At 34.9% G+C, this 115,343-nt stretch carries 106 protein-coding genes, 1 tRNA gene and 2 pseudogenes (1 of these 109 running past the window's edge); 31 read left to right on the forward strand and 78 right to left on the reverse strand.

Annotated features, from left to right (window positions below):
• Window positions 1–168 precede the first annotated feature (168 nt).
• From ortA to LY60_RS07630, 3 genes are all read right to left on the reverse strand, one after another.
• On the reverse strand, window positions 169–474 hold the full coding sequence (gene ortA / locus LY60_RS07620) for a 2-amino-4-oxopentanoate thiolase subunit OrtA (protein ID WP_145082114.1): 306 nt from the start codon (window positions 472–474) through the stop codon (window positions 169–171).
• Between the two features lie 62 nt (window positions 475–536).
• Window positions 537–1,595 carry a 2,4-diaminopentanoate dehydrogenase gene (ord, locus tag LY60_RS07625; protein ID WP_019228155.1) on the reverse strand — a complete coding sequence of 353 codons (1,059 nt, stop codon included), beginning with the start codon at window positions 1,593–1,595 and terminating at the stop codon, window positions 537–539.
• Between the two features lie 262 nt (window positions 1,596–1,857).
• Complete coding sequence (locus LY60_RS07630; protein ID WP_145082115.1) at window positions 1,858–3,252, reverse strand: sigma-54 interaction domain-containing protein; 1,395 nt, start codon at window positions 3,250–3,252, stop codon at window positions 1,858–1,860.
• Between the two features lie 187 nt (window positions 3,253–3,439).
• On the opposite strand from LY60_RS07630, the gene LY60_RS07635 reads away from it, so the two are divergent.
• On the forward strand, window positions 3,440–3,925 hold the full coding sequence (locus tag LY60_RS07635; protein WP_145082117.1) for an S-ribosylhomocysteine lyase: 486 nt from the start codon (window positions 3,440–3,442) through the stop codon (window positions 3,923–3,925).
• Window positions 3,926–3,962: 37 nt separating this feature from the next.
• Here the strand turns inward: LY60_RS07635 and typA are convergent, their stop codons facing one another.
• From typA to LY60_RS07660, 5 genes are all read right to left on the reverse strand, one after another.
• The gene (gene typA / locus LY60_RS07640) at window positions 3,963–5,783 is read right to left on the reverse strand and encodes a translational GTPase TypA (protein WP_145082120.1); all 1,821 of its coding nucleotides are present in this window, start codon (window positions 5,781–5,783) and stop codon (window positions 3,963–3,965) included.
• Between the two features lie 246 nt (window positions 5,784–6,029).
• On the reverse strand, window positions 6,030–7,217 hold the full coding sequence (locus LY60_RS07645; RefSeq protein ID WP_145082122.1) for an amidohydrolase: 1,188 nt from the start codon (window positions 7,215–7,217) through the stop codon (window positions 6,030–6,032).
• An 18-nt stretch (window positions 7,218–7,235) separates the two neighbouring features.
• Window positions 7,236–8,237: a tryptophan--tRNA ligase gene (trpS, locus tag LY60_RS07650; protein ID WP_145082124.1), complete on the reverse strand. Its 1,002-nt coding sequence runs from the start codon at window positions 8,235–8,237 to the stop codon at window positions 7,236–7,238.
• Window positions 8,238–8,463: 226 nt separating this feature from the next.
• Window positions 8,464–9,165, reverse strand: coding sequence for a hypothetical protein (locus tag LY60_RS07655; RefSeq protein ID WP_212633464.1), 702 nt, complete (start codon window positions 9,163–9,165; stop codon window positions 8,464–8,466).
• A gap of 70 nt (window positions 9,166–9,235) precedes the next feature.
• A complete protein-coding gene (locus LY60_RS07660) occupies window positions 9,236–10,588 on the reverse strand; it encodes an S-layer homology domain-containing protein (protein ID WP_145082128.1) in 1,353 nt (450 codons plus the stop codon).
• A 169-nt stretch (window positions 10,589–10,757) separates the two neighbouring features.
• Here LY60_RS07660 and rlmH point away from each other — a divergent pair, with 169 nt between their 5' ends.
• Window positions 10,758–11,237, forward strand: a complete 480-nt coding sequence (gene rlmH / locus LY60_RS07665) for a 23S rRNA (pseudouridine(1915)-N(3))-methyltransferase RlmH (protein WP_145082130.1) — start codon at window positions 10,758–10,760, stop codon at window positions 11,235–11,237.
• Window positions 11,238–11,284: 47 nt separating this feature from the next.
• On the opposite strand, the gene LY60_RS07670 is transcribed toward rlmH, so the two are convergent.
• Window positions 11,285–12,457 carry an iron-containing alcohol dehydrogenase gene (locus LY60_RS07670; RefSeq protein WP_145082132.1) on the reverse strand — a complete coding sequence of 391 codons (1,173 nt, stop codon included), beginning with the start codon at window positions 12,455–12,457 and terminating at the stop codon, window positions 11,285–11,287.
• Window positions 12,458–12,666: 209 nt separating this feature from the next.
• Between LY60_RS07670 and LY60_RS07675 the strand changes: the two genes are divergently transcribed.
• Window positions 12,667–14,046, forward strand: coding sequence for a peptidoglycan-binding protein (locus LY60_RS07675; protein ID WP_145082134.1), 1,380 nt, complete (start codon window positions 12,667–12,669; stop codon window positions 14,044–14,046).
• Window positions 14,047–14,068: 22 nt separating this feature from the next.
• On the opposite strand, the gene citX is transcribed toward LY60_RS07675, so the two are convergent.
• The 13 genes from citX to LY60_RS07740 all read right to left on the reverse strand — a co-directional run bounded on the left by citX (window position 14,069) and on the right by LY60_RS07740 (window position 28,351).
• Window positions 14,069–15,268 carry a citrate lyase holo-[acyl-carrier protein] synthase gene (citX, locus tag LY60_RS07680; RefSeq protein WP_145082135.1) on the reverse strand — a complete coding sequence of 400 codons (1,200 nt, stop codon included), beginning with the start codon at window positions 15,266–15,268 and terminating at the stop codon, window positions 14,069–14,071.
• Between the two features lie 39 nt (window positions 15,269–15,307).
• The gene (gene citF, locus LY60_RS07685; RefSeq protein ID WP_145082137.1) at window positions 15,308–16,849 is read right to left on the reverse strand and encodes a citrate lyase subunit alpha; all 1,542 of its coding nucleotides are present in this window, start codon (window positions 16,847–16,849) and stop codon (window positions 15,308–15,310) included.
• Complete coding sequence (citE, locus tag LY60_RS07690) at window positions 16,842–17,738, reverse strand: citrate (pro-3S)-lyase subunit beta (protein ID WP_145082139.1); 897 nt, start codon at window positions 17,736–17,738, stop codon at window positions 16,842–16,844. Before citE ends, citF begins: the two co-directional genes overlap by 8 nt.
• Window positions 17,739–17,743: 5 nt before the next feature.
• Window positions 17,744–18,034 carry a citrate lyase acyl carrier protein gene (gene citD, locus LY60_RS07695; RefSeq protein WP_040582292.1) on the reverse strand — a complete coding sequence of 97 codons (291 nt, stop codon included), beginning with the start codon at window positions 18,032–18,034 and terminating at the stop codon, window positions 17,744–17,746.
• A gap of 13 nt (window positions 18,035–18,047) precedes the next feature.
• Window positions 18,048–19,094 carry a [citrate (pro-3S)-lyase] ligase gene (gene citC / locus LY60_RS07700; protein ID WP_145082141.1) on the reverse strand — a complete coding sequence of 349 codons (1,047 nt, stop codon included), beginning with the start codon at window positions 19,092–19,094 and terminating at the stop codon, window positions 18,048–18,050.
• A 79-nt stretch (window positions 19,095–19,173) separates the two neighbouring features.
• On the reverse strand, window positions 19,174–20,217 hold the full coding sequence (locus tag LY60_RS07705) for an AbrB family transcriptional regulator (RefSeq protein WP_145082143.1): 1,044 nt from the start codon (window positions 20,215–20,217) through the stop codon (window positions 19,174–19,176).
• A gap of 95 nt (window positions 20,218–20,312) precedes the next feature.
• The gene (locus tag LY60_RS07710; protein ID WP_145082145.1) at window positions 20,313–21,812 is read right to left on the reverse strand and encodes a tripartite tricarboxylate transporter permease; all 1,500 of its coding nucleotides are present in this window, start codon (window positions 21,810–21,812) and stop codon (window positions 20,313–20,315) included.
• Between the two features lie 11 nt (window positions 21,813–21,823).
• Window positions 21,824–22,321: a tripartite tricarboxylate transporter TctB family protein gene (locus LY60_RS07715; protein ID WP_145082147.1), complete on the reverse strand. Its 498-nt coding sequence runs from the start codon at window positions 22,319–22,321 to the stop codon at window positions 21,824–21,826.
• 129 nt (window positions 22,322–22,450) lie between these two features.
• Window positions 22,451–23,443, reverse strand: coding sequence for a tripartite tricarboxylate transporter substrate binding protein (locus LY60_RS07720; protein WP_145082149.1), 993 nt, complete (start codon window positions 23,441–23,443; stop codon window positions 22,451–22,453).
• 2 nt (window positions 23,444–23,445) lie between these two features.
• Window positions 23,446–24,720: a nickel-dependent lactate racemase family protein gene (locus LY60_RS07725; RefSeq protein WP_145082151.1), complete on the reverse strand. Its 1,275-nt coding sequence runs from the start codon at window positions 24,718–24,720 to the stop codon at window positions 23,446–23,448.
• Complete coding sequence (locus LY60_RS07730; RefSeq protein WP_145082153.1) at window positions 24,717–26,096, reverse strand: MmgE/PrpD family protein; 1,380 nt, start codon at window positions 26,094–26,096, stop codon at window positions 24,717–24,719. Before LY60_RS07730 ends, LY60_RS07725 begins: the two co-directional genes overlap by 4 nt.
• Window positions 26,097–26,241: 145 nt before the next feature.
• Window positions 26,242–27,387, reverse strand: coding sequence for a 2-methylaconitate cis-trans isomerase PrpF family protein (locus LY60_RS07735; protein ID WP_145082154.1), 1,146 nt, complete (start codon window positions 27,385–27,387; stop codon window positions 26,242–26,244).
• Between the two features lie 28 nt (window positions 27,388–27,415).
• Window positions 27,416–28,351, reverse strand: coding sequence for a LysR family transcriptional regulator (locus LY60_RS07740; protein ID WP_145082156.1), 936 nt, complete (start codon window positions 28,349–28,351; stop codon window positions 27,416–27,418).
• 130 nt (window positions 28,352–28,481) lie between these two features.
• Between LY60_RS07740 and LY60_RS07745 the strand changes: the two genes are divergently transcribed.
• The 11 genes from LY60_RS07745 to LY60_RS07795 all read left to right on the forward strand — a co-directional run bounded on the left by LY60_RS07745 (window position 28,482) and on the right by LY60_RS07795 (window position 41,202).
• Window positions 28,482–30,776: a hydratase gene (locus LY60_RS07745; protein ID WP_145082157.1), complete on the forward strand. Its 2,295-nt coding sequence runs from the start codon at window positions 28,482–28,484 to the stop codon at window positions 30,774–30,776.
• Between the two features lie 67 nt (window positions 30,777–30,843).
• The gene (locus tag LY60_RS07750) at window positions 30,844–32,046 is read left to right on the forward strand and encodes an NADP-dependent isocitrate dehydrogenase (protein ID WP_145082159.1); all 1,203 of its coding nucleotides are present in this window, start codon (window positions 30,844–30,846) and stop codon (window positions 32,044–32,046) included.
• Between the two features lie 289 nt (window positions 32,047–32,335).
• The gene (locus LY60_RS07755; RefSeq protein WP_145082161.1) at window positions 32,336–32,560 is read left to right on the forward strand and encodes a MoaD/ThiS family protein; all 225 of its coding nucleotides are present in this window, start codon (window positions 32,336–32,338) and stop codon (window positions 32,558–32,560) included.
• A 207-nt stretch (window positions 32,561–32,767) separates the two neighbouring features.
• On the forward strand, window positions 32,768–33,247 hold the full coding sequence (locus tag LY60_RS07760; protein WP_145082163.1) for a 4Fe-4S dicluster domain-containing protein: 480 nt from the start codon (window positions 32,768–32,770) through the stop codon (window positions 33,245–33,247).
• Window positions 33,247–35,082 (forward strand): aldehyde ferredoxin oxidoreductase family protein, encoded by a 1,836-nt coding sequence (locus tag LY60_RS07765; RefSeq protein WP_145082165.1) that lies wholly within the window; start codon window positions 33,247–33,249, stop codon window positions 35,080–35,082. Before LY60_RS07760 ends, LY60_RS07765 begins: the two co-directional genes overlap by 1 nt.
• Window positions 35,083–35,258: 176 nt before the next feature.
• Entirely contained in the window at window positions 35,259–35,750 is a 492-nt protein-coding gene (gene nuoE / locus LY60_RS07770; protein WP_232233070.1) for an NADH-quinone oxidoreductase subunit NuoE, read from the forward strand.
• A complete protein-coding gene (locus LY60_RS07775) occupies window positions 35,747–37,558 on the forward strand; it encodes an NADH-quinone oxidoreductase subunit NuoF (RefSeq protein ID WP_145082167.1) in 1,812 nt (603 codons plus the stop codon). Before nuoE ends, LY60_RS07775 begins: the two co-directional genes overlap by 4 nt.
• On the forward strand, window positions 37,548–38,306 hold the full coding sequence (locus LY60_RS07780; RefSeq protein WP_145082170.1) for a 2Fe-2S iron-sulfur cluster-binding protein: 759 nt from the start codon (window positions 37,548–37,550) through the stop codon (window positions 38,304–38,306). Before LY60_RS07775 ends, LY60_RS07780 begins: the two co-directional genes overlap by 11 nt.
• A 251-nt stretch (window positions 38,307–38,557) precedes the next feature.
• Window positions 38,558–40,402, forward strand: coding sequence for an asparagine synthase (glutamine-hydrolyzing) (gene asnB / locus LY60_RS07785; protein ID WP_145082172.1), 1,845 nt, complete (start codon window positions 38,558–38,560; stop codon window positions 40,400–40,402).
• Window positions 40,403–40,484: 82 nt separating this feature from the next.
• Complete coding sequence (locus LY60_RS07790) at window positions 40,485–40,844, forward strand: hypothetical protein (protein ID WP_212633465.1); 360 nt, start codon at window positions 40,485–40,487, stop codon at window positions 40,842–40,844.
• A gap of 136 nt (window positions 40,845–40,980) precedes the next feature.
• On the forward strand, window positions 40,981–41,202 hold the full coding sequence (locus LY60_RS07795) for an alpha/beta-type small acid-soluble spore protein (RefSeq protein ID WP_019229001.1): 222 nt from the start codon (window positions 40,981–40,983) through the stop codon (window positions 41,200–41,202).
• A gap of 43 nt (window positions 41,203–41,245) precedes the next feature.
• Here the strand turns inward: LY60_RS07795 and LY60_RS07800 are convergent, their stop codons facing one another.
• From LY60_RS07800 to ftsH, 9 genes are all read right to left on the reverse strand, one after another.
• Window positions 41,246–42,142, reverse strand: coding sequence for an LCP family protein (locus tag LY60_RS07800; protein ID WP_145082176.1), 897 nt, complete (start codon window positions 42,140–42,142; stop codon window positions 41,246–41,248).
• A 644-nt stretch (window positions 42,143–42,786) separates the two neighbouring features.
• The gene (locus LY60_RS07805; RefSeq protein WP_145082178.1) at window positions 42,787–43,335 is read right to left on the reverse strand and encodes a cob(I)yrinic acid a,c-diamide adenosyltransferase; all 549 of its coding nucleotides are present in this window, start codon (window positions 43,333–43,335) and stop codon (window positions 42,787–42,789) included.
• Between the two features lie 15 nt (window positions 43,336–43,350).
• On the reverse strand, window positions 43,351–44,217 hold the full coding sequence (gene rsmA / locus LY60_RS07810) for a 16S rRNA (adenine(1518)-N(6)/adenine(1519)-N(6))-dimethyltransferase RsmA (RefSeq protein WP_145082180.1): 867 nt from the start codon (window positions 44,215–44,217) through the stop codon (window positions 43,351–43,353).
• Entirely contained in the window at window positions 44,217–44,780 is a 564-nt protein-coding gene (rnmV, locus tag LY60_RS07815; protein WP_145082182.1) for a ribonuclease M5, read from the reverse strand. The genes rsmA and rnmV overlap by 1 nt, the downstream gene beginning before the upstream one ends.
• Window positions 44,773–45,420 carry a uridine kinase gene (gene udk / locus LY60_RS07820; RefSeq protein ID WP_019229006.1) on the reverse strand — a complete coding sequence of 216 codons (648 nt, stop codon included), beginning with the start codon at window positions 45,418–45,420 and terminating at the stop codon, window positions 44,773–44,775. Before udk ends, rnmV begins: the two co-directional genes overlap by 8 nt.
• A gap of 120 nt (window positions 45,421–45,540) precedes the next feature.
• On the reverse strand, window positions 45,541–46,278 hold the full coding sequence (locus LY60_RS07825) for a 3D domain-containing protein (RefSeq protein ID WP_145082184.1): 738 nt from the start codon (window positions 46,276–46,278) through the stop codon (window positions 45,541–45,543).
• Window positions 46,279–46,643: 365 nt separating this feature from the next.
• Entirely contained in the window at window positions 46,644–47,510 is an 867-nt protein-coding gene (locus tag LY60_RS07830) for a pyridoxamine kinase (RefSeq protein ID WP_145082187.1), read from the reverse strand.
• Window positions 47,511–48,044: 534 nt separating this feature from the next.
• Window positions 48,045–48,494, reverse strand: a complete 450-nt coding sequence (locus LY60_RS07835) for a MarR family winged helix-turn-helix transcriptional regulator (RefSeq protein WP_145082189.1) — start codon at window positions 48,492–48,494, stop codon at window positions 48,045–48,047.
• Between the two features lie 16 nt (window positions 48,495–48,510).
• Window positions 48,511–50,337, reverse strand: a complete 1,827-nt coding sequence (gene ftsH / locus LY60_RS07840) for an ATP-dependent zinc metalloprotease FtsH (protein ID WP_145082191.1) — start codon at window positions 50,335–50,337, stop codon at window positions 48,511–48,513.
• Window positions 50,338–50,647: 310 nt separating this feature from the next.
• Between ftsH and LY60_RS07845 the strand changes: the two genes are divergently transcribed.
• The gene (locus LY60_RS07845) at window positions 50,648–52,138 is read left to right on the forward strand and encodes an IMP dehydrogenase (protein WP_145082193.1); all 1,491 of its coding nucleotides are present in this window, start codon (window positions 50,648–50,650) and stop codon (window positions 52,136–52,138) included.
• 321 nt (window positions 52,139–52,459) lie between these two features.
• Here LY60_RS07845 and LY60_RS07850 read toward each other — a convergent pair whose 3' ends face one another.
• Complete coding sequence (locus tag LY60_RS07850) at window positions 52,460–52,849, reverse strand: DUF1292 domain-containing protein (RefSeq protein ID WP_145082195.1); 390 nt, start codon at window positions 52,847–52,849, stop codon at window positions 52,460–52,462.
• Between the two features lie 169 nt (window positions 52,850–53,018).
• Here LY60_RS07850 and LY60_RS07855 point away from each other — a divergent pair.
• Window positions 53,019–53,096, forward strand: a tRNA-Pro gene (locus LY60_RS07855).
• Window positions 53,097–53,125: 29 nt separating this feature from the next.
• On the opposite strand, the gene LY60_RS07860 is transcribed toward LY60_RS07855, so the two are convergent.
• Window positions 53,126–55,894: an Ig-like domain-containing domain gene (locus tag LY60_RS07860; protein ID WP_145082197.1), complete on the reverse strand. Its 2,769-nt coding sequence runs from the start codon at window positions 55,892–55,894 to the stop codon at window positions 53,126–53,128.
• A gap of 389 nt (window positions 55,895–56,283) precedes the next feature.
• Here LY60_RS07860 and LY60_RS07865 point away from each other — a divergent pair, with 389 nt between their 5' ends.
• From LY60_RS07865 to LY60_RS07875, 3 genes are all read left to right on the forward strand, one after another.
• Window positions 56,284–57,492, forward strand: coding sequence for an EAL and HDOD domain-containing protein (locus LY60_RS07865; protein ID WP_145082199.1), 1,209 nt, complete (start codon window positions 56,284–56,286; stop codon window positions 57,490–57,492).
• A 429-nt stretch (window positions 57,493–57,921) separates the two neighbouring features.
• The gene (locus tag LY60_RS07870; RefSeq protein ID WP_145082201.1) at window positions 57,922–58,317 is read left to right on the forward strand and encodes a YybH family protein; all 396 of its coding nucleotides are present in this window, start codon (window positions 57,922–57,924) and stop codon (window positions 58,315–58,317) included.
• A 234-nt stretch (window positions 58,318–58,551) separates the two neighbouring features.
• Entirely contained in the window at window positions 58,552–59,235 is a 684-nt protein-coding gene (locus LY60_RS07875) for a DUF3298 and DUF4163 domain-containing protein (RefSeq protein WP_145082203.1), read from the forward strand.
• 89 nt (window positions 59,236–59,324) lie between these two features.
• On the opposite strand, the gene LY60_RS07880 is transcribed toward LY60_RS07875, so the two are convergent.
• The 21 genes from LY60_RS07880 to LY60_RS07975 form a co-directional block, all read right to left on the reverse strand.
• Window positions 59,325–59,627, reverse strand: a complete 303-nt coding sequence (locus LY60_RS07880) for a TIGR04076 family protein (protein ID WP_145082205.1) — start codon at window positions 59,625–59,627, stop codon at window positions 59,325–59,327.
• Window positions 59,628–59,687: 60 nt separating this feature from the next.
• The gene (gene tsaA, locus LY60_RS07885) at window positions 59,688–60,083 is read right to left on the reverse strand and encodes a tRNA (N6-threonylcarbamoyladenosine(37)-N6)-methyltransferase TrmO (RefSeq protein WP_145082207.1); all 396 of its coding nucleotides are present in this window, start codon (window positions 60,081–60,083) and stop codon (window positions 59,688–59,690) included.
• Between the two features lie 63 nt (window positions 60,084–60,146).
• Complete coding sequence (locus tag LY60_RS07890) at window positions 60,147–60,755, reverse strand: class I SAM-dependent methyltransferase (protein WP_145082209.1); 609 nt, start codon at window positions 60,753–60,755, stop codon at window positions 60,147–60,149.
• A gap of 168 nt (window positions 60,756–60,923) precedes the next feature.
• Window positions 60,924–61,586, reverse strand: a complete 663-nt coding sequence (locus tag LY60_RS07895) for a class I SAM-dependent methyltransferase (protein ID WP_145082211.1) — start codon at window positions 61,584–61,586, stop codon at window positions 60,924–60,926.
• Window positions 61,587–61,677: 91 nt separating this feature from the next.
• Entirely contained in the window at window positions 61,678–62,361 is a 684-nt protein-coding gene (locus LY60_RS07900; RefSeq protein ID WP_145082213.1) for an HAD family hydrolase, read from the reverse strand.
• Window positions 62,362–62,409: 48 nt separating this feature from the next.
• Window positions 62,410–63,621, reverse strand: coding sequence for a nuclear transport factor 2 family protein (locus LY60_RS07905; protein ID WP_170226137.1), 1,212 nt, complete (start codon window positions 63,619–63,621; stop codon window positions 62,410–62,412).
• Window positions 63,622–63,810: 189 nt separating this feature from the next.
• Window positions 63,811–64,008: a YbaK/EbsC family protein gene (locus LY60_RS18115; RefSeq protein ID WP_212633466.1), complete on the reverse strand. Its 198-nt coding sequence runs from the start codon at window positions 64,006–64,008 to the stop codon at window positions 63,811–63,813.
• A gap of 129 nt (window positions 64,009–64,137) precedes the next feature.
• Window positions 64,138–64,905, reverse strand: coding sequence for a sugar phosphate isomerase/epimerase family protein (locus tag LY60_RS07915; RefSeq protein WP_145082217.1), 768 nt, complete (start codon window positions 64,903–64,905; stop codon window positions 64,138–64,140).
• Window positions 64,883–65,008 (reverse strand): hypothetical protein, encoded by a 126-nt coding sequence (locus LY60_RS18325; RefSeq protein WP_281291832.1) that lies wholly within the window; start codon window positions 65,006–65,008, stop codon window positions 64,883–64,885. Before LY60_RS18325 ends, LY60_RS07915 begins: the two co-directional genes overlap by 23 nt.
• Window positions 65,009–65,350: 342 nt before the next feature.
• Complete coding sequence (locus LY60_RS07920) at window positions 65,351–65,683, reverse strand: DUF1801 domain-containing protein (RefSeq protein ID WP_145082219.1); 333 nt, start codon at window positions 65,681–65,683, stop codon at window positions 65,351–65,353.
• Window positions 65,684–65,708: 25 nt separating this feature from the next.
• Window positions 65,709–66,419, reverse strand: a complete 711-nt coding sequence (locus tag LY60_RS07925) for an HAD family hydrolase (RefSeq protein WP_145082221.1) — start codon at window positions 66,417–66,419, stop codon at window positions 65,709–65,711.
• Between the two features lie 52 nt (window positions 66,420–66,471).
• Window positions 66,472–66,990, reverse strand: a complete 519-nt coding sequence (locus LY60_RS07930) for an NUDIX hydrolase (RefSeq protein WP_145082223.1) — start codon at window positions 66,988–66,990, stop codon at window positions 66,472–66,474.
• Between the two features lie 69 nt (window positions 66,991–67,059).
• Complete coding sequence (locus LY60_RS07935; RefSeq protein WP_145082225.1) at window positions 67,060–67,899, reverse strand: DUF4037 domain-containing protein; 840 nt, start codon at window positions 67,897–67,899, stop codon at window positions 67,060–67,062.
• 299 nt (window positions 67,900–68,198) lie between these two features.
• Window positions 68,199–69,065 (reverse strand): GNAT family N-acetyltransferase, encoded by an 867-nt coding sequence (locus LY60_RS07940; RefSeq protein ID WP_145082228.1) that lies wholly within the window; start codon window positions 69,063–69,065, stop codon window positions 68,199–68,201.
• Between the two features lie 223 nt (window positions 69,066–69,288).
• The gene (locus tag LY60_RS07945) at window positions 69,289–69,807 is read right to left on the reverse strand and encodes a 2'-5' RNA ligase family protein (RefSeq protein WP_145082230.1); all 519 of its coding nucleotides are present in this window, start codon (window positions 69,805–69,807) and stop codon (window positions 69,289–69,291) included.
• Between the two features lie 21 nt (window positions 69,808–69,828).
• The gene (locus LY60_RS07950) at window positions 69,829–71,967 is read right to left on the reverse strand and encodes a DUF5050 domain-containing protein (RefSeq protein WP_170226138.1); all 2,139 of its coding nucleotides are present in this window, start codon (window positions 71,965–71,967) and stop codon (window positions 69,829–69,831) included.
• A gap of 201 nt (window positions 71,968–72,168) precedes the next feature.
• Window positions 72,169–73,272 carry a metallophosphoesterase gene (locus LY60_RS07955; protein ID WP_145082234.1) on the reverse strand — a complete coding sequence of 368 codons (1,104 nt, stop codon included), beginning with the start codon at window positions 73,270–73,272 and terminating at the stop codon, window positions 72,169–72,171.
• 349 nt (window positions 73,273–73,621) lie between these two features.
• Window positions 73,622–76,453 carry a helicase-related protein gene (locus LY60_RS07960; protein WP_170226139.1) on the reverse strand — a complete coding sequence of 944 codons (2,832 nt, stop codon included), beginning with the start codon at window positions 76,451–76,453 and terminating at the stop codon, window positions 73,622–73,624.
• A 1-nt stretch (window position 76,454) separates the two neighbouring features.
• On the reverse strand, window positions 76,455–78,377 hold the full coding sequence (locus LY60_RS07965) for a phospholipase D-like domain-containing protein (RefSeq protein WP_145082238.1): 1,923 nt from the start codon (window positions 78,375–78,377) through the stop codon (window positions 76,455–76,457).
• Window positions 78,364–79,686: a hypothetical protein gene (locus tag LY60_RS07970; protein WP_145082240.1), complete on the reverse strand. Its 1,323-nt coding sequence runs from the start codon at window positions 79,684–79,686 to the stop codon at window positions 78,364–78,366. The genes LY60_RS07965 and LY60_RS07970 overlap by 14 nt, the downstream gene beginning before the upstream one ends.
• A 43-nt stretch (window positions 79,687–79,729) precedes the next feature.
• Window positions 79,730–80,314, reverse strand: a complete 585-nt coding sequence (locus tag LY60_RS07975) for a hypothetical protein (protein ID WP_246145394.1) — start codon at window positions 80,312–80,314, stop codon at window positions 79,730–79,732.
• Between the two features lie 1,407 nt (window positions 80,315–81,721).
• On the opposite strand from LY60_RS07975, the gene LY60_RS07980 reads away from it, so the two are divergent.
• From LY60_RS07980 to LY60_RS08005, 6 genes are read left to right on the forward strand one after another with little or no spacing between them, the layout of a single operon-like run.
• On the forward strand, window positions 81,722–82,018 hold the full coding sequence (locus LY60_RS07980) for a thiamine-binding protein (RefSeq protein WP_145082244.1): 297 nt from the start codon (window positions 81,722–81,724) through the stop codon (window positions 82,016–82,018).
• Window positions 81,987–82,763 carry an ABC transporter permease gene (locus LY60_RS07985; RefSeq protein WP_170226140.1) on the forward strand — a complete coding sequence of 259 codons (777 nt, stop codon included), beginning with the start codon at window positions 81,987–81,989 and terminating at the stop codon, window positions 82,761–82,763. The genes LY60_RS07980 and LY60_RS07985 overlap by 32 nt, the downstream gene beginning before the upstream one ends.
• Before the next feature lie 38 nt (window positions 82,764–82,801).
• Complete coding sequence (locus tag LY60_RS07990; RefSeq protein ID WP_145082248.1) at window positions 82,802–83,815, forward strand: ABC transporter substrate-binding protein; 1,014 nt, start codon at window positions 82,802–82,804, stop codon at window positions 83,813–83,815.
• Between the two features lie 26 nt (window positions 83,816–83,841).
• Complete coding sequence (locus tag LY60_RS07995; protein WP_145082250.1) at window positions 83,842–84,579, forward strand: ABC transporter ATP-binding protein; 738 nt, start codon at window positions 83,842–83,844, stop codon at window positions 84,577–84,579.
• A gap of 25 nt (window positions 84,580–84,604) precedes the next feature.
• On the forward strand, window positions 84,605–85,282 hold the full coding sequence (locus LY60_RS08000; protein ID WP_145082253.1) for a class I SAM-dependent methyltransferase: 678 nt from the start codon (window positions 84,605–84,607) through the stop codon (window positions 85,280–85,282).
• Window positions 85,261–85,524, forward strand: a complete 264-nt coding sequence (locus LY60_RS08005) for a YkoF family thiamine/hydroxymethylpyrimidine-binding protein (protein ID WP_145082255.1) — start codon at window positions 85,261–85,263, stop codon at window positions 85,522–85,524. Before LY60_RS08000 ends, LY60_RS08005 begins: the two co-directional genes overlap by 22 nt.
• A 169-nt stretch (window positions 85,525–85,693) precedes the next feature.
• Here LY60_RS08005 and LY60_RS08010 read toward each other — a convergent pair whose 3' ends face one another.
• A complete protein-coding gene (locus tag LY60_RS08010; protein WP_145082256.1) occupies window positions 85,694–87,568 on the reverse strand; it encodes an FAD-dependent oxidoreductase in 1,875 nt (624 codons plus the stop codon).
• Window positions 87,569–87,765: 197 nt separating this feature from the next.
• Here LY60_RS08010 and LY60_RS08015 point away from each other — a divergent pair, with 197 nt between their 5' ends.
• Window positions 87,766–88,362, forward strand: coding sequence for a TetR/AcrR family transcriptional regulator (locus tag LY60_RS08015; RefSeq protein ID WP_170226141.1), 597 nt, complete (start codon window positions 87,766–87,768; stop codon window positions 88,360–88,362).
• A gap of 88 nt (window positions 88,363–88,450) precedes the next feature.
• Here the strand turns inward: LY60_RS08015 and LY60_RS08020 are convergent, their stop codons facing one another.
• The 4 genes from LY60_RS08020 to LY60_RS08035 form a co-directional block, all read right to left on the reverse strand.
• Entirely contained in the window at window positions 88,451–90,031 is a 1,581-nt protein-coding gene (locus tag LY60_RS08020) for a sodium:solute symporter family transporter (RefSeq protein WP_246145395.1), read from the reverse strand.
• Window positions 90,031–90,360: a DUF997 domain-containing protein gene (locus LY60_RS08025; protein WP_145082262.1), complete on the reverse strand. Its 330-nt coding sequence runs from the start codon at window positions 90,358–90,360 to the stop codon at window positions 90,031–90,033. The genes LY60_RS08020 and LY60_RS08025 overlap by 1 nt, the downstream gene beginning before the upstream one ends.
• Before the next feature lie 82 nt (window positions 90,361–90,442).
• On the reverse strand, window positions 90,443–91,282 hold the full coding sequence (locus tag LY60_RS08030) for an alpha/beta hydrolase-fold protein (protein ID WP_170226142.1): 840 nt from the start codon (window positions 91,280–91,282) through the stop codon (window positions 90,443–90,445).
• A 2-nt stretch (window positions 91,283–91,284) separates the two neighbouring features.
• Window positions 91,285–92,082: an alpha/beta hydrolase gene (locus LY60_RS08035; RefSeq protein WP_145082266.1), complete on the reverse strand. Its 798-nt coding sequence runs from the start codon at window positions 92,080–92,082 to the stop codon at window positions 91,285–91,287.
• Between the two features lie 217 nt (window positions 92,083–92,299).
• On the opposite strand from LY60_RS08035, the gene LY60_RS08040 reads away from it, so the two are divergent.
• Window positions 92,300–93,733, forward strand: coding sequence for a sigma-54 interaction domain-containing protein (locus LY60_RS08040; protein WP_145082268.1), 1,434 nt, complete (start codon window positions 92,300–92,302; stop codon window positions 93,731–93,733).
• A gap of 79 nt (window positions 93,734–93,812) precedes the next feature.
• Here the strand turns inward: LY60_RS08040 and LY60_RS18025 are convergent, their stop codons facing one another.
• The gene (locus LY60_RS18025; protein ID WP_170226143.1) at window positions 93,813–94,343 is read right to left on the reverse strand and encodes a hypothetical protein; all 531 of its coding nucleotides are present in this window, start codon (window positions 94,341–94,343) and stop codon (window positions 93,813–93,815) included.
• A gap of 177 nt (window positions 94,344–94,520) precedes the next feature.
• Window positions 94,521–94,679, reverse strand: a pseudogene (locus LY60_RS18180) (aminotransferase); the annotation flags it as partial.
• A 424-nt stretch (window positions 94,680–95,103) separates the two neighbouring features.
• Between LY60_RS18180 and LY60_RS08055 the strand changes: the two are divergent.
• Entirely contained in the window at window positions 95,104–95,400 is a 297-nt protein-coding gene (locus LY60_RS08055) for a hypothetical protein (protein WP_145082270.1), read from the forward strand.
• Window positions 95,401–95,442: 42 nt separating this feature from the next.
• On the opposite strand, the pseudogene LY60_RS18185 reads toward LY60_RS08055, so the two are convergent.
• Window positions 95,443–95,574 (reverse strand): annotated as a pseudogene (locus tag LY60_RS18185) (VOC family protein); the annotation flags it as partial.
• Window positions 95,561–96,208 (reverse strand): GNAT family N-acetyltransferase, encoded by a 648-nt coding sequence (locus LY60_RS08060; RefSeq protein WP_145082272.1) that lies wholly within the window; start codon window positions 96,206–96,208, stop codon window positions 95,561–95,563. The gene LY60_RS08060 and the pseudogene LY60_RS18185, both read right to left, overlap by 14 nt.
• A gap of 92 nt (window positions 96,209–96,300) precedes the next feature.
• Here LY60_RS08060 and LY60_RS08065 point away from each other — a divergent pair, with 92 nt between their 5' ends.
• A complete protein-coding gene (locus LY60_RS08065; protein ID WP_145082274.1) occupies window positions 96,301–96,591 on the forward strand; it encodes a hypothetical protein in 291 nt (96 codons plus the stop codon).
• Between the two features lie 96 nt (window positions 96,592–96,687).
• On the opposite strand, the gene LY60_RS08070 is transcribed toward LY60_RS08065, so the two are convergent.
• From LY60_RS08070 to LY60_RS08110, 9 genes are all read right to left on the reverse strand, one after another.
• On the reverse strand, window positions 96,688–98,412 hold the full coding sequence (locus tag LY60_RS08070) for a diguanylate cyclase (protein WP_170226145.1): 1,725 nt from the start codon (window positions 98,410–98,412) through the stop codon (window positions 96,688–96,690).
• Between the two features lie 369 nt (window positions 98,413–98,781).
• Window positions 98,782–100,170 (reverse strand): glycosyl hydrolase family 18 protein, encoded by a 1,389-nt coding sequence (locus LY60_RS08075; RefSeq protein ID WP_145082278.1) that lies wholly within the window; start codon window positions 100,168–100,170, stop codon window positions 98,782–98,784.
• A gap of 71 nt (window positions 100,171–100,241) precedes the next feature.
• Window positions 100,242–100,499 carry a hypothetical protein gene (locus tag LY60_RS08080; RefSeq protein ID WP_145082280.1) on the reverse strand — a complete coding sequence of 86 codons (258 nt, stop codon included), beginning with the start codon at window positions 100,497–100,499 and terminating at the stop codon, window positions 100,242–100,244.
• Between the two features lie 180 nt (window positions 100,500–100,679).
• Window positions 100,680–102,683 carry a WG repeat-containing protein gene (locus LY60_RS08085; RefSeq protein ID WP_170226146.1) on the reverse strand — a complete coding sequence of 668 codons (2,004 nt, stop codon included), beginning with the start codon at window positions 102,681–102,683 and terminating at the stop codon, window positions 100,680–100,682.
• Between the two features lie 47 nt (window positions 102,684–102,730).
• Window positions 102,731–104,134 (reverse strand): hypothetical protein, encoded by a 1,404-nt coding sequence (locus LY60_RS08090; protein WP_145082284.1) that lies wholly within the window; start codon window positions 104,132–104,134, stop codon window positions 102,731–102,733.
• A gap of 54 nt (window positions 104,135–104,188) precedes the next feature.
• Window positions 104,189–104,836, reverse strand: coding sequence for a hypothetical protein (locus LY60_RS08095; protein ID WP_145082286.1), 648 nt, complete (start codon window positions 104,834–104,836; stop codon window positions 104,189–104,191).
• Between the two features lie 202 nt (window positions 104,837–105,038).
• Window positions 105,039–105,905, reverse strand: a complete 867-nt coding sequence (locus LY60_RS08100) for a polysaccharide deacetylase family protein (RefSeq protein WP_145082288.1) — start codon at window positions 105,903–105,905, stop codon at window positions 105,039–105,041.
• Between the two features lie 286 nt (window positions 105,906–106,191).
• Window positions 106,192–106,668 carry a flavodoxin domain-containing protein gene (locus LY60_RS08105; protein ID WP_145082290.1) on the reverse strand — a complete coding sequence of 159 codons (477 nt, stop codon included), beginning with the start codon at window positions 106,666–106,668 and terminating at the stop codon, window positions 106,192–106,194.
• Window positions 106,669–106,736: 68 nt separating this feature from the next.
• The gene (locus LY60_RS08110) at window positions 106,737–107,474 is read right to left on the reverse strand and encodes a DUF434 domain-containing protein (RefSeq protein ID WP_246145396.1); all 738 of its coding nucleotides are present in this window, start codon (window positions 107,472–107,474) and stop codon (window positions 106,737–106,739) included.
• Window positions 107,475–107,647: 173 nt separating this feature from the next.
• Between LY60_RS08110 and LY60_RS08115 the strand changes: the two genes are divergently transcribed.
• Together LY60_RS08115 and LY60_RS08120 are read left to right on the forward strand one after the other, a co-directional pair.
• Entirely contained in the window at window positions 107,648–108,103 is a 456-nt protein-coding gene (locus tag LY60_RS08115) for a hypothetical protein (RefSeq protein ID WP_145082292.1), read from the forward strand.
• Between the two features lie 319 nt (window positions 108,104–108,422).
• Complete coding sequence (locus LY60_RS08120; RefSeq protein ID WP_212633467.1) at window positions 108,423–109,403, forward strand: L-threonine 3-dehydrogenase; 981 nt, start codon at window positions 108,423–108,425, stop codon at window positions 109,401–109,403.
• A 102-nt stretch (window positions 109,404–109,505) separates the two neighbouring features.
• Here the strand turns inward: LY60_RS08120 and LY60_RS08125 are convergent, their stop codons facing one another.
• From LY60_RS08125 to pgsW, 6 genes are all read right to left on the reverse strand, one after another.
• Entirely contained in the window at window positions 109,506–110,669 is a 1,164-nt protein-coding gene (locus LY60_RS08125; protein ID WP_145082296.1) for a succinylglutamate desuccinylase, read from the reverse strand.
• A gap of 13 nt (window positions 110,670–110,682) precedes the next feature.
• Window positions 110,683–110,856: a hypothetical protein gene (locus LY60_RS18030; protein ID WP_019229078.1), complete on the reverse strand. Its 174-nt coding sequence runs from the start codon at window positions 110,854–110,856 to the stop codon at window positions 110,683–110,685.
• Window positions 110,857–110,858: 2 nt separating this feature from the next.
• A complete protein-coding gene (locus LY60_RS08130; RefSeq protein WP_145082918.1) occupies window positions 110,859–112,187 on the reverse strand; it encodes a C4-dicarboxylate ABC transporter in 1,329 nt (442 codons plus the stop codon).
• A 64-nt stretch (window positions 112,188–112,251) separates the two neighbouring features.
• Window positions 112,252–112,893 carry a DUF6305 family protein gene (locus LY60_RS08135; RefSeq protein WP_145082298.1) on the reverse strand — a complete coding sequence of 214 codons (642 nt, stop codon included), beginning with the start codon at window positions 112,891–112,893 and terminating at the stop codon, window positions 112,252–112,254.
• 95 nt (window positions 112,894–112,988) lie between these two features.
• Window positions 112,989–114,827 carry a dipeptidase gene (locus LY60_RS08140; protein WP_170226148.1) on the reverse strand — a complete coding sequence of 613 codons (1,839 nt, stop codon included), beginning with the start codon at window positions 114,825–114,827 and terminating at the stop codon, window positions 112,989–112,991.
• 235 nt (window positions 114,828–115,062) lie between these two features.
• Window positions 115,063–115,343: the 3' end of a poly-gamma-glutamate system protein gene (gene pgsW / locus LY60_RS08145; protein ID WP_170226149.1), read on the reverse strand. 775 nt of this gene lie beyond the right edge of the window; the window shows 281 of its 1,056 coding nt (coding positions 776–1,056); the start codon falls outside the window, past its right edge; its stop codon occupies window positions 115,063–115,065.

Genomic DNA, 115,343 nt, shown 5'->3' on the forward strand with positions numbered 1-115,343 from the left:
TGCTCTGACTGAATTTTTTGAATTTCTGCAATTGTAAATCCTGCTTCTTTCATCATTCTTTCATAGTCAAATGCAATTGAACCGCTTTCAAACTGAGAAAAATCAAGTCCTGCTGAATTTTTCATTATTTCCGGTCTTCTGGCCATGACTGCAGCGTAGCTCATATCTTTATTCATTTTCTGCACCTCCAAATAAGATGTCTCTTACTTGTTCACTCACTACCAAAAGTTCAGGAACAAACTTACCAAAATCATGTTTGTAATATGGATTAGCTTCCAACAATGTTCCGCGCTCTTCACGCTTTGTTCTTGTTAAAACTGTTACTTCATCTCCAATATTTGCATCTGACTGCAAATATCCTTTAACCCATAATTCCAGTGGTACCTGTTTTGTGTCATCTGGAACCTGAGGGGCTCTTTGTGATGGTTCTAATACATTTCTGTGGATTAAAACCCATTCGCCTTTTTTTATCATTTAAAACACTTCCTTTATATATATTACATTGATTTGCATTGTCACGCAGGTGGTTAGGGCTATTATTTAACTATTTTGCATTCTGGATCTATAAGATTTCTCATGTCTCCCATTATTGCTCTTGGAACAGGTAAATCAATCATAGTTCTCAAACCTGGTTTTGCATTGATAATTTGAGGTATCATGTTTACGCACATAGCTATTGTTCCGATTCCTCCCGGTACTTCAGGTGAGTTAACCATATTGATGTTAGGAGTTCCTTTTATTATTACATAGTCTCCTGTTGTAACGCCTACTTGTTCAGGTTCTATTTGCTGAGGATGATCCATTTCGATTTTCAGTTCTCCGTCTATATAGCCGTAGCCTTTCATAGCAACGCCTGCAACATTTCCAGCTTTTGCAAAGCCGTATGGAGACTTTCTGTCAACATCTGTAACTATTGGGTCCATTGATGTAGTAATTTTTTCAACATTCCAGCCTATAGCATCAGAAATCATGCTGATTGATTCCTGGAATCCAACGTGTCCAGCCAAATGACCTGTTTCAACACCTTTTTTGAACTCTTCAACAGTTATGCCTATACCTTGTTCAGTCATAACTGTTGGTCCAAATGGTGAAAGGCTGTTAACTCTTCTTGATATAATGTGATCAACTGATTCACAGCATCCAGTCATAACTACTACAAGCAAGTCCATTATGAGACCTGGGTTAATACCTGTTCCAAGAATTGATACTCCGTTTGCCTTAGCAATTTCATCAAGCTGTTTAGCAAGTTCTGGCTGTTGAGCTTGTGGATAAGACATTTCTTCTGCACTTGATACAACGTTGATTTTTTTCTCCAAAACAAATTTCAATCTTTCAAAAGCAACTTTTGTATAAGAATCTGTACAGCAAAGAACAACGTCAGCTGCCTTTTCAGTGATTACATCTTCTGCAGATCCAATCAATACTTCTGGTCTGTCTCCTCTTTCAACACCGATTACTTCATACATGCTCTTTCCGATTTTTGATCCTCTTCCAACTGCACCTACTATGTCAACACCTTTTTTGTTAAGTAACATTTTAGCCATACCTGAGCCCATAGCTCCAAGTCCCCATATAATAACCTTTACGTTTTGCATTACAATTCCTCCTAATATTATTTTATTTAAGTTACCAATATAACAAGCAATAACTATGCCAACTTTTGTCCCATTATTGAAATTAAAATAATGATACCAAAATAACCCTTAAATATCAGCTTTTGATTTAATATTAATAAAAAAAATAATTTTATACATATAAATCGTTTTCATAATTATTCTTAGAAAAGATGCATTATTTGCACAAAAATAGCAAATATTTTTGCATGTGGTGCAAAATTATTTGCTATTCATTGCAGAATTATATTTTTATGTTATATTTCTTAATTTTGTGTTGAAGCGTCTGACGCTTAATTTTCAAATCTTCCGCTGCTTTTGTAATGTTATTCCCATTATTTTCAAGCGTGTCTTCTATTATATTTTTCTCCAGCCTTGCAAGATATTCATCTATACCTTCATCACCAATTCCTTCAAAATTTTGTTCAGTTCTATGCATAGAATGCTTAATTGAAAAGCAGCTGCTGTCAAGAACTGTCACATTATCATCTGCCATGCTCATGGCTGACATTATTATATTTTCAAGCTCTCGAACATTTCCAGGGTACTCATAATTCAGCAGATTTTCTTTTGCTTCATCTGATATTGCAATTATTTCCCTGTTCATTCTTTCATTGTACTTTTCTAAAAACATGTTAGCAAGCATAAGTATATCTTCTTTTCTTTTGCGAAGCGGAGGTATGCTAATTTGAATTACATTTAGTCTGTAGAACAAGTCTTTTCTTATATTTCCCTCTGACAGTATTTTTTCCGGTGGTTCGTTGCTGGTTGAAATTATTCTGACATCAATGGGAATATCCTTTGTTCCCCCCACACGTCTTATATAATTTTCTTGAAGAACTCTCAATAACTTTGCCTGAAGTTCATAAGGCATTGAGTTTATTTCATCCAGCAGAAGAGTTCCTCCATTGGCCTGTTCAAAAAGTCCTGCCCTGTCAACAGCACCTGTAAAGCCTCCCTTTGACGTACCGAACAAAAGTCCCTCCAGCAGTGATTCAGGAAGAGCCGCACAGTTTTGTGCTATAAAAGGCTTTTCTCTTCTGTCGCTTTCATAGTGTATACTTTGAGCAATAAGTTCTTTTCCTGTGCCTGTTTCACCGTAAATGAACACAGCTGCAGGGTTTTTGCTTGCTTTCTTAGCCTTTTCAATAACTTCAATAAAATTAGGGCTATTGCCGATTATGTTGTTGAAGTTGTATTTTCTTATTTTTTTTGATTTAGCTTTTTCAGGCTTTCCTATTTCATCGTGCAGTTTCAGAATGGTGTGAGACATCTCTGTCATTTTTGTAATATTTTTTGCAACTTCTACAACTGCAATGACTTCGTCTTTCACTATTACTGGAAGAGTGGAATTTATTGTTGTAATTTCTTTGCCGTCTTTATTTAAATAGGTTTGTTTTTGATTCATTGTGCTTTCTCTGCTCATCAAAGCTTTGAGCAAAGTGCTGTTTTCTCCGGTCAAATTTTTGAAAACTTCGCCAAATGGCTTTCTGATTACTTCCTTGGTCTCCATTTTTTCAAGTTTTGACATAGCATCGTTATATATTATGGTGTTTCCATCTTTATCCAGTACATGAACGCCTTCATCTACAAGGCGCAAAATATTTTGCAGTATAGACAAGTATTCTTTTGATTTCATCTTATCCTCCCGAAATAGGAATTGAATCATTGTAATTATAACATAATAATACGTTTTTTACAATGTTCGAAGTTTACTTTTTAACAATTATAGTGTAAAATCATATTAATAAAAGGAACTACTAATTGCTTTTATTAGATTAATAGCAACTTTATTAAGTATTTTAAATATAATGCAGGGAGATAAAATGAAAAAAATAGAAAGCTTTCAGGTTAACCATATTGATTTAAAAAGAGGCATATATGTTTCAAGAAAAGACGTGGTGGGAGAAAACATAGTTACAACTTTTGATATAAGAATGAAACAACCAAACAGAGAGCCTGTAATAAATACAGCCGAAAGTCACGCCATTGAACACATAGGAGCAACATTTTTAAGAAATCACTCCATATATGACAGTTTAACCGTTTATTTCGGGCCCATGGGATGCAGGACTGGTTTTTATGTAATTTTCAAGGGAGACTTGACTTCACAGGACGTTGTGGGCATAGTAAAAGAAATGTTTCAATTCATAATGAATTTTGAAGGAGATATTCCGGGCGCTGACCCCATGTCATGCGGCAATTACCTTGACATGAACCTTCCAATGGCAAAGTTTGAAGCAGCGAAATTTTACAATGAAGTCCTTTTAAACCTCACTGAAGAAAATTTGAACTACCCGTCAAATAATTAAAAACAAAGGATTTGTGTATGGCACAAATCCTTTGTTTTTAGTTTGTTTTTAGCTTGTTTGCGTTTTTTCTTCTTTCCATTTCAGTAAGATATCTTTTTCTTACTCTAATGCTGTCTGGTGTAACTTCAACGAGTTCATCATCGTTGATGAATTCCAGTGCTGTTTCAAGAGTCATAACTCTTGGCGGTGCCAATTTTATTGCATCGTCAGCTGAAGATGATCTTGTATTTGACTGTTTCTTCGCCTTGCAAGGATTTACGACAATGTCTTCTCCCCTTGCATTCATGCCGATTATCATTCCTTCATAAACCTTGTCTCCTGGATTTATGAACAATGTTCCTCTGCTTTCAATATTGTTTAATGAATAAGCAATTGCATCACCTTGATCGTTTGATATGAGCACGCCGTTAAGTCTCTGAGGAATTTCACCTCTGTATTTTTCATAGTGGTCAAAGCTTCTAACCATTGTTCCTTCTCCTCTTGTATCGTTAATAAGCTCTGTACGATATCCGAGAAGTCCTCTGGTTGGAACCATGTATTCTATTTTAACGTAATTTCCGTCAGGAGTCATGGAATTCATCATTCCTTTTCTCAGGTTAAGCTTTGAAATAACAGATCCTGAATACATTTCCGGAACATTTATAATTACTTTTTCAATTGGTTCTTTTACAACGCCGTCTTCTCTGTGAAGAATAACTTCAGGTCTTGACACGGCAACTTCATAGCCTTCTCTTCTCATGTTTTCAAGAAGTATTGACAAGTGAAGCTCGCCTCTTCCTGATACCTTGTAGCCGTCTAAGGCTCCTTCAAGCTGTTCAACTCTAAGACCTACGTTTACTTCAAGTTCTTTTTCAAGTCTTGCCTTAAGATGTCTTGTTGTAACAAACTTTCCTGACATGCCTACGAAAGGTGATGTATTAATAAGGAAGTTCATGGACAATGTAGGTTCTTCTATTTTGATTGTATCCATAGGAACAACCTTGCCTTCAGTACAAATTGTATCTCCTATGGAAATATTTGAAATTCCTGATACAACTATTATATCACCGCTGTATGCTTCGGAAACCTGAGTTCTTTTCAATCCTTCATACACAAATATGCTTGTGATTTTTTGTCTTTCAACAGAACCATCATGCTTTGCAACAGAAACTGTCTGACCTTCTCTGATTGTTCCTGCTGTTACTCTTCCAATACCAAGTCTTCCTATATAATCATCATAAGCAAGTGATGATATCTGACACTGAAGGTCTTCTGAATCTCTGTCAGGATATGCAGAAACATGCTTTATTATGGTGTCAAACAAAGGCACAATATTTTCACTTGGCTCGTCCAGTTCGTACTGAACAATACCTTCTTTTGCTATACCATACAATATTGGGAAGTCAAGCTGCTCATCATTGGCATTTAGTTCAACGAACAGGTCAAATACCATGTTAACAACTTCTTCGGCTCTATGGTTTTTCTTATCGATCTTATTGATCAATAAAATCGGTCTTAATCCTACTTCAAGTGATTTCTGCAGAACGAAACGTGTCTGAGGCATAGGGCCTTCCACAGAATCCACCAGCAATATAACTGTGTCAACAGTCTTCATTATACGTTCAACTTCCGAAGAGAAGTCAGCATGTCCCGGTGTATCTACAATATTAATTTTTATATCATTATGCATTACTGAGCAGTTTTTTGAATAAATTGTTATTCCTCTTTCACGCTCAATATCATTTGAATCCATTACCTGGTCTACTACTTCCTGGTTTTCTCTAAAAACTCCGCTTTGCTGTAGAAATGCATCTACCAATGTTGATTTTCCTGCATCTACGTGCGCTATAACTGCTATATTTATAATCTTTTTCTTCATAATTACCTTCCTCTTTTTTTCCACAGCTTAGTGTATTCTTTTTATTGACAATTTGCAAGTTTTTTTTATCAATATCTGTAATATTTTTTTAAACTTCCGAAATTTAAAACGGAACGCATATAGCGTCCCCTTTTAACTAAATAAATTCAATTATGTCCATCTAAAACTTTGTAATACTATTTTTTGATTATTTTTGCATTTAATTCTTGGAACAATTGGTTTATCATCCATTAAATGCAAATTATATCAAAGAGAATTTAGTATGTTTGCTTTTTTGTTTTTATAAACAATTTTTCCATCTATAATGGTCATCATAGTTTCGTAATCTATGTCCAAAAGAGGATTTCCCTTGAAAATTGCAATATCTGCATCCTTGCCTTCTTCAATGCTTCCAACTCTTGAATTAATTCCGTTTATTTCTGCAGGATAAATTGTGATTGATTTCCATGCTTCATCTTCCGCTAGCCCTGCTTTTACAGCCATGCCTGCGCACATGTTGATGTGCTGAATTGGAATGACGTTTGAATCTGTTATGATTGCTACCTTAAGACCGGCATCCATGAGAACCTTAGGAGTTTCGAAGCTTTTGTTTTTAAGTTCTACTTTTGTTCTTGAACCAAACGTTGGACCTATGAGACACGGTTTACCAGCAGCTGCAAGTTCTTCAGGGATCAGGTGTCCTTCGGTGCAGTGGTCAAGTGTTATGTCAAGGTCAAATTCCTTTGCAATTCTAAGAGCAGTAAATATGTCGTCAGCCCTGTGGACATGCGCCTTTAAAGGAATCTGTTTTTTCATGACAGGTAAGAGAGCATCTAGCTTCAAGTCAAAATCCGGTTTTCTGTCCGGATCTTCCGCGGAAGCTTCCAAATCTTCCATGTACTGCTTTGCTTCATACAGAGTTTCTCTAAGCATTGCAGCAATTGCCATCCTTGTTACAGGAGATTTGTGCTGCTCGTTATAAACTCTTTTTGGATTTTCTCCAAAAGCAATTTTCATGGCAACAGGGTCCTTTATTACCATGTCGTCTACTCTTTTTCCATATGTCTTCATGGCAAGGAATGTGCCTCCTATAACATTGGCACTTCCTGGCCCTGTTACAGCAGTTGTCACTCCGCCTTCAATTGCGTCCTGAAATCCCATATCCATCGGATTAATTGCATCTATTGCTCTAAGCTGAGGCGTAATGGGTTCAACATCCTCATTGCCGTCTTCACCTTCAAAACCTATTCCTTCTTCCCACATTCCTATGTGGCAGTGTCCGTCCACAAGACCTGGTGTTACAAGAAGTCCTGCAGCATCTATTATTTGTGCATCATCAGGTATTTCTAAATTTGTGCCAACGGCCTTTATTTTGCCGTCTTCAATTATTATTTGTCCATTTTGTAAATCTTCCCCACTCATGGTTTTCACGAAACCATTAATAACTGCTAACATGTTTCCTCCATATTTTGGTTAAAATCTTGGTATGAAGCCTACTTTTTTATATGCTTTCCTTAATGTCTTGCGAGCAACAGCCTCTGCTTTTTCCGCTCCATGTATATATATTTTCTCCAGATAGTCTTTATTCTTCAAAAGATAATCTATTTTTTCCTGAATTGGTTTTAGTTCATCAACTACTATTTCTGCAACGTCGTCCTTGAACTGAGCATATCCCTTGCCTTCGTATTCTGCCACAATTTCCGCAGGAGTTTTGTCAGTTATTTTTGAATGGATGTTAATAAGATTTTTAACTCCCGGCTGAGCATCTGAAAATCTTATAACTCCCTCTGAATCTGTTACAGCCCGTTTGAATTTTCTTCTTATGGCATCAGCCCCGTCCATGAGCAATATATATGAATTATCGTTTGAATCTGATTTTGACATTTTACTTTCAGGTTCCTGAAGGCTCATTATCTTTGCTCCGTCTTTTGAAATAAAAGGATCAGGAACTTTGAATGTTTCGCTGAAACGGTTATTGAAACGCTGTGCAATGTCTCTAGTTATTTCAAGGTGCTGCCTTTGATCTTCTCCCACTGGCACCAGGTCTGCCTGATATAAAAGTATGTCAGCTGCCATGAGCACAGGGTAAGTGAAAAGTCCTGCAGTTATGGCATTGCTGTCCTGCTTCTTGGATTTGTCTTTAAACTGCGTCATCCTTCCAAGTTCTCCGTAATAAGAAAAACAATTTAACAGCCATCCCAGCTCTGCATGGGCTGAAACATGAGATTGTATGAACAATGTAACCTGTTCAGGATCCAAGCCTGCAGCTATGTAGTTTGCCAGTACTTCAAGAGTGTTTTTTCTCAAATCCTTTGGTTCTTTGGGAACTGTAATTGCATGCATATCAACAACGCAGTAGTAGCAATCATATTCGCTTTGTAGTCGTACCCAGTTTTTAAGTGCTCCCAGATAATTTCCCAGTGTCAGTGACCCGGAAGGCTGCATACCGCTGAATATAACTTTTTTGTTTTCCATATTTATCCTCCATATAATAAAAAGTTGCTCCGCAACTCCGCTAGGTGGACCTATGTCCCCTGACCGCGTAAAAAATACTAACGTATTTTTTATATAAAAAAGAGCTTTCTTCCTCAAAGGACGCGAAAACTCTAAAAGTCTCGTTTTTGTGATTATACTACAACAGCATTTATTTGTCAAAATTTTTTGGCTTTTTATAAAAAGAAGCAGCCCCTATCCATGATGCCTATATTCTTATTATATATGTTATGATTAAAAATAGTATCTGTGCTGTTTCAACAATCAGCCCTTCCGCCGAATTTGGAAGAACACTTACTTTGTTGTCCAAATAGGAAACTACAAATCCTGAAATCATGTATGTAAGCGACAATGAGATAACAAGCTTGTAGTTAAACACGGCTGCAATTAAAAATGAAATGGCAAAAGCAGCAATTGTATGATACTTTCCGCAACACTTCATTATTTCTGTATTTTTTTTGTTTCTTTTGATTACAGGGCTTAAAATTATAAGGCTTGAGTAGCCTGCAACAGGCATTATTATAAGGGAAGTAACGGGAACTATCCTGAAAAGCGAAAAATACAACAAAAGAATTATTGTGGTTCCTATGATACCCACAATTTGTTCTGATTGATTCTTAGGTTTTATAATATAATTTAATGTCCTGTATGTGTCAGTTAAATTCACAGATCTTGTAACTATGCAGTAAAATCCCAGCACAAGAACACTTACAAACAATCCGTCATAAACAAATTCCAGTGACGCTATTAAAAAAGACGAAAAGCCTATGGCCAGTCCAATTAAAGGCAGTGCCATTATTCCGTTTTTATAATCTTCATTGCTTGACTCTTCGTATATGGTAATGTTGATGCAGGTATATTTCTTAAGCATTAATATAATGCCGATTACAATGCTTCTCACGTCAAACATAGTGCTATCCCTCATTTAATTTTAACCATTATACCATATATGAAGTAATTATTAAATATTTAATTTTAGTCTACAATAAGTTATAAAGCCTCATTAACATTATGTATGTTTCCTGATAAGTGCAATAACCATTAGGATTAAAATTGTAACCGTATCCTTTTAAAATCCCCTTTGTGGCAGCGAAATATATGAAAGGTTTTTCTGAGTCTTGAACATCATCTATATCAGTGTAATTTATTACTTCATAGTCTGAGATATCCATACCCTGGCTATTTGCAATATATGCAAACATCTTTGCCGCTTCAAGCCTCGTAATGTAGCTATCAGGCTCAAGTCCAGCTCCTTCGTGGCCTAAAAATCCCATTTGGTAAGCTTTGTATATAACTTCCTTGTTGCTGCAGAGCATTGACCTGTCAAGAACAGCCATTCCGTCATTCATAAATATTTCACCTTTAACCGGGTCAAGTGAAACATATTCTTCCTGCATGTACAAATTGAAGTTATTGCTTAGCTCTTCTTTTCCCAACTTGCTTTCAACAACATTCATTACTAAAGTGTAGAAATTTTCCTTTGTAATGTAAGCATCATACATCCCTTCAAATTCTTCGGGAATAATAGAGGCGTTTTTAAGCTGCGTAATTGTATCTATTGCCCACATATCAGGTTCCTGTGGAAAAGCATCCATCCATAGCTTTGTATTCTCCGATACTGAATCAAAACACTGATCAAATACTTCGGCCAGATATTCAATTTTTTTATGGACTATTTCTTTTTCTTCGCAATCCAAAGTCCTTAAAAGTTCAGGATGAACTTCTGTGTACCAGATTAAATCTGCTACTTCATCTTCAAAGCTCATGGCAGAATGTTTGTTTAAGAAAACATCGCTTTTTTCTTCCCAATTTCCATACTGAAAACCACCGTTAAATTTTAAAAAGTCATTTTCCATCCTATCATGTCCATATGTTTCATACATATAATCGCTTATTAAATGACTGAGTTCATGGACAGTGCTTTCTTCAGAAGCAACACATTCGTCATTGTACATGCTGTTTTGAAGAGCGTTTATGTAGACGGTTGCTGACTTGTCCCCAAGCACATATTCGGAAAATAAATCTGCAATCTTTTCAGTCTTATTTATAACAACATTTGTTTCTATGCCCATTTTAGAATAATAATCTGTAATTTCTTTTATTACACCTTCCGGAAATCTTCTTAAACTTCTTTCAAGAACAAGCATGCAGTCCATGTAATCTATATTTTCATCATCTTTGGAGTAAATGATTTTTAATCCATATTCCTCCTCAATGTTTGTTTTAATTTCAGATTCATCTAGAGGTTCAATTTTTTCTGTAAAGCCGTAGGCTGGAGAATTAAGCATATAAAAACATAAAACAATGCATAAAATCCTTTTAAATGTATTCATATCATACCTCCGTTAATTTTATATAGCAGTATTAAAATTATAGCACAACGTGAAATCATTTTCAATATAAATTTGTAAACGTTTACTGTAATATTTAATGATGTAAATCTTGAATATAGTCATATAATATTATATTATGAAAATAGAAATTAATAACCAAGGTGGAAAAATGAAAATTACTGTAATATCCGTAGGAAAAATTAAAGAGAAATTCTATAGTGAAGCAATAAACGAATATGCAAAAAGATTGTCCAAGTTCTGTAAATTCACTGAAGAAACAATACAGGATGAAAGGGCGGATGAAAATTTCTCTGATTCAGAAATTGAACAGGTTAAGATTAAGGAAGGCTTGAAAATACTTGCAAAGATACCCAAGAATTCATATGTCATTGCTCTTGATGTTAAAGGCACAATTATAAGCTCTGAGGATTTGGCTCAAAAAATAAATCAGCTTGGAATAGACGGCACATCTGACATAACATTTATAATTGGAGGAAGCAACGGACTTTCAAACGAAGTTTTAACAGCAGCCAATTTTAAGCTTTCATTTTCAAAAATGACATTTCCCCACCAGCTGTTTAAAGTAATACTGTTAGAGCAAATATACAGAGCATTCAAAATAAATTCAGGTGAAGCTTATCATAAGTAAATTCATTAAAGCGTCAAACGAACATTTGTCAGTTTGACGCTTTATTTTTATATATTTACTTCTGTTCCGTAATAAATACTTGTAAGCAGCTTTTCCATTTCATCTGGACTTATGTCTCTTGGATTAGAACCGGTACAAGCATCTGAAATGGCCAACTCTGAAATTTTGGCAACTTTGTTTTTAAATTCTTCTTCGTTTATTCCATAATCCTTAAGACTCTTTGGAATGTCAAGTTTTAAATTGTATTCATCGATTTTATCGCACAAAGTGCTTACGCATTCAGAATCTGTTCCTGAAATACCTATGCTTCTTGCTATATCAGCGTATCGCTTCTGTGCATTTTTTGCATTGAACTTTATTATATACGGCAGATAAATGGCGTTTGCACATCCGTGAGGTATATGGCCTGTAGAAAATGCTGCACCTGTTTTATGAGCAATTGAATGTGTGATTCCAAGCAGGGCATTTGTAAATGCCTGACCGGCCATACACTGGGCATAGTGCATTTGCTCTCGTGATGCCATATTTCCATTATAGGAGTCAATCAAATGCTCAAATATCATGTGTATTGCTTTAAGTGCCAGAGGATCTGTGAAAGGACTGTTCAATGTAGAAACATATGCTTCTATTGCATGAGTCAATGCATCCATTCCTGTATATGCAGTTAATTTTGGAGGCATTGTTTCGGCCAGAGAAGGATCCAGAATTGCAATGTCTGGGGTTATGTTAAAATCAGCAAGAGGATACTTTATTCCTGTAGAATAATCAGTAATTACAGAAAATGCAGTCACTTCTGTGGCAGTACCGGAAGTTGATGGAATTGCCAAAAACCTTGCTTTTTTTCTTAAGGCAGGAAATGAAAAAGGCTTTATGATTTCTTCAAATGTAGTTTCAGGATATTCATAAAACACCCACATAGCTTTTGCAGCATCAATGGATGAACCTCCTCCCATTGATATTATCCAGTCCGGCTGAAACTCTCTCATTGCAGCTGCACCTTTCATTACAGTTTCAACAGAAGGATCTGCTTCAACGTTTTCAAACAGCGAAGTTTCAATACCCGCTTCCTTTAAATATCCCAGAACTTTATCCACAAAACCAAATTTTTTCATGGAACCGCCGCCTATTACAAGCATTGCCTTTTTACCTTCCAAATTTTTAAGCTGCTCCAATGCACCTTTTCCATAATACATATCTCTAGGTAATGTAAATCTTAACATTTGTTTCTCCTTTATATATTGATTTTATAGTTATTATTTCTTAATTATTCAATAAATATAAATAATAAATAAATTTCAGCTTGAGATTATAACGCATAAGAAATTAATCCACATAAACTTTATGAAGTAATCAAATGTTTGTGGGTGCATATATTAAACATATAATATTTATTGCTATAAATATTTTTTTATTTGTTTGGAGGACTATAATGAGTGTTCAACCGTCCGGATCATCATATATTTATATACCTGAAACAATAACTGTCCATTTAGGACCGCCGGATTCCCCGGCAGAGAATATTACAGTTCCATTTATTGATTATGTAAAGAATGTTGCCAGCAGTGAATTGTTTCCTACATGGCCGGATGATGCTTTAAGAGCCAACATTAACGCCATAGTGTCCATTGCCCTTAACAGAATATACACTGAATGGTACCCTAGCAGGGGCTATAACTTTGACATTACAAATTCTACCCAGTTTGACCAGTCATTTGTACCTAATAGAGGTATATTTGATAACATATCAAAAATTGTTGATGAAACATTTGATGATTATATAGTAAGAGGAACAAGGTTTGAGCCTTTATTTGCTGTTTTCTGCGACGGCCGTGTGTCACAGTGCAACGGCATGTATCAGTGGGGATCTGTCGATTTAGCTAATCAAGGCTATAGACCTATTGAAATTTTAAGGTATTATTATGGAGAAGACATAGACCTTGTATATAATGCCCCTTTAGGTGAAATAGGAATATCTTATCCGGGGAGTCCCTTAAAACTTGGTGATTCAGGTGTGCCGGTTTATACAGCACAGCTTCAATTGAACAATATTTCAATTAACTTTCCTGCTATTCCAAAAATATTTCCCGTTGACGGTGTATTTACACCCCAGACTGAAGCAGCTGTAAAATCATTTCAAACAATTTTCAACTTGCCTGCTACAGGGATAATTGACAAGGGTACTTGGTATAGAATTAAGTCTATCCATGCAGCTGTGAGAAAGCTGGCAGAAACAACTTCCAGGGGACTTCTTCTAAGTGAACTTCCAAGAATAAGCAACGGCATAGTAGTGCCAAGAGTACAGCTTGTTCAGTATTATTTAAATATATTGTCATCATATTACAATACCATTCCTGAAGTTGAGATAACCGGTGTGCTTGATTCTGCCACGAGCCAATCACTGATAGAATTTCAAAAAACAATGAACCTCCCTGTTACAGGAATAATTGATGATGCAACCTGGTTTAAAATAAACGAAGTGCTTTTAGGTATATTAATAACACTTCCCCCTGGCCAATTGGCTTTTCCAAGAATTGCATTTCCGGGAATAGTTTACAGAAGAGGCTCTGAGGGTCCCGGAGTAGTAGTCCTTCAAGAATATCTTGCATACATTTCATCTGTGCTGCCTGATGTAACATATGTGCCTTATGAACTTATTGATGGCGTGTTTGGACCCATAACAGAATCTGCTGTCATTACATTTCAGCAGAAGTTTGGACTTGAGCCCAACGGCATAGTTGATGAGTATACATGGAACGTAATGGTTGATGTATACCGCAATTTAAAGTTTAATGAAGAGAGGTTGTATTAAAAAAACCTGCCGAGGCAGGTTTTTACAATTCTAATAAATTCTTTTCAAATCTTTTTCTCGCATTTTTAACGTGCAGTTTTGCAAGTCTTTCACTTTCATCCGGGTCATTGTTCGCAATTGCATTATATATGTCTTTTGTTTCCTTGTAAGCATCAATGCTCTGGACTGGTCTGTACAAAGATATTTTTCTCAGTCTTCCAAGATTTTTTGTTACAGACAGAAGATAACTTTTCAAGAGTTCATTGTTTGTCATTTCTAGAGTTGCTTCAGTCCAGTCTCTGTGAAGTTTTTCCATGGTGCTGTAATCATTGCTTTCAATGGCCTTGTCCATGTTTGTAATAATTGTTTCAAGGATTTTGATGTTGTGGCTGTTAATTTCCATGCAAATTCGTCTTATTGCAAGGCCTTCAAGCACTTCTCTTATCTCATAAAGTTCCTGAGCATCCTTCATGGATATCTGGCTTACAACAGAGCCTCTTCTTGGGTAATATGTTATGAGGCCGTCTTGGTCAAGCTGCTTCAATGCTTCTCTTACAGGAGTCCTGCTCACATTGAATTCATTGGCCAGATTTTCTTCTACGAGCTTTTCGCCGGGCTTCAGCTTGTTTTCCAAAATATCCGACTTTATTCTCTGATATACTCTTTCACTCATTGAAATTTTTGATTTAAAGTTTTCCTTCTTTTCCTTGCTTGTTGGACTGAAGTATGAATTTCCGATTTCTTCTACCTTCTCGATTAACTCTTCATAGGTATGAGTTTTCATTTTCATGCATACTAAAGCTTCTTCATCGCATAGCAGACACTTTCTTGGTTTTAATTGGATAGAAGCCCTGTTTAATTGGTTGTGCAGCTGGTCAAAAACATCAATGTCGAATATTCTTCCCAGATCATGTGTATCTTCTATTTCAGCAGCAATTTTCTTTGCCTGGTAAGGGTCCAAATCCACTGATATAAATCCTTCTCTTCCGGTATTTTTCTCGATTGTTTCCATATGAACTATATTTACATCCATATCCTGTAAAACCTTCATCAAATGCTGTATTCCAGCCTTGTGAATGTTTGTGTATAGGCCAGAGCTTTTTATTGGTCCTGGCGTATTTAAAGTAAATGATATTAATGTGTATGGGTATCTTGTTAAAAGTTCTATTTGTTTTTTTGCCCTTAATTCTCTAGATTCAAGAATCTCCATTAATGTTTTCATGTTAGAATTAATATCTTTCATAAGTTTCTCCAGTCGTTATTTACCGGCTAATAATTTATCTTACTTGACTTTTCGGATTACATCAATAACCGATCCATCTCTGTATTGTACTATACCTACTATCTTCTCGTCAAACTCTATTTTGTCTGGTTTTCCAGTAAGTTTTTCTGCAATGTCCTTCAGTTCATTAATAGTATATGTTTTAAGACCGGCTGTTTTGAAATTATCGATCAAATCTTGTCTCAGAGGGTTTACAGCAATGCCGTAATCAGTTACAACAACATCTATTGTTTCACCTGGAGTACATACTGTAGTAACCTTGTCAACTATTATTGGATTTCTGCTTCTTACAAGCGGAGCCAATATAACTGCCAGCTTTGCACCTGCAGCTGTATCCTGATGTCCGCCTACAGCCTGACTTATATATCCGTCAGATTTAGAAATTACATTAACATTAAAATCAGTGTCTATTTCCAGAGCACCAAGCATCAATATGTCAAGATTGTTTACAAGACAGCCTGAGTTGTGCCCGTTGGCATAGAATCCTGCATCAACTTCAAAGTGTTTTGGATTTTTTCCAAGAGACTCAGCAGCCACAAGGTCAAAACACTGTGTATCAAACAAGCCTTCCATGAGACCTTCGTCCAGAAGCTGCACAAGCTGTGATGTTATTCCGCCAAGTCCAAAACTTCCTTTTATATTTTGTTCAATCATTTTTTCTCTCAAAAATCCTGTAACTGCAAGAGATGAACCTGCTGCGCCTGTCTGATAGGAGAATCCTTCCTTGAAATAACCTGATGCTACGATTGCCTTTACAGCATTTTCTGCAATGAGAAGGTCCTTAGGGTTGTTAGTGTTTCTTACTGCACCCGATACTATTCCCTTTGGATCACCTACTTCGTCTACTTTCACAACATAATCAACCTGAGTTTGATTGATGCTTGCAGGAAGACATGGATAGCTTACAAGATTGTCTGTAATTAATACTACCTGGTCTGCATATTTTGCATCAACCATGGCATATCCCAAAGAACCGCATGCAGATCTTCCTGAGAATCCATTGGCATTGCCATAGTCATCACAGGCAGGAACTCCTAAAAATGCTACATCAATTTTAACTTCTCCTGATTCTATTGCTCTTGCTCTTCCACCGTGAGATCTTAATACAACAGGATTTGGCAATATTCCTTCTGAAATAGCAGTTCCCAGAGGTTCTCTTATACCGCTGCTTTCAATTCTGGTAATTACTCCGTTTTTTATGTGATCAATCAAAGGACCATGGCATGTACCCAATGAACTTGGTGCTATACGTAAGTCTTTGATTCCTAATTTTGCAATTGCATCCATTACCATGTTAACGATGTAGTCGCCGTTTCTGAAATGATGGTGGAAAGATATGGTCATTCCATCTTTAAGTCCGGTTTTGATTACTGCTTCTTCAATGGAATCTATAAGCTTGTTTTTATGAGGCAGGGGTCTCTTCAATTTTGCTCCGGCCTTATTTCCTTCAGGAATAACACTGAATGGACTTTCGTAGGGTTTAATCTGGCCTATTCCTTCAATGTATGATGGGATTTCTCTTCCTACTCCGTTTTTAGTCATTTTGCTCTTCCTCCTTGTAAACTCCTGATGCCTTAGCCAGTTCCAGCACTCTGTATGCTCTGTCAACAACAGGACCATCAATCATTTTTCCGTCTAATGCTATAACACCGCTGCCTTTGCTTTCAGCTTCTTTTATTGCTCCTACTATCCTAACGGCATTTCTGATTTCTTTTTCAGTAGGTGTGTAAATTTTATGAACCATGCCTATCTGTCTTGGATGTATAACTGATTTTCCATCAAAACCAAGCTGTTTTATAAGCTTAACTTCATCCATGAAACCTTCGTCATCTTTGATGTTTGTATATACAGTGTCAAGTGCATATATTCCTGCTGCTCTGGCAGCCATCAACAGATTACTTCTTGCTGCCAACAGTTCTATGCCTTCAGGAGATCTTGTAGTCTTCATGTTTGTTACAAAATCTTCTGCTCCTATGGCAATGGCAACCAGTCTCTTGCTTGCTGTTGCAATTTCGTAAGCATTCATTACACCAAGAGGGCTTTCAACTGCTGCCATAATCTTTGTTGAACCAACTTCAAGTCCTACTTGTTTTTCAATTTCACTTATCATGTTGTCTACATCTATAATATCTTGCTTTGTTTCAGTCTTTGGCAGTCTTATTATGTCCGGCTGTGCCCTTACCATTGCCTCAAGGTCATCTCTTCCAAACTGAGTATCAAGACCGTTTATTCTTACTACAGTTTCCACGTTACCATAATCCATTGTTTTTAATGCATTGTATACCAGGAATCTTGCTGAATCTTTTTCCTTTAAAGAAACAGAGTCTTCCAAGTCAAACATTATGGAGTCTGAACCATATAAATGGGCTTCCATAATATTTGCAGGATTGTTACCTGTAACATACATCATAGTTCTTCTTAATTTTACCATTTATATTAAGCCTCCCAAGTATATTCATTTATTTCTGCAGCTCTGTATAAAGCTGTAAGCGCTCTAGCTTTAATAACAAAATCAATGGCGCCTTTGTCTGTTGCCCTTACAACTGCGCTTTCAACTCCTTCGCTTTTAAGCGTTTCTTCGATTAAATTTTTGATCTGCCTGCCAAATTGCTTCATTACAGTGCTTTGCAGTTCAATTTCAATACCTTTCTTGTCAGATGGCTCTATGACAATATTTATATCACTGGATTCAACAGTACCTGCTACTCCAACTTTTTTAATTTCCATCTGCCTGCCTCCTTTATAGTTTATTTTTTTCATTTTTGATTTTGCCAATTATAATCTTGGCTTCTTCCGAAATTAAAAACTCAAATGTTGTTTGCGGAACCAATTGTTTTAATGAATCAAAATCATCTTTTTTTAATAGTTCGCGCACTCTTGAAGCGCTTATGGCTGCTTCGTCGTTTTTAATTCTTGGAATTTCAACAACTTCTATATCATAATCTTTAAGCAATTCTTTCATTGTAAGATTATATTCATTAGTAACAGGGTCTGATTTTTCTTCCCCCACATACCTTCTGTTAATGCCCAGAGCAGGCGCTATGAATTCTCCGAAAATTTTTACATCAAGCATGGTATGGATTTTTACAATTGCATTCTTTTCCTTTAAAAAATATGAAGGAAATGTTGAATTTGAAATTATATAATCTTTGCCTCTGTGTACAAAAACATTTTTCAAGTCCTTGACACCTTCTTTTATGAGTTTGTACCTTACTTCATTTGGAAAAACTGACCGGTCTTCCCATACAACGAAAATGTGAACAACATCGCTGTTTTTTGAAGCAGTTTCAATAAGATGCCTATGTCCCAGTGTAAAAGGATTGCAATTCATAACAATGCTTGAAACCACTTTTCCATCATGTTTTTGCAGTTTAAGATTTTCTGCGAAATCCCTGATTCCTCTCGGGTCGTTTTCAAGCAGGGTAACAAAATCATCAACTGAAGTGATTTCATAAAAGCCTAAATCCAAAAATAATTTTCTATTCTTAGGTTTTGTAAAAATAAACAAGTGTGTATTGCCCCTGTAATATTGTTCATTTAACAGCAAGGATATAATTTTATTTGAAAATCCTCCGCCTTGATATTCCGGATCAATTGCAATGCATTTTAAAACATTTCCTGAAATTGAACCTGTTCCAACAATCCTGTCTTCTTCATACATAGCCAGGGTGTATTCAACATCCCTTTCAAGGATTAAATCTTGCTTTTGTAAAAAAACATCAACTTCATTTCTTTCCCTGATACTATTTAAATTTATTGTTCTGATTTCAACATTTTGTCCAAACATTTTTTAAACTCCCGGCTGTTCATTATAATACATACTAAATCCTTCAATCATTCGTAGATTATATGGTCTTTTTAATATATCAGGATGCTATCATTGCTATAGCTCTCATTATCTGAGGAAACAATGATACCGCTGTTATCATTCTAATTATCTGCAGCACTATAACATCAGAACTTTCTATACCGATTTCTGCTGAAATCAATGCCATATCTGATGCACCGGCCGGTGTAGCGGCCAGCATTGCCTCATCCAAAGGCAACCTGTATTTTTTGTTTAAAATGTTTCCAATTACAAAACATGCTGTAAAGTATCCCACTAGCAAAATTATTGACGGCACTATGAGAAACCTCATTTCAGCAGCATCACTCAACGTAAAACTGCTTCCTATGTAGCATCCTGCCAAAAGCTGAGCAAATTTTCTCATGGATCTTGGCATGCATGCCTTATTGGTTGAAAGTTTCAAGACGATAACACTGATCATTGAAAAAACCAGTGAAGCTGAAGGTATGCCTGATAATTTTCCAATTATTCCAAAGACAGCTGCTACAGCCAACGTCAATAACATGCAGTTTAAGTTGTAGAAACTGCTTGAAGTCCTTTTGTAAACATCTTTATTTATGCTGTTTTCAAAATATTTCATCTTAGATATTTTGGCTATCATAGACGGAAATACACCAAGACCAAAAACCAGCCTTACAAATTGCAGTAATGCCACTTTTGAAGAATCTGCACCCATTTCTTCACTGATAATAGGAATATCACTTATTCCTCCAGGTATGGCACTCATCAGTGAAGTCATTAAATCCAAATGGCTAAAGTAATAAATCATAAAACCTGAAACAATGTTTAACACCAGCATTCCGGCTATAAGTGTAATTGCCGGTTTGTAAATTGTTTTAAGCCTTTTAAGATCACACTTTTCCAGCCCCACTCCAATGAAAGCTCCTGCAATGATTTGAGCAGCAAGTCTGCCTGCATAAGGCATATATGCCATATTGGTGGCAATATTCAATAAAGCAGCTCCTGCGATGCTTCCAATCATCATCCCCCCTGGAATTTTAACCTTCAAAAATATACGTCCCGTCAAATATCCAGCTAACATTGTCCATATAAAATTCAGCATTGCTTCCACCTTTTGCAAATTTCTGCGTTAATTTAGGCATATTGATATAAACCCTTATTTGCTTTTACGCAAATAAGGATTTATTTTAATTATATTTAGTTGGCAGTTTTGCGATTTTTCATTATCATAGGTTTAACAATTGGCCATAACAATGAAATAGCACTTACAACCATCAAAGTAGCTGTAATAGGTTTAGAGAATACAGCTGCTATATTTCCCTGTTCGATCATGATTGCTCTTCTAAGGTTTGATTCAACCATTGTTCCAAGAACAAGACCAAGGATCAAAGCAGCATTGTTGAAACCGAATTCAGCAAATGCATATCCGATAATACCTGCAATAACCATAAGAACAACATTTCCTGTAGTGTTCTGCAGAGCATAGCTTCCTATAACAGCAAGCATGATTATCAATGTTCCAAGTATGCTGTAAGGAATTCCCAGTATCTTACCAAATACTTTCGCAACGGCAAATGATACGAAAACCATTATTATGTTTGTAATTATCATTGATACAAACACGCTGCCCATGTATTGTGGCTGATTTTGAAGAAGAAGCGGTCCCATCTGTACACCCTTCATTACAAGAGCAGACATCATGATGGCAGCAGCATTTCCTCCAGGTATACCAAGAGACAATAGCGGTACCATAGAACCTCCTGTAGCTGCGTTGTTGGCAGTTTCAGAAGCTGCAATACCTCTTATTTCACCCTTTCCAAATGTTTCAGGATGTTTAGATATTTTTACTTCAGAAGTGTAGCATAAGAAAGAAGCTATAGTTGCTCCGGCTCCAGGAAGAATACCTACTATTGTTCCAATGATTCCGGTTCTTGCAATTGTTCCTTTAATATCCCACAATTCCTTAAGAGAAACTATTTTATCATTTTTCTTGTCTGACTTAGATTCATCAAGATTTTCAATCTTGCTTCTGCTTCTTGTTTCCTTAAGAATCTGAGTGATTGCAAACATACCTATCATTACAGGTATCATTTCAATTCCTGACAATAATGTTGAATTTCCCCATGTGAATCTTGCGAAACCATCTATAGGATCCATTCCCACAGTAGCCAGCCACAGACCCAGAAGTCCGGAAATCAAAGTTTTTAAAACATTTCCTTCATCAAGTGCAGTAAGTACTGACAATCCCATGAATGAAATTGCAAACAATTCAGAAGGACCAAACTTAAGTGCAGCCTTTGAAAGCTGAGGGCTTATCATAAACATTGCAATTGCAGCAAATATACCACCTATAGCTGAAGTTATCAAAGCAATACTAAGTGCTCTCATCGGTTGTCCGCTTTGAGCCATTGGGTGACCGTCAAATGTTGTCGGTGCACTTGAAGGTGTACCTGGTATTTTAAACAAAATTGCTGTTATACCGCCTCCGGTAATGGCAGCACAATATACTGCAACAAGAAATGCTATTGAAGTAACAGGGTCAAGTCCATAAGTGAATGTTAAACCTAATACTACAGCCATTGAAGCACTTACTCCAGGCAATGCGCCGAAAATAACCCCGATTACTGTACCAAAGAATATAAGAAGAAGTGTTTGTGGAACAAAGACTACTCCAATTCCTAATTTAATTAATTCCATTTTAATCCTCCTTAAATATACGATTCAATGAACAATGCAAATGTTCTGAATATGCCTGTTCCTCTTGGAAGCATGATGCCAAGCAGCACGTCGAAAATCAAGTATAAAAGCACAACACATCCAAAAGCTGAAATCAAAAGTGTCTTGATTTTCTTCTCTCCAAGCAGACGTGAATAGAACAAGAACATAATAAAAGAACTTGTAAGGAAACCAACTGTATCAAGTACAGATGCATATACCAGCATTATGATGCTGCCTATGAACATTTTATTTGTAACAAATTTTTTAATATCGAAATTAAATTTAAAGCTGATGTTTCCGCTGTTGCTTCTTGCGATCTTAATAGCATTAGCAATCAAACTTATAATTAAAAGAACCAATAATATTTTTGACCACTCAGCTCCTCCCAATGTATTGGGTAACGCAGCAGGTACAGTTGAACCCACGAAAAAGAAACAATAAATGAAAAATACCGCTAAACCCAAGTTAAACAATAATTCCAAAGCCATACTGTTTTTCACTCCTTTATTTTTTTAAAATATTACAATTTTTTATTACTATACTATTTGAAAAATATAACCTTCTTTGAACTTTTTGTCTGAATATTCCAAGAAGGTTATATGCATACTATTTAATTTCTATTTTCCTCTGAGGGCTTTCATAGTTTCATAGTATTCCATCCAGATTGTTTTGAATTCTTCCTGAGTAGCAAAACCTGGTCTGTCATTAAGTCCTACAGTTTCTTTCCAGTCAGTCCATTCTTTCATTTCATTAACTTTTACTGCTGCTGCTTCTAATGCATCAATAGCTTCTTGTGGAGTTCCTTTTGCTGCAACGATTCCTCTCCAAGGTCCGATGTATGCTTCATATCCAAGTTCACCAGTACATTGTACGTCTGGAAGGTTTGTTGCTCTTTCTTCAGCAAGCAATACGATGGCTTTCATGTCACCTGATTCAAGGTAAGCATTTCCGTCAAATGGGCTTGTTAAAACCATGTCTGTGTGTCCACCCATTATTGCTGCATTTGCTTCAGCTCCACTTGCATATGGAATGAACTGAACTTCAATTCCTGCTGCATCAAAAAGTTGTTTAGCAGCTGCGCCGTCAATACCGTTAATTGACATCATACCAAGTGTAGGTTTCTTGTCTGGGTTAGCTTTTGCATATGCTATCAATTCTTCTAAATTGTTGTATGGAACGTGTTTTCCTGCCAATACTATGTTAGAGTCCTGTACAAGTCTTACTACAGGCATTGTGTCATTCAATATATCAAATGATGCTGTTCCGTCTACAGCAGCTATTACGTGTGAAGGTGTATACATTGCAAATGTATATCCGTCTGCTGGCTGATTAACAAAGAATTCAGCACCCTGAACTCCGCCGGCACCTGCAACGTTGTTAATGTTGATAGTTGTTCCAAGTTCTTTTTCCATCAATGGAGCCCATGCTCTGATAGTTGTATCAGTACCGCTTCCAGGTCCGAAAGGTATTACAATTTCAATAGGTCTTTCGAATTTCCATGCTCCTGAAGCTCCGTCAGCTGGTGCTGGAGTTGCTTCTTTCTTGCTGCATCCCATGATAGAAAGGGATAAAACTAGTGCCATTGTAGCTAATAAAAATCTTTTTTTCATTTTTATTCTCCTTTTAAAGTTGTAGGAATTATATTTACTGCATTGGGCAATACCAGAATTTTATTCGGTATTTTTTTCTTAAATGCTTCTTCTAAAGCTTGCTCAAGATTTGGAGCCCATCCCAACATCATTTCGTCAAGCTCGTCTTTGTTCAAGTATTCAGAAACAATAATTACTTTTCCTTTAATCATTGCCCTGGCATACATAAACGCTTTGTTGCTGCCCACATCATAACCTTCAGCTTTAAATCTTTCAACTACTTCCTGAGGGTTAGCTGCGGCAGATAACCATTCCTTAAGTACTCCTTCCCCATACCCGTCTCTGCACTCTGCAGATATGATAAAAGTACAATCAGGATTTCCAAGCATTTCTGCCACTGATAATGCTTTCTGTGACTGATAAAGATTTCTGTCTCTGGGATATCCCCCGGGACTGGCAATTACAATATCAGCCTTTTCTGAAATAATCACCTCACTGGCGTCCTTGCATATATCAACTCCTTGTTTGTGTGCTTCAATCAGATTTCCTGCTACAAAAGCTATGTTTTGTTTATGTGGGTTTTGAACTGCATTAACCATAAACTTTACATTAGCTTTTAAAGCAACATCCAAAGCAACTTCATGGAATGGATTACCATATATATTTCCCATGGCCGGTTCATAAGGCCTTATAGGTAAAGAGTGGTGGATTTTAAGTGTATTAAATCCAGCCAGACCAGGTACTATGCTCTTTCTTCCTCCGCTGAATCCAGCTGAATGATGAGGAGCTATAAGTCCTGTTACTATACAAAATGTGCATTCAGTCAAAGCCTTGTTCACATAAATTGGAACATTGTACAATGATTCTCCAAGATATTTTAAGCTGTCTTCATCCTTGCACTCATGTATTAAAACTTCATATTTATCTATTATATTTTCACCTAATATATTGACCAGTTCTTCCCTTGTGGGCTTTCTGTGGCTGCCGGTTGCAATGATAAACTTTATTTGTTTATTATCATCAACTTTAGATGCTATTCTTTCTATTATTTCATTAACTATTATTTTATTTGGTCCCGGTCTTGTGTGGTCATTGACAACAATAAGAATATTGTCATCATTTTTTACCATGTCTTCAAGTTTTGACGAACCAATAGGATTATCCATTGCTTTTTTTAAAAGACTCTCTTCACAATCTATATTGTCATTGCCTGCCAAGTCAATGTTTTCCACTATTATACTTTCATTAACTTCCGCTTGCTGAAAACTATTGCCGTAGGGTACTACGATTTTTTTCAATTTTCTGCCTCCTGTTTCATGAAAGATTCCATGAACATGTCGGAATACTTTTCAATGTTAAGTATTTTTTCAATAACACTATCCTCATATGCTACTTTCAAGAGAGGAATTGCTTTGTTTTTTATGTCATTTTTAGAAACAGGATTGTATACGCTGCCTGATGCATCTTTGACTTCAATTTCATATACATTTTTGTCCTTCATGACTATTTTGGCTTTGCAGCCCCAATGCATTGGATACCTCTTTGTAAATTCATCGTCAGAATAAACAGTAACTTTTTTTAGCAATGAATGTACGTATTCATTGTTTATAGATTCAGCCGTAAAATGTTCCAAAGATACATTTCCGTTTATCATGGCAGTTGCAAATGTGTAAGGTGTTGAGAATTTTGCTTCTGTTGAAGTTCCTGGGTTTTTGCTTCCTTCTGTGAGTCCGCATTGTTTATACCCAACAAGATAAGTGCCTATTTGCACTTCTTCAATATCATCAACATCTATGATGTATAATTTTTTTAATTGTATTGCTGAATCAATTGCACAATGTGTGCTCCTGCAGCACGGATATGGCTTGTTGTCAACATTTTTTATTTCAAATACGACACCAAGGTCCTTTGTTACTTTTGCCATATCATATTCATCAGACATGGCTTTAAACAGGTTTCCATCATTTGCACTAAGTATGCTTACCGGTCCTGTCATTCCTGCTTTAGCCAGCATTGCAGCTTCAATTCCGCTTGAAGCAGCTCTTGCAGGATGCAAAATCTTTGAACTTGCACTGTCCTCAAGAAACGCCCACAATCCGAATGATTGGGTACCAGCCATTCCTAAAGCATGTGTTGTTTCTTTAACATTTAACTTTAAAAGCTTTGCTGCAGCAGCTGCAGCTCCAAAAGTTCCTGCTGTGGAAGTGACGTGCCATCCTTTGTTGCGGTGGCTTGATACTCCAAAACCCATTCCTATTCTTGACATTACTTCATAGCCGCATATTACTGCTTCCAGGAATTCCTTTGGCGAAGACTTTAAATATTGAGCAAGGCATATTGCCGTAGGAACCACAACAGTTCCAATGTGCGTCTTTGAATTTGTGTGGACATCATCAAGCTCCAGTTTATGTCCCATCATTGCATTTATAAATGCAGCTTGTACAACCGGAAGTTTTATGTTATGTCCCCAAACGTAAATACCGTTTTCATTTTCAGAATTATAAAACTCTTTATATTTTTTGATTATATCAACTATCAATTTATCCTTTGAAGCGCCCACTGCTGCAGAAAATGAGTCCAATACGCATATTTTCGCCGTTTCTACAACATCACAATGAGTTTTTTCCAAGTCGAAGTTGAAAATAAAATCTGAAAGCTGTTCTAACTCATTCATACATTCACATCCAATTATGAATTTTTCGTTAACTGTACTGTGTTCACCAACATAAAAATAATTGTATACAATCTTTGTATACAATTATATGTTAATAGTTTTATTTAAGCAAATATATTTATGTTATACCTAGTATAGGCAATGCCTATACCTCTAGTTTGGAATATGGAATATAAACGTTTCCATCCATTATTTTACGTGCAGTTCTGTAAATTCCTTCTTTAATTATTTTACCGTCTTCCATGTGGATTGTTACTTCCATGGGTCCATAGGGCTGACCTATGATTAATGTTTCTGATATTTTATCACCAACTATTTCATTAACTATTGTTCCTTTAATTTTTGATGCAGCCCCTGTTGCAACGGCAGCAGTAACAGCAAAAGTTTTATGCATTTTCTGAAGAGCTGCCATCCTTGCAAGAAGATCAGTTTCTTCGGCTTTAACCAATGCTCCTTCTGAATTAATATAATCCTTAGGTTCAGAAACAATGCAGATTTTGGGATACGCGGGACTTTTAGAAAGAGCATCTTTTCTGTCAGAAACTATTCCTGAAAGTTCAGCACATATGCTTCTTATTTCTTCTAGGGTATTTAATATTCCGGGTGCAGATTCGATTTCTGCAGGAAGCTCTGTTCCATTCATTCCCAAATCTTCAGCTTTCACAAATATAACAGGATTTCCTGAATCAACCATTGAAACCGTAAATATTTTATTTTCTCCTAAACTTATGGTGTCCTTTGTATTTCCTGTAGGCAGCAATTTTTTTGTTACTGAGCCGGACGGATCAAAAAATTCAACCTTAAGCTTTGCGCCTGTGCCGGGAACTCCCGGTATGCTGTAATCTCCTTCCGACAACACACGTCCATCTTTCACCGGATATGTGACATGTATTATCTTGTTGCTGTTTGTATTGTAAATTCGAACATTCGTAAGAGGTTCAACAGCCTTTAACAAATTGTTCTGAACTGCAAATATTCCAACTGCTGAAATCATGTTTCCGCAGTTTCCTTTCCAGTCAATCATGGCTTTGTCTATACTTACCTGACCATATGTATAGTCAACATCCGCATCATCTCTTTGCGAAGGTCCTACGATACATACTTTGCTTGTAAGTGAATTTGCACCTCCCAAGCCGTCTATTTGCCTTGCATCAGGGCTTCCAAAAGCAGCAAGCAAAATTTTATCCCTTAATTCTCCATGAGGCGGCAGTGAATTTTCCAGAAAAAAAACACCTTTGCTTGAGCCTCCTCTTATTATTGAACACGAAACATCTATTGATTCTCTAAACATATTATCCTCCCTATCTTATGAATTTAATTTAAATTGGCTGATTGTCGTTGAAATAGTCATTAATCATATTCATGAAAACCTTGGCTGCCTTTGACAAGTACATATTAGGATTTGTAGAAATACATGTATACCAAAATGCATATTCATTGTCCTCTATGAAAAAGTAGTCTGCATCATACTGGCCTTCGAATATGTTGATGTACTGAAGAGGAATCATGGTTACTCCATAGCCAGTGCTCGCCAATCTTCTGGCGCTTTCATAACTTTGCAGCGTCAGGCATGTTGCCGGATTTATTCCTGCCCTGTGAAAAATTATGTCACACACTTGTCTGATTCTTTTATCTTTTCGAAGCATTATGAACTTTTCATCCTTGAACAAATTCAAGTCAATGGAAGAGTGATGGCTGTCCGGAACTTTTTTGGCGTACTGAGACAGAGGATGATTTTTTTGTGTTACAATCATGAAGGGATCTTTGTACAACACTTCATGGTTCAGAGGCTCGCTGTTTTTCAGCGGATGAGTGTGCATGACAGCAAAATCTATGGTTCCATCCAGCAAAGATTTTTCCATGTTGACGGAATCAAGTTCCTTTATATATATTTCAATATTGGGGAATTCTTCTGCAAACATTGGCAATAGTTTTGGCAGCAGATATGTTCCCATGTAGACTGTTATGCCAATAGTCACTCTTCCTCTTTTTAAATCGTTGATGTAAGTTACCTCATTTTTGTAATCATCATAAATGTTCAGTATTTCAGTTGCTGCCAGGTAATATTTTTCACCTGCCATTGTAAGTGAAATTCCATCATGTTTTCTTATGAAAAGTTTTGTTCCCAGATCATCTTCAATTTTTTGTATAGCCTGACTTAGAGAGGGCTGGGCAATGAAAAGTTTTTGAGCTGCTTTTGAAATGCTCTTTGTTTCAGCAATTGTTTTTACATATATTAATTCTCTATCGTTCATAATTTACTCCATTCATAGGTTTTGCCTATATAAAATATAATAAAATCAATATTAGACTATATTTCACAATTATTATACACTTAGTAAGTAAAATGTACAATTATTAATTTCAAAACCTTGGAGGATATAAATGATTAAAATTGTTAACAATCCTGTCCTCATTATCAACGGCAGGACCATTGTTTCTCAGGAAAATGATTTTTGTGAAGCAGCAAAATCAAACAACATGACATATGATAAAAATGAAGCAAAAAAAGGCACTATGACCTATGGAATTCTAGAAAAACACAATCATTCAAATAACATGGAAAAACTGCAGCTTAAATTTGATTCCATAACTGCCCATGACATAACATACGTTGGCATAACTCAGACTGCAATTGCCAGCGGAATGAAGAAGTTCCCTCTTCCATATGTAATGACAAACTGCCACAACAGTCTTTGTGCAGTAGGCGGCACAATTAACGAAGATGACCATAAATTTGCATTGTCTTCTGCAAAGAAATTCGGTGGAATTTATGTTCCGCCAAATTTAGCAGTAATTCACTCTTACAACAGAGAAATGATGACTAAGTGCGGAAACATGATTTTGGGTTCTGACAGCCACACAAGATATGGTGCTCTTGGTACAATGGCAATAGGTGAAGGCGGCGGAGAGCTTGCAAAACAACTTCTTGAGCAGACTTATGACATAAGTTACCCAGAAGTTATAGCAATTTATCTTAAAGGAAAACCAAACAAAGGCGTTGGCCCTCATGATGTTGCTCTTAATATAATTAAGGAAGTTTACAACAACAACTTTGTAAAAAACAAGGTTATGGAATTTATTGGTGACGGCATCGAGCATCTGTCTGTTGAATACAGAAACGGAATCGACGTTATGACTACTGAAACAACATGCTGGAGCTCTATATGGGAAACAGATGAGAAAGTTAAGAATTTCTATGAAGTTCACGGAAGAGAAGAAGATTACAGCATGCTCAACCCTGGAGCAATTGCATTGTACGACGGAATTGTGGAAGTTGACTTATCACAAATTAAACCTTCCATAGCTCTTCCTTTCCATCCAAGCAACGTATATACAATTGAAGAAGTTAAAAAGAATCCTCAAGAAATATTTGCAAAAATAGAAGAAGCAAGCAAGAAAACTTTTGAGTCAAACGACGTAAAAGTTGACATGATGAGCAAAATAGTTGACGGCAACATATATGTTGATCAGGGAATCATCGCAGGATGTTCGGGCGGAACTTTTGACAACATAGTTGCTGCAGCAGACATAATGAAAGGCAAATCAACAGGCAATGATAAGTTCTCCTTGAGCGTATATCCCGGAAGCCAGCCAGCTTATATTGAGCTTGTAAGAAACGGGGTTGTAGCTGACCTTATGGAAGCAGGAGCTGTTATCAAGCCAGCATTCTGCGGACCTTGCTTCGGTGCCGGAGATACACCAGCAAACAACGAGTTTTCCATCAGACATGCAACAAGAAACTTCCCGAACAGAGATGGTTCAAAACCAACTGAAGGACAGGTTTCAATGGTTGCTCTAATGGATGCAAGATCAATTGCAGCAACAGCCATAAATGGCGGTATTTTAACAGCTGCAGATGAAATTGATGTTGATTATTCAGAAACAGAATACCACTTTGATAAATCAATTTACGAAAAGAAAGTTTACAACGGATGGGGCAAGGCAGATGATTCTGTGGAGCTTGTATACGGACCAAACATAAAACCTTGGCCTAAAATGCCTGAAGTGACAGAAAACATAGTTGTAAAAGTTGTTACTCACATTACAGACCCAGTTACAACAACTGACGAATTGATTCCTTCTGGAGAAACTTCTTCATACAGATCAAATCCTATAAGACTTGCTGAATTTACTTTGAGTAGAAAAGATCCTGATTATGTTGCAAACTCAAAGAAAGTTCATGAATATGAATTAGCCCGTGAGCAAGGAAAAGATACTGCAAAAGAATTTGCTGAACTTAAGCAGGCCTTTGAAAGAATACAAAAAATTGAAGGATTTGCTATGATCAACCCTGTTGAAACTGGAATTGGAAGCACAATTTATGCAAACAAGCCGGGAGATGGTTCTGCAAGAGAACAAGCTGCTTCATGCCAGAGAATTTTAGGCGCATGGGCAAACATTGCAAAGGAATATGCTACAAAAAGATACAGATCAAACCTTCTTAACTGGGGTATAATTCCATTCCTCATCAAAGATGAAAACTTGATTAAAAAGGATGATTTCATATTTGTTCCGGGTATTAAGAGCGCAATAGAAAACAAAGTTAATGAAATTACAGCTTATGTATTAGATGAAGAACCAAGAAAAATAACACTGTCATTGGGAGCTCTTACTGATAAAGAAAGAGAAATACTCTTAAACGGTTCACTGATTAATTACAACAAGAAAAATTTATAAATAATATGGCCTTTAAATTCCACGGAATTTTAAAGGCCATTAAACCATTATAAATTGAAGGAGATCTATGGAAAAAATTAAAATGACAACACCACTGGTTGAACTTGACGGGGATGAAATGGCACGCATAATATGGCACATGGTCAAGGAAAAATTAATACTCCCCTATGTTGAACTGAAGAGCGAATATTATGACCTGCACTTGAAAAACAGGGATAATACCAATGATAAGGTTACAATAGATGCTGCTAATGCCATAAGAAAATACGGCGTTGGAGTAAAATGTGCTACAATAACGTCAAACAGCGACAGAAAAATCGAATATGACTTGAAGAACTTTTTAAAAAGTCCCAACGGCACCATCAGAGACATTCTTGACGGAACCGTGTTCAGAAAACCTATTACACTTGAAACCATAACTCCTTTAATACCAAGATGGAAAAAACCAATCACCATAGCCAGACATTCATATGGAGATATATACGCTTCTACAAGCATGGAGGTTGATGCTTTCACTAAAGCAGAATTGGTTCTCACGGACAGGGACAACAATGAAAAAAGAACATTGGTCTATGACTTTAAGGAAAAAGGAATCATAATAGGTGAATACAACTTAGACTCCTCAATTAGGTTTTTCGCTGAATCCTGCTTTAAACATGCAGTTGAAGAAAAAACCAACCTGATGTTTTCAGCAAAGGATACAGTTGTTAAGGCATACGACAACAAGTTCAAGGACATATTTGAAGAACTGTACAATGAAAAATATAAAGAACAATTTGATAACCTTGGAATCAAGTATACTTACACCCTCATTGACGATGCGGTATCAAGAATTGTAAAGTCTGAAGGCGGTATAATCTGGGCCTGCAAAAATTATGACGGGGATGTAATGAGCGACATGATTGCAACTGGATTCGGAAGCCTGGCCCTTATGACTTCAGTGCTTGTGTCACCTGACGGCGCTCATGAATACGAAGCTTCCCACGGAACTGTAAAAATGCACTATTACAGACATCTTAAGGGAGAAAAAACTTCAACAAATCCTATAGCGATTATTTTTGCATGGACAGGAGCACTGAGAAAACGCGGAGAACTGGATGGTAACATTGAACTTGTTAAATTTTCTGACAGTCTTGAAAAAGCATGCCATGACACTATAAACAGCGGTATCATGACCGGCGACTTGATTGAAATGTCTTCTATTCTCCATAAAAAATGTGTAACTACTGAAGAAATAATAGATGTTATTTCAAATAACATTAAATTATAAATCGGCAACATAACTGATGCCATTAATTAATGATAAATCCCTCTTTCAACCAACTGTAGGGCGGGCCTTGCACCCGCCCGTGCAGATGGACAGCATCTCTTCCCTGCATTTTCATATATTTTTTCATAATAAGTATCCTGACTGCAGGGTGCTTTTTTACTGTCAATAATTTTATTCTACTATAAGTTCACAAAATTGAAAATAATTTACCTTTAGTCATATTTCGTCTTGAAAAATCGTTTTCTATGTGGTAAAATATAGAAGGTGGAAATAATGGTTGAGGATAGCTATGGAAATAGAAGTTAGATTGTTTGCAACATTCAGAGTTGGCAGATGGATGAACAAACGGTTGTCATTTAAAGATGATGCTAAAATAATGGATGTTCTGGATTACCTGGGCATTAAAAAAGAAGAACTTGGACTGGTTCTTGTTAACGGAAGTTACAAGGAAGTTGACGAAAAATTGAATAATGAAGATATTCTGGCAATTTTTCCTCCTGTTGCAGGAGGTTAATGTTCCGATTCATGGTTGACCTCATGGGCCTCTGTGAACGTTAGGGCGTGAAAAGCAATTTTTGCACCTGCCATTGCGCAAAGGGACACAAATAAACTGTTGTTTATTTGTGTCCCTTTTATTTTAATCGATGATTAAAATAATTGCTCTTATAAAATTCATTGCACTGAAGGAGGTGGATTCTGACACAAGGTGTCAGAAGGTAAAATGTCAAAAGGTTTAGTTGTATCGCCAGAAAAATGTACTGGCTGCAGAACATGTGAACTGGCATGTTCCTACAGTAAAGGGGATAACTTCAATCCAAAAGATTCTGCGGTTTCAGTAATGTTCTATGACGAAATTGGTCTGCAGATTCCTATGATGTGCATGCAATGCGATGAGCCGCACTGTATGACTGTATGTGTTGTTAACGCTCTCACGAAGGATGAAAAAACAGGCGTTGTAAATTACGACAAAGAAAAATGCATTGGATGCAAAATGTGCGTAAGCGCATGCCCATTCGGCAACATGACTTACAGTTCTAGATTAAAAAGAGTAGTAAAATGCGATATGTGCGGCGGAGATCCTCAATGTGTTAAAATGTGCGGCTATGGCGCTATTGAGTACAAGGAATTGGACGGCGCATTGGATAAGAGGAAAATTATTGCCAACCAATTTAAAGAAGCATTTGGAGAGGGGGCTAAATAATGAAAGGTTATACTGGAAAATTAATAAGAGTTGATTTAACAAACAAGACTATAAAAACAGAAAAACTTAACATGAATTATGCCAAGGACTATTTCGGCGGAAGAGGACTTGGTTCAAAATACTTGTACGAAGAAGTTGACCCTACCATAGATGCTTTAAGCCCTGAAAACAAGCTTATATTCATGACCGGCCCTGTTACTGGCACATATGCTACATGTGCAGGAAGATTCAACGTTGTTGCAAAAGCTCCCCTCACAGGAACAATTGGAGCAGCTAACTCCGGCGGATATTTTGGCCCTGAGCTTAAATTTGCAGGTTATGACGGAATAATATTTGAAGGAAAATCAAACACACCGGTTTATTTGCATATAAACGATGACTTAGTAGAATTAAAAGATGCTTCACACCTCTGGGGTAAAAATGTTTTCGAAACAACAGACATGCTTCTTGCTGAAAATGAAGACGATGCTAAAGTTGCATGCATAGGTCCTGCAGGAGAAAAACTTGTTCTTTTCGCTGCTGTTATGAATGACCGCGACAGAGCTGCAGGAAGATCAGGCCTTGGCGCTGTTATGGGAAGCAAGAATTTAAAAGCAGTTGTAGTAAAAGGAACAAACGGAATAGGTGTTGCCAATGCAATGCAATTTAACAAGGCAGCACAGGATGCAAGAGAAAAAGTTCTGGCAAACGGAGTAACCGGAAAAAACGGCGGACTTCAAACTTACGGAACAGAAGTTCTTGTAAACATATTGAATGAAATGCACGCCCTTCCTACAAACAACTGGCAGTCTTCAAGATTTGATGATGCAGAAAAAATAAGCGGCGAATACCTGACTGAAAAATACCTGGTTAAAAACAAAGCTTGTTTTGCATGCCCAATAGGATGTGGAAGAGTTGTAAAAATTCCTGACGGAAAATACAAAGGAATAGTTGCAGGTCCTGAATATGAAGCAGGCTGGTCATATGGAGCTTCCTGCGGAATTAATGACATCAATGAAATAGACAAGGCAAACCATGTGTGCAACATGCTGGGAATGGACCCTATAACAATGGGTGCTACTATTGCATGTGCAATGGAACTTTACGAAAAAGGTTATTTGCCTAAAGAAGATTTAGACGGCGAAGAGCTTTTATTTGGAGATGCTCAGTCAATAATGAAATGGACTGAAAAAACCGGCAACAGAGAAGGCTTTGGAGATGTGCTTGCTCTTGGTTCATACAGAATGGCAGAAAAATATGGTCACCCTGAATTTTCAATGACTGTTAAAAAACAGGAAATGCCTGCATATGACGGCAGAGCAATTCAAGGCATGGGACTTTCCTACGCTACAAGCAACCGCGGCGGCTGCCATGTAAGAGGATATGTAACAAGCACTGAAGTTCTAGGAATTCCAATGAAGACTGATCCTCTCACTACAGAAGGAAAAGCTGCTCTCGTTAAATTGTTCCAGGATCTTACTGCAGTTGTTGACTCTTCAGACATTTGTCTGTTCACTACATTTGCAATAGGTCTTCCTGAAGTTTCAAATCTTCTAAGAGGAACTGTAGGAATTGATATGACAGATGAAGAAATATTGAAAGCAGGAGAAAGAATCTGGAATCTTGAAAAAATATTCAACCTTGAAGCAGGACTCACCAGAGAAGATGATTATCTTCCGCCAAGACTTCTCAAGGAACCTGTAACAAGCGGTCCTTCAAAAGGAAAGGTTACTGAACTTGAAGTAATGCTCAATGAATATTATGCTGGAAGAGGCTGGGACGAATATGGCGTTCCTACAGATGAAAAGCTTGAAGAACTCGGTCTCGCAATGAAATCAGCTCAAGAAGCATATTAATACTAATAAATAAACAGAACATCCTTTATGAACGTTCAGGTAATTGACAATATTCTTATTATACAAATTGTAGGAGCGGGTCTCGTATCCGTTCGCGGGAGGACACGAGGTCCTCCCCTACATATTGATTTAACTTTGTCATAAACTAGACATCATTTGGATGTTCTGAATTTTAAATGAAGGTGATAATGATGGTTGATTCAAGCATCGACTTAAAGGAATCATATGAAATATTAAATAAATATCCTCCTGAAAAAAGATTCACGCTTGCAATACTTCAGGATGTACAAAAACAATATGGATTTGTGCCCAGAGAAACCATGAATTTAATTGCTGAATATTTAAGACTGCCTGTAAGTGAAATTTACAGCATGGCCACATTTTACAAGGCATTAAGCCTAAAGGCAAAAGGAAAATACATTATAAAGGTTTGTAATGGAACCGCCTGTCACATAAGAGGTTCCAATGCATTGATGGATGAAGTTGCTGAAGTTCTAGACATAATTCCCGGAGAAACAACGTCTGACGGATTGTTTTCAATTGAAATTGTTAACTGTCTAGGTGCCTGTGCCCTGGCCCCTGTCATGGTTATTGACGATAAATATTACGGCGGAATGACAAAGGAAAAAGTGAAGTCAGTTATTGAAGAATACAGGAGGGCAAAATGAGCAGCGAAAAAAGAAAAATACTTGTGTGCTGCGGTACCGGCTGTCTTGCCAACAACAGCTACAATGTGTACACAAAGTTTCTTGATAAATTAAAAAACACCTCAATAGATGTTGTTCCCTCAGTTAAGTCTACCGGTTGCAACGGTCTGTGCGAAAAAGGGCCGGTTGTTAAAATTTTGCCTGATGAAATTTCATATTTCAAGGTAAAAGAAGCGGATGTAGATGAAATAGTTGAAAAAACAATACTTAAGGGTGAAGTTGTTGACAGGCTCCTCTACTTTGATACCAACGCGAAAAAAAGAATTGTGTCTCACAAGGATGCCTCCTTTTACAAACATCAAAACAAAATTGCCCTGCGAAACATAGGTGAAATAGACCCTCAAAGCATTGAAGACTACAAGGAGCGGGGTGGCTACAAAGCCCTTGAAAAAGTGTTGTTTTCAATGACTCCTGAACAGGTAATCACAGAAATTGAATCTTCAGGATTAAGAGGAAGAGGCGGTGCCGGATTCCCCACCGGAAGCAAATGGAGAACATGCTATCAATTCGAAAACAATCCAAAATACGTAGTATGCAACGGTGATGAAGGTGACCCCGGCGCATTCATGGACAGAAGCGTCATGGAAGGCGACCCCAACACTGTCATTGAAGGAATGATAATCTGTGCATTTGCAATTAGCTCAAACAAAGGTTTCCTATATATAAGGGACGAATACCAGCTGGCGAGAAAAAATATGCAGCTGGCAATTGAAAGTGCCATGGCTCATGGTTTTCTCGGGAAAAACATCATGGGAAGCGGTTTTGACTTTGACCTTGAAATCGTAAGGGGCGGAGGCGCCTTTGTATGCGGTGAATCAAGCGCTCTCATGGCTTCAATTGAAGGAAGCGTCGGCGAGCCAAGGGCTAAGTACATAAGAAGTGTTGAAAAGGGTTTATGGGACCAGCCTACGGTTCTTAACAACGTTGAAACATGGGCCAATGTACCTCCTATTATAATGAAAGGAGCCGATTGGTTCAAAAGCATAGGAATAGAAAAAAATTCCGGAACAAAGGTCTTTTCCCTTGTAGGAAAAGTAAAAAATACAGGTCTTGTGGAAATTCCAATGGGAACAACACTAAGAGAGCTTGTTTTTGACATAGGAGGCGGAATAATCAAGGACAGGACGTTCAAAGCTGTACAGACAGGAGGTCCTTCCGGAGGATGTATCCCCAAGGAACACCTGGATGTTTCCATGGACTTTGATTCTCTTAACAACATTGGCTCCATGATGGGCTCAGGGGGCGTCATAGTAATGGACGACACCACATGCATGGTTGAACTTGCAAGATACTACATGGAATTTCTTGCTGAAGAATCCTGCGGCAAATGCACAACATGCAGAGAAGGCATCAGCACAATGGTTAAAATTTTAAACAACATTACAAGCGGCAACGGAAAAATGGAAGATTTGGATCTCCTTGAAAGTTTAAGCGGCACAATCAAGGAAGCTTCTTTATGCGGTCTTGGAAAGACTGCTCCAAATCCTGTCATGACAACATTGAAATATTTCAGGGATGAATATATTGATCACATTGTAAATAAAAAATGCAGCGCAGGTGTGTGCAAGAATCTCACATCCTATTCCATTAACAAAGACATCTGTATAGGATGCGGTCTTTGTGCTAAAAAGTGTCCAACAGGTGCAGTTTCAGGAACGCTTAAATCTCCTCACATGATTAATAAGGACGCATGTATTAAATGCGGATCATGCTTCGCTGTATGTCCGTCAGGAGCTGTTGTGATCGGAGGTGCTTTAGTTGAAAATTAAAATAGACGGTAATCTTTACGAAGGAATTCCCGGAGAAACTCTCATGGAGCTTGCCAAAAGAAACAACGTGGACATACCAAATCTTTGTCACAAGACTGGATTTGAAGGTCAGGGACGCTGCAGGCTGTGCATGGTTGAAGTAAATGAAGGAAGACGCACAAAAGTTGTTTCATCATGCGTATTCCCCATTAAAGACGGCCTGGAGGTAGTTACAAATTCAGATAAAATAAAAAAAATGCGAAAGGACATAATTTTGCTTCTTTTGCTTAAAACTCCAAACAACCAGTACATCAAAAAACTGGCTGAAGAATATGAAGTCATCCCCCCAGAAAGGTATGAGGATAAAACAAGCACTGAGGACTGTATTCTCTGCGGTTTGTGTGTCAAGGCCTGTGAAAAAATGGGGACATCTGCAATTTCTCTTGTGAACAGAGGAACAACAAAAAAAGTTTCCACTCCTTACGATGATTCCTCCAAAGACTGCATAGGCTGCGGAGCATGTGCAGAAGTATGCCCCACAAGGGCCATAAAATTCACTGATAAGGACAACACCAGGACCATATGGAACAAAGAGTTTAATCTCGTAAAATGCACAAGCTGCGGAAAATATTACACCACAAAAGAAGCATTGAATTTTATAAATAAAAAACTTGGCGAGGAAAGTTCTGAACACATTTGCGAATCATGCAGAAAGAAAAGCATAAGCGAAAAATTTAAAGAATCCTACAAGGATTATGCATCACATTAAATTCGTAGGGGCGGACCTCGTGTCCGCCCGCTGTTATTAATATAAAATTGTTCTATTCGGGAGAGTACAAGGCTCTCCCCTACAAACTTTGATTTCAAATTTACAGAAGGTTACCAATATATTAAGAAACCAATATCATCAACCAAAAGCAAGGATACAATCCTTGTTTTTTTAATTAAAATTTCAAAACTTGGAACAATAGATTTCATACAACATAATAATGTTTTATGTTAAAAAGTAGGAGGCATTATATGTGCGGAATAGCAGGATGGATAAACTTCCGGGAAAATATCAGTGACAATATAACATCAGTAGAAAAAATGACAGATAAGCTTGAAAAAAGAGGACCTGACAACTCAGGTTTCTACACGGAAGAAAATGCAATTTTAGGCCACAGAAGACTTGTAATAGTGGATGCTGAAGGCGGAGCTCAGCCTATGACAAGATACAAGGGTGGACACAAATATGTGCTTGTTTACAATGGCGAGCTTTACAACACAGATGAAGTACGAGATGATCTAATTAAACTTGGTTACAAATTTGAATCCTATTCAGACACTGAAGTACTTCTTGTTGCCTACATGGAGTGGGGCGAAGAAGCCTTGAAACACATTAACGGAATTTATGCCTTTGGTGTTTGGAACCAGGATGAAAAATCATTGTTCCTGGCAAGAGATCCTCTTGGTGTAAAGCCTTTGTTTTACTCTCTTAAAAATAACAACCTTTTATTTGCTTCACAAATAAAGGCACTTCTCGCCCATCCCATTGTTGAGCCTGTAATAAATAAAGAAGGAATAATGGAAATACTCGGACTTGGCCCTGCTCGCTCGTTAGGAAACGGAGTTTTTAGAGATATAAAGGAAATTCCTCCGGCACACTGCATGACATACAAAGACGGAAAAGTCATTCTTAAGGAATATTGGAAACTTGAAGCAAAATCTCATGAGGAAGACTATGAACAAACAAAAAACACAACAAGAAATCTATTAATCGACGCCGTGGAAAGACAGCTTGTTTCTGATGTTCCTGTATGCACATTCCTCTCAGGAGGACTGGACTCCAGCGCTATTTCTGCCATTGCAGCAGAATATTATAAAAGAACAGGCAGAGGCATTCTCCCCACATATTCCATAGACTACAGGGACAACGACAAATATTTTCAGGCAAACTTGTTTCAGCCTACCTCTGACCAGATTTTTGCTGAAATAATGGCAGATTACATCGGCAGCAAACACCATACAGTTATTCTTGAAAATACTGAACTTGTAAAGGCTCTGGGGGATGCAGTGAGAGCAAATGACCTCCCCGGAATGGCTGATATTGACTCTTCTCTATTGTTGTTTTGCAGAGAAATAAGGAAAAATGAAACTGTTGCTCTTTCCGGTGAATGTGCAGATGAAATTTTCGGAGGCTACCCTTGGTTCACAAGGCCAGAAGACATTAATGCAGACACATTCCCCTGGTCTAAATCTACAAAGGAACGAAGAGAAATATTGAGCAAAGAATTTCTTAACCTTCCCCTTGAAGAATACGTCCATCAAATGTACACAGACACCATAAACAAGGTTCCAAAACTTAAAGGAGAATCTAAAGAAGAATCAAGGATGAGAGAACTGTTCTACCTGAACATAAAATGGTTCATGATGACGCTTCTCAACAGAAAGGACCGCATGAGCATGGAAAACAGTCTTGAGGTTAGGGTACCTTTTGCAGATCAGAGAATTGTAGAATATGCTTTCAACATTCCTAACAGCATCAAGTTTTACAACGGCAGAGAAAAAGGTCTCTTAAGGGAGTCTCTGCGAGGTATACTTCCTGATGACATAATTGACAGAAAGAAAAGCCCATATCCAAAGACTCACCACATTGACTATACCAATGCAGTCCAGAAATGGATGACAGATATTTTGTCAGACAAAAAAGCGCCAATTTATCAGCTAGTAGACAAACAAAAAGTCACAGAAATAGTCCAGTCAGGTGGAAAATCATTCACAAAGCCATGGTATGGGCAACTGATGGCAGGACCGCAGCTTATAGCATATTTCATTCAGCTCAATTTGTGGATGGAAGAATATAATATAAAAATTATTGATTAATCATTAAAACGGTAACACATTTGGACACTGTGAATATGATATTAATGAGCTTGGCTCAAATTTAAATGAATAAGGTGTTATGATGTGTCGCAATAGATCACACAGGTGCAGAAGAAGAAATGACAATGTAGCAGGAGACTTCGGAATTCAACGCATTGCTCTTAGAGGACCAGGTTGCATAGATGGAACAGGACGTTGTCAGGGCGTTCTTGGTACAGGCGGAAGATGCAGATGCAATGACGGTGTTTTAGGAACCGGCGGGGACAGATGCGATGAAGTTCTCGGTACAGGCGGCAGAAGAAGATGTGAAGATGTTCTCGGTACTGGCGGAAGAAGAAGATGTGACGATGTTCTCGGTACTGGCGGAAGAAGGCACCATTGCTGCAAACATGATAATTGGTTGTGGAACGATCTTGAAACTCCCACAACTGTTCCAAGATAGCATAATAATGAGCAGTTTATCTGCTCATTTTTTACATAAAAATAATTATTTAATATTTAATGAAAATTTTATCAGTTTAATTTTAATGCATAAGTCAATAATATAATATAGCTCAAAATGAAAGGAGCTGTATAGTATGAGCAGCAGAAATAAATTAATTGTCCCGGAAGCACAGCAGGCAATAAACAGCTTGAAAATGGAAATATCCAATGAACTTGGAATACCGACGTTAAATGTGAATGCAACAGCTATGTATCCTGCTATTGTTAACGGATTAAGTGTCAGAGAAATGGTTCGCATGGGAGAAAATATGCTGGTACAAAACAATGCTAAACCATCTGACAATGACATATTTTAATGTTGCATACTAATAAAAAAACGCCTCTTGGCGTTTTTTTTATTTATTGCTGTATATCAAGGATTTTGTAAACAAGATCCTTTGTTTCTGCCTGATTCATTACGAAAAATGAAAGTCCGTTAATAGTCTGAGTTGTTCCCGGGAGCACATGGAAGTTGATTGTGTCTGCGGAAAGTCCAACACAGCTTGCAGCCATTGATGTTGCTTCAGAAAGAGAAAAATCTGTATCTACATAAGGGAATACTTCAGCAACAACCTTTGGAAGCCTGAAAGTCAAAGCTTTTTTTATTGCTGATTTCACAAATCCCTGCTGAGCTTCTATTCTCCCTAAATCTCCTTCAGCATATCCAGAATAACCTGAATAGTTTGTCTTTCTGAACCTCAAGAATTCCATAGCATTATCGCCGTTTATAATCTGCTTGCCTGCGGGGATGTTTATGTCAAGTGGTGGATCTGAATATGGATCAGTATATCTCATATGGAAAGGAACGTCTACTTCAACTCCTCCAACAGCGTCTACTGCTGCCCTCACACCGTCATAATCTATAGTAACATATTTATCTATTTCTATTCCTGTTATGTTTTGAATCATTTCTTCCAAACCTTCGATACCTTTTACAGTATAAACAGAATTTATTTTGTTGTTTGCGCTGTTTACAAAACCATCTCTGTCCACATATGTATCTCTTGGTATTGATATAACATCTGCTTTCTTAGTCTTTGTGTTGTAGCTTGCTACCATTATTGTGTCCGAACGTTCATGTTCAAGTCCTAAAAGAAGGATATTGACCCTCTCGTCCTTGTTGCTGCCTATCATATTAAAAATATCAGTGGCATCTGCATTTCCGCCGTGAAGTCCGTTGAGCATAACAAATCCGCCTATTATAACTAACGAAAAACAAAACAGCGATATGAAGAACACTTTAAAAAAATGCTTCAATTTATATTCCTCCAAAACTATTACATTACTCACTGATATATAATATCACAAATATTTCTTTTGTAAAGATTATAAATCTTAATATTTTATAAACAAAAAAAGAAAGGCTTTCGTCTTTCTGTATTCTGTCTATTAAACAATTCATGTTATTTATATTTTGTAATCTTCGGGAGGACACGAGGTCCTCCCCTACAACCCGTGATTTTAAATTCATCGTAAGATTCAACTTGTCGATGCGTAGGGGCGGGTCTTGTGCCCGCCCGTGTTATTATCTCAATGATGTAACTCCGGGAGGACAGTAATCCTCCCCTACAACCCGTGATTTTAAATTCATCGTAAGATATAAATTCATCGATGCGTAGGGGCTGGTCTTGTGCCCGCCCGTGTTGTTATCTCAATGATGTAACTCCGGGAGGACAGTAGTCCTCCCCTACGACCTGTGATTTCAAATTCATCGTAAGATATAAATTCATCGATGCGTAGGGGCGGGTCTTGTGCCCGCCCGTGTTGTTATCTCAATGATGTAACTCCGGGAGGACAGTAATCCTCCCCTACAACCCGTGATTTCAAATTCATCGAGATATAAATTCATCGATGCGTAGGGGCGGGTCTTGTGCCCGCCCGTGTTGTTTATTGAATGAAGATTACAGTCCTTCATTGTAATATTTTTCAAAATCCATTATTGTAAGGTTACTTTCAAGAAATCTTGCATATGTGTATAAAACATCCGAAAGTCTGTTTATAAACTTGAGCAGCACATCGCTGACTGTCTCGTGTCTTTTTAGAGACAGTATCCTTCTTTCGGCTCTTCTGCACACTGTCCTTGAAACATGAAGTGCAGCTGCTGCCGTTGAAGAACCCGGCACTATAAATTTGTCTGCACCGGAAATTTTCGGCAGATATTCATCAATTATTCCTTCAAGGGCTTTAATGTCTTCTTCTCTGATTTTGTACTTGTAAACTCCTTCTTCAACAGTTGCAAGTTCCCCGGCTGCAAAAAACAGCCTTATCTGAATTTTAAGAAGCTGGTCTTTTATGGCTTCATCTTCAACAAACTTTGCTGCAAATCCTATGGAAGAATTGAGCTCATCAATTGTTCCGTAAGATTCAACCCTCAGTGAATCTTTGTCAACTCTTGTTCCGTCGTAAAGCGAAGTCTGACCTTTATCTCCTGTCTTAGTATAAATAATCATAAATACCTCCTAATTTTAATTGCTTAGTTTTATAATCTCATCAGCAATATCCCCGAATTGTTGGAGGTTCAATGTTTCCCCTCTCACTCCCGGATCAATTCCTGCTCTTTCTAAAACCATTTTTATTTGTTCCTTGGGCAATTTCAAATTGTTGCTGAGGCCGTTAAGAAGTGTCTTCCTTCTTTGTCCAAACGATGCTTTAATTACTGCAAAAAGCATGTTTTCATCGAGAACCTGGATTCTCGGCTTATCAAGAATGTCAAATGAAATTACTGCTGAATCAACTTTTGGCCTCGGCATGAACACTGTATTTGGAACAATCATGGCAATTCTTGTATCAGCCCTGTAATTTACAGCAAGTGTGATTGCACCGTACTCCTTGCTTCCTGCTGTGGAATTAAGTCTCTCAGCCACTTCTTTTTGAACCATTACAACTATTTTTGATATTTTGTATCTTTCTTCAAGTATTTTCATTATGATTGGTGTTGTTATGTAGTAGGGAAGATTTGCCACAATCTTGACGTCCATTCCCTGGAATTCTTCGTCTATTAGTTTTACAACATCAACTTTCATAAAATCTTCGTATATGATTTTTATGTTGTCATAATCAAGTGTTTCCTTGTGGACTTTCTCAAGGCTTTTGTCTACTTCTATGGCAACTACCTTTTTAGCCTTGCTGCATAAAACTTGAGTCAATGTTCCAAATCCAGGGCCTATTTCTATTACTCCGGAATTTTCGTCAAGCTCTGCCGTTTCAGCAATGTTGTTTATAATGTTGCCGTCTATAAGAAAGTTCTGCCCAAGACTTTTGCTGAATTTGAATCCGTACTTGTCTAATATGTACTTCATCACCTTCGGTGAATACAGTTTTTTATCATCCATTATTTATCCGTTTCCTTATCAATCTTAGAATTTTCAATTTTAATTATAGCTTCTTCTAATTCTTCTCTTGTTATTCCAAAAGTATTAAGCCTTTTTAAAAATTGCTTGGCACTGCAGTAGCCTATTCCAAGCTCATCTCCAAGTAAGCCTCTTCTTTTGGAAGCATCTTCGTTACCTAGTAGCTCATAGTATACCATATCACTGTTTGAAAATTCCTGGATGTTTTCTGATATTTCAGCCCTGGCGTTTTCAAGTGCTTCCCTAATGACCTCTGGGCTTGCATTTTCAACTCCTATGTCTCCGTCCTTGTTTGCCAGGTTTCTAGGAATGAAAGCATGCTTGCAGTTTTCTATTTCAGAAGAAAGAATGTTTCTGATTTTCTTGCCTGGATAATCCGGATCTGTAAGTATTATTATCCCCTTGTTCTTTGAGGCTTTTTTTATTGTTTTTATTATTTGATCGTTTATGCCAAGTCCGCTGGTTGCAATTACCTGCGCATCAACAGCTTTTTTCACTGCTGAAATGTCTGACTTGCCTTCAACCACTATTATTTCCTTAATCAAGCTGTTGCTCCTTTAATTGTTCAATGTTCAAAAGAGATCTTATTTTTGTAACCATAAGGTCAATGGCAACAAGGTTGTTGCCGCCTTCAGTTACAATTATATCCGCATATTTTTTGCTTGGTTCTATAAACTGCTCATGGGCAGGTCGTACGGTGTTCATATACTGGTTTATTATAGAATCGAGGCTTCTAGCTCTTTCATTGATGTCCCTGATTATTCTTCTTAAAATTCTTATATCAGCATCTGTATCAACATAAATTTTTATATCTAGCAGGTCTCTTATTCTTTCCTCGTAAAATACAAGAAGTCCTTCCACAATTATTATTTCTCTGGGCTCGACAGCTACTGTCTCTGTTTTTCTGTTGTGAATTCCGTAGTCATATATGGGTTTGTTTATGGATTTTCCTTCTTTAAGTACCTTGATGTGTTCCACAAACAAATCTGTGTCAAATGCAAATGGATGGTCGTAATTAGTCTTGCATCTTTCTTCGTATGTCAATGAGCTTTGGTCTTTATAGTATGAGTCATGTTCCATTATTGCTATACTTTTTTCCGGAACCTCAGAATATATTTTGTTCACTATTGTAGTCTTTCCTGAACCGGTTCCTCCACATATTCCTATGAATATTGGTTTTTTCATAAAATCTTACTCCTCGTCTAATGTTAATCTAATAATAATATACACTACTTTTATAATTTTGCCTATATTTATATTCAAAAAAAGAAAAAATTGCTCTTTCAAGCAATTTTTTCTTTCTGGTTACTCCAGTATGTAGACTTTTACTTGCCTTATTCCATAATTTTGTGCGTCTGTTCCATTTTCCATGAACAAGTCTATTCTGTAACCATTTATCGCTCCTCCTGTATCAAGAGCCGTTGCAAAACCATAGTCAGGACTGCCATCTGTGGAAGCTATATAAAGCTTCGTTCCAAGAGGTATTACACTCGGGTCTACTGCAACTGTACCTGGCTGAGCTTTTGTGCCAGATGCTGTTATACCATATTCGGGGTGGTCAGGATACTTGCCGCAACTTTCATAAGACAAGTCATAGGCTGAAGCAACCATATCAAGTTCCTGATCAAAACGGAATCCGCCTCTTGATGTTGCTACAACATATTCCTTTGTTCCCACCTCAATTATTTCTTCTACAGGTTCTATATAGACGATTTCTTCTTCCAACGATTTGGAAATAAGTTTTCCGTCCACATATGATTCTTGGTAGACGGATTTTTTCATTCCGTCTGATCCTTCTTGGACTACTTCTTTGTAGTCAACATATTTTTGATCGTTATATACTATTTTTGTCTCATGTTCTACGCTGCTTCTGTCAATATCGTATTTCAGTTCTTTAAATGGAGTTACTGCATTTGATGCAACAGTATTTTCTGTGTCTGCAAATGCAATATTCTTCATGTTACCACGGTTATAATAAGTTAAAACAAAGCTCATTATCAGTACTGTTAATATTATAAACGGGTACATTTTGTTCTTTTTCATTTTAACACCAACCTTTAATAGTTTCTCAGTAATTGACTTGGCGTTGTCAATTAAAGGTATAAATTTTCATAAGAAAATTTACTTTTTGCATAAGTATGAATTTACGCATTATTGGCAATCCCTTTTCAAAATCCCACATTTTTTGAACAAATGATATTGTACAACACTTCCTGTTTTTTTGCAAGCTTTTTTTTATTTTTTTGACATTTTTAATCAGGGTCTTGCTCATTTCATGCCCTAGAGAGGCATTTGTGGCTGTAAAATCTATGTAAATTATGATTATTATTTACAGTTTTTTAAAAAATATTCCAAAAATAAAAAAATTAAGCAGCTGTATAAACAGCTGCTCTGTACAGGATTATATTTTATAATTTTGTATATTTATAAACTTCTATTTCATTGTACAATTCTTTCATTATTTTCTCAAACAATACCCCTTCACGGCTGGGTGTTCCTGCCTCGTAAGTTTCCTTAACAGCCAGGGATACAAACCTTGAAGCTTCTTCAATTGCTTCAGGAAGTTTTTTGTCATTCATGAGATATCCAACCAAAAGAGAAGTAAACAAATCTCCTGTACCGGGATACCTTTTGTTAACAAACCTAAACGGAATTTTCCAGTATTCATTGTTTCTTTTATCGTAGCATGCATTGATGTTTTCACCATCAACTGTTGCTATTCCCGTAATGACACATATGTCCGGACCAAGACTGCAAAGCCTTTGCAAATAACTTTTTAGAAGTTCCGTGTCAATTCTATGGTCCAAATATTTTTCTCCAAGCAATATGCTTGCTTCAGTCATATTAGGAGTGATTATATCTGCCTTGTGCACCAGCTGGCTCATTTTTTCTACCATTTTATCGGTATATGTCTTGTATGTAATGCCATGGTCTCCCATTACAGGGTCCACAACAACAAGCACATCTTTTTTTGATTTTATTTTATTTATAATGTCAAGCATGATGTTGATTTGTTTTTCCGAACCTATGAATCCGCTGTACAAGCAGTCAAATTCTTCGTTGTTTTTTTCCCAGTTTGAATAGTATTCTTCCATATGCTCTGTAAAGTCAAAAAAATAAAAATTTTTATACTCTGAATGATTGCTTAAAAGAGCAGTGGGAAGCGGGCAAACCTGACATCCAAGAGCCGAAAGAACAGGCATAAGCACTGTCATTGAACATCTTCCAACACCTGACATATCATGGATTGCTGCAATTTTAGGAACGTTTTTCATAATAATATCCCCTCTTGATTTAATAAAATAAATATAACCTTATTCTATAACTTTCTAAAGGTACAGATTTGTTGATAATGAAGATGACAGATAGCAACAATGGGGTTAGGCGTGGTCATAGCGCAGTTTCGTTCACCAATTTATCATCTCCCTATGGTCGCATAAATTTCGCAGTTTCATTCGCAAACTTGTTTGCTCGCTATCGCTCACACAAATTTGGAATTCATTGCGGTTGAATTACCATCAATTTATCCTTCGCTACCGCTCGTATAAATTGGGTAAATCATACGGAACTCATTGCGTTTGACCTACCATCCATTCTTGCATCACTATCGCTCGCAACAATGGGGTTAGGTCATAAAATAAATAAAAGATGATCTCTGCAGAAACCATCTTTTATTAAAGTAAAGACTCATAATTAATAACTCTTTACAAGGGGGGCTTGTTTATTAAGTATTACCTACTTGTTATATTATTCGAACAAGCCCTAATAATTTTGGGGTACAAAAACATTTTTTTACATTTTTTTATTTATTACTGTGCTATTTTGTCAAAATCTATTAGCAGCTGATTAAGTAACTTTATTCCTTTTATCATTTGTTCAAATTCTTCATCTGTCTTGTTGTCAAGAACCGGTCCATATTTGTTCAAAATATCCTCATTTATTTTTTCAAGGGTTTTCTCTCCTTTTTCTGTAAGTACCAGCTTCACAACCCTCTCGTCCTCTAAACTTCTTATTCTTTTTACAAACCCTTCTTGTTCAAGCTTTTTACACATATTTGAACCATTGCCGCTTTTTACATCAATTATTTTTGACACTGTTCCCACTGTGGCCTGTTCACATTCCTTCACAGCAACAAGTATTCTGCTTTGCATCATTGTAAGTCCATGTATCTCTATAAAAGGCTTAAAGGCTGTTTCCAGATTTATGTTTGTAAATCTGATCATGTCCCACAGCTCTTTTCTCAACAATTCATTTCGCATACAGCACCTTCTTTGATTATTTGTTCAATATTTCCATGAACTCTTCCCCGGTTATTGTTTCTTTTTCAAGCAGGTAATTAGCAAGTTCATGAAGTTTTTCTTCATTGTCCTTCAATATCTGTATGGCTTTGTCATGAGCGGATTTAATAATTTTTAACACTTCATCGTCAATTTTACTTGAAGTGTTTGATGAACAAGCAAGAGATGATTCTCCCCCAAGGTATGGATTGTTCACTGTTTCAAGTGCCATCATGTCGAATTCTTCGCTCATGCCGTAACGTGTTACCATTGCCCTGGCAAGGTTTGTTGCCTGAGCGATGTCGTTTGAAGCTCCGGTTGTAAATGTGTTGAAAACAACTTCTTCAGCTGCACGGCCACCTGTAAATGTGGCAATTTTATTGAATGCTTCTTCCTTTGACAAAAGGAATGTTTCTTCCTCTGCAACCTGCATGGTATATCCAAGTGCTCCGGATGTACGCGGTATAATGGTTATTTTGTGTACAGGAGCAGATTCAGTCTGCTTGGCTGCCACAAGCGCATGACCTATTTCATGATAAGCTACGATTTTCTTTTCCTTAGGAGAAATAACAGCATTTTTTCTTTGATAACCTGCTATGACAACTTCAACTGCTTCTTCCAGATCTTCCTGTGAAGCTGTTGCTCTTTTATTTTTAACAGCCCTAAGGGCTCCTTCATTTATAATGTTAGCAAGCTCAGCACCACTAGCCCCTGCTGTAGCCCTTGCTATTGCATTGAAATCTATGCTTTCATCTAAATGCACATTTTTAGCGTGGACTCTTAAAATTGCCTCACGTCCTGCCAGGTCAGGAAGTTCTACGGGTATTCTTCTGTCAAAACGACCCGGTCTTAACAATGCTTTGTCCAGAGATTCCGGCCTGTTAGTGGCTGCAAGAATAACAACTCCTTTTTTGCCGTCAAATCCATCCATTTCAGTAAGGAGCTGATTCAATGTCTGCTCTCTTTCATCATTTCCGCCTATGCCTCCCCCGTCTCTTTTCTTTCCTATGGTGTCTATTTCATCTATGAAAACAATACACGGCGCCTTTTCTTGAGCCTGCTTGAACAAGTCTCTTACCTTTGCAGCTCCCATACCAACGAACATCTCCACAAATTCAGAACCGGAAATTGAGAAGAAAGGAACTTTGGCTTCCCCTGCCACAGCCTTTGCCAGCAATGTCTTTCCTGTTCCCGGAGGTCCCACCAACAGTGCGCCCTTTGGCATTGTTGCACCTATTTCTTCATATTTTTTAGGATTATGAAGGAAGTCAACAATTTCAGTGAGCGCTTCCTTTGCTTCATCCTGTCCTGCAACATCTTCAAACCTTTTTCCTGTCTGTGCCTCCACATAGACTTTTGCATTTGATTTTCCAAACTGCATGGAATTGCCGAATGAGCCCATTTTTTTAGACAACTGTCTAGATAAAATTTGTCCTACTGCTATAAATATCAGTACAGGAATAACCCATGACAAAATGGCTTCCATCAGCACTGAATTTTCCTTGGGTACTATCTTGCCAAATTCTATTTTTGTTCTTGATGAAAGAAGTCTGTCAACAAGCATTGGGTCTTCCATTTTGCCCGTGACATACACTCCTTCAGGATTCGATTTTGCTTTAAAAGCTATTTGTGTTTCATTTATTTCAACCTTTGTCACATCTCCGGACTCAACCATTGATAAAAATGTTCCGTAGTCAACCTCACTTATTTTTGACTGCATCTGGTTCAAATATGGAAACACCATTGCATTTAAAAGTATTACCACAAACATGACTATCATGTAATAATAGACAAATGGTTTTTTGTTGTTTTTATGTTCTTTCATACGTCCTCCGATAAAGTATGTTTAAATTTCATAATATCTATATTCAATATATATTATTGCATTATATATACTTATTATTAAACCAATCTTAATAATATCTATAATAAAATGGTTATTATTTTATCATACGGACAATTTTTTTCGTGTGCAATGGACGGCTTTTTTTACATTTTGTTATTCAATGCTGTACAGGAATTTACGAGTCATAGTTAAAATTTATTATGAAATTATAGAGTTGACAATAAAGTTATGATATGGTAATCTATCAAGAATAATTATAATAGTGATAACATTCGAAAAGGAGATAACCATGGCAAGAATTATCAACGAGCCGTCCAGAACATTTGGAGAATATTTACTTTTACCAAACCTCACCACAAAAGATTGCATTGTTGAAAATGTTGATTTAAGCACACCCATTTGCAGATTTAAAAAAGGTGAAGAACCTGATTTAAAACTTAACATACCATTCTCTTCAGCCATAATGCAGTCAGTATCTGACAACAACATGGCAATTGCATTAGCAAAAAACGGCGGTATTTCATTTATTTACGGATCTCAATCAATTGAAAGCGAAGCAGAAATGGTTCGCAAAGTAAAAAAATACAAGGCTGGTTTTGTTATAAGCGATTCAAATCTTACACCTGAAAACACTTTAAGTGATGTTCTTGATCTTAAACAAAGATCAGGCCACTCAACAATGGCAATTACAGAAGATGGAACTCCAACAGGCAAGCTTTTGGGAATTGTAACAAGCAGAGATTACAGGACAACAAGGGACCCTCTTGATAAAAAAGTTAAAGAATTCATGACTCCTGCCAAATCCCTGATTGTGGGACACGAAGGAATTTCCCTCACTGAGGCAAACAACATCATATGGGAGCACAAATTGAATTCATTGCCTATAGTTGATGATAATTTCAATCTGGTGTACATGGTTTTCAGAAAAGACTATTCAGAAGACAAGGAAAACCCACGTTCACTTCTTGACAGTCAGAAAAGATATATTGTTGGTGCCGGAATCAATTCAAGAGATTACAAAGAAAGAGTTCCTGCTCTTGTAGAAGCAGGAGTTGACATTGTATGCATAGATTCTTCAGAAGGATTCAGCGAATGGCAGTCTGACACTATAAAATGGATTAAAGACACTTACGGCAGCAAAGTTAAGGTTGGAGCCGGAAATGTTGTTGAAAGAGAAGGATTCAGATACCTGGCTGATGCAGGAGCAGATTTCGTAAAGATAGGAATCGGCGGAGGTTCAATCTGCATTACAAGAGAACAAAAAGGTATAGGAAGAGGTCAAGCCTCAGCAGTGCTTGATGTTGCTGCAGCTCGTGACGAATATTTCGAAGAAACAGGAATTTATGTTCCTATTTGTTCAGATGGCGGAATTGTTCTTGACTACCACATCACATTAGCTTTGGCAATGGGTGCTGACTTCGTAATGCTCGGAAGATATTTTGCAGGATTTGACGAAAGCCCTACAGCTAAAATAAAGTATGGCAACGGTTATGTTAAGGAATATTGGGGCGAAGGTTCCAACAGAGCAAGAAACTGGGCAAGATATGACTTAGGCGGCAAGGCAGGTCTTCAATTTGAAGAAGGCGTTGACTCATACGTTCCATATGCCGGTAAACTAGATGATGGTCTTGGAAGCACACTTCACAAAATCAAATCAACATTCTGCAACTGCGGAGCAAAAACAATTAAAGACATTCAGAATAACGGAAGACTTTGTCTTGTATCCTCAACAAGCATTTCAGAAGGCGGAGCTCACGACGTAATTCTTAAAAACCAATAAAATATAACCGGCTGAAAAGCCGGTTTTTTCATGCAACTTACTAATCTCCTTCTTATTGTGAAAAGTAACCTTTGAATGCACCATCCGTAGGGGCGGGTCTTGTGGACGTCACTGAAAAAGTCTTTCCTGTCATCCTGAACGACAGTGAAGGATCTCATCTTTGTTGAAAACATGAGATTCTTCGGCTACGCCTCAGAATGACAGTGAATAAATATATAGTTTTTCAGTGGCCTCGTCTTGTGCCCGCCCGTCTGCAAGTTACGAATAACCCTTTAAGAAATATTCTGACAAAAAACAAAACCCGCGTTGGCGGGTTTTATATTATTTATCTTCGTCTTCTTCTTCGTCGTCAAGTAATTCATCAATTTCAGCTTCATCAAGAATTTCGTCAAAAGCTTTTGTAACTTGTTCATATTCATCGTCAGATTCTATGCTCAATAATTCAAAGCTTCCGTCTTCATATTCTTCAAAGCCGTACAGGAATACTTCTCCGTCTTCCTGATTTTCTAAAGGCAGCAATGCTATGTAGTCTTTGTCTTCTACTGGGAAAATGGCAATTATTGCACATTCAACTTCTGTTCCGTCTTCAAGCGTAATTGTCATTATTTCTTCGTCGTGGTCTCCGCAACCGCATCCGCATCCTTCGTCGTTGCAATCGCATCCTTCATCATCAGAGCAGTTGCAGCCAAATAAATCTTTATCTTCACTCATTTTTTGTACATCCTTATATAATATTTTATCCAACATACATGGATATTTAAACTTTAACAGAATACAATTTAAAAAGCAACATTAAATTTAAATTCTTATTCACTTTTAAAATATTTGTTCAATAACACTTTACAGAATTGTCAAAATAGGTTATAATCTCATATGTATTCGGGATGTAGCGCAGCTTGGTTAGCGTACAAGTCTGGGGGACTTGGGGTCGGAAGTTCGAATCTTCTCATCCCGACCAAAAAATTTTCATTTAAAAAGCAGGTTTTTCTAACTTGCTTTTTTTGTCCTCAAAAAAGCAACCTCGCACTTAAATTTAATATTACCACCAGCAACAACCTTAGGTACAGCACCCGTTGATTCATCAATGTCATAATACCTCTTAGCAGTTTCAGGAGGAGTCATAACATTTAGTGGTATGGGGCGATTAGGTTCCAGCCTGGTGCCAGACTCTGACTCTGAAGACGGATCATTAATAGTAGAAATAAAAATCTCATTTCCCGCCTCATCTCTTCCATCAGGTGATAAATCCTGGTTTAGAATCAAAACCATTTCTGTTTTTCCATCAGAATTTACAGCAGTTGATTCACAGGATAACACTCTTATTGAACTGGACGTTGTTGCGTTAGCATAAGTACTAAATTCTATGTCGTTCTCAGATGTACTTCCCATCTTCTTGTTAAATACAAACTTAATCTTATTCTTTACAACTAATTGAGCCTCTTCAATGTAAACATTCTCCGGCCCTATTCCTTCAACAATGTGAGAATCAACACTGCCATACAATCTTTTTCCTGCAAGATCCATGATTGGGGCTATCTTTACAAAAGGAGCGATACTATCATTATTACACTCAAAATTCTTTACATAAATTTGTACTTTGCTTTCACTAACTTTGATGATTGTATCATAATTCCCTAAATCATTATAGGTATCGCCGCCGTCAATTGATACCTGATAATTTGACTTATCAAGCATTTGTGATTCATTCATAGGTTCAGAGTATATAATGAAAATTCTTCCCTTTTCAGCCACTGCATAACAACTTTCATCACTCTGCTGACTATCTAGTACTATAGGATATGTATTGTCACCAGTTGTAAAAGCATGTTCATAATCAGATACATTTGCATTTCCGAAAATATCCATGTAATTTTTGATCAATAACTGATATTCAGTATTATCATCTAATTTATAATTGTATTTAAGTTCAACTGATTTCATTGAATCATCCATCACAACTGAAAAAGGTACTTCTTCATTGTCTGAAAGTCTTTTAACTGAATAGCTATCTGGATTTTGTGCAACTTCTCTGTCAAGTTCTTCATCAAATTCAATCTTGATGCTTTCATTATTGTTCATAATGTAATGTCTGACAACGGGAGCAGCAGTATCATCCTCAACAGTGCAAGTCAGAACCTGATCTGGCACTTTTATACCGTAAGCATCAACTATCTTTTCACCTTCAATTCCGCTGTTCACCAGGTAGAGGTAAAGTGATCCGTTTTGCAATAAATTATTGAATGGAAATGTAATTTCATTTGCATAGTCAGCAGATGTAGCTTCTGACTTATAGTCCTCATTGTTCTTTACTGAATGATACAACTTGATGTTTGAACCCTTAACAGGCTTCGAAAAACTAAGGACTACCTTATTTCCTATTGCTGTCTTAACACTTACCACCGATACTGAATTGTCTTTAACGTAATTAAATGTATGTTCACCCTTAAATACTTTATATCCTGCATAATCCTGTATGGCATTGCCCTGAAGACCGGCATCATTAACCGTAACAGTGACAGGTCCTTCAATAAGCTTGGTTCCAAGCTCTAAATTTATCTCATCAAGATTTAGTTCAGCTTTTTGAACATAGTATGAATATGTTCCGCTTTTAACAGCAAAAAGATTATTACTTAATGTTGTTGTATTATTACCTTCGTATACCGGCTCTGAAAAAGTAATTTTTATATTTTTCTCACCTGTAGCCGTAATTTCTTTAACTGTAGGTAATATACCATCCTGTACTTGTATTTCAAATTCTTTATCTGCATTTAATTTTTTCCCATTTGCAGCCATAATGTCCTTACTTATCATAACTTTTGCTGTGGATGAGTTTGTCAAGCAATCATCAACTGTACTATCAAGAGTTACGACAACAGTCTTCATGTCATCACTCAATTTGCAGCTGTAATCAGTTAGAATCTTTTCATCAATACCCTTATCTTTAACTGTGTAGTATGCCTCTTCTTGAGCTGAAGATTTATCCAATGGAAGATTGAACTTTATTTCCAGCTGTTTATTGTTTAATGTATTAACAGATACAACTCTTAATTCTTCCGAACCACCGCCGCTTGTGCCGCTGTGAGCTATTAAACCAAGTTTTTCAGCCTTTGCCTTTAAATTATTATTGTCTCCAACGATATCAGCGATAACTGTTTTTCCACTGGCCTTTTCAGCCGTCAAAGCACCATACATTATGCCAACTGCTGCATCTCTGGTTAAATCACCGGTTATAGTTGCATCAATTTTGCTTCCTTTAGTTTCTGCAAGCTTAGCAACTGATTCTCTGAAATCCGGAACAGTATAACCCATTTGCCTGAGCATGAATGTAGCAAATCTGGCAGCTGTAACAGTATCCTTAGCACCAACAAACAATTCGTCTTTATTGGCTGAACCGCTTAAAATTCCATTTGCTGTTGAATATGCTACTACATTTTTAGCATAATCTGATATACTTGCAGCATCATCAAATTTAGCTAATGCTTCAGCTACTTGGTCAGCTGATAATTTATTAGCTGCCTCATTATAACCAAATAACTTCGCTAAAAATATTAATGAATCCTGTGTAGTCAAAGCATTTTCCAGTCCAACTTTAGGATCATTTGCATCCTGACCTGAGTATAGACCAAGATCCTTCAATGTTGCAGCTTTGTCAGCATTTGCAACATTAGCTGAATCAGCTGCAAATACAGTAGTCATTGAAGTAAGCACTAATACTACTACTAGAACTGCTGCGGTTAATTTTCTTAAATTTCTCATGTTCTTAAATTCTCCTTGACTATTTTATTAGTTTTAGATTTGTTAAGGCTAGCTTTTGCATATTTTGAAGATGTTACACCAATATAATATAGTAAATCACACAATGATATCGTTTTCTATACTATATCACTAATTGTTTCTATGTACAATATTTTTATTATAATAGATTCTTCGGCACTTTAATTTCGAGGTAAAAACAAATAAAGATTTTCTCAAAAATAGATTAAATATTTAAGCATTAGCAATTACAGCTAAATGCTTGATATTTCATATGAAAATTTTGTATTAAATTGGAAAAAGTTGTGTTATAATAAAATAAATAGTTTCCTAAACGCAATATTTTCTTATATGTTGAAAATAAATACTTTAAAGATTGGAAGGATTTATTAATGGATGTATATGTAGCTCGTCAGCCCATATTTGATAGCAATATGAATGTAATTGGATATGAATTACTATATCGCGGAAGTATAAACAATTTTACTGAACGAACTGATGATAATAAGATAACAGCTGAGCTAATCAGTAATGCCTTTTTAACTATGGATATTCACGAACTAACAGATGAAACAAAGGCCTTTATAAATTTTTCCGAAAAACTTCTCATAGAGGAAATACCTTTGTTATTACCTGCTGACTCAGTAGTTGTGGAAGTATTGGAAAATGTTGAAATTAACGAAAATGTAATCCACGCATGCAAAAAATTGCGAGAAAAAGGTTATACAATAGCTCTTGGTGATTTTGTCATCAGCAAAGAATCCTACTTACCTCTCATGGAAATTGCGCATATTGTTAAAATAGAATTTTCCGCTGTAAATTACTTAAAACAACGTCAATTAATAAAACAATACAAGAATAAAATCAAGTTTATAGCAGATAAGGTTGAAACAAGGGAAGAATACCAATTAGCTGTTGATATGGGATACGATTATTTCCAAGGTTATTTTTTCAGCAAGCCTGTGATTATTAAAGGTAAAGAAATAGACAGCTTAAATATAAACTTGATTAAAATTATGAGTTTATTAAACAATAATGAACCGGATTACCAGCAAATTACTGAGATTATTGAATCGGATTTAGGCTTATCTTATAGATTGTTAAAACTAGCCAATTCTGCTTTCTTTGGATCAAGAAATAAGATACTGTCTATAAAACAAGCATTAGTTCAATTAGGCATACTTGAAATCAGAAAATGGATTTATGTAATGATGCTCAAGGATATACAAATTATAGAAAATAAAGAACTGATAAAAACCTGTTTTATTAGAGCAAAATTCATGGAGCTGCTGGCAACAGAAACAGGAATGGATGATAAGAGATTGGAATATTTTATGACTGGAATGTTTTCCTCCATTGATGTTTTGTTAAACAAAGACATGAATATAATTGTAGATGAAATAAGCTTGACCGATGATGTCAAAGATGCATTGCTTGGTGCAGACAATGAAATAAGAAATGTGCTTGACATGGTTATTAACTTTGAATTATTAAAATGGAAAAGTTTTGGGGTTAATAAAAAAGCTTTAGGAATAACTCAGGAAAAATTCATGAGTTTGTATACAAAAGCACTTATGTGGGTAAGGAAGCTAAGTTATTAAAAGCCAACGCAATTTTACAAGGGTAGAACCTAAAAATAGGATCTTCCCTTGTTTTATTTTATATCTTGCCCCAAAACACACCTTCTGAAATTTACAAATCCGGTCGTATAATAACACCTTCAGGACCATTTAATATTCAATAAAATTATGATTAAGTTGTATTAAAATGGGTACATATGTTTTGGAAAATATTTCATGTATATTGTACGCTTTAAGTTTGCATGAATACGCCAATTATGTTTTGATTAACTATAATTATTGTAGAGTTATCAACTTGAAGGTTTTGTAGAAACAAAACCAGGCATGATAGGCATGTATATAAAAAGTACATTCATGAACGTCTTGATTATGGTTCATGAGTATCCAGGTTTTTCAAATTTGTTGAATTGTAAATGTATGCAACAGGTTTAAAAAGGAGGTTGAAAAATAATGTCTAATTTAGAACAGACAATCTTAAAAGGATACAAAGATGCAATTGATGCTTTTAATGATGGAAATGTAAAAGGGCTCGTTTCTCATTACGCAGATGATATAGTTGAGGTAGATTACTCAGGAGTTGTGTGTAACGGAAAGGCTGAGCTCGAAGAATCTTTTAATGAAGTTTTCAAACAAATGCCTGGCATTTCAATGAAATTTGAAAATGAAAACATTAGTATCAGAATGCTGACTCCTGAACTTTCTGTTATTCGTGTGCCCATTGAATTGGTTTTGCCTGGGGGTAACCCTGTTTTAAAAGGCAATCACATTTTGATAAATAAAAAGGCTGGCGAACGTTGGCTCGCAATTGAGTCACACATGAAACTATATCCGCCACCAATGGAATAAGATGGATAAAAAATAATAAGGTGGCCAGTAGTATGCTAATTGGCGAACTTTTTCCAACAGCATTTGAGATTAAACAAAAATCCATGCTGTGTGACAAAATCCACAACATGGATTTTTGTTTTTCAGAATCTTATTCTTGACCTTCTAATTCTCCTCCATCAGACCTTTTTCCTGCTCACTTTTTAAAAGTACACTTTTTTATTAATTACATAATATAGTGCAGGAGGGATGTAAATGAAAAAACCATGTTGCACTGCAATCGTTGAAATGAATGAATTCAAAAGAAACTTTAGATATAACAACAGTGTAATTCTAACACTTAATATTAAATATCCATTGATAAATATACCACATAACAAGTCAGCTGAAGATAATATTAACAACATGATAAACATGCAGATTAGAGAATATTATAATTATGTTTCAAGAAAACTGTACAACAATGCAATTGAATACTATCGTGATTCTCAAACTAACAATTTCCCATTTCATGTGAATGAAGCAATTATGGAATACAACATAACATACAATGATAACTGCTTCTTAAGCCTTTATAAAGATAAATATGAATTTACAGGCGGGGCCCACGGCAGCACAATCAGAAGCTCTGATACCTGGGAAACATGCCAGGGGACATATATTCCAATGTATTGCTATTTTTACAGCGGTACAAATTACATGAATTTATTGATAAATGAAATAACAAAACAAGCAGAACAAAATTTAAATCAAAATCCAGGCATTTACTTTGAAGATTATAAAAATTTAATAATACAGAATTTCAACCCAGACAGCTACTTTTTAACTCCCTATGGCATGAACATATATTATCAACAATATGACATAGCGCCATATTCCACAGGCATTGTAGAATTTACAATACCATATGAGATTATTGGCTGGTATCCGTCTTGTTAAATGAATGGCTCAAAATGAAAATTTGCATAACAAAAAACAGAGCATTTTTGCAAAGGCTCTGTTTTTATCACTATAAATTGATGATACGGTTACTCCAGTGTTTCAATCAAAAAGCTCACAGGACGGAAGCCATCATTACAAGATATCATTGCTGATTTTTTATTCTTCATCCAACCTTCGTAGATGTCTTCTCCGCCGTGGGCTAGTGTCATCACAAACGCAGACATGCTTTCCCATGCGCTGTCGCACAATCCTTCAGGCTTTTGCCAACCATTAGCAACAAAAACTTGCCCAATCTCCATATCGCAGGCGTGAAGCAAAGGATTTTCATATTTGTCTATCAAATCTTGATAAATTGTTTGTTTCATCACTGTTATTTTCACATTTTTCATATCTATTTCTCCTAACCCTCTCGCAGCGCAATAAAAAATCCAACGCTGCAGTAAACTATTTCATATGGAATTCAAATCTTCAATATATGGTTTAATATCTAAAACTGGAGTACCATCCAGCATATCTACACCAAGAAATTCCAATTTGCTATTTTCAATATTAATTATCTTCACGACAGACATTCCTATGCCATTAGGCCTATGTGGCGATCTTGTTGAATAAATACCGGCATTATTGCGTTTTTTAGAAATCAAATGTTGATACTCTGATTTGTGAAAATAAAACAAAACAACTATATATGACCCTATTTCAATATCCTTTATTCCATCCTTAAATTCATCCAATATTTCTATCGTGCCTTTTTCTTTCATATTATTAATAGATTGTCTTGGTATATCAGAATCATCATTGTAATCAGTCCTGATATACCCAATTGGTTTCATATTAATTTCCATTTTATTATTATCCACCCTTCTCCAAATAATGCTGATAATTTTATTGTAAAACTTATTTAAATCTTACGCTTTTGGCGTACAAATATACCAGGTTGCCCTTACGCCCACGTATACAGTCTTAACATCAGAAAAACACTCTCTCATTTCTGATTCAGCATTTTTTATGAAATTGAAATAGTCTCCGCCTTCTAACCATTCAATGATTGTGGTCGGGAGAGATCTTTTTTCATTATAATCATAGATTATTACTTTAGATTTTGTTACCCTGCTCATTTCGGCATACATCAATTTTCTCTCTTCCTGCCCCATGCCATGAGCCACATAAGAAGCAATTGAAGCCTCAAATAATTTATCCTCAAAAGGCAATCTCTCAAGAATATTAGCCTTGGCAAAGCTAACCGTTTTATTTTCAGGCTTTTCTCTTGCAATATTCAGCATTTTTTCAGCAGGATCAACGCCTGTCACCTTTAGCCCCATATCATTTAAAACTGAACACAAGGCACCCGTCCCGCATCCCACATCCAGAATCGTCTTGAATTCTCTAATATCAAGCTCCTTTTTAACAATTTCTATTACATCTTTAAACCGTTTTTTTTGAATTTTATAAAACAATCCATATATATGTGATATGGAATTGAACAGAAGCACACTATCTCTTTTCTTTTTACCCAATAACGACCGCCACCTTTCCTTTTAAAACATTTAAATTTATAAAGAATATCAGTTTGATAATAAAATCTGCTTAACAACCCTTAAATTACTAAACAAAAAACTTGAAACATAAATTTTACTTACTATATTCTAATATAAATTTCTCAATTATATCTTTTTGTGAAGAAGCTATTTCCTTGAGATTACCACAAATGCACTTATAGTGTGCTTCTCCCCATAATTATCATAAAAGTGATAATCTACTGGTGTTATCTCAATATGAGAAAAATTCGAATATAATTCTTTTAATTCTTCAATTGTTGAATAATGGTGTGGAATGTTTTCTTCACCTTCAACATTATTAATAAAAGTATTTTTTTCTATCTCTCTACCTTTACCATAGTTTTCATCATATATTGAAACATAATCAATAACTACTATTCCATTAGGTTTTAACACTCTGTATATTTCATTAATATTTTTACGAGAGTCATCCAATGTTCCATGTCCTGTTGTCCATACACATAAGACTCCATCAAATGTATTATTATCATATAATATATCTCTCATATCATGTTGCATAAACTCAATATTACTCAAATTCAGTTTTTCAGCCTTTGATTTAGTTATTTCTAATCCAGTTTCAGAAATATCAGTTGCATATACTTTGAAGCCCTGTTCTGCAAGGTATATTGAATGCCTTCCTGTACCACAGCCTAAATCCATTACACTTTTACTGCCATTTCTCTTAAAAATATCTGTCGCTACTTTAACCGTTGGCAGTATATCAAATTGAACTTCTCCTTGGTCTTTATATATTTTATCCCATTCTTGCTCCCATTTAATATTCATTAGTCCCCCTAATAATTTGTATTATTTTACGTCTACATAACAATATAAGAACATTTATATATAACTGAAAAATGAATATGTTAATTTTCAGTTATAAAAACAAGTCAGTCAATTCTGAAAAATGCAAAATATGATAATCAGAACCTTCCATAATTTTATTTCTTTTATTTGGTTCTTTAATATCCAAATGTTCAGTAAATACAGTTTTCATACCTACTTTCCTTGCTCCTAACAATTCATCTGAGCCTCCATCACCTACAAAAACACTTTTTTCAGGATTAACATTCATCCTCTGGATAGCAATATTGTAGATATCAGAATTAGGTTTCAAACACTTTACTTCATACGAAAATACAGCATCATTAAATAAATTATATAATGGCGATTCAGGCCAATACATTGCATCAATAACATCAGCATTGCTGATTAGACCTATCTTTATTCCATTATCGCGCAATTTTTGAATTGTTTCGACTATTTCAAATTCTACATTAATAAGTGCGTTTTTCATTCTTTCTTTTCTAAAAGCTAACAATTTCTTTTTCTGCATTTCACTTACCGAAAATGGCATGCTATCAACAATTTCATCGATAATTTCTTCTGGACTATTCACAATGCCAATTGCTCTTCTTTTATATATCATTTCATATTTTGCATATAATTCCCATTCCTCAATAGATAATCCTAGTACATCATTTTCATTCTGTTGTAAATGATATTTAGGTATAATTAAAGTAAAAAACAAATCAAAGAATATAGCTTCAATGTTCTGCATGCTAATATTTCTCCCATCACCTTATATAAAGAATTTAGTATTAGAAAATTACGTTTCACTTTTATTTAATTTAAAACTATCTATTTTACCCTCAAATATCCACTGAAAAGGAAATGAAAAATGTATCTGTTGAAAAATAGGACTTTCCATATGTTCTAAGATTACTGCAGTAAGTCTAATCGGATATGTATAGTCCACTCCTGTAGCACTTTCCTTTAATGCATAGGCTATACTTCTATGTATAACGAATAGTTTTTCTTCAGATGTAATATCTGATTGAAGCAAATTTCCAAGTTCACCTAAAATTTTTTCATAAAGTTCTTCCTCTGTTACGGTTTGCTTCAATTTACCGCAAGCTGTAACCCAAGTAACTTTGTTATGTTTTGAAACAATAGCATGTTCTAGATCTAAAGTAAGGATGTAATCGTTATTCACAGCAAAAAATTCCTTTATTTGGTCTACTCCAATACACCATTGATTTTCTGTTCTAATAATATAAGGATTATTCTCCATAACAAAATATTTACTAATTAATTCTTTTGAAATATTTTTTTGACCAACTATTTCTTTTTCAAAACTTTTTAATAGTGTTTTTATTTCTATAGTCATCTGATTATTTATGTATTTTTCTACCATTTCATTCTGATTATTATAACTCTCAATGCACTCTTTGGAATTCTCAAAACGTTCATCAGGAAAATTTGCCTTTGGAATTGAAAAGTGGATATTTGCAAATTTCCACTTGCCATCATCTTTTAAGAGAACTCCACTTAATCTAAGTGGCCATAAGTATTCTCTTTTTTTCTCTAATCGTTGGTGATATGCTAGAGCCAATACCCAATTAATAAAGGTAATTTTTTGCTTTGGCTTAATTTCAGATTCTTCAATTTTGTTTTTAATAAAATTAAGATAACTCTCATATTTCTCTTGTGTATTTTCAAAAGTGTATTTAACATTACCTGTAGTAGCAACCCAAGCAACTGTATTTTCATTATTAATATATACATTTTCTAAATCTATTTTGATATCACCCCAATATTTCCAGTCACCTATAATCAATGATTTTACTTGTTCAAGACCTAAAAATAGTTCGCCTGTTCCAGTACCAAGAACACATGCATCATCTTTAAAAAGTTCCTCAACAAAAGCATCAACTTTTTCTATGTCTTTCCCAGTATAACCATTCTGAAACTTTCGAAGGATTTTAATAATCTCTGATTTCTCGTCAACTGTTTTTTGTAATGTATTTTCGTTTTTCAAAGTTATTCCCCCTTACCCTAATTTTCATTCCTCAAATAATCAAATAAAACAAGTTTTGTTTAACGGTAATTAGTCTTCTTCTACTATTTTCGATGCTATTTAATAGCATCGAAACATGATTGTAAACAAAGAGTATTCTCATTCTTTCAACTCTTCAAATTGGAATTTAACTATGATCAAAATTAAAAATCAATGTATTCTACTTGATTTACATGTTGTTTTATTAAGTCGAACAAATAAATTTTTAGCCACGAATTCAGCTTTAGGGAGATTCAAAGCAAGCATTTCGTTAATCGTAAAAGCTGCTTCATGTGAAATTACTTTACACTCTATATTAAACACATTTAAAAGATTTATTATTTCTTGTTTACTTTCCATTGTTTTCATTTCGTTCATTCCTTTACAACTATTTAACTTCAAATTCCTATTTATCGGATTTTAAATATATAATTCTTATGTCACTTTTTACAATTGCGTCACAATATTTGAATATTATTTATTTAAAGTAAATCATATTTAAACTTTTACTTTTAAGAAATTGTTTTTTGTAAGCCAAATTATTGAACTTTCCATATCATTTATATTTGTTTCTATTCCCCAAATTGAGTTTGGAGCATATTCCTCTAAAGCGTTGCAAATTTCTAAAAAATCAATTGTACCTTTTTCAAAACCTAAATGCTCATCTTGTTGTCCATAATTGTTGTGTAAATGGACAAATCCTATTTGTTTATTAAGTTTTTTAACCCAATCTAAAACGGATGTTTTTGAATTACAATGAGCATGACCTATATCAAGACATATATTCAAACGACTATCATTTACTGCTGATGCTACTTCAGAAATCAAGTCAGGAGTATGTTCAAGCAGATTTTCTATATAAAAAACAGTTTCAGCATCTTTATCTCTTAAAAAGTCATCCCAGAATATTTTACTTCTTTTAACCCAATTAGGGGGATAACTTGTTCCAGGTACATAACCATGATGAAGAACTATGTTTTTACAACTTAATTTACGAGATATTTCATATGAATATTCAAATCTGTTTTTTGTTGCCTCTCTTATAAGACTGTCTTTACTTCCAAAGCACAAATCGGCGAAAGAACCATGGATTGAGCGGACTTTTATATTTTTGTAACTTTCTAATTGATTTTTTATTTCATTCGGATAAGTATTAAGATATTCAGGGTCATGGAATGCATCAATATCTACATTAAGATTAAACTTTTTACATATATCAACAACTCTTATATATTCGCCGTTGTCACATAATACTATTTCTTTCATTACAATTACCTCCTGTGAGAAAATTATTGTGATTTCTTTTCATAGAAGCATTTTCATTAAGTTTTTTAATGTCTGTAATATCGCTAATGTTACCTTCGTTCATGCAACAACCTCCTCATAAGAAATATATATCCATTTCGCAATAATTTACTATTGTGACGTACCATTTGAAGAATGCTAAAACAACTACTATAAATTGTAAACTATTGTCTTAAAATTCAATATACCAATGATCTGTAGTGAACAGCTCTCTACAGATCATCAACTGTCAAATCATAATCGTCTTTTGGAAATAAATACTGGTAAGATGCTTCTGCAGAACCCTAGCATCTGTTTTTTCTCTCTTTTTCCCTTCTAACTAATTCTAACAGCGGACAAGTAATATGTATAAAGTAAATGTAATATAATCCCATAGCCTCAATTAGCTGTACTACAAATAATGAATTTATCCTATAAGTGTTTCATTAAAAATTGTTATTAAAACATTATCTGGCATTTCCTGGTTAAGATAAATCTGTAACATTCCTTTTGGTGTAATCTTAAATTGCTCTAATTGTTGTTTATGTTCTAAAATAGCTCCTGCTTCAATATTTATATGGTCTTTAAATGGAATAATCCGTATGAATTTTTCTCCTACATAAAAACTCGGTAACTTTGCCCATAATTTTTCTTCAATTTCACAAGGAACACTTTGAATAATTAGTTTTCTTAAATCAATAAAATAATCTTGAATGTCCACACAATATTTTTTAATATAATCCTGAATATCTTCATTCATCGCCTATTCCTCTACAAATTGGACTTTAACTAATTACTTCTAATAATTCATTTAGAGATTTAATCTCAATAATATTTTTGTTATTATTATTAATATCATGTTTACGGTTAATAAAAACTGGTGTAAAGCCAAAACTTTCTGCCCCTAAAACATCAGCTTTAAAATTATCCCCAACGAAGTAAACTTGTCTCATTTCGATGCTATTATCATACTTTTTAATATCATCAAATACAATTTTAAATAAATCTTTATGCGGCTTCCTTATTTTATAATCAGCACTAAAATATATATTAATAAAATACTTTTCCAGATCATATTGGTTTATAAATTTTTTCATTACATTCTTTTTAAATATGGAATTGCTTAATAAATAAACTGGAATTCCTAATAACTTAAGCTGTTCTAAAGTAGAAATAGTGTCATCAAACAATTCCGTAGCATTTATTTCAAGTGCACAATTATATAAAATTTCTTCTAGCGGATAATTTACTTTAAATCCATATTTATTCTTAAAATCTAAAAGTTCCTCTTCAAATGCTAGCTCTGAATTATCCTCGCATCTTTTATCATAAAGTTCTTTCCAATATGTAGCTGCATAATCTAGAAATTCAATTTTATCAGTATTTTGTGATAAAATATTTTCATGTAGATAAGATAACCCCAAATTAATATTAAAATCAATATCATGAAGCAATGTCTCAAATAAATCAAAAACAATGACTCTAGTTTTTTCCATAAAACAACTCCATAAATTCTAATTTATATTTTAATTCTCCGCAATTTCATTCTTATCTAATTATAATAGTATCAAATTGCTCTTCATGAAAATAAAAACGTTCTCTTAATAAACTGACATAATCATCTGTTTGGATGAATTGCTTAAATTCATTATATGGTAGATAACGATAATCTATAGTTTCTCCATCTTGTAATTGAATTTTTGTTTTTTCTTTGTTTATGAATACTATAAAGCATTTATAAATCGAAGGAAAATTCTTATAGTTATAAGAGTATACAAAATTCAAATCAGAATTCATTACTTCTATTCCAGTTTCTTCCCTTAGTTCTCTGATTGCACCTTGTTCTGGTGTTTCGTTTTTCAAAACTGAACCACCAGTCACTTCCCACTTTAGAGCAAATAGTTTATTTTTATGTCTTTGAGTCACCAATACTTCATTACTTTCTGTTATCGTATAAATCTCAACAACAATATTATAAACACCTTCTGGAATAGGTTCATCTCTAAACAGATCAAATCCTAATTTATTACCATCTTTATCATAAGCATCCCATACTTCTCTTGCCATATTACACTACCTTTCAATTGCTAATTAATATTTTTCATAATATAGTACCTAAACCTATTATCCAATAAATCATAATGAAGAGGGCGAATTTATCTCTCCAATATTACTCAATTTCTTTAGTTCATTTACCATATCGCTCCATATTGAAAAAGAATGGTCAATTTCTTCTGATAAACCACCTAACCTAATAACCTCTAATAACTTTTCATTGCAGCCTTCGGGTTTAATATTGAAATTTTCAATAAAATCAAGTGTTCTTTTTCTACTTGGGAAATAGACTTTATTAATAGCAAACAACGCTTGAAGGAAATGGTCAACTGCAATATCCATAGCAAAGTGGTAAAACAGTACATCTTTTCTGACTACTGCACGTTCCAAATCTTCGGTATCATCAAGTTCATCTAAATGGTATTGAATAAGTATCTTTCCTAGTTTATCCGGGTACTTGGATAATCTTTTTTTCAAGTTATCTAAAAAATTACTTTTATCATATAAAATATTGATATTTTTTAACATGGCGCATCTTCCTATTGGATAGTAGTAATTATCCAATTTATCTGGGTATTTACCACTGAGTATAGATTCTACATCTGTTACGGTTTCGTTTACTGTAAAATACATTAACCAAGTTTCAATTCCGTTTATAAGCACGAAGTCACCTATTCCCCAATGTCCCCCTTCAAAGATATTTACCTTAACTTCTTGTACATGGTTACCCAAATGATTTAATATGGCTTGTCTTTTTTCAGGACTAGGTACTATATCACAATATATAAAAATATCAATATCCCCTTCTCCTGCACGTGGAAAAGAGCTCTTACTACCACATATTCCTATTGATTGTACTTCACTCATTTCTGAAATATTACTTATTAAAATATCTATGATTTTATACGTATCATAAGCCATGATATCTCCATGAAAATTATTATTTTAATATAATTTCCTATCATTAAAGTAATGTTTAGTTTGTTTTATTCTGCAAATGTGCAACAAATTATTTCGCTCATTAAAACAATCATAACTTACTATTATAAAAAATTCCATATGTTTTTAGACCAGTGGGGATGGTTCCACATATTATTAAGTAATTTTGTATAACTAATTTAATATTAAATACCCTCACTGAATATTTTACCTACTTTTTTGCTACTATAAAAATCTTTCAGTGCTACCCAATCTTCAATACTATATTCATTATAAACTTCTTATTTGCTCCAGTATGTCCATGTAATCATTGGTTCGTATCCAATTTTGCTATAGAATGAATTACTTCCACCAGTCATATGTGTTGCACCAAGTGGTTTCATTCTTCTATACATTTCTGATAATGCAGCAGCTGCAAGACCCTTCTTTCGATACTCTGGTACTGTGCAAAGCGGCTCCATATATGCCAAATGATTTTGCGGTGTCCACCACATTCCAGCCCAGCATACATAATCGCCATCTTCATTCTGAATTGCTACATCATACTGTGGCGTTGCATGAGGTGAATAATATAAATGATATCCGCAATCAAGATTCTCATCCCATGGACCTTCTTTTTCATGGTCAAAACCTTTCCAGCAGCATATCAACGCTTTTGCCATATCGTACTTATGGGGTTCCACAAAGCTAAAACCTTTTGGCAACTTATAATCTAACTGTTTATTGAAGTCAAAAATCATATCAACATATTCATCAGTTTTTTCAAAGCCTGCATCAATGGCCGCCTCAGCCACAGCATCCTGACCTTTAAAAATAATGAGTTTCAAATTTCCATCCTTATCAATTAGAGCCTTAGCTGCATGTTCAATCATCTCAGATGCGATTTCTTCATATCCTGACCTTAAGCTGAAAAAGGCTTTGCCAAGTTGACTTTCATAGAAACAGAATCCCACAATGTCGCCATCTGCTTCCCAAATCATATTCCTGTGACTCATTGTCTTATCTGACCAATCAGAGGAAAGCGCATATTCAAAGAATGGAGCTGGAACTCCATTTCTCCAATCTTTTTCATAAATATCAATCATAAACTGATATATTGCCATAAAATCTGAAAGAATCATAAATGGCCTTTTGGTTATATTTTTCATATTGTTGACTCCGATCTTAGATTTATTGTTGGCACCATTCAGGTAGTTTTCCCTTTACTGCCCACCATGACTTAAATATTCCGCCTGAAAAACCTAATTGGCTGTAAATACTTGCTGCTTCTGGGTTATGTGTATGCAGATATATGAAGTTAACTGATAATCTAAATACGTCATAGGAATATATTTTTCTGATTCAACAATTTGTTCTAGCGTTTTCATATAACTACCCATTTAGCTCATGTTCTATTATGATAATTGATTCTTCATTATCACCAATCATTTCAACTGATATCTTTTTGACCACAGTACTAAATATATCATTACATTTATTTACATCATCAAATGCTTTATTAAGCAAATCAATAGATGATAAATTTCCAACCGTCATATGTGGAACATAGTCATAGCCTGCATCAAATTGTTTTAGTCTACCTTTGTATAATCTATCATGAATATTTTTTATTTCATCTATACCTTGTACTACATTTAATAACAAATAATTGCCGTAATTATTTATCTGCTTACTGAACCCTTCTAATTCCATCTTGAATGGTTGTATGTCACTTAAACACTCTTTCAAATGCAAATTAAGTTCCTCATTAGTTAACTCACTATCAAAAGGAAAAACCAAGGTAATATGAGGCAATACTAAGTCTGCTAATGGGTCATATTTCTTACGGATATCATTAATAACATCAATATTTTCAAATTCAGGAAAAATCATAATAGTTCTAAAACGCATAACCACATCTCCTTTCTGATTTTATAAACTCCAAAGTTCATTACCTTCAAAATCAAACACTTTAAATATTGGATATTCATTGTCTCTTGAAATAATAAACAACTTATCATTTAATACATAAATAGTATCAAAGGCATAATGTCCTAATGTTGAATAATCAAAGTAGAACAAATTTTTACGATTAGTTCCATCAATATTCATTACATCTACATAAATACCACTCTTATCTACTTTGGTATAATCATGGCAATATGTAAAGAATATTAAGTCATCTATTATACTGATTTTCCTTAATAAAAACCCGTCATCAATTTCAAATATTTTATCATATTCACTTATATTTTCCATTGAATGCCTCATAATAGAATACCTTGAATTAGTATAAATGCAATCATTGTATTCCTGAATATTATCAATAACAGTATCGTACTCAGTTACCGTACCTGAATTAATGTCATATTCTCTAATTTTACTATCGATTCTATAATATATTTTATCATTTATTAATCGTAAACCAGGCGATTGAGGTAAAGCAATGCTATCATCAAATGTTTCCATTTCACCATTTAATAAGTTATATTTATAAAAGCCATAGGCGTAGCCTGCTTCTTGTTCTTCAACAAATACTGTCATATAAATTATATCATCATGGATTATAAAATTATTTATCAGCTTCTCCTTATCGCCATATATGATTTGATAGTTTCCTCCATCTGTGTCAATGCAAGATATCCAAGAATTTAATTGTTTATATCCTTGAAAATACAATTTTCCATCATAATAATATAATTCATAACATTTTTGTTTAGATATGGTTTCATTGCCGGTACCATCTAACCTAATTCTATTTATATAATTTGTCTTTATATCAATATAATAAATGTAATTTCCATCAGTAGCTATTCGATTATAATTATCATCAATAGCACTTAAATTAAATTTATCAATTTTTTCATTTGCAGCTATGGATGGGTAAGTCAGCACTGCACCCTGGTCTGTAATTTTACATTTGATTTCATTAAGAACACCGTAAGCGCCGACTTTTTCATCATATCCTTCTGATTTTAATACAAATTCTGTTTCACTGATAACATCACCTAAAAAATAATTGTCTTCAGTTGTTAACAAATGCACTTTTTTAGAGATATTTTTATTTATATAATAATAATCAAAAGATTTCGCATAATTATTTTCATCATATTCTGCTGGAATAGAAACAATTGCAAAGTTGTCATTATAGCCATTTACATTTGTTTCAGCTTTATCTGTTATTTCAAACATATTTTTATAGCCTTCATCTAAAGACACAATTTCCGTTAATATTTCTGAAGGCTCTCTTCCCATACCATGTTTATAAACTATATGAAAATTTGAGATTTTAAATTTTCCTCTGCCAAAGGATGAATAATCCTCTAATTGACTGAATAAATCTTTATTATCAACAAAATAAAATAATTGTTTATTATTGCACTCTCCCATCATCATTGGAACGTATTCTTCATATTTTTCATCATAGTATATAATTCCTAAATTTCTGCCGTGCAGTTCACCGTAAAAAATATTATAATAGCCTTCTGTCTCTATTTCACCGCATAAGCTTACTCTAAATCCCTCATCTCCAAATTTGTCTACTGAATCAACAATAAGTCCTAAAACTCTGTCTTTAACTTTAACATCTAAATCCAAATCATTTGTTTCATAACTTTTGCCCTCATATAAAATTGTACCTATATTATCAAACAGTGTTATGTCAATTAAATTGAATCTGTCGTAATTATAAATATTCTTTAAGTCAAATTTAACTTTTACTTTATAAATTCCTAAATCTTTTGGCAAATTTTCTGTGACTGATAAATTATCATAATATATAAAATAACTTTCATCATTTAAATAGTACAAATCATAAATACTATATTTATCTTTAATTATTTCTCTGCTTTCTTTATCAGGAACAAAACAAATACTGCCTATTCCGCCAGATGAAATTTCATAATTACCATCGGTAATTATTTCGCCGGTTAAATATTCTGATCTGTCTATTTCTACTACATTTTCTTCTGCATTGTTATCAGTATTATCATTGTTGGTTTTAGGCGTGTTAATAGAACATGATGTTATCAAAAACATTAGCATCATAGCAAATATAACAAGTTTCTTCATTGTAACCTCCATAACTTATCAAGTTTAATCTCACTCAATTTTATACAATAAATTAAAAAATAAAAAATCATACTGTTACAGCTAAACTAACATTATGAAATATTTCCCTTGTTATATATATTATAATTTATCTTCTCTTATCTCTATTCTAATGTTACGTATAATTTAAAATGTAATATGCTATCTATTATATGTCATTCTTTAGCTTCCTCTATACCATCCGCTGATACCATCCTTTTTTACCAAGTAGCCTCTGGAAGTTTTTTGAATAACTGAAAGCTCATCTCCTACTTTCACAGGTAAACAATAGTCTGTATAATCATCGCATGTCGAATTCTCACTATAGCTATATATATAACTGTTAAGTATATAGAAGCAATACCCCGTGGTTATATGTTGTACATATGAAAATTCGTCACCTTTCTCGAGAATCTTGATTTTATTATCCGTATAGCGGATGTTTACTGAATTTGCAGACTCCTCTTGTGATGTCATTGCGATGTCGATAGGAAAGTCATCATAGCTTGAAAAAGTAAAATCAGCAGAATTGATGTCGGGTATAATTAATGCATTGAGTTGACCATCGCGCTTTAATCCGCAACCACCATCAATACTGATGATTTTTTGATTATGATTTACAATCGGTTTTGAGCATGCTATCTTGTCCCCATATAAAGTAACCGGCCAATGACCGACTATAACATATTTGGGAAAGTATAAGTTTTTATTTATAAAGGCATCATTTTTTAGAACATTAAATGCATCGTCACCAACGAGAGAATCAATATCGGCAGTCGGCAGTCCTCCGTGGACAAATATAAAATTTTGTGTTTCTATTATTGTTGGAAGAGAACGAAGAAATTCAAATTCGTCATTGAAGCTTTTGCTAATTCTTAGTTTTGCCTCCGGTATATCCGAAGGGGAGCTTATACAAAAATTTAATTCATCGCACATATCCGCAAAAAAACATCCACCCCAACGTTCTTTCATATATATTATATAGTCTAAGAGCTCCTCGTTACTTTCAGCATCGTCATCTTCAAACATAGTAAGGCGCCACGCATCTACATTACCCATTAGGACATACACCGTATATTTTTTACAAATATCCATAACATATCTAAGTGTCTTTAAACTTTCGGGACCTTTTTCAATAATATCACCAATAATGAAGAGTATATCTTCCTCTGAAAAATTTACCGTTTCAAGCAGGTTTTTTAGATGCTTGTAGTGACCATGAACATCACTCGTTACAATAATCCTTCTGTCACTTGGTACATTGATTTTATTTACAGTTGTTTTCATATGATTTCCTTCTACTTCATTTGCAATATGTTGTTTTTTTATTTATTGGTCATTTTAGTGATTCTTTTGATTTAAGTTTTAGTATCTTTTCACCACTTCTAATGGTTCTCCTCCGTTCATTCCGTCACCTACATTTTCACAAGATGAACAAGGTAATTTAGAGGTGGGGGGAAATCTTGGAAAGTTGTGTTAAAATCTCTAAAACAAGACGTCACATTCTCAACATGCGGTGTAGATACTTGAATAGTGTTTTTGATTACTTTTAAATAATTTTGCTATAAGATAAGCGCAACCACTCAGAAGATTTTATTGCTTCTCCAATTAGTCTTAAACACACCTTTTGAAAACGTTACTTAACCAATCCAACACCCAAATCAATCTGTATTTGTTTAAACACATTTGGAGAAATACTTGTTATTTCCGGGTCTATTTCAAAGGTGTCCCATTGAGGGGTACCACCTAGGATTAAATTAAACCACTTTTCTCTATCCTTCACAGTTCTATAAATACTTTCGTCTATAGTGTTTTTTATATATGGATAAAATACATCCAAAGTTTCCCTTCCATCATTTACCTGAAGCTTGGAAATTAAGCTGTTAATTCTATCAATACGCCCAACACGCTGCTCAAGAGATGCCGGATTCCATTCTAAGTCATAATGAATAACTCGTTTGCATTCTTCCTGCAAATCAATTCCTTCTGACATGGTTGAAGTTGCTATGAGAACTTTTGGATTAAAAGGAGTATTGAACCCAGCCATAATTTTTTCTCTTCGCTCATTAGTCGTTTCACCAGTGCATTTATCTACAATTTTAGTACTTTTTAAACCCAAAATCATTTCTTTTCTTGCAGTTTCTGATTCTGTACTAATATATTTTTCTATAAACCGCCCATAGGCACTTTCCCAATCAAGTATGTTTCTCTTTCTAAATGTTTTATTTAAACAAAAGTTATCACTTCTATTAGGATTTTTAACCATATTATTTCTTAGTTCAATCAAAAATCTTTTGTCCACCCTTAAAAATCCAATCATTGCTGATACTAAACTGTAACGTTCACTTGGATTTAACATATTAAGTTTATCTGAGTACCTATCCCATATTCCGTTAAATGTAATAATTTTATTTATAACACTTATTGAAATATTTCTTATTTCATTCTCATCAGTATTATCATATTTTTCATCAGCTGCATCGTCATTAGTTAAATAAATTCCGTTTTCAATATAATTTTCATTTAGTATATTACTAACCGTATCAAATAAATCTGTTGAAAAATCATAAACGACCTTTTTCCACTTAAATTTTGATAAAACTTCTTTGAAAACAAGATGCTCAACAATTCTTTTCAAGTACATGTAATTAGCCTTGACAGATCTATTGTATCGTAAATACAACCTTGTAACGCTATCCTTAATGGATTGAGCTTTTGGCAGAATATTATTTTTTCCGCCGCATAATTTAATTACTGGTATCAGTACAGAATTTATATAACTTTCCTGTAGTAAAATCCAAGAAATATCATTCTTGTTATAGAATCTTTTGTAGTAATTTTCAAAACTCTTTTCCGTGTTATCCTGAAACAATCTTTTAATATCCTTATTATAGTTTTTATCAAGATGCTCGGAAATTCTTTTTTCAAGCTCTTCTACAGTTTTTATTCTATTGCAAAAAATTAAGGTTTTATTTCCGTTATTAAGATTTTCAACAACTTCATCAACAACGCTGTTTATTTTTGGATGATCTAGCTTTTCAATATCCATTTTTTTCAGAATATTTAATGAAGGCAAGTCTTCTAACTTATATAGCGATGAGTTGACGGATGAACTGTAGGAAGAAGTTAATGTTTGTTTTGCATTTGCTATAAATGTTTGGTCTCCTCTTTTCATTAACTCAAAAATAGCCTTTTCTGCCATAGCAAAAGGGATTAAGGAATCCTTAAACAGAGGTATGCCAGTCCTTTCTTCGCTGTTAAGAGCACCTATAACTTCATTTCTGTATTTATCCTTCTTTTTTACATTTCTGATTATGACATTTTTCATTACATTTTCTAAATTAACCTTTTGCTCATACACAGACAAATACAATTTATATGTATTTTCAATATCAATATTAATACCTTTAACATTTTCCCCACATATCATTTTTTCAAGAATGTAATTGTCAGCTTCAGTCAACCTACCAACAAAACATTGAAATTCGCTTGTTAAAGCAATATACTTCTGCATTTCGGTAAACATTAAATTAATATTTTGTTGAAATTTTTGTTTCAATTCCATAGGAGATTTTCCTGCTTCAAACAATCTCATGACGGATTTCAATTCAGAAACAGACAATTGAAAAGGAGTAGCAGTTAAAAATATTGCCTTATCAAATTTGTTGTAAATAACTCTCTCTAAAGACTGTCTCCTTACCGTATTTTCATTTTTCATATTATGTGCTTCGTCTAATATAAGCAGCGAGGCATCAGGCAATACGGAATTAATAGCTTTATACCTTAATTCCTTCAATTCCTCCCATATATAGCTAACCGTATCATCATCAATGCTTTTACCTGAAATATTTGCCTTATCCAAGTTCTCATACCAAGATTCATCCATATCTTCATAGCTGATGCCAATATCATAAAAATCAGTAGGACTTTTTATATTTTCATTTCCTCCTAATGCTTTCAAGACCTTTTCTCTTGTTGTTCCCCATAAACGTCTATGTTTGAACCAGCATGACAAAAAGAAACTCTTCTCATTTTTCCACCCAATAGAAACAAAAACATTTACAGGAATCAGAATTATTTTAGCAACCTTTGATTTTTCCTTTATTTCCTGTATATATGACAAGTAGTCACCTTTAATAGTTTTAATATCATTAGGATTAAAGGGATAATTTATATTTATTAAATTTACCTCCAAGAACTTATTTAATTCTTTGTACCATTTTGCATTAAGCTGCCAGCTAGGTGTGATAATGATAATAGATTTTTCAGGATTCTTAGTCAAATAGTATGCAGCAGTAGCAATAGCAACATAAGTTTTTCCCATTCCTACATCATCTCCTAGAATCATGCCAGGGCTATTTTCAAGCATGTTTATTAAAACAGCACACGTCTTTGTTTGTAGTGATGCTGTTATTGAATCCGTTTTTTTAGATAAATCAAAAATATTATTCAATTCTTTTACATCCATCTCACACCACCAATCCATATTCCTTAAGCAATATCTGATACTGCTTCTTAACATTTCCTGTTGCGGTTTCTGTTACAGCCTTAATAATTTCCTTTGGTTCCTTTATTAACATACTAAGAATATTCTTTTTTATATCTTCATTAACCCAGTCCTCTTGATATGATAAATGTTCAATAACATTCCAAATTTCTACAAGGTATAAAAAAGTTTCTTCATCAGTTGTATCAATTTTGTTTTCCTTGCTTTCTTTATAGTTTTCCAAAATTAAACTTATCAGGTTTTTAAGTCCAATGGGTTCATTTATAAAATTGATAAATGCATATTCCGTATAATATGGCTTTTCAAGTCCTTTTCTTAGTGTATCAAGAGCCTTGTAAAACCTCTGCAGATTTTGCCTGAAAAATATAGTAATGTTATCCTTGTATAGGTCGTCGCTACTAACAATTTCTTTCATCCTTTTTAGTTCCGACATACTCTTATATCTACCTGATAGATAATCAATAATATCTTTCATATTTATATCAAAGGAAAACCTAAAATCTTCAGTAATAATTTCTTCTTTATTTGGAATAAGAATAGGCACATAAAAGCTGAAATTTTGACATATAATTTTTAAATCCTGCTGTTTTTTTAGTGAAAAATTCTTAATAACAACTTGATTCACAACGTCATTTACTGTTTTTATATTGTGGTCATTATAATTTATTTCATAATGAACTACTGCCTTATTCACATTAATTTGAATAGTAAGGTCTGTCCCATCAAAGACTGCACTGTCTACAAAACAGTTAATTATGTTTTCAGGTTCATTTTTTTCAACGACCAATAGCTTATTATACGGAATCTTGGTGCATTGTGGTAATATCAATTTCGTTTTCGAATAATTAATTACTCCAACTTCTATATTTCTTAAATTATTTAAGTTAGACATCATAGCATTATTAGTAAAATTAACAGAACCGCTTAAATATAGATTATAAACATTTTCTAACTCTGCATATATAAGCTTTGCATGATATGTTCTCACAATAGTTTCTTCATTATCTTCCCTATCCCATTCTCTTGGAATAGCATATAAGCTAATATCTTTGTATGTATTTAATAATTCTTTAAATATATTTTCCGGAACACTTACTAAATATTTATCCTGCTCCTTGTTGTAGATTGCAGGGAAGCATATATTAATCTTTAATATTGGGTATTCTGATTTAATTCGCTTTAAAAACGACATGATTAGAGAGCCATCAAAAGCTTTTTCTCTGTCATTCTCAAAAAATGGAGACATTATAGTTAGAGTCTTGCACTTTGCCTTCATCTCTTTTATCTCCTGCAAAACTTTTGAAAATATATTTTCATTAAAACAAGTGGCAGTTATTTTAGGGTAACCTTCCACATAAATTGATTTAATTAAAAAACTTTTAATTTCTTTAATAGCTTCAATATTGCTTAAATTATATCTATCTTCCATAAATGAAATTATATAAAGAAGTTCCCTAGATAAAGAATTGTTTTTATTTAAATAAATATCTTCGTACCACAACAGTTCGGCATTATAACATAATCCTGATTTTGTCAGATTCCCTGATGATATGATAACTCTCATGAATTTGTTAAATAATAAAATATAACATTTAGGATGAAAAGTTTCAGTTGATACTGTAATATTATCATAAAGAAAAGTCCTCCCTCCATTATATTGTTTTGCATCAGAAATAACAGCTACAGGAACTTCTTTTAGCTTTAAAGCGATTTGATATCTGTATCTAAGTTCACTTTCATTAGGATCATCAACTATACCTAAAAATGAAGGTAAAATATGATGTTCAAACAGTTCAGCATCAAAACCATAGGTCATGAACAATGCAGCAATTGGTTGATTACCACCATTATCAATTAACTCAAAAAAATCATTATATTTCATCATTTGGCTTCCACCCTGTATCTTTTATCAACCTAATTATGTTTGGGATTTTATAACTATGCAAATACAGAAGTCCATCAGTTTTTTTAGGATAATCATAACCGCTTAAGACAACAATATTCATGCCGTCCAGCACTACCCATGCTCCGCTTCTTCTTTTTTCCATTATATTATTATGGTACCTAATCAAATCGATTAAAAATTTCTCATAGTTAATATTTTCTTGCTTAATATATTTTGATACGACATTGTAAAAAGACTGTCCATGTAAACTTTCTAAAATTGTATTATAATTTACTTTTGTAACAAGCTGGTTTAATACTTTATTGCCAAAAATATAGTCTAAATGTTCTTTACATGAAGATGCACATTCTGCAACTGATATTGTTCCATAACTTTCTTCAGCAGATTTTATTATTGCACACAATAACCTATTTAATATTACTGCTATTGTTTCAAAAGAAAGAATTGTATTAAACCCTTCTATTACTTTCTTTTCTTCCTCTGATGAACTATCAATCTTTACTATATTTTCTATTGTTTTCATAGCATTGTTATTTTCATAATCATAACACTTATATATATTTTTTATTGCAATATAATTTTTAGGATTATCCAATATGTATAACCTTATCTGTTCTCTTTCATCTATATGATAGTTCTCATTAAATTCAAAGCCATCCAAACGTGTATGATAACCAAATGATTTTAGAGAACCCATTCCTTCTTTTTGTATAACTTTCTGTTCATCAATTGCTTTAAAGACTAATTTATCATAAATATGATGATCAACAAATAATTCAGCTAATTTCTCACCCTTATGAGTCAAGTTTAAAGAGTAATCAATTAAATCAAGATCCTCCATGCTTGTCCTGTAAGCGCCTAGACCTCCCAATTCAAGTTGTCTTGTCAAGAATTTAAAATCATTTCCAAGTGTTGTCATTCTGTCTGAACGAGCCTTCAAAGCACCTCTCTTGCCTCTGAAGTCCAATTCCTTGCCGTCTCTTTCAAAAAGCTTTCCATCATACGACTCTACTACAGCTCTTGCCCAATACTTCTCATATAATTTAAAAATCTCTAAAATATCTTTGTCAAAAAAAGGTCTCCCTTGTAATGATAAATATTTCTTAGAAATATGTAATCCGTAGCAAACCATGCTGTAATATCTCGCTCTTGATGTCCTTGTAGTAAAACTTGGCAACACAACATTTCCAAGTATCTGTGCAAAATAATCAAAAGCTAAAGGATCTTGTAGGCTTGATTCGTTTTCTAATGGTGAATACTTGGTCCATGTAAGATTAAAGTTACCCATTTATATACTCCCACCTTTTTACCAAATCTTATAAAACATTAACTTACGAGACAACCAAATCAATCCAATTATCACCTGTATATTCATCAATATTTTTCACTAATTTTTGAATATAGTTTACTGCTTTTTCTTCTCTTGCATACCATATCATAGATTGTCCAAATCCATAAGTCCGCTTTTTAGCAACCGGTGCATCCCATGCATGTCTATGCCTCACTCCCTGAGGAAGTAACACGCAACCACCTTTTTCTGCAATTATATTATAGTTTTGAGTATAGCCTGTATCAAATTCCGCTTTTTCATAATTCCTAAAAACAGTAGCATTTTTATACCATCCTACAACAGAAGTTTCATTAAGGTCAGTTGTTGCACACCATACAACTAATACACCTTCAACAAATTTTTCTTTTTTAAGTAATTCACAACCTGAAATATTTTCAAAATGCAATTCATTGTTTTTTATTTTTGACGTAGATTTTGTTTCCACAAAGCCAAGACAATAAAATTTGCCATCATCCAATTCTACCGGTTCAAAATTAAATTCCTCATGTCCATATCCATTTTCCTTAACATAACTACCACCGTTATATGGAACATCTTTATTACTAGCCCCTTTGTAATATTTCATACTAGATATTTTACAAAAAAGAATCTTCATTACTTTCACCTCAATATTCAATGTATTATATTAACGGTATCACAGTCAATCCATCCGCTACTCATTATAGAGCGAAAGTTAGTTACCTTAAATCTTTTAAGAAACATCATTTAAACTTCATCCTTAGCAATAATAATATAAATTTAGTATCTTTTTTTCTATATGACACTCTATCATTATCAACTAAACTCATTAAAATCATCCGCATCTTTAAATGCAACATCGCATTCGAGCGCTTCAAAATACCTGTGACCACCTGCAATTTTAGCCGCTCATATTCCATTAACTCGTCCAAAAGACCTAATGCCAAAAGTTTATTATATTTAAAGCCTCTGGACTTCCATTCATAAGTTTTATATGGTAAAACAAACACATAATTTATTAGCGTATTTAATGAAGTGCTTGTGTTAGCAGCATGAATAGTTGTATATCATCCTACCATTTAAATAATTTTCTGAACATTATTAGAAAACAAAAGCGCTTCCTAAAAATAATTTGATATGAAAATAAGTCCCAAATGTTTTTAGGGATTCAAATTAATCATAAATGTTTTTAATTTTTATATATATTATTAATTCAACTACGACTCTGGGAACTGACAATGTGTGACGGTATCTGTTTTCCCATTAGAATTTTTATCAGATACCTATGATTTAATTTTTGATTGTATTTTTGACATGAGCCCCCCTCATTGTCTGGTATAAATTTCTGCTATTTTCTCATTTTAATAGTATAACATATGAGGTGTACCATAAACGGACAACAACGAATTATTTATCCAAAAGTTTTATCATACTATCCCAACTCCCGTTATAGAAAACATTTTCACTTTATTATATTACAATTTATGACAATTTTCAATTATTAATATAAATTTCAAAGTTATGTTTAAAATCAACAAATTTCAAAGTTATGTTTAAAATCAACTTATCTAATTTTTACGATTAATTATACTTCAGCACATTGAAAACCTATACATTTATTCACAGTCATTTTTAATTGCAGCTGAGTAATCTCATATTTTCAACAATGATGAGATCCTTCACTACCGCTCAGGATGACATAAATAGACTTTTTGAGTGAACTCAGATTATATATTCAATACAAAATTAACCTATCCCCCATATCTTCCACACCTCCTTGACAACAACATTTCATTGTGATATTATTTAGCTCACAGGGGAGCTTAATGAATTAGGCTGAGAAAAGAACTACTCCAATGTTCAAAACCCTAAAACAGTAAAAACTGTTTGGAACCTGATCCAGGTAATGCTGGCGTAGGGATTGTATATATTGGCGTATACCTTTAGGATTACAACCTCTTCCATTACCTGGAGAGGTTTTTATTTTACAAATACTAAATTCTAGGAGGGCTTTATGCAAGCAAATGTAGCTATTCAAGTATTACCACACGTAAATTCAGATGAAGAGGTTATCCGTATTGTGGATGAAGTAATTGCTTATATTAAGAGCACTGGATTAAACTACTATGTGGGACCAAGTGAAACAGCAATTGAAGGAGATTATGACCAGTTGATGGAAATTGTAAAGAACTGTCAATTAGTAGCAGTAAAAGCAGGAGCTCCAAAGGTATCTGCCTATGTAAAAATTAGTTTTGCTCCGGATGGTGGTGTACTTACTATTGAAAAAAAAGTTACAAAACATCATCAATAAAATATCTCCATATCTTGCAATAGTTGTCATATTAATTGTTTGGCAGCTGTTGTCTTCTAAGGGAGTTGTGCCAAAGTATATGCTTCCTTCTCCTGTTGATGTGGTGAAGGCATTCATCAATGATTTTCCATTGCTCATGGAGCATGCACAGGCAACATTAACTGAAGCATTTTTAGGTTTAACCATAGGAACTTTACTTGGATTTGTTATAGCTGTTTTAATGGACAGGTTCAACTTTTTTTACAAATCTGTCTATCCCATCATGGTTATGACACAGACGGTTCCTACTGTAGCCATTGCTCCTCTTTTGGTGTTGTGGCTGGGATATGGCATTTTGCCTAAAATTACACTAATTGTTATTACAACATTCTTCCCCATAGCCGTAAGTTTGCTGGAAGGATTTAAATCTGCTGACACTGATGCAATAAATTTGTTGAAGGCAATGGGAGCAAACAGACTTCAATGTTTCATACATATTAAATTGCCCAGTGCATTAAATCAGTTTTTCTCAGGATTAAGAATTTCGGTTTCTTATTCTGTTGTGGGAGCAGTTGTTTCTGAATGGCTGGGAGGTTTCACTGGACTTGGAGTTTATATGACAAGGGTAAGAAAATCTTATTCCTTTGATAAAATGTTTGCTGTAATATTCTTTATTTCAGCAATAAGCTTAATATTGATGTTTGCAGTATCATTTCTAAAAAAAGCTTCAATGCCATGGGAAAATACAAAAAAAGAAAATTATTAATATTAATTGAAACAAAATTTGAAAGGAATTAAATTAAAATGAAAAATATAAAAAGAACATCATTTTATCTGATTGTTATGGTGGTGCTTTCACTGTTTATGTTCACATCATGCAGTGCAAATAAACCACAAAATTCAAACAAAGAAACAAATGAAAAAGTAAGAATAGTACTGGACTGGACACCTAATACAAACCATACAGGTTTATATGTTGCTCAAGCAAATGGCTATTTTGCAGAACAAGGACTTGAAGTTGAAATAATGCAGCCACCTGAAGACGGAGCTGTAGCTTTGGTTGGCGGAGGCGGAGCTGAATTTGGAGTAAGCTTCCAAGACAGTCTGGCACCAAACTTTGCTTCTGCAAATTCAATGCCTGTTACAGCTGTAGCTGCATTAATTCAGCACAACACTTCAGGGATTATTTCATTGAAAGAAGACGGTATAGACTCTCCTGCTAAAATGGCAGGACACAACTATGCAACATGGGATATGCCAATAGAAAAGGCAATCATTAAAAAAATAGTTGAAGATGACGGGGGAAACTTTGATGAAATTGAAATGGTGCCAAGCACAGTAACTGACGTTATTACAGCATTGCAAACAGATATTGATACTGTGTGGGTATTTTATGCATGGGATGGTATTGCAACAAAAGTTAAGGGGTTGGATACTAATTATTTGAACTTTGCTGATTATGGCAAGGAACTGGATTACTACTGCCCAGTCTTGATTACAAATACTGAATATGCACAGGAAAATTCTGAAACTGTTAAAAAAGCATTGACTGCCATAAAACAAGGATATGAATTTGCAATAGAAAATCCTGAAGAAGCAGCTCAAATATTGTTAGAGGCAGCTCCTGAATTAAATCCTGAAATAGTTGTAGAAAGTCAAAAATGGCTTGCTGATCAATATATTGCAGATGCAGAAAAATGGGGATATATAGACCAGGACAGATGGGACAGTTTCTACGGATGGCTGTTTGAAAACAAATTAGTTGAAAATGAAATTCCTGAAGGCACAGGATTTACTAACGAATACCTTCCAAAATAAATGATAAAAAAGATTAGAGGAAAATTATGAATAAACTAACTACTAAAAATATAACCGTTTTTTATGACGGTTCTAAAGTAATAGATGATATTTCCATAGAATTGAGACAAGGTGAAATTGTCAGCATTTTAGGAGTTAGTGGTGTTGGGAAAACAACATTATTTAATGTAATATCGGGTCTTGTAATGCCTGATAGCGGCACAGTTGAACTTGACGGCAAAAACATAACTGGTACGACAGGCAATGTAAGTTATATGCTGCAAAAGGATTTGCTTCTTCCCTACAAAACTATAATTGATAATGTATCTCTCCCCTTGATTATAAGGGGAGAGAAAAAATCAAAAGCAAGAGAATACACTGCCAAATATTTTGAAGAGTTTGGTTTGTCAGGTACTGAATACAAATATCCAAGACAGCTGTCAGGGGGAATGAGACAAAGAGCAGCTCTTCTCAGAACATATCTTTTTTCAAACCAGGTTGCATTGCTGGACGAACCTTTCAGTGCGCTGGACAACATTACAAAAGGCAATATGCATCAATGGTATCTGCAGGTGATGGAACAAATAAAACTTTCCACATTTCTTATTACTCACGATATAGACGAAGCAATATTGCTGTCTGACAGGATTTATATTATTGCAGGTAAACCCGGCAAAATTACAGAAGAAATAATAATTGACGAAGCAAAACCAAGACATAAGGATTTCATTGTTAGCGAAAATTTTATGAATTATAAAAAGCACATTATTAAAAGTCTTGAATAAACGTCAAAAAAGTTAGGAGTAAATTATGGCTATATTTGATAATGTTGCATCTGATTATGATGCATGGTATACAGATATAAAAGGAAGCTTTGTAGATACAGTTGAAACAGATCTTGCTTTTAAACTGATAAAAGTTGAAAAAGGAATGAAAGTTTTAGACGTTGGCTGCGGAACAGGAAACTTCAGCATAAAGCTTGCAAAAATGGGCTGTGATGTTACAGGAATTGACATTTCAGACAACATGCTAGAAATTGCACGCAAAAAAGCAGAAGCAGAAAATCTAGGTATAAAGTTTTTACACATGGATTTAAATGATTTAAATTTTATAGAAAATGAATTTGATGCAGTATTTTCCATGGCTGCATTTGAATTTGTTGATGATGAGGATGCTCCAAATGCCCTGGAAGGAATGTTAAATGTTGTAAAAAAAGGCGGACAAGTATTGATTGGAACCATTTCAAGCAACAGCAGCTGGGGAGAATTATATCAGGATGAATCATTCATGAAAAACACAGTATTTGAATATGCTAAATTTAAAACCCTGGATGATATGAAAAACTGGAATAAAGAAAAACTTGTTGATTTTGGTCAATGCCTATTCATTTCGCCCCTTTCCCCTGAAGAGGATTACAATTACGAAAAAGAAAATGAATTAGCAGGTACTGCTGTGGGAGGTTACATATGTGCCCTTTGGAAAAAGTAGCTTCATGTCAATTAACATTCACCCCCATAGTAAGTGATAATTATATGGACGATGTAAAAAAAGTTCTGGATATTATAAACAGTTCAAATCTTGAAAACAGTGTTGGAGTTCTTTCGACTTTCGTCAGAGGCGAGAAAAGCAAAGTTTTAAAATTGATAACTGATATTTATGAACACATGGACGGAGTAACAAAATTTTCAATGGATATAAAGATTTCAAACATATGCGGCTGTGGACAATAATTCACAGCCGTTTTTTATTTAGTATTTTCCCAAGAATGATGTTAAAATTTATTACTTCATAAGTAGTTTAAAAATCAAAGCCAATCTGTCGCCTATGCTAGATGAACTAAAAAGGTATGCAATGAAATTTTTGCATACCTTTTTCTATTATATTTACAATGGTTATTAATTATTTATTTAAAGCAGCCGCAACAGATTCCCCTGCAAGTTTGCCGGATGTAACTGCCCATGAAAGCATGCATGTAGGCATAGATTCATATCCATGGATACCTCCAACATTTTCCCCGGCAGCATACAGACCTGAAATAGCTTCATTATTTGCATTTAAAACTTCAAAGTTTTCATTTATACTGAGTCCGCCTAAAGTTGTAGCAAACCTAAGTTTTTGTTCAACTATATAGTATGTCCCGTTCGTATCAAGCGTGAATAACTCTTCACGACCAAATTCAGAATCCTCTCCTGCTGCAACCATCTTGTTCCAATTATCTATAGTTTCTTTTAAGGCTACCCCCTCAATTCCAGCAGATTTGGCAACTTCTTCAATATTGTTGCCACGGCGAAAAATAGGAGTTCCATCAGGTGTATTGAACCATTTTTCTTGCTCTTCAAATGTGAACTTTCCAGCAGCACTTGAATTTTCATCACCATTTGCCAGTACGCTCCATTTATCCCAAGCTTTTTGATCCATTACCAAGTAAATTATTTTATCAGTTTGTTTTTTTGTAGCATTTTTTATTGAAACAAAATCTAAATTTTCATCTACAACACGCTTGCCTTCTTTGTTAACATATATTGCGCCTGTGTTTTGTGTTGTTTGCATGCTGTGAACAGTTGCCACCCTTCCTTTACCGGGCTCGACTTCAATTCCCTGAGGATACATTTTCACATAGTCCATGAATTTTAGTTCTGCTCCTGCATCTTTGGCCATATTAATGCCGTCACCTGTTGAAGACGAAGCTCCATAGAATAGTACCCCATCCAAAGCCTCAGAAAGCATATCAGGATTATTTCCGAAGCCACCTGTTGCCAGAATAGTTTTTTCAGCCTTTATATTAACTGTATTGCCTTCGCCATCAACTGCTACTGCCCCAACTACAGCATCTCCATCCATTATCAGGCTTTTAGCTTCTGTCTCCATCATTAAAGTTCCACCGGCAGCTTCAAATTTCTCAGCCAGAACTTCAAGCATCTTTATACTTTTACCCGTTACGTAGTAAGAACGTTGAACAGAGTGTTCAGGAAAATTAGAGAATTGATTTTCAATAACTACTCCCATATCTTCTATAAGCCAATCCAGTGTTGGTCCCATCTCATTAGCCCATAACCAAGTTAACCTTGGATCATTTGCATACTCTCCACCTTTCATTATATCCATAAATATTTTTTCAGGTGAGTCATCAGTTAATCCGAAAGATTTCTGCAATTTGGAGCCTCCGCCGGCGAGACCACCGGCAATTGAAGATGCACCGGCGAAAGAAGCAAGTTTTTCAATTAATATTACATTTTCAACGCCGTTCTCCATTGCAGCATTTGCAGCAGTAAGTCCTGCGCCGCCTGCTCCTACAATCAATAAATCTGCTTCTTTTTCAATTGATTTTGCTTCTTCTTTAATTGCTTGAGATTCAGCTGATTTCAGAGACTCTACATCTCCTCCAGCCTGTTGTACGCAAGAAGTTACTGCCTCGATGATTCCTTTAGAACTGTTTGTTGCGCCAGTTACAGCATCAACTTTTAACGTTTGTCCTTCGACTATCTTAGTTGGAATTCTTTCGATAGCCGGGTCACTGAGCCCAGCAGTTTCACTGTGTTCGATTACTTTTATGCTCTCAATTGCAGCATCTGTAAATGTAACCTCAACTTTAATTGTACCATTGTTTCCTTTTCCTTCACCAGTATAAGTTCCTGCATTATACAATTTTTCAGAACTCTGCTGTTCCGTTTTCTGAGTTGTTGCACTTTGTTGTGAACAACCTGTAACCATTGATACTATCATTAAAACAATAAGCATCAAAGCGGTTAAAGATTTCAAATTTCTTTTGAACATAATTTTCTCCCTTGTTTAATCAATTTTCTGAAAAACATACTGTAGTATGTTTTCTGGTATGTTTCATATTATAATCAGTAATTAATTGTTTGTCAAGTAACAAACAACTTTATAATTTAAATTGGCTTGACATTAAATTATAAAATTATTACAATTAAGAAAAATAAATAAAATAAATATTAACTAGGATGATAAGCATGTCGATTAATATAACATCTCAAGAACAAAAATCTGCACAGACGAGGCAGATTATTTTAGACTCAGCAATAGAATTATTTAAAAAATATGGCGTAAATAAAGTTACAATTGATGATATATGCAATAACTGTGAATTAACAAAGGGCTCATTTTATTATTATTTTCCTTCAAAGGACTACATAGTTACTATGTCTGTCAATTCAGGTCTGGATAAATACATAGCAGAAAATTATTTTTATGATGTAAAGCTTCCATTTAAAGAACAATTAATCAGTTTAAATTTTTGTGCGTTTAATTATTTCAAAAAAATAGGCAAAGAAATAACCCGAGCATCATATGTAAGTCAAGTTAATTCATCAATAGATGTTCGAGTAAAAGGACGTTCTTATGTTGATAATCTGACTTCAATAATAGAAAATGCACTTATTAAAAATGCTTTTTCAACTACAATGAATTTTAATGAGACTTATATTCATTGCATTGCTGTTTTTACAGGTATACTTATGAAATGGTGTACGTACGATGATAACTCAAATGATAGTATAGATTGGACAAAAATGATAAAAGAGCAGTTTGGTATTATGTTTAAAGATTAAATTTAAATTAATATAACAATTTCGAACAAGAAACGGCTGCGGACAATAATCCGCAGCCGTTTTTTGTTTCATTCAAAATTAATTTTTACTAGTTTGAACTTTTGCTGTAATCTAATGAAGAATATTTTTCATCATAATCTTCACAGAACCAAACCTGGTAAACTCCAAGAGGAGATTTCTTGTTTGGAGTCAATAAGCTTCCTACATACATTCCAAGGAAAGATACAATTATTGAAATCAGGAATGGGTTAATATTTCCCATGTTTGCAACCCACCATGGTTTTGTGGCAGGGTTTGTGGATACCAGGTACAATGTGATATATGTTAAAGCACCAAGTATAACCGAAGCTGAAGCGCCTGTTGAAGTTGCTTTCTTCCAGTAGAATCCCATGAATACAGGAATATACCAAGCTGAAGCAAGAGCACCTACTGCAAAGTTTATTACCATCTGTGTCAATGGTGATGGGAACCAAGCGATTGCAACAGCCACAGCGGCTACTACAAGAACCATGACATTGTTTAGTTTTGCTGCTTTTTCATCACTTGCATTCGGCATTAAACAGTCAACTATGAAATCTTTTGAAAGGTGAGCAGCTCCTGCCATACATACACCAGCTATTGAAGACTGAATAGCTGCAAATACTCCGCAGAATATTATTCCGCCTAACCATGAAGGAAGAAGGTTTGTTGCAACATACATTGTAGTATAGTCAGCTGATTGAATATTAGGATTCAATGCGTATGTCCAAGGTCCTATCATGCACATGATTCCCTGGCAAACCGTAAATACGATACAGCTTATCATGGCACCTCTGGCGAGTTTGTAGTGGTCATTGTATGTCAAGGTTACTGACAACGCATGAGGAATACAGCCTAAACCAACTCCGCCGAATATTGCAAGTCCAAGAGATTGCCAGAAACCCCATGCATCTGCAAGAACAAGTGAAGGTTTTGTTTCTGCAGCAGTTCTCAAAGCTGCTTCAAGGCTGCCATATGTTGCAGCATTTTTTGATAACAGAACAATTGCTATCATTAAAACAGATATGAGCATTATAACGCCCTGTACAACGGCTACCTTCGCAAGAGATTTAATGCCTCCTGACAAAGTGTAAATTATTGTTACAATTACAGTTAACAGCAAGCCAAAGTAATATTGTCCTGACCCGGTAGCAACTGCAAAAGCCTTTGCTCCAAGAGATATCTGACCAACAGCAAAGAACATCAAAAATGTTGCTCCGGTTATAGCCATTGCACCGGAAAATACTTTAGAATTAAATCTTAATCTCAACAGCTGAACAAATGATATTGCTCCAGTTCTTGCTCTTAATATTGCTGCTTTTCTTCCTACTGAACCTAAGCCGAATGCTGCAGTCAAAAATCCAGGATAATAAATGATACCTGTTGCAAAACCAACTGCATAAGTGAGTCCGGGAGCACCGAGCATTGTTCCGCCTGCCATACTATTTGTTGCTGCAATCATTGCAATTGAGAAAGCTCCAAGTCCGCCTCCTCCTGTAAGGAATGATGCCAGTTTGCCGCCCTTCTCATTTCTTGATTTGTATTTGACAAATAATCCAAAACCAACAATTAATACTGAATAAATTGCAAATATAACCATCATTGTGGTAGATGTAGAGTTGCTGATTGAAAAACCGCCTAAATCTTTCATTATTTAACACCATCCTTTTCTCTTGCTGTGAGTGGAAACTTCTCCCAGTTTTTTATGCGGAACATTCCCCAAACCATTGTAGCCAGGTACATGCCTGTTGCCCCAAGCCACCAGAGCGGGAATCCCATTACATATTTTACGTCTGATGCATCGCCCTTGCCAGATCCCACAGAAAACATAAATATTGTTGCAATTATTACAACAGCAACCGTAACCCCATGAAACAATATAAAGTCCTTTTTGTTTGCTTCAAATCTTCGATCTATGTTGTCTATATCTTTGACATCATAATCGCGGCTGTTTAAATCTAACACTTTGTTTTTTTCCATTTTTTCCTCCCTGATTTTTTAATTTATAAGTGCAGATAGGATATTTCAATTTTATTTAATGCAACCCTACCATAACCTTCTGTTAAATCAACCAATCCAAAACATCTTTGATTTTACTGTCCAGATAATCCCAATCCAATACAGCATTGTCCTCAGAATATTTGTAATCTGTTAAAATCTCTTTTGCCTTGTGGTTCAAAAGCTTGTTTGAAACTGAATACATATCATTTTCTGCTGCACATGAATGATAGAATCTTGGCATTTGTCCGTTAGATACATTAACTTTCATAATGAACGGAAAGTCATCATATGAACCTTCACTTACTTTCAAACTTCCGAAGATGGTTTCGAATTGTTCTTTCTTCTCAGCAATATTATCCATTGCCCACTGCAAGTCCATGAGTCCTGACAAACTGAATACTGCTCCGAAAACATCTGAGTATTTCATTCCTAATTTCAAGGCTCCGAAACCACCCATTCCAACACCGCCTATGAATGTTTCCTCCTTCTTTTTAGAAACAGGAAGTATTTCTCTTACGTAGCCCACTAATTCATGACCAATGTATTCATCCCATATGCCTTCAGTGAAAGTCTGCAGGAATGTAACTTCAGTATCATGGTGCAGCCCAGCCTTATCTCTTACCTCATATTCCGTATAAAAACTTCTTTTTGCTTCCGGCATAATAATGATTATGCCTTTTTCGTTTGCATATTTTTCAAGCCTCGTCTGTTTCATCCACTCTGTGGGTGAATCTGTTTCATCATGAAGAAGGAAAAGTACAGGGTAAGAACTCTTGAACGATCCTTTTTGTATCTGTGGTGATGCTGCACAAACAACATGCTTTTTCTGTGGAATTATTGCTGTAAAAGGAACAGGAAATCCTACATTAAAAGAACTATAATAACATTTCAAAGTAGCCATACTTATTTTACCTCCTCTTTCATTCTGCCTGATAACCATTCGATGAAGCCAATAAGGCCTGCATCATCCTTACCCCATCCGTGAATACCTAGAGTCTTTATAGTTGTGTAATCCATACGAAGTTCCTTGCAATACTCATAGAATTCCTCATTTATCTTACCCAGGTAGTCTTCTTCTGTTCTCGAATGAAATATGGCTGGTTTTACTCCATCTGAATTAATCATTTGATCTATTAAATAATAGAAATCATATTCCGTATCTTTGACTTTAAGATCCTTCCCAAACATTATAGAATGTTTTACTTTCAAGAAATCTCTTGTTGCCACTGCCCATGGCATGTTTACCATGCCGCACTGAGTTCCCACATAGCCATATGTTTCGGGATGATTAAGTCCTGCAGTCATTGCACCAAACCCGCCCATTGACCAGCCATAAATTGCCGTATCTTCCCTTTTGTGTGATAGAGGGAACAAGGCTCTTGTTATTTCAATCAGTTCATCACATATAAATGATTTAAATTTATAAGCATATTTGTAATCACCATGATAATCTGTGAAGAAACTAAAATCGCAGTTTGGCATGATTACCACGATTTCTGGGAATTTTTCACCTATTATTTTATAAAGTTTTGTATCTCTGATCATAGATGTATGATCATGAAGACCTCCATGCAAGAGGTACAATGTAGGATATTTTTTCCCTTTATTTTTTTTTGTTATGCTTTCTTCAGGCAGTATGGCAGTAAATTCCGTATACATGCCTATTGCTTCTGAATAAAAATCTCCGGTTACTAAAGACATCTTTTCCTCCTAATAAAAGTATGTAAATTATAGCTGTGCTTTTACATTAATGTATAAGCAAAGAACGTGCCAACAAAATAACTCTTAATTTTAATAGAAAATGCTTGCTATTCTGAAAAAAAGGTGGTATTTTTATTCTAATTTAAGCTTGTAGTTCGCTGTTTCGCGAAAATGTTTTCGCATTTTGGCGAATTGCGAAAATAACAAGGAGGTATATATGGAAGTTTCAACCCTAAATGAAAATGAGAAGCGCGAGTATCAATTGTTAAAAGTTCTAGCTGAGCACTACTTTGGCAGCATGATGATCATAGATAACAAAGGCCGCTTTCTCTACGTCAATGAAGGCTGCTGCAGACTGTTGGGTATTGACCGTGAAACGCTTTTAAGTATTTCCATCTATGACACTCTGCATGATTATTGCCACGCTTCCAGCGCATCCTCCATAAAAACGCTGGAAACAAAAAAGGAATGTCTTAGCAACCACATACTGGAGGAGTCAGGAAGGCATATTTTAGCTTTGTCACGCCCTCATTTTGATGATAATGGAGAACTGCAGTTTGTGCCGACATATAGCTGGGATGAACATGAACTTTATGTATTGCTGGAAAAATTTGATCAGGAACGTAATAACGTCCGTAACATTATCCGCTTTATGCAGGGTACAGATGAGATTTCTAACATGTTAATTGCAGAAAGCCAGTCCATGAAAACTTTGCTGGAGTATTCCGAGCATATTGCAGCTGTAGACAGCACTGTTATTATCTACGGTGAGTCCGGAAGCGGCAAGGAAGTATTCGCTAAGTACATTCACGCTAAAAGCAATCGGGCTAATCAGGTTTTTATTCCTATTAACTGCGCCTCGCTTCCTGCTTCCTTGCTTGAGGCAGAGATGTTCGGTTATGAGAAGGGCACATTCACCGGCGGCAACAAAGACGGAAAAATCGGCTTGTTTGAATTTGCTGACAAGGGTACTGTATTTTTGGATGAGATTGGCGAAATGCCTTTGGAACTGCAGGCTAAGCTATTGCGAATTATAGAGACTGGTGAAATCAAACGTCTTGGCAGCAATCAAATTATCAAAAGCGATGTACGGATCATTGCAGCTACCAACAGAGATTTACTGGAAATGGTTAGAGAAAAAACCTTCAGAGCAGATTTGTATTATAGGTTGAACGTACTAGTGGTAAATGTTCCACCATTGCGAAGCAGAGTTGATGATATTTTCCCCATATCGTCCTACTTTGTACAAACATTCAATAAAAAGTATGGCTTTACAAAAAGGCTGAGTTCGGATCTTATCAGCGTGATGGAGAGCTACTCCTGGCCCGGAAATGTCCGGGAACTTCGTAATACCGTTGAACGTATGATGGTAGAAAGCAATAACACCCTCATTAGCGTAAATTCTTTTCGAAAAGGTGATACCGTCATCGTGGAAAGATCAACTCCACCAACCTCCTCTGATGGTGAACTTTTATCCTATCAGAAAGCCATGGAAAACTATGAACGAAGTTACATCTGTTCTGTTATGGAATCCTGCGGCGGCAACATTCGATCTGCCGCCAGGAAAATGGAACTGCATATTTCCACGCTATACCGAAAATTAGAAAAACTTGGTATTCAGATTCCTCAGACCACTGAAGAAAACACCTGATTATGCTGGAACTTTTATCCATACAAAAGCGGCTGTGGTTACTATCCACAGCCGCTTTTTTCTTACTGATTACCATTGATTATTGTACCAGACAAGATCCATCTCTCAGTCCAAGACCGTTTCCTAATCCGTTTCCACCCACGCCTCTAAACTGGCCACCAAATCCTCTGCCCTGGACATTATTTCCAAGTCCAAGTCCCTGGCCTTGGACGTTGCCCATCATGCCGCCAAATGCTGCTCCAAAGCTCTGTCCAACTCTTGTTTCGCCTGTTCCGTCACAAACAGTCTGATTTTCTTTTATTGCTTCTATTATCTCGTCAGCTTCTTCCTGAGTCATTGTTCCTTCTGCAACTCTTTCATTGAGAATTGCTATTTTGCTTTCCAGCATTGCTGCCTGGAATTCTTCCAGTGAATCATAGTTTTTTGCTACACCGCCGTATGCTATTCCGTTCTGGAATTTTTCCGCTGTAACTTCTTCAACTGCTTTTCCTGTAACATTTGCTGCAATTTCTGCAGGTGTCAATGCTGATACGGCAAATGCCGTTACTGATGTTGTTCCTATAGTTAATACCACTGCTCCAAGTACTGCTAATTTTTTTAAATTTGTCATTTTAATGACCTCCTTAAATTTAGATTTATTTTATAAACTAAATATAAAGAAGTTATATGGCAAAATTGTGTTTTTAATATTTCATTTTTAAGGAATTTTTAATTGCTCTGAAATTATTAACTTTAATCATTGTCTGTAATGAAAGTTAGTTTTGGAGAATTTATTCTGATATGAATATTAGTAGTACCTGCTTAAAACTTTTCCTAGCCTTTTTATACCCTCAACAATTTTTTCTTCAGGCATGCATGAATAATTAACCCTGAAAAAGTTCTTGTGTGAGCTGTTTGGGAAGAAGCTTGCTCCAGGAACATAAGCAACATTTTCTTTTATACATTCTTACATGATAGTAGCTGCATCCACCATAAAAACCTCCTAAAACTTTTCTTTATATACTACAACTTTTGGATCTCTTTTACAATATTAAATACTGCCATATTTTAAGAAAATATAGTAATAGAAAACCATGTTTATCATCTCCAAACATGGTTTTCTTGAACTTTGTATAGCACTGTGAATTGAGTTTTGGAAATTAATTTTAAAGCATGTGACTTACAGTAGCTGCGTTTCGCTTAAATTAATTGACTATTCATTTTGATTCATAGCAATATTCTAAAATGTATCAAAGCAATTTATATAAGTAAATATATTATGAAATTTATGAGTAACTATGTTTTTCATAGTGAAAGTCAAAACAAAAATCAGAACCACACATGAAATATGGCATATATTAATATAGTAAACTTTAAGAAGGAATGGTTATATGGACAAAGAAAGAATGGGTTTTGAAGATATAATTAGAACTTTAGGTATTGATAACACTTCTGAAACAGTCAATGAAAATAATGTATCTAACAATACATACAAGGCCTTAGTTTCATGCATTACGTCACTGCCTCCTAAGCAATTTATTCTTTTGTCATCCTTGATCGGTATTTTATTAATTGACAGCATAGAAGCAAAAGATCAAATTATACTTGGGAAATTTATCAATAATATTGGTCAGACTATTTTAACAGCCGCTGCTCAGGAGCAAATAAATAATAAAAAGGAAAAATAAACCTCAAAGGCTCTCATCCTTTGAGATTTTTTATATAATATTCTATTTAACACATTTTTGTACATATTTAATGGGAACATCCATCTTTTTTGCTGTTTCTTCTACAGTGAGACCGCTCAGCAAAAACCGTTTACATACTGTCTTCATATTTTCTCCAACTTCAATGATATTCTTCTTTTAAAATTGAATACATATAACTATCTTCAAACCCTACATTGCTTTTATATTTTTGCTTTGCTAAGCCTTCTAATTTCATTCCTGCATTTAACATCACCTTTCCAGACGCAGGATTGTTTGCAGAATGATAGGACTCAATTCTGTTAAATCCAATTGTTTCAAATGAAAACTTCAACACCGCCTTCAGCGCCTCTGTTGCTACTCCCATTCCCCAGTATTTTCTACTGATGCTGTAACCAAAATCTCCGCACATATCACTTTCATTAACCACAAACAAACCAATAGCCCCTATTGGTTCATCGCTATCTTTAAATGTAATAGCCCATTGATAAAAATTATTATTTTTATAGCGATTAACCCAATCATTTACCTTTAATTCAGTTTCCTTTATGCTTTTATGATGCTGCCATCTCATGTACTTGCTTACTTCACTGTCACTAGTCCAATTGTTATATACAGCTTCTGAATCGTCATGAGTAAACCGTCTCAAAATTAATCTGTCTGTTATAATAGTTATACTGCCAACATGATTTAATGCGATAGAAGGAGTATTTATTTTCGTTTCTGCAATTGCATCTTCTAACATATTAAACAAAGCTTCTGGAAGTTCTTGTCTTTTCATAGATTTCATACCTTTCTAATATGAGTTTGATAAAATATTTTTTATTCTTAAAACATAAAACAAGCATAAAATTTACTAATACTAATTTAGGGAGTGATTAAATGTTTAATGATTTTATGACCGCTGATGTACTAACAACCTTTGCGGGTATCACTGGTGCTACTATGCTAATCGTACAGTTTACTAAATCTTTAATTAAAAATAAACTAGGAGATTCATTTGTAAGAATTTACAGTTTTATAATATCATTAATTCTGACTTTCTTTTTTGCTAATACAGGCAAAGAGGCACAAGATATTATAATGATGATACTAAATGCTATTTTAATAACCATAACCAGCATGGGAGGTTATGAGATGATCACCGACCCTATGGCAAAGAAGAACAAATAAATTAATAAGGGGCTGAGGTTTAATTTAAACTTCAACCCCGCAGCATCTTTAGTAACAAATATTCCCTATATCTTTTTGTGAAATTCTGGTTCCTGTTTAAATTGAACCATTGTCAAACACTGCCTTTAAACGGCTTTGCTTTTCTGCATACATGGCATAATCGCTCCTATGTATGGTTTTTTCCATATCATCCCCGTTATGAAATTCTGAAACACCAATGCTCACAGTGATAAAAAAATTATTTTTTTCCACATAAAATGGCTCTGAAAAACTTTGTTTAATTCTTTTTATTATGCTTTCTATGTTTCTGTCATTGTCCTTTACGCTGACAAATGCTACAAATTCATCTCCTCCAAAGCGGCACAATACATCTGTTTCACGATGAAAGCATTCCCTTAATCTTTTAGAGCTTTCTCTCAAAATTTCATCACCAACACTGTGTCCATAATCATCATTTATATATTTGAATTTATCCAAATCAAAAAACAATACATAAAGACGTTTTCCATCTTCGACTTTGAATCCTTTTTTTATAAGTCTGTTTAAATAGTATCTATTATATAAGCCTGTAAGCGAATCCGTTGTAACTACCTCTTCCAAGTAATAATTTTGTTGAATTATCTGAACTAAGTTTTCAATTACAACAACCGAATAGCTTATTAAAAAAAAGAAGGTTCCTATGGGTAATATGTCATAGCCTATGTTCATAAACGAATCTGCCAGCATGCATATTATTACAGATAAAATACCAACTATTATGATTTTAACTCCTGCCATCTTTCTTTTTAAACCTTTAAGCAACACATAGCCAAAGTAAGGAAAACTTAATACACATAACCAAATGTATGGTTGCAGGAGATTAGCATAAATTTCATTATCAGTAAACACGGTTATAAATATGCTTATTGCTATAAAGAATTTACATGCGTTATGGACATACTTATTTGGCGTTGCATAATTCATTGAATTAAAAAACATGCCGAATAATGGCAGCATAAGATAACCGGTTAGAAACTCCATCCTTGTTCCTGCTTCCCAGGATAAATTATATATAAAATCATAAAACAGTTTATAATTTGTCAGCAGAACTCTGATAGATGTTAAAAGACATATAAAAGAAAAGTATAAAAGCGGTTTAAAACTTCCGTTTATAGAATAAAGTCCCAGGAAAAATAAACTTAATGTCATCAAGGAAGAAAATAGAAATATTTGTTGCCGCTCCTGTTGAGAAGAATATTTGTACATCATATTTTCGTCCCCTAACAAGGCAATTCTCCAAAAACCTCCGTAATTGTATGAATAATTAGATATTTCAATTAACAGTTCAACATTACCATCTTCGTCAGGCCTGAAATATCCAAGCTTTTTCTTCATTTCAGGTTCATGCTCCTCTTGGGTATATCCCACCCGACCAGCTTTTAAAACTTCATTTCCATTGGCTGTAAGTCTGTAAGCGCTTGTTATGCTTAAAATTTGTATGCTGTAATGTATGTCCTTGTTTAATCCGGAAATTTTTAATTTATATGTTGCTGTTCCATAGGGGTTATTGCCCATGTTTTCATTTCTTTTAAATATATGGGGTACATCAACGTATTCTTCAGAAGTTGATTTTTCAATATCCTTTATCATCAAACCATCATAATATTGCCATTCACCTGTTAATTTTAGCAGTGTAGATTCATCCCATTCATTTAAGTCAATTTTACCTTTTTCAGATTGTACCGTTTTTAGTTCAACGTCATTATTGGTTACACTAAAAATAGTAATGCTAATCAAAACAATTATTAGAAGTATGTACATGTACCTTAAGTAATTTTTCATTATCTCCGCCCAAAAGGAATTTATTTTTATATGTTTAATATTTAATGTATAAATTTTCCATCGTCCCATTATATAACATTTATTGTATGTTTTAAACATATTTTTACTTTATACACTTTATTTCAATTTATTAAACAGAAACATTTCCTCGCCATATACTAAAAGAAATGGATGGATTGTGTCTACTAACTATATAGACACAATCCATCCATTAAAATCCCCCCAACATTCATGATTGCTAGCTTTTTAAAAACATTTGATAATTATGTTTATTGAGGGTATTGATTAATATGCTTACAATTATTCTATTTAACTGACCGCTGTTTGTTTAGTCACATAGCAATGTGTTTCATTTGCACCTTTTCTGTTTCATTTTATTAATATTGCAGTATTACTATTATCATGCCATTCTACATTAAACCCAAATGCTTCAAAAATAGCCCTAACGGGAATGAATGTCCTGTTATCATTTATTACTGAAACAGTATCAAGTTTGACATTCTGCCCGTTTACTTCTATATACTTTTCACCGGCAGGTATCTTAACGATTATGCCATCCTTTTCTGCTGTTATAATTTGATTTTTGCTGTCATAGCTTACTTCTGCTCCGATTGCTTCCATTGATTTTCTTAGAGGAACCATCAATCTTCCGTGATTATCAATATATGGAACTCCATAACCTTCTGCTTCCTTAAAAACAAGTTCTCTGTTATTTATTACTACAGTTACATAATTACTTAACTCTTCTTTTGTCAGGTGTTCTGTTCTTGAAAGCATGTCATCTATCATTGACACAATGCTGTATTGATCGTTTGTATCTTCATTTATATCAAACAGCATTAAACCTCCTGCTCGATTAAGTGCAATCACAGTTTTTTCTCTTAATGTATTGATGCCGTTGTAATAGGACTCAAGAGGTGTTGTAGGAGCATAATCTGTAAAGGCATATTCAGTATTTTCAGCTACAAGGTGTCTGTACTGCTTCCAGCTTGGTTTTGCATAAAGGGGAATTCCCATTACAATCTTTTCTGGAGGAAGACCTCTGTTGAGCCAATAAGAAATGGAGTTTTCGAAAAACCATACGGGGCTGTGATCTGCATTGTTCATATCATAAGCCATTACATTTATGAAACTGAATCTTTCAAGACTTCTTTCCGTAATAACGCTGGTATCCTCAGCTGCCCAATTTTCGTACCATGAGCCGTTAAGGGCTGCGGTCAATTCTTTACCCTTCACTTTTAGTGCATCACTTAATTCTATAACAAGTTTTTCATAAATGTCTGCTGTGCTCTTATTTGGATGCTCCCAGTCCAGTTCAACGCCATCCAGATTGTATTCATCAACCATTGCACAGACATTACCAATGAAGATTTTCCTTTTTACATCTGTTGAAGCTAATTCCTTAAATACAGGTTCCAGTGCATTGCCTTCATATGACCATCCCCCCAATGAAATGAAAACTTTTGTTCCATCTCCATGGGCCTTCTCCACAAGTTCTCTTAACTGCTCAGGATTTTTCAGTTCATGCAACGTTCCATCTGTTTTTGGAATTACAAAAGAATACATTATATGAGTCAATTTATTTGTTTGAATCTTTTCAACAGATTCATTAAACAAATCTCCGGAATAATACCCAACAACTTTGAAATCATTTTTGTCTATTCTGTCATATGATGTTTTCACATTGATACAGGCAGATGTTATGGGCAGTAATAATAATAGTAAAATTAAGAGTACTATTGTTTCATTTCTTTTCATTTGTTCCCCCTGCTAGAAAATATTGCGGGGACGTACCTTTATTTAAAAAGTCCGCCCCTTAAGTTTTAAGTTCATTTGTTCTTATTGTTTTGTTTGCTTTCAAAATTGTTGTTGCTGCTTTTACTTGAAAAGCTATTGCTGCTGCTTTTAATCATTCGTTCTACATTTTCATTTAATACATTTTTTCCTTTGTCATGGAACGTATTGTTCAGTTCATAAATCATGTAGCTGTTTTTATCTGCTAATTCGCTGTTATTTCTGTATGTGTCCTGTTTTTCGTTATATTTGTCCCCTTTATTGTTTAATTCCTTTTCATATTTATTAGCCATGTTTTTGCACCTTTCTTTTATGTTGTAATATTTGTTATATATATTATTAGTTACATTGATTAAAATATTACAACTAAAAGGTACGTCCCATAATTAACATGATACCTCCATGAGCCATTTTTTACAACTTAGCAATTGCTCTACCTTGATGAAAAATACTCATGCTATATAAAATACTGTTTAAAAATCAATATCATTCAGCATCCTATACATAATAATGTAAGTCTGTTCTCTTGTAATATTGGTCTTTGGAGAAAACATGTCTTCGCCAACTCCCTGCATCATTTTGTTTTTAAGAACATAATTTACTGCATCCATTGCCCATGGTGACACATATGATTTGTCATTTAAATAAACATCATCTGAATCTTTGTATAATCCTAAATACTTTGACAGATTAGTAAGCATAACAGCTGCTTCTTCTCTTGTAATTTCACTATCACCGTCAAATATACCGTTTCCTCTGCCATTAACAATGCCTAATTTTAGACAGATGACAATATCATCGCTGAAACCGTCTGTTATTGGTGGATTTATAAGATCTATATTATTATTTTTAAGAATTTCTTCTCTTGAAGTGTTTTGATATTCTTCCAGGAACTCTACTATTATGCTACAAAATTCATATCTCTTTATATTAAAAGTAAACGCTGACTGGTACTCAAAGGGAACTAAATTGCTTTCAATTGCCTTTGTAACTTCTTCCTTTGCCCATGTTGAAGGACCTTTAGTTTGCTTGAAATAATCAAAATAAGTATTAAACCTTTCAGTATGATATTTTGCTGCAATTAAGTCTTCGCCATCAATATTTATAATTGAAATATCATTATAATTGTGAAGTGTGAGACGCTGCCCTGCAAAATTAACAATAGCATAACCGCCGCTTAATCCACCAGCGTAATATTTATCATTTATATATTTTACATCTGTAAAATACATTTTGGAATCAGCAAGCATCTCTTTTCCGGTTTCTTTATTGATTAAATATGCATACCATCCCTTATTTACAAGCATGTATTTATCAGTGGCATAATAATCTATGTAATCATATATGGGCGGTACTATTTCTTCACCATTCAAATCATAAACAGCATATTTATGTTCACCGTTTTTGTCTTCGATGACTGCTGTAATAAATCCGTCCTTGACTTCTGAAATGTTATAATACTCAACAGGCAGTACTACACTTCCTTTTTCATTAATAAAGCCTGCCATTTCATCCTTGTAAACTATAAAACCATCATAACAATTCATTATGGAATCATATATAAAGGGAACAACATTTTTATTTGTTACGTCTATTACTCCAAAACGCCCTTCCTTTACAGCAACAGCAGTTTCATTCCTTGAATATTCAATACCGTCATACTCCACAGGAACTACAATTTCAGCAGTAGCAGTATTAATCAAGCCAAATTTATTATTTTTAGAAATTCTCAAATATTCACCATATTCGTGTATATTATAAATTTCATCATATTCAAATGAAAGTACCACTTCATTATCTATATTTATTACTCCATATTTTTCATCATTAATAGCAATAATGAAATTGTCATTAATGTAATCAATATATTTATATATAAATGGAATAATTTCTTCCTGTTTGATGTTCATCATTCCGTATTTGTCATTTTTACAAGCAATAATTCTGTCATCGCTGATATAATTCAGCGTATCATATACAGCAGGGATAATCAACGTCTTGTTATATTTATGGTACAAGCCGGTTTCATATCCGTCACCCTTTACATTCCTTATAATGAAATAATTTTCTCCTTTTGTAGGGTCAACATATTTATATCCATCCACAAAACATTCCAGGCCATTTTTATCGACATATATGAAACGGTTTGAATAGTCTATATGGTAACTGTCATTTCCGATTACGAAGCGGTAATAATCATCATCAAAATTTTGATTTATTCCTTCCATTCCTGCAAAAGCCAGATATTTTCCTCTAAGATTGATTAAACTTCCATCTGGTTTTAAAATATGCCAGCTTCCATCCTCAACACTTTGGACAACTTTGTCCTGACCAAACCCATCATAGTAATAGTAATCCAATGTTATTTTTTGTATGTCATCGTTAAAATCCATTCCAAAAGCAAGAGTGTCCATCGCTAATAAGAAAACACAAATTATAAACAATACGATAAATTTAATACCATAGTCCTTTTGCATGTTTCCCTCCCCAAAATTCATATAATACAAAATTTATAAATCGCGAACTATAAATGATTACTTTTCTTAATTTTCCAAACAATTATATTGCTGATGATTATTGTAAAAAGTATAATTACCCCAATAACTATTGGAGCAAAATAACCAAAACTTCTGTTTATTCGTCCTTCAATCTTGTCATACAATGTTACTTTTTCTTTAGAGTAAAGTGTAAATGACAAATCATCTTCCGGCAGTTTTTCTAAAGAAGCTGTGTAAATATTGCCTTCTTCTTTATTTAATTCAATGCTGCTATCAATAACGTACGGTGCTTCCTGTGGAGTTATAATTTTAATATTTAAATTATTAAAACTGTTCCAGTTTTTAGCAGGGTTTAAAATATAATCAAATATATACTGAGGACTTGAAGTGTTTCTTTTGTCCATTGTTCCATTTGTGTTGTAGCTTACACTTACCTGTTGGTCTTGAGAAGGAAGGAACTCAACATTATAAACCAATGTAATAACTCTCACAGAACCACTTTCAGCTAAAATATCATCCACAGTGCAAAATCCCATATTGTTTATGAAATACTTATCCAATGCACTTGCATAAAGGTTAAATAGCTGAATATCTGAGATATGTTCAAAATCTATAAAAGAATAACTCTTCATACTGTCAAACAGGTATGTCCTGACATCAACTTCTTTTTCAGTTATTTCATAAGTAAACAAATCTGTTTCTTCATTTGAGGCTCCAATGACATATCCATTGATGTCCATATTTATGTCTTCGCCTAAAACATAAATCTCTGCAATTTGAGTGTCAAAGCAGCCGGAAGTAATCCTTGCTTTCCCGCCATTCAGGCTGAATCCATTGAAATTTTTTGTAAGGATTTTTGTTTCATCCTGGTCATAAGTAAAATCAACAGTAAAATCTATTCCCTTTTCGGTAGTTGGTTTTATTTCTATGGAATATAATTTTCCGATTCCATATACCGAAAAACTTTTTGCATCATAAATGTCGTTGGATATTGTGTTTACGATTTTATCAAAATCATAGTTTTTTTCTTTATCTTCTTCAAAACTGTTTCCATAGCTGTTAACAACATTGCCTGCATAAACCTCATAAGGAAGCTCTTTGCCATTTGCAGTAATTTTTATATTATCATAATTAATATTATACAGTCTTTCAATATAAGGGAATGCCATTTGAACAGATTGTGTTTTATCAGTTGGATTAGTCATTTCATATTGTGCAGTTACATTGGCTTGAACAGAATGCAAATCATTATTTCCATCAGAAAAATCAAAAATGAGATCTTCCCTTTTAACCTTAATGGGAGAATCTTTATCGACGGTCATAATATCAGATGATGGGTACCCCTGCCAATACACGGGCCCTGAATTTGCAAAAACCATCGTAAATGAAGAAATTATAAGTATAATAGCAATATAAACAAATTTTTTCATAACATACCCCTTTGTCTATTAATAAAATATATGTATTATCATTTTTAAAATAAATTATTTGCTGTTGCTTAGAGATTCCTGAACATTTCTCAAATCTATAAACTTATCATAAAACGTTACGGTTAATAGGTATACATTTTCATATTGTTTAATAAACTCCGGGTTTTTAACAAAATCCTCAATTGTTTTGTCAGGCATCATGGACGATTTTGTTTTTATTACAGCCATAATTGGTACAGGCTCATTCAGTTCAATTTTATATGGTTCGTTTAAATACCATGTAAATGTAGTAACATCAGAACTAATACCATTGAATTCTTTCAATGCTGAAGCAATTGAATCATTTTTAACAGTAATTCTTGCCTGCTCATGATTATCTGAAATTGCAATTGTTCCTTTTAACATTTCTTTTGAATCATTTATTAAACCAAATAATGTTTCTGTCCTTGGATTTTCTGCATCAGAATAATCTGTAAATTCGTAGTGAATGCTTTTAACATCATCATTTATTGCATATTTTAACATGTAAGGGCTCATGTCGCTGTACAAGCTGACCAGTTCTCTTTCTCTTCTGTTTAACTCTATAGGTGTCACAGACATTTTGGCAGGTAAAAAAAATATATTGTTAATGTCTGTATATTGATTTATGATACATCCGGCTACAATAATAACAATCAACACAATAAAAACTCTTAATTTCATATTCTCAACAAGTCCTTTCATGTTCTCACAGCTTTTATATAAATGTAGGTCACTTGAAACTAACATTATATATGACGATTAATTTTACAATTTGTTCCATATGCTTAGTCTACATCATAACTAGCTAATAGTCCATATGCACAAAACTCCATCTTTAATAGATGGAGCTTTTTATAAGAATATATGAAAACTAGACTGCTTTTCATTTGTAAATTTTGTAATATGTTTGTCCTGCTCTTAAAATAATTTCTCTGCTTTCTGACAACTCACTGATTGTAACTAGCTGGTAACCTCTGTTTATGAGCTCCGGAATTACTTTTTTTGATGCTTCCAAGGATGATTCATATAAATCATGCATCAAAATTATATCTCCATCCTTTACATTTTCACAAATAATTTTTGTGATTGTTTCTGCATTCCTGCTTTCCCAATCACGGGTATCAATTGACCAGTTTATAATAGGCTTTTGAATTTTTTCTTTTAAAGCCTCTGTTGTTGATCCATATGGCGGCCGCATTACAAAAGGTCTGTACATGGCTATCTCATAGATTAAATTGTCAGTCTTATTTATTTGGTCGTATAGTTCTTCATCATTTAACAAAGTCAACCTTTTGTGGTCATAGCTGTGATTTCCAATTTGATTTCCATTTTCAATCATTTGTTTAACAGTATCTTCATACTTGCTTGCCTGGGACCCTAAAACAAAAAAAGTTGCAGCCGAATTATTTTCCTTCAATAAATCTAGAATTTCTTTAGTGTACTTGGATGGACCATCATCATATGTCAAAGCTATCATTGGCTTGTTCGGATCAATTTCTCTTTTGCTTTCTTGCTTTATGTCAGTTTTTATTTTCTCAATTTCCGGATTTTTGAGACTTTCATCGGTTGTTATTAAAATCTCAGTTTCAAATTCTAATATATCAGTCTGCTGATCATAGCTTTCACTATACTCTTGATTCATGCTATAATCTGCAGTGTCACTATTAATGTTAGCATCTACGTCCTGGACGGTATAAATTGAAAGCTGCATTATTAAAGATAATGAAATAACTAAAGCCCTGTTTGCCACAACATCCCCCTAAAATTTTATGTATTACAGTATATGTACATTAAAATTTAAAATTACATGGATTGGATATTTGACAAGCATATATGCTTGGATATAAAAAACACAATTATAATATTATAATTCAGGTTGATGGCAATGTATATTATTTGGGCGTTGTCATTCTGAGGCAAGACGTAAGAATCTCATTTTCTCAACAAAGATGAGATCCTTCACTATCGTTCAGGATGACAGCATCGCGGCTTGTCAATAGTCTGATTGTGTATGAAGGTGTAGTATAAAAAACTGTTTAAAGCGAATCCAATACTGTCGCAAAAAACTTTTCTGCCTTTTTTAAATCTCTATCATTGGGATGTCCTTCTGATAGTTTTCCCATGAATTCAAAAATCTTTTTATCAGTAAATTCCCTTGCATTAAAGCTTCCTTTACATGCGAAGCTGCCTCTGTATATTGCTGCTTTTTTATCCAAAAGCTTAATCAGATTATTGTTATAATATTTCATCCCAGCTCCACTAGTTGAAAAAACAAATACATTTTTTCCTGTCAGATTCAATTTGTCAACCAGCTTAACCAACTTTGGCGAAATACTCTCCCTGTATACTCCAGAACCAAACCCAATCAAATTATAGTTTTCGATGTTAATATCACTAACATCTTTTACATTCCTGATATTAATCAGCTCACAATCTGTTTTCTCAGCAAATATTCGTGCAATTTTTTCAGTATTGCTCTTATATTCAGAACAATAAACAATTAAAGATTTCATAAATTCCTCTCTTATTTTCTCTAATTATACAACACGGTTTAAATGCCATGTATGATTAGTATTTTAAATCAGTGCAAATCTACAATCCAGGCATCTTGTATGTAATCATCAACAATTTTTCTTGATAAATTAAGCCAGCTTTTACATTCATCCAATATTATTGAATCTCCTGTTACTACCCTCTCCATATGCGACAATTCAGTGTCAACATTTGGTATAAGCTCAACATCAACCGGTATTCCCCATGATTCTGAACACTCTATTATTCTGCTTTTCAGTCTGCCCGAATTTGAAACAGGAGAATCCAAATAAAATTTAACATTAGGAACTGATAATTCTTTTAATGTTTTTCCTATGAGTTCTAATGCAATGTCAGTTTTATCTATTAATTTATATGTACCCCTAAGTCCTGCCAAATCTCTTAAAACTCCGTCCTTGCCAAGCAATACAGGACTTCCAGACAAAGCAACTTCCAAGGTTATAATTAAATTGAACCCATCAATAAATAAGCAGCCTTCCTTTGCATGATCCAATGAAAGCATGGTAAATTTTCTTTTTTCGCACTCATCAGTTGAGGATGTAGCTCTTTGAAGAGCTGTTCTTGCTCTTAAAGAAAATTGATTGTGATTGCCCACAAGCTCAATGATTGGTTTTATTTTATAACCACGGTCCAACAGCCATTGAACCTCTTCCTGAGCAATTGTAAGTTTCTTTATATTTTCCGGTGAAAAGTTTCTAATATCTTCAGGGTCAAAACCCCTTTTGACTGTTTTAAGGGACAAATGTTTACCAGCTTTCTTCTTCAATTCTCATATTTAAATTATCTTATTATGCTTTTATAAATATAAAATATTATACCATTAAATTCGAATTGTGTGAATAAAGTAACTGCCTAAAAATAATTATATTGACAATTTATGCCATAAGGGATATTTTTGTATTAAACAGATGATTGTTTAATAACGCTCATGGAGGAATTATGGTACATTTAGTATATTGTGATGATAAGGAAAAAGTATTAGAAAAAATATTAAACAAATCAAAACATATGGTAATCAGAAGTGCTGCAGGAAGAAAAATACCCCACAGCAGAGTGTTTGAAGGCGAAGAATTGTATTTCATGAAAAAAGGGACCGGATTAATAACTGCTAAAGCAGCAGTAACTTCAGTGCAAAATTACGTTAAGCTTACTCCAGAAGAATCCTTGGAAATAATAAACAAAAATCAATCCAAATTAAATTTATCTCCAAAACAAGTTGAACGATGGAACAAAAAATGTCTTTGTCTTGTTGAATTTGATAATGTTGAAGAAATAGCTCCATTAAATTTTGATCATCAGAGCAACATGGATGATTGGCTTATAATTGAAAAAATCGAAGATGTAACAGTTGGCACCAGCATTCCATACAATTACGATAATTCCAAGCTTAAATAACAAAGCAGTTGATATGATGATTTATCAATTTTTATATTGCTCATTTTTGAATAAAAGTACGTAGCTCTTGTTACAGCTACGTACTTTTTTATTGTTTTTTTTATTAATTTAAATAAATATATTTTTTAAAAAATTTAGTAAATTATTTTATTCTTTAATCAAGTTTAATTTAATGGAATAATGGATATATATAATAATAGAGTTATTAAAAAAAATTTAGTCTATCTCTAGAAATTTTAATAATTGTCAATTTGATTTATTCTGAATATATTTATTAAGTTATAGCATAATATTATGTAATTAATATGGGAGGTATATGGTGAGAAAAATATTAATAACAGGGGCATTGGGACAAATAGGTTCCGAATTAACTGCCGAAATGCGTAAAATTTACGGTTCAAGCAATGTGGTGGCTAGTAACAGAAGTATGAAGAAAGGTCATGAAGAGCTGATTGAATCCGGGCCATTTGAAATCATTGATATCAATGACCCTGTAACATTGTCAGCTGCCGTAGATAAGCACAAAATAAACACAATCGTAAACCTTGCTGCCATTCTGTCAGCAATAGGAGAAAAAGATCCCCAGCAATGCTGGAATATAAATATGAACGGACTGTACAACGTCCTGGAAACAGCCAGGGAAAGAAATTGTATGGTGTTCACACCTTCATCCATTGCTGCCTTCGGTCCTTCAACACCTAAGGACAACACTCCGCAGGAAACAATTCAAAGACCCAACACCATGTATGGAGTAACAAAAGCAGCAGGTGAACTGTTATGTGACTATTACTATAAAAAATTCGGTGTTGACACTAGGGGTGTCCGTTTCCCGGGGCTTATATCATACAAGACGCTGCCCGGCGGCGGAACCACGGATTATGCAGTACACATATATTATGACGCGTTAAAAAACAAAAAATACACGAGCTTTATCCGAAAAGGAACTTATATGGATATGATGTATATGCCGGATGCGCTAAGTGCTATTATTGATTTAATTGAGGCAAATCCCCAAAGACTTATGCACCGCAATGCTTATAATGTCACAGCCATGAGCTTTGACCCAGAGATGTTGGCTGATTCCATAAGAAAATTCATACCTGAATTTGAGCTGCTCTATGATGTTGATCCTATTAGACAGGAAATTGCGGATTCATGGCCAAATTCTTTAGATGATTCAGCTGCCAGAGAACAATGGGACTGGAATCCAAAATATGACCTACAATCCATGACAAAAGATATGCTTGAAAAGCTTAGGGTTAAACTAGATGTTCGAGAACCAGCAGGAAAAAGTCTGTAAATTAGATATTAAAAAAGCCTTCTATGACATCCAAAATCGTAGGAGGCTTTTATAACAAAGACTGTATTTAATATTAAATTTCTAGCAACAGCTTTTTTAGTCTTAGTCGTAATAAACAAGGTTTTGAGGTGCAGTGGAAGGATTATTATAATAAGCGCCTATGCCTGTCAGCATATCCTCATAGCTGGGAATTCCATCAAATATTATGGTCTGCTCAGGACGAACCATGTTATTTACCTGTATAATGGTTTTTGCAGTCTCCACATGTCGTGCCACACGTTTATCAATTGGCCAGCCATTCTCGTCAATTGGTGCGTAAAGCAGACCATGTTCTCCGGCTTTCATGACAAAACGATCTTTACCAGACATAAGCAACTCTTCATCTGTTATGCCCCTGATTCTATCAAGCATCGGTTCTGCAACTTCAGCCAAATATGAAGCTGCTTCAGAGTAATCACCTATTTCACGATGGCTAAGACCATGTAATGCCTTAGGAGAAAATTCCATGCCTATTGGCACGTCAAATACTTGTGATGTTAACATCATAGAAGTCATTGCAGCAACATCATTACCCTTTTCATGGGTTACGATTGTGTTCTCAACCGGATATTCAAGCTCAGCTTCATGGAAGTCAAGTGTCATATCAACACCTTCAGCTTCAATAAGTTTCATTACTGCATAAGCTGTACGTTCAGTTAACAAACCGTCAGCTTTACCGGGCCAATTACGATTGATGTTGCGAATATCCACATAGGCCAGGTTTTGACCGCTGGGGTAATGTATATAGACTTCAGGGTCAGGCCATGAATCAAGAGGATTTGCAGTTCTATCCCCAAATCTCCATGTCTTTTCACCCCAAGGAGTATTCACGTGATAAAAACGAGGATACGCTTCACCCATGCGCGTACATGTGGATGCGCTTGTATTTATCCTATTAATTATAATTATCTTGCCTTGAGTCACATTCAGGTTTTCCGTGAAAATCTGCGCTGACATATTTGTTGCAGGCTCTTCAGGATGAGAACCTCCAAACATGAGCATTGTGCCTCCTTCTACTCCGCTGTCGAATATGTATACATTACAATCATTGACTGTGCCCTTTACAACATCCGAATAGTCGCTGAGCTTCTTTACATTTGTAATATTTTCGCTTACTACAACAGGTTCCTTAAATGTACGCTGCTCTCTAAACAGCCATCCAGAAATGCCAATGACACATAATACAACAACAATGATAAGCACCTTTATAAATTTAATATTTTTCATAATCAAATCTCCTTTACTTAAGGCGCAAAATACGCAATACAAACGGAATCATTATTATGCTGTACAAAATTGCATCCTGTATGTTTCTTGTCTTGATAAAAACCTTGACAATAGCAGCCAGAAAAAATGCACTGCTAAGATAGCATGCTACAGTTATTATTGAATTAATTGCTTGAAGTGTACTCATAATTAACCTCCTATAATTGCGCCGAACTCATTGCAGAAAATCATTGTGATGGTACATAGAGCAAGTATAAAGAACATCGGTACCAGAGCAGTTTTAACAAAATCCCTGTAATATCCACCTTTGTACTCCAATTCCATCACTGCTGCTCTTCCTACAACAGCAGTAGGAGGTAAGCAATCGCCTAAAGGCAGCATAACTGCCCATGTAGATAAAGCAATTACCGGATCATAGCCTAACATATTGAAAAGCATTATGAGGGGAACCCCAAACAATGGTGCAACAGCATATTGGAGAACACCTTCAGCAACAGGAAGAATAAGCCACAATGTTCCGAACAGTACAGCAATTGGCAGTGTAACAACTGCCAGTGAAAGCAATCCACGGGCTCCGGTAAGAGTCATAATTTGATTTAACATGCCTACCACTACCATGATTCCTACAAGACCTTTAAGATTTGTCACAGTTGTAACTGCTACATTAAATACATTAATTCTTTTCGGACTGACAAGCAGAACTGCCCCGGCAGAAAGCATGAATATTAAAGGTAATCCTACAACAGGAAAATTAGAAGGCCAAATCCTTCCTGCCAATACAATGCCTATCAGGACTATAAAAGGCAGAATAACTCGAACTCCATTCCATCCTGCAGGCACTTCAGGAATTTTTGCAAGTGTCTTTTCAAGGTCAACCAACTTTCCTCGACCAGCCAGATAAAATGTTGCAAAAAGCGCACCGGTAATGGATAAAAAAGCAAGTGGGATTGTAAAACCGACAAAGGGCATATTAGCACCTGCAGCGGCCATCATTGCCCAGAGGTTTATAGGCGGGCATGCTGCACTCATAGCAGCAAGTATAAAAATCAATGCAACCCTTTTATCTTCTGAAATTCCCATTGCTGCCAATACTGCACCTACAAGTCCACCAACAGTTAAAACTGTTGTGGCACCAGACCCGGTTATAGCCCCTGGAATAAGCATAACAAATGTTAACAATAGCAAGCATATTATTCGGTGAGCAAAGAATGTTTTAACAATCTGCCTGACTATGTATGCTACACCTCCAGATTCTTTATAAAGAGTCATAAAAAATGTGGCTGTTAGAAAGACTAAACAAACATCAAAATATGTTACAGTACCCTCAGCTAAGTGTCTGATCATCTCTAAAAATGAAATTGCAGAACGCGGATCTTCACCGGAAGGTAGTATAACATGTACCAGAATTGCTGCTATAGTTGCAGTAAGCATGGAAATCTCAGTTGACAGCCTCAATTTTTTAGCTATGGCAAATACAACTGCAATGGAGACCAATACTAGCAGTGAATGTTGTAACATTGTCACTTTAGATACTTCCTTTCTATTATCTATGTGTAACTAATAATATTTCAAGACAAAAATACTATTTTAGAACAGAAGAAATTGCAAGTGTGTTTTCAACCTTTATAAGCTGCTTGTTGTTATCTTCTGCATATTTTGTAAAGAAACCATCACTGTCACTTTCTTCAATAACCAGAATCACATCAGCCAGCTCCATAACAGCGTCAATTGAAGCTGCATCAGCACTATCTGTACGACGAGCCATTCCTTCTATGTGGGCACCTACTATTGTCAACCCTGCTTCTTTAGCAGCATTAATGACAGAAACACATCTTTCAATTTCAGCATTAACATCTGTACCTGCTGCCCCCATACCTTTCATACTTGTGCCGGTTGTAACTATCAGTGTCTTATATTCATCAGCCTTAAGACTATCTGCATTCAAGTTGTTGTCATTTACTGACGTAAGTCCGGCTTGAACAGCAACCATGTTCATCATGACAGCACCTGGGCTTTGACCACATGTAGTGACAATGAAAGGACCTTCCAGAGTAACGTCAGATTTAGGTTCTTTTGATGCAGGTTCTTCAGATACAGGTTCCTCTTCTGAAGGTTTTTCAGTTACTGTGTTGTCAGAAGGTTCCGTTGTATTTTTGCTGCATGATGTCATCATAATCATCATAGCAAGTACCATTATGGTAATTATAATATTTAGCTTTTTCATTTTTGCATCTCCTTAATTAAAAGTAACATGAAAGCGGCTTGTCGCATATCGGTGACAAGCCGTTGTCATTTAACTGTTATTATACTTCTAGATTGTTAGTCTACTTTACGTTTTTTACTAATTACAAACCATGCTGCTGCAATGACAATGACTACAAGAATTACTACAAGAGCTGTGCTATTTTTCTCTGGCTGCTGAGGTTCTGGAGTTGCAGCAGGTTCTGCCGGTGCAGGAGCTTCTTCTGGAACAGCCTCAGGTTCCTGAACTTTACCTTGGGTCATGGCATAGTCATTAACACTTGTTGATGCATAGTCTACAGCCTCAAGATATGCCATTGGATAACCCAGTGTAGTAGAAGAACCATCTTCGTTAATAGACATACCATCGTAGTATTTACCTACCAAGTACCAGGCAAATTCCCACCAGCCATCTTCAACTGTGTTCATAGCATCATTGGTGTATTTTGTGAGATATCTGACAGATTCTGCAGGATTCTTGCTAAACAATTCTGCAGCTTCAGCCTCTATCTCATTCTGATCTGCAAAGAACACATCTTCGTAGCTTGCCTTTTTTTCTCGGATTTCTGTATACATGGCATCCCAGCGCAGGTTAGCCCAGTTGTTTACAAAGTTAAATGCCCACCATGCACTGTCAGGATCGAATTGGTGTCTTAATCCTGATGACCAGGATTCCGGAACTTCTGTAACACCACAATACATAGGAACATAAACAGTTGTGTCAGGAGAATCTTGACCAAACCATAATAATCCTCCTACAGGGTCAGGCATCCAGCTGCGGCTCTGCGAAACGAAACTATAAGAGCATCTGTATAGGGCTATTGCACGTTCCCAGTCATGACGGTCTTCTCCTATAGTACCTGGCTTCTGATCGCCCTTAACACCCCACCTTGTTGGATTTCCAAAAGGTCCGGCAGCAAGGCCCTTAGTTAAATCATAAGGAGTACCTTCATAGTGATCGCTGTAAATATCCATTAAATCCTTCACTGCAAGCTTTTGATCAGGCTTAACAGAAAATGGATACTGCTCATATCTATCAAGAGTAGGGAATTCTTGTGATGGAGCAACTAAGCTGAAAACACGCCATTCACGCCGAGCAGCATAGAAAGGACTTCCGTATGGCTCCGGATTAAACAACTTAGCATAGTTAAAATCTTCACCTTCACTCCACCATCCCATTTCCTTTGAGAGCTGTGTAATGTCAGTTGAATACATGAAGTTTTCTTTATCGGTAAAATCAATAACTCCTATACGTGAACGGTTTGCACCTACAAACATCTCGTCATCTGGAATTCTTTGAGCAGCCCAATGAGCACCTGGTTTTCCGCTGCCTGGTTCCCATAACATACCCCCACCGCAAACTTCGAAAACCCAAACTTCGTTTTTGTCTCCAACAATAAGAGTTTCACCGCCATCGCAGTATCCATACTCTTCTGCCAAAGCACCCATAACCTCAATTGCTTCTCTTGCAGTTGCAGCACGTGCCAAGGCTAATTGTTCTAGATTTGCAATAACCATCAAACCCTGAGGACTGCTGACTTCTTCTCTGCCGCTCCAGGTGAACTCTCCCATCATTACCTGCTTCTCATTCATAAATGGATAACCTATATGAAAATAAGAATAAGTTTCTTCAACCTGAGGAATTTCTCCAACTTTTTCAGGAACCTTGTTTGGCCTTGTATCATTACAAGGATCTCGATAAATCTCAACCATTTCACCTGCAGTGTGTTTTCCGCCTGGTATGATTTGAATACGGTGATCATACCATCCATCACAGGTGTGTGTAACCATAACTGATCCATCAACAGATGCATCCTTACCTACTCCCATAGACGTACAAGCATAGGCTGAGGTAAAAGTTGACACAACCATTAGGATTGCAATAAACATAATAAAACATTTTCTAATACGTTTCATTTTTTTACAACCTCCTAAAATAAATTTGTGATAGCAAAAAATTCTAAAACAGTTTATTAATTAAATCACCCTTTTTTATTTCTTAAGTAGTAGTTGCTATACTAAATTGTATGCATGACTAAAAAATAACATGTCCTTTAACATCAAATATAATTAGTTGTCTTTTATGTTGGATATTTTAAATAAAAAGACCACTATGCAATAAAAAGCAATGTGGTTCAATTATGTTCAATAATTATTCATTATTTTTATTTATAAAATAAATCTCATACAATAACACAAACGCTGCAACAACAAGTGCTGCTGCCAGAATTTTATTATATTTATAAGTGTTATATACACCACCTTCTCCTACAGATGGTAGTGGCAGCGGATCAACTGGAAGACCATACTTAGCAGCAAGACTTTTTATATTTAATATATGTATTGCAGGTTTACTGTCTTTTAAGAAAAGCTGAATGAGACCCGTAGAATCATCCTTATTTGGCAGTTCAGTGATTATACCTCCATCAACAT

This window comes from Sedimentibacter saalensis, assembly GCF_007830175.1.
GTDB classification, from domain to species: domain Bacteria; phylum Bacillota; class Clostridia; order Tissierellales; family Sedimentibacteraceae; genus Sedimentibacter; species Sedimentibacter saalensis.

Coding starts and splice junctions, on each gene's coding strand:
- rsmA (WP_145082180.1), bottom strand. CDS start 44,217: ATGGATGATAAAAAACTGTATTCACCGAAGGTGATGAAGTACATATTA.
- LY60_RS07635 (WP_145082117.1), top strand. CDS start 3,440: ATGAAAAAAATAGAAAGCTTTCAGGTTAACCATATTGATTTAAAAAGA.
- LY60_RS18025 (WP_170226143.1), bottom strand. CDS start 94,343: ATGACAAATTTAAAAAAATTAGCAGTACTTGGAGCAGTGGTATTAACT.
- trpS (WP_145082124.1), bottom strand. CDS start 8,237: ATGGAAAACAAAAAAGTTATATTCAGCGGTATGCAGCCTTCCGGGTCA.
- LY60_RS07935 (WP_145082225.1), bottom strand. CDS start 67,899: ATGGCTTATGATACGTATAAAATCATAGATATTTTAATAAGTAATATT.
- LY60_RS07950 (WP_170226138.1), bottom strand. CDS start 71,967: ATGAAGAAACTTGTTATATTTGCTATGATGCTAATGTTTTTGATAACA.
- LY60_RS08135 (WP_145082298.1), bottom strand. CDS start 112,893: ATGAAAAAGCTAAATATTATAATTACCATAATGGTACTTGCTATGATG.
- LY60_RS07630 (WP_145082115.1), bottom strand. CDS start 3,252: ATGAAATCAAAAGAATACTTGTCTATACTGCAAAATATTTTGCGCCTT.
- ord (WP_019228155.1), bottom strand. CDS start 1,595: ATGCAAAACGTAAAGGTTATTATATGGGGACTTGGAGCTATGGGCTCA.
- LY60_RS07880 (WP_145082205.1), bottom strand. CDS start 59,627: ATGAAAAATGTGAAAATAACAGTGATGAAACAAACAATTTATCAAGAT.
- citD (WP_040582292.1), bottom strand. CDS start 18,034: ATGGAAATTAAAAAAGTTGGAGTAGCAGGTACTGTTGAATCCAGTGAT.
- LY60_RS07670 (WP_145082132.1), bottom strand. CDS start 12,457: ATGTTAAGATTTACATTACCTAGAGATATGTATTATGGAAAAGGTGCA.
- LY60_RS08040 (WP_145082268.1), top strand. CDS start 92,300: ATGGAAGTTTCAACCCTAAATGAAAATGAGAAGCGCGAGTATCAATTG.
- LY60_RS08060 (WP_145082272.1), bottom strand. CDS start 96,208: ATGAAATCTATGAAAAGACAAGAACTTCCAGAAGCTTTGTTTAATATG.
- LY60_RS08055 (WP_145082270.1), top strand. CDS start 95,104: ATGGACAAAGAAAGAATGGGTTTTGAAGATATAATTAGAACTTTAGGT.
- nuoE (WP_232233070.1), top strand. CDS start 35,259: ATGAAGGTGATAATGATGGTTGATTCAAGCATCGACTTAAAGGAATCA.
- LY60_RS08075 (WP_145082278.1), bottom strand. CDS start 100,170: ATGAAAAGAAATGAAACAATAGTACTCTTAATTTTACTATTATTATTA.
- LY60_RS07835 (WP_145082189.1), bottom strand. CDS start 48,494: ATGCGAAATGAATTGTTGAGAAAAGAGCTGTGGGACATGATCAGATTT.
- LY60_RS07850 (WP_145082195.1), bottom strand. CDS start 52,849: ATGAGTGAAGATAAAGATTTATTTGGCTGCAACTGCTCTGATGATGAA.
- LY60_RS07710 (WP_145082145.1), bottom strand. CDS start 21,812: ATGGAATTAATTAAATTAGGAATTGGAGTAGTCTTTGTTCCACAAACA.
- LY60_RS07945 (WP_145082230.1), bottom strand. CDS start 69,807: ATGCGTTTTAGAACTATTATGATTTTTCCTGAATTTGAAAATATTGAT.
- LY60_RS07645 (WP_145082122.1), bottom strand. CDS start 7,217: ATGTTAGCAGTTATTAATGGTTTCGTGAAAACCATGAGTGGGGAAGAT.
- LY60_RS07740 (WP_145082156.1), bottom strand. CDS start 28,351: ATGAACGATAGAGAATTAATATATGTAAAAACAATTGCTGAAACAAAG.
- LY60_RS07970 (WP_145082240.1), bottom strand. CDS start 79,686: ATGGGTAACTTTAATCTTACATGGACCAAGTATTCACCATTAGAAAAC.
- LY60_RS07960 (WP_170226139.1), bottom strand. CDS start 76,453: ATGGATGTAAAAGAATTGAATAATATTTTTGATTTATCTAAAAAAACG.
- rlmH (WP_145082130.1), top strand. CDS start 10,758: ATGAAAATTACTGTAATATCCGTAGGAAAAATTAAAGAGAAATTCTAT.
- LY60_RS07790 (WP_212633465.1), top strand. CDS start 40,485: ATGTGTCGCAATAGATCACACAGGTGCAGAAGAAGAAATGACAATGTA.
- LY60_RS18325 (WP_281291832.1), bottom strand. CDS start 65,008: ATGAACGAAGGTAACATTAGCGATATTACAGACATTAAAAAACTTAAT.
- LY60_RS08000 (WP_145082253.1), top strand. CDS start 84,605: ATGGCTATATTTGATAATGTTGCATCTGATTATGATGCATGGTATACA.
- LY60_RS07675 (WP_145082134.1), top strand. CDS start 12,667: ATGAGTGTTCAACCGTCCGGATCATCATATATTTATATACCTGAAACA.
- LY60_RS07895 (WP_145082211.1), bottom strand. CDS start 61,586: ATGAATATTAAATGGGAGCAAGAATGGGATAAAATATATAAAGACCAA.
- LY60_RS07795 (WP_019229001.1), top strand. CDS start 40,981: ATGAGCAGCAGAAATAAATTAATTGTCCCGGAAGCACAGCAGGCAATA.
- LY60_RS07845 (WP_145082193.1), top strand. CDS start 50,648: ATGGCAAGAATTATCAACGAGCCGTCCAGAACATTTGGAGAATATTTA.
- LY60_RS08010 (WP_145082256.1), bottom strand. CDS start 87,568: ATGTTCAAAAGAAATTTGAAATCTTTAACCGCTTTGATGCTTATTGTT.
- LY60_RS07940 (WP_145082228.1), bottom strand. CDS start 69,065: ATGAAAAATATAACCAAAAGGCCATTTATGATTCTTTCAGATTTTATG.
- citE (WP_145082139.1), bottom strand. CDS start 17,738: ATGGTAAAATTAAGAAGAACTATGATGTATGTTACAGGTAACAATCCT.
- LY60_RS07720 (WP_145082149.1), bottom strand. CDS start 23,443: ATGAAAAAAAGATTTTTATTAGCTACAATGGCACTAGTTTTATCCCTT.
- LY60_RS07730 (WP_145082153.1), bottom strand. CDS start 26,096: ATGAATGAGTTAGAACAGCTTTCAGATTTTATTTTCAACTTCGACTTG.
- LY60_RS08105 (WP_145082290.1), bottom strand. CDS start 106,668: ATGAAATCTTTAATTGTTTATTGTTCTGAATATAAGAGCAATACTGAA.
- LY60_RS07995 (WP_145082250.1), top strand. CDS start 83,842: ATGAATAAACTAACTACTAAAAATATAACCGTTTTTTATGACGGTTCT.
- LY60_RS07830 (WP_145082187.1), bottom strand. CDS start 47,510: ATGAAAAACGTTCCTAAAATTGCAGCAATCCATGATATGTCAGGTGTT.
- LY60_RS07655 (WP_212633464.1), bottom strand. CDS start 9,165: ATGTTTGACGTGAGAAGCATTGTAATCGGCATTATATTAATGCTTAAG.
- LY60_RS07925 (WP_145082221.1), bottom strand. CDS start 66,419: ATGGAAAAAACTAGAGTCATTGTTTTTGATTTATTTGAGACATTGCTT.
- LY60_RS07755 (WP_145082161.1), top strand. CDS start 32,336: ATGGAAATAGAAGTTAGATTGTTTGCAACATTCAGAGTTGGCAGATGG.
- LY60_RS08130 (WP_145082918.1), bottom strand. CDS start 112,187: ATGTTACAACATTCACTGCTAGTATTGGTCTCCATTGCAGTTGTATTT.
- LY60_RS07750 (WP_145082159.1), top strand. CDS start 30,844: ATGGAAAAAATTAAAATGACAACACCACTGGTTGAACTTGACGGGGAT.
- LY60_RS07875 (WP_145082203.1), top strand. CDS start 58,552: ATGAAAAAACCATGTTGCACTGCAATCGTTGAAATGAATGAATTCAAA.
- LY60_RS07870 (WP_145082201.1), top strand. CDS start 57,922: ATGTCTAATTTAGAACAGACAATCTTAAAAGGATACAAAGATGCAATT.
- LY60_RS07715 (WP_145082147.1), bottom strand. CDS start 22,321: ATGGCTTTGGAATTATTGTTTAACTTGGGTTTAGCGGTATTTTTCATT.
- LY60_RS07865 (WP_145082199.1), top strand. CDS start 56,284: ATGGATGTATATGTAGCTCGTCAGCCCATATTTGATAGCAATATGAAT.
- LY60_RS18115 (WP_212633466.1), bottom strand. CDS start 64,008: ATGAAAACAATGGAAAGTAAACAAGAAATAATAAATCTTTTAAATGTG.
- LY60_RS07765 (WP_145082165.1), top strand. CDS start 33,247: ATGAAAGGTTATACTGGAAAATTAATAAGAGTTGATTTAACAAACAAG.
- LY60_RS07705 (WP_145082143.1), bottom strand. CDS start 20,217: ATGCTGAATTTTATATGGACAATGTTAGCTGGATATTTGACGGGACGT.
- LY60_RS07805 (WP_145082178.1), bottom strand. CDS start 43,335: ATGATTATTTATACTAAGACAGGAGATAAAGGTCAGACTTCGCTTTAC.
- LY60_RS07900 (WP_145082213.1), bottom strand. CDS start 62,361: ATGCAGAACATTGAAGCTATATTCTTTGATTTGTTTTTTACTTTAATT.
- udk (WP_019229006.1), bottom strand. CDS start 45,420: ATGAAAAAACCAATATTCATAGGAATATGTGGAGGAACCGGTTCAGGA.
- LY60_RS07955 (WP_145082234.1), bottom strand. CDS start 73,272: ATGAAAACAACTGTAAATAAAATCAATGTACCAAGTGACAGAAGGATT.
- citX (WP_145082135.1), bottom strand. CDS start 15,268: ATGAAAGATATTAATTCTAACATGAAAACATTAATGGAGATTCTTGAA.
- LY60_RS08065 (WP_145082274.1), top strand. CDS start 96,301: ATGTTTAATGATTTTATGACCGCTGATGTACTAACAACCTTTGCGGGT.
- tsaA (WP_145082207.1), bottom strand. CDS start 60,083: ATGGAAATTAATATGAAACCAATTGGGTATATCAGGACTGATTACAAT.
- LY60_RS08125 (WP_145082296.1), bottom strand. CDS start 110,669: ATGAAAAATATTAAATTTATAAAGGTGCTTATCATTGTTGTTGTATTA.
- LY60_RS08080 (WP_145082280.1), bottom strand. CDS start 100,499: ATGGCTAATAAATATGAAAAGGAATTAAACAATAAAGGGGACAAATAT.
- LY60_RS07975 (WP_246145394.1), bottom strand. CDS start 80,314: ATGAAATATTACAAAGGGGCTAGTAATAAAGATGTTCCATATAACGGT.
- LY60_RS07915 (WP_145082217.1), bottom strand. CDS start 64,905: ATGAAAGAAATAGTATTATGTGACAACGGCGAATATATAAGAGTTGTT.
- LY60_RS08015 (WP_170226141.1), top strand. CDS start 87,766: ATGTCGATTAATATAACATCTCAAGAACAAAAATCTGCACAGACGAGG.
- LY60_RS08115 (WP_145082292.1), top strand. CDS start 107,648: ATGGTACATTTAGTATATTGTGATGATAAGGAAAAAGTATTAGAAAAA.
- LY60_RS08035 (WP_145082266.1), bottom strand. CDS start 92,082: ATGTCTTTAGTAACCGGAGATTTTTATTCAGAAGCAATAGGCATGTAT.
- LY60_RS08070 (WP_170226145.1), bottom strand. CDS start 98,412: ATGAAAAATTACTTAAGGTACATGTACATACTTCTAATAATTGTTTTG.
- LY60_RS07920 (WP_145082219.1), bottom strand. CDS start 65,683: ATGAATGAAGATATTCAGGATTATATTAAAAAATATTGTGTGGACATT.
- LY60_RS08020 (WP_246145395.1), bottom strand. CDS start 90,031: ATGAAAGATTTAGGCGGTTTTTCAATCAGCAACTCTACATCTACCACA.
- LY60_RS08025 (WP_145082262.1), bottom strand. CDS start 90,360: ATGGAAAAAAACAAAGTGTTAGATTTAAACAGCCGCGATTATGATGTC.
- asnB (WP_145082172.1), top strand. CDS start 38,558: ATGTGCGGAATAGCAGGATGGATAAACTTCCGGGAAAATATCAGTGAC.
- LY60_RS07825 (WP_145082184.1), bottom strand. CDS start 46,278: ATGAAAAAGAACAAAATGTACCCGTTTATAATATTAACAGTACTGATA.
- LY60_RS08095 (WP_145082286.1), bottom strand. CDS start 104,836: ATGAAATTAAGAGTTTTTATTGTGTTGATTGTTATTATTGTAGCCGGA.
- LY60_RS18030 (WP_019229078.1), bottom strand. CDS start 110,856: ATGAGTACACTTCAAGCAATTAATTCAATAATAACTGTAGCATGCTAT.
- LY60_RS08090 (WP_145082284.1), bottom strand. CDS start 104,134: ATGAAAAAATTTGTTTATATTGCTATTATACTTATAATTTCTTCATTT.
- LY60_RS07930 (WP_145082223.1), bottom strand. CDS start 66,990: ATGGCAAGAGAAGTATGGGATGCTTATGATAAAGATGGTAATAAATTA.
- citC (WP_145082141.1), bottom strand. CDS start 19,094: ATGTTTGGACAAAATGTTGAAATCAGAACAATAAATTTAAATAGTATC.
- LY60_RS07775 (WP_145082167.1), top strand. CDS start 35,747: ATGAGCAGCGAAAAAAGAAAAATACTTGTGTGCTGCGGTACCGGCTGT.
- LY60_RS08030 (WP_170226142.1), bottom strand. CDS start 91,282: ATGGCTACTTTGAAATGTTATTATAGTTCTTTTAATGTAGGATTTCCT.
- LY60_RS07660 (WP_145082128.1), bottom strand. CDS start 10,588: ATGAATACATTTAAAAGGATTTTATGCATTGTTTTATGTTTTTATATG.
- LY60_RS07860 (WP_145082197.1), bottom strand. CDS start 55,894: ATGAGAAATTTAAGAAAATTAACCGCAGCAGTTCTAGTAGTAGTATTA.
- LY60_RS07760 (WP_145082163.1), top strand. CDS start 32,768: ATGTCAAAAGGTTTAGTTGTATCGCCAGAAAAATGTACTGGCTGCAGA.
- LY60_RS07735 (WP_145082154.1), bottom strand. CDS start 27,387: ATGTTTAGAGAATCAATAGATGTTTCGTGTTCAATAATAAGAGGAGGC.
- LY60_RS08085 (WP_170226146.1), bottom strand. CDS start 102,683: ATGCAAAAGGACTATGGTATTAAATTTATCGTATTGTTTATAATTTGT.
- citF (WP_145082137.1), bottom strand. CDS start 16,849: ATGACTAAAAACGGAGTAGGAAGAGAAATCCCATCATACATTGAAGGA.
- ortA (WP_145082114.1), bottom strand. CDS start 474: ATGATAAAAAAAGGCGAATGGGTTTTAATCCACAGAAATGTATTAGAA.
- LY60_RS07965 (WP_145082238.1), bottom strand. CDS start 78,377: ATGATGAAATATAATGATTTTTTTGAGTTAATTGATAATGGTGGTAAT.
- LY60_RS07980 (WP_145082244.1), top strand. CDS start 81,722: ATGCAAGCAAATGTAGCTATTCAAGTATTACCACACGTAAATTCAGAT.
- ftsH (WP_145082191.1), bottom strand. CDS start 50,337: ATGAAAGAACATAAAAACAACAAAAAACCATTTGTCTATTATTACATG.
- LY60_RS07990 (WP_145082248.1), top strand. CDS start 82,802: ATGAAAAATATAAAAAGAACATCATTTTATCTGATTGTTATGGTGGTG.
- typA (WP_145082120.1), bottom strand. CDS start 5,783: ATGAAGAAAAAGATTATAAATATAGCAGTTATAGCGCACGTAGATGCA.
- LY60_RS08140 (WP_170226148.1), bottom strand. CDS start 114,827: ATGAAACGTATTAGAAAATGTTTTATTATGTTTATTGCAATCCTAATG.
- LY60_RS08005 (WP_145082255.1), top strand. CDS start 85,261: ATGTGCCCTTTGGAAAAAGTAGCTTCATGTCAATTAACATTCACCCCC.
- LY60_RS07745 (WP_145082157.1), top strand. CDS start 28,482: ATGATTAAAATTGTTAACAATCCTGTCCTCATTATCAACGGCAGGACC.